Source organism: Pseudarthrobacter cremeus (assembly GCF_051857465.1).
In the GTDB taxonomy this organism is placed as follows: domain Bacteria; phylum Actinomycetota; class Actinomycetes; order Actinomycetales; family Micrococcaceae; genus Arthrobacter.
In genome coordinates this window covers 283,132-389,975 of record NZ_JBPZHC010000005.1, presented here as the reverse complement: position 1 = coordinate 389,975, position 106,844 = coordinate 283,132, and the positions used below count along the sequence as shown (strand labels likewise).

At 65.0% G+C, this 106,844-nt stretch carries 93 protein-coding genes, 2 tRNA genes and 2 riboswitches (1 of these 97 running past the window's edge); of the genes, 53 read left to right on the top strand and 42 right to left on the bottom strand.

Going from position 1 to position 106,844, the window contains the following annotated elements; all coding sequences use genetic code 11:
* The first annotated feature begins 400 nt into the window (after positions 1–400).
* Complete coding sequence (locus tag ACS5PJ_RS12080; RefSeq protein ID WP_439435118.1) at positions 401–895, top strand: SRPBCC domain-containing protein; 495 nt, start codon at positions 401–403, stop codon at positions 893–895.
* A 2-nt stretch (positions 896–897) separates the two neighbouring features.
* On the opposite strand, the gene ACS5PJ_RS12075 is transcribed toward ACS5PJ_RS12080, so the two are convergent.
* Together ACS5PJ_RS12075 and ACS5PJ_RS12070 are read right to left on the bottom strand one after the other, a co-directional pair.
* A complete protein-coding gene (locus tag ACS5PJ_RS12075) occupies positions 898–1,944 on the bottom strand; it encodes a LacI family DNA-binding transcriptional regulator (protein WP_439435117.1) in 1,047 nt (348 codons plus the stop codon).
* Positions 1,944–3,671, bottom strand: coding sequence for a glycoside hydrolase family 13 protein (locus ACS5PJ_RS12070; protein ID WP_439435116.1), 1,728 nt, complete (start codon positions 3,669–3,671; stop codon positions 1,944–1,946). Before ACS5PJ_RS12070 ends, ACS5PJ_RS12075 begins: the two co-directional genes overlap by 1 nt.
* Before the next feature lie 214 nt (positions 3,672–3,885).
* Here ACS5PJ_RS12070 and ACS5PJ_RS12065 point away from each other — a divergent pair, with 214 nt between their 5' ends.
* On the top strand, positions 3,886–5,247 hold the full coding sequence (locus ACS5PJ_RS12065) for an FAD-binding oxidoreductase (protein WP_439435129.1): 1,362 nt from the start codon (positions 3,886–3,888) through the stop codon (positions 5,245–5,247).
* 34 nt (positions 5,248–5,281) lie between these two features.
* On the opposite strand, the gene ACS5PJ_RS12060 is transcribed toward ACS5PJ_RS12065, so the two are convergent.
* The 4 genes from ACS5PJ_RS12060 to otsA form a co-directional block, all read right to left on the bottom strand.
* Positions 5,282–6,700: a DUF4032 domain-containing protein gene (locus ACS5PJ_RS12060; RefSeq protein ID WP_439435115.1), complete on the bottom strand. Its 1,419-nt coding sequence runs from the start codon at positions 6,698–6,700 to the stop codon at positions 5,282–5,284.
* 140 nt (positions 6,701–6,840) lie between these two features.
* Positions 6,841–7,923 carry an ABC transporter ATP-binding protein gene (locus ACS5PJ_RS12055; protein ID WP_108600704.1) on the bottom strand — a complete coding sequence of 361 codons (1,083 nt, stop codon included), beginning with the start codon at positions 7,921–7,923 and terminating at the stop codon, positions 6,841–6,843.
* 235 nt (positions 7,924–8,158) lie between these two features.
* Entirely contained in the window at positions 8,159–8,989 is an 831-nt protein-coding gene (gene otsB / locus ACS5PJ_RS12050) for a trehalose-phosphatase (RefSeq protein WP_439435114.1), read from the bottom strand.
* Complete coding sequence (gene otsA, locus ACS5PJ_RS12045) at positions 8,979–10,481, bottom strand: alpha,alpha-trehalose-phosphate synthase (UDP-forming) (protein WP_439435113.1); 1,503 nt, start codon at positions 10,479–10,481, stop codon at positions 8,979–8,981. The genes otsB and otsA overlap by 11 nt, the downstream gene beginning before the upstream one ends.
* Positions 10,482–10,660: 179 nt before the next feature.
* Here otsA and ACS5PJ_RS12040 point away from each other — a divergent pair, with 179 nt between their 5' ends.
* From ACS5PJ_RS12040 to ACS5PJ_RS12025, 4 genes are all read left to right on the top strand, one after another.
* Positions 10,661–11,536, top strand: coding sequence for a DsbA family protein (locus ACS5PJ_RS12040; protein ID WP_439435112.1), 876 nt, complete (start codon positions 10,661–10,663; stop codon positions 11,534–11,536).
* A gap of 163 nt (positions 11,537–11,699) precedes the next feature.
* Positions 11,700–11,773: transfer RNA gene (locus ACS5PJ_RS12035), tRNA-Thr, on the top strand.
* 376 nt (positions 11,774–12,149) lie between these two features.
* Entirely contained in the window at positions 12,150–13,019 is an 870-nt protein-coding gene (locus tag ACS5PJ_RS12030; protein WP_439435111.1) for an NAD-dependent epimerase/dehydratase family protein, read from the top strand.
* Positions 13,020–13,041: 22 nt separating this feature from the next.
* The gene (locus tag ACS5PJ_RS12025; RefSeq protein ID WP_439435110.1) at positions 13,042–14,073 is read left to right on the top strand and encodes an aldo/keto reductase; all 1,032 of its coding nucleotides are present in this window, start codon (positions 13,042–13,044) and stop codon (positions 14,071–14,073) included.
* Positions 14,074–14,106: 33 nt separating this feature from the next.
* Here the strand turns inward: ACS5PJ_RS12025 and ACS5PJ_RS12020 are convergent, their stop codons facing one another.
* From ACS5PJ_RS12020 to ACS5PJ_RS11985, 8 genes are read right to left on the bottom strand one after another with little or no spacing between them, the layout of a single operon-like run.
* Positions 14,107–15,099 carry a 3-hydroxyacyl-CoA dehydrogenase family protein gene (locus ACS5PJ_RS12020; RefSeq protein ID WP_439435109.1) on the bottom strand — a complete coding sequence of 331 codons (993 nt, stop codon included), beginning with the start codon at positions 15,097–15,099 and terminating at the stop codon, positions 14,107–14,109.
* Positions 15,096–16,226, bottom strand: coding sequence for a Gfo/Idh/MocA family protein (locus tag ACS5PJ_RS12015; RefSeq protein ID WP_439435108.1), 1,131 nt, complete (start codon positions 16,224–16,226; stop codon positions 15,096–15,098). The genes ACS5PJ_RS12020 and ACS5PJ_RS12015 overlap by 4 nt, the downstream gene beginning before the upstream one ends.
* Positions 16,211–16,909: a ThuA domain-containing protein gene (locus ACS5PJ_RS12010; protein WP_439435107.1), complete on the bottom strand. Its 699-nt coding sequence runs from the start codon at positions 16,907–16,909 to the stop codon at positions 16,211–16,213. Before ACS5PJ_RS12010 ends, ACS5PJ_RS12015 begins: the two co-directional genes overlap by 16 nt.
* A gap of 50 nt (positions 16,910–16,959) precedes the next feature.
* Positions 16,960–17,964, bottom strand: coding sequence for a sugar phosphate isomerase/epimerase family protein (locus ACS5PJ_RS12005; protein ID WP_439435106.1), 1,005 nt, complete (start codon positions 17,962–17,964; stop codon positions 16,960–16,962).
* 25 nt (positions 17,965–17,989) lie between these two features.
* Positions 17,990–19,183, bottom strand: a complete 1,194-nt coding sequence (locus tag ACS5PJ_RS12000; RefSeq protein ID WP_439435105.1) for a Gfo/Idh/MocA family protein — start codon at positions 19,181–19,183, stop codon at positions 17,990–17,992.
* Positions 19,184–19,221: 38 nt separating this feature from the next.
* On the bottom strand, positions 19,222–20,127 hold the full coding sequence (locus tag ACS5PJ_RS11995) for a carbohydrate ABC transporter permease (protein WP_439435104.1): 906 nt from the start codon (positions 20,125–20,127) through the stop codon (positions 19,222–19,224).
* Between the two features lies 1 nt (position 20,128).
* Complete coding sequence (locus tag ACS5PJ_RS11990) at positions 20,129–21,067, bottom strand: carbohydrate ABC transporter permease (RefSeq protein ID WP_439435103.1); 939 nt, start codon at positions 21,065–21,067, stop codon at positions 20,129–20,131.
* On the bottom strand, positions 21,064–22,395 hold the full coding sequence (locus ACS5PJ_RS11985; protein ID WP_439435102.1) for an extracellular solute-binding protein: 1,332 nt from the start codon (positions 22,393–22,395) through the stop codon (positions 21,064–21,066). The genes ACS5PJ_RS11990 and ACS5PJ_RS11985 overlap by 4 nt, the downstream gene beginning before the upstream one ends.
* A gap of 234 nt (positions 22,396–22,629) precedes the next feature.
* Here ACS5PJ_RS11985 and ACS5PJ_RS11980 point away from each other — a divergent pair, with 234 nt between their 5' ends.
* A complete protein-coding gene (locus tag ACS5PJ_RS11980) occupies positions 22,630–23,679 on the top strand; it encodes a LacI family DNA-binding transcriptional regulator (protein WP_439435101.1) in 1,050 nt (349 codons plus the stop codon).
* Between the two features lie 260 nt (positions 23,680–23,939).
* On the opposite strand, the gene ACS5PJ_RS11975 is transcribed toward ACS5PJ_RS11980, so the two are convergent.
* Positions 23,940–24,989 carry a LacI family DNA-binding transcriptional regulator gene (locus ACS5PJ_RS11975; RefSeq protein WP_439435100.1) on the bottom strand — a complete coding sequence of 350 codons (1,050 nt, stop codon included), beginning with the start codon at positions 24,987–24,989 and terminating at the stop codon, positions 23,940–23,942.
* Between the two features lie 180 nt (positions 24,990–25,169).
* Between ACS5PJ_RS11975 and ACS5PJ_RS11970 the strand changes: the two genes are divergently transcribed.
* The 6 genes from ACS5PJ_RS11970 (at position 25,170) to ACS5PJ_RS11945 (ending at position 31,484) form a co-directional block, all read left to right on the top strand.
* On the top strand, positions 25,170–26,528 hold the full coding sequence (locus ACS5PJ_RS11970) for an ABC transporter substrate-binding protein (protein WP_439435099.1): 1,359 nt from the start codon (positions 25,170–25,172) through the stop codon (positions 26,526–26,528).
* Positions 26,525–27,502: a carbohydrate ABC transporter permease gene (locus ACS5PJ_RS11965; RefSeq protein WP_439435098.1), complete on the top strand. Its 978-nt coding sequence runs from the start codon at positions 26,525–26,527 to the stop codon at positions 27,500–27,502. The genes ACS5PJ_RS11970 and ACS5PJ_RS11965 overlap by 4 nt, the downstream gene beginning before the upstream one ends.
* The gene (locus ACS5PJ_RS11960; RefSeq protein WP_439435097.1) at positions 27,499–28,449 is read left to right on the top strand and encodes a carbohydrate ABC transporter permease; all 951 of its coding nucleotides are present in this window, start codon (positions 27,499–27,501) and stop codon (positions 28,447–28,449) included. Before ACS5PJ_RS11965 ends, ACS5PJ_RS11960 begins: the two co-directional genes overlap by 4 nt.
* 26 nt (positions 28,450–28,475) lie before the next feature.
* Entirely contained in the window at positions 28,476–29,321 is an 846-nt protein-coding gene (locus ACS5PJ_RS11955; protein WP_439435096.1) for a sugar phosphate isomerase/epimerase family protein, read from the top strand.
* Positions 29,318–30,547 carry a Gfo/Idh/MocA family protein gene (locus tag ACS5PJ_RS11950; RefSeq protein WP_439435095.1) on the top strand — a complete coding sequence of 410 codons (1,230 nt, stop codon included), beginning with the start codon at positions 29,318–29,320 and terminating at the stop codon, positions 30,545–30,547. Before ACS5PJ_RS11955 ends, ACS5PJ_RS11950 begins: the two co-directional genes overlap by 4 nt.
* A gap of 235 nt (positions 30,548–30,782) precedes the next feature.
* Positions 30,783–31,484 carry a hypothetical protein gene (locus ACS5PJ_RS11945; protein ID WP_439435094.1) on the top strand — a complete coding sequence of 234 codons (702 nt, stop codon included), beginning with the start codon at positions 30,783–30,785 and terminating at the stop codon, positions 31,482–31,484.
* Positions 31,485–31,736: 252 nt separating this feature from the next.
* On the opposite strand, the gene ACS5PJ_RS11940 is transcribed toward ACS5PJ_RS11945, so the two are convergent.
* Entirely contained in the window at positions 31,737–33,023 is a 1,287-nt protein-coding gene (locus ACS5PJ_RS11940) for a benzoate/H(+) symporter BenE family transporter (protein WP_439435093.1), read from the bottom strand.
* Positions 33,024–33,133: 110 nt separating this feature from the next.
* A complete protein-coding gene (catA, locus tag ACS5PJ_RS11935) occupies positions 33,134–34,030 on the bottom strand; it encodes a catechol 1,2-dioxygenase (protein WP_439435092.1) in 897 nt (298 codons plus the stop codon).
* 248 nt (positions 34,031–34,278) lie between these two features.
* Here catA and benA point away from each other — a divergent pair, with 248 nt between their 5' ends.
* The 5 genes from benA to ACS5PJ_RS11910 all read left to right on the top strand — a co-directional run bounded on the left by benA (position 34,279) and on the right by ACS5PJ_RS11910 (position 41,650).
* Positions 34,279–35,661: a benzoate 1,2-dioxygenase large subunit gene (gene benA, locus ACS5PJ_RS11930; RefSeq protein WP_439435091.1), complete on the top strand. Its 1,383-nt coding sequence runs from the start codon at positions 34,279–34,281 to the stop codon at positions 35,659–35,661.
* 36 nt (positions 35,662–35,697) lie between these two features.
* Entirely contained in the window at positions 35,698–36,234 is a 537-nt protein-coding gene (benB, locus tag ACS5PJ_RS11925; protein ID WP_439435090.1) for a benzoate 1,2-dioxygenase small subunit, read from the top strand.
* Between the two features lie 123 nt (positions 36,235–36,357).
* A complete protein-coding gene (gene benC, locus ACS5PJ_RS11920; protein WP_439435089.1) occupies positions 36,358–37,929 on the top strand; it encodes a benzoate 1,2-dioxygenase electron transfer component BenC in 1,572 nt (523 codons plus the stop codon).
* On the top strand, positions 37,929–38,756 hold the full coding sequence (locus tag ACS5PJ_RS11915; protein ID WP_439435088.1) for a 1,6-dihydroxycyclohexa-2,4-diene-1-carboxylate dehydrogenase: 828 nt from the start codon (positions 37,929–37,931) through the stop codon (positions 38,754–38,756). The genes benC and ACS5PJ_RS11915 overlap by 1 nt, the downstream gene beginning before the upstream one ends.
* Before the next feature lie 62 nt (positions 38,757–38,818).
* Complete coding sequence (locus ACS5PJ_RS11910) at positions 38,819–41,650, top strand: AAA family ATPase (RefSeq protein WP_439435087.1); 2,832 nt, start codon at positions 38,819–38,821, stop codon at positions 41,648–41,650.
* Positions 41,651–41,694: 44 nt separating this feature from the next.
* Here ACS5PJ_RS11910 and catC read toward each other — a convergent pair whose 3' ends face one another.
* The 4 genes from catC to ACS5PJ_RS11890 form a co-directional block, all read right to left on the bottom strand.
* Positions 41,695–41,973, bottom strand: a complete 279-nt coding sequence (catC, locus tag ACS5PJ_RS11905) for a muconolactone Delta-isomerase (RefSeq protein WP_439435086.1) — start codon at positions 41,971–41,973, stop codon at positions 41,695–41,697.
* 25 nt (positions 41,974–41,998) lie between these two features.
* Positions 41,999–43,102: a mandelate racemase/muconate lactonizing enzyme family protein gene (locus ACS5PJ_RS11900; protein ID WP_439435085.1), complete on the bottom strand. Its 1,104-nt coding sequence runs from the start codon at positions 43,100–43,102 to the stop codon at positions 41,999–42,001.
* The gene (locus tag ACS5PJ_RS11895) at positions 43,099–44,043 is read right to left on the bottom strand and encodes a LysR substrate-binding domain-containing protein (protein ID WP_439435084.1); all 945 of its coding nucleotides are present in this window, start codon (positions 44,041–44,043) and stop codon (positions 43,099–43,101) included. Before ACS5PJ_RS11895 ends, ACS5PJ_RS11900 begins: the two co-directional genes overlap by 4 nt.
* Positions 44,044–44,171: 128 nt before the next feature.
* Positions 44,172–45,557, bottom strand: a complete 1,386-nt coding sequence (locus tag ACS5PJ_RS11890) for an MFS transporter (RefSeq protein WP_439435083.1) — start codon at positions 45,555–45,557, stop codon at positions 44,172–44,174.
* A 282-nt stretch (positions 45,558–45,839) separates the two neighbouring features.
* Between ACS5PJ_RS11890 and ACS5PJ_RS11885 the strand changes: the two genes are divergently transcribed.
* From ACS5PJ_RS11885 to ACS5PJ_RS11875, 3 genes are all read left to right on the top strand, one after another.
* Entirely contained in the window at positions 45,840–46,538 is a 699-nt protein-coding gene (locus ACS5PJ_RS11885; protein WP_439435082.1) for a maleylpyruvate isomerase family mycothiol-dependent enzyme, read from the top strand.
* 46 nt (positions 46,539–46,584) lie between these two features.
* On the top strand, positions 46,585–47,364 hold the full coding sequence (locus tag ACS5PJ_RS11880; RefSeq protein WP_439435081.1) for a glycoside hydrolase family 16 protein: 780 nt from the start codon (positions 46,585–46,587) through the stop codon (positions 47,362–47,364).
* 132 nt (positions 47,365–47,496) lie between these two features.
* A complete protein-coding gene (locus tag ACS5PJ_RS11875; protein ID WP_439435080.1) occupies positions 47,497–48,996 on the top strand; it encodes an FAD-dependent monooxygenase in 1,500 nt (499 codons plus the stop codon).
* An 89-nt stretch (positions 48,997–49,085) separates the two neighbouring features.
* Here the strand turns inward: ACS5PJ_RS11875 and ACS5PJ_RS11870 are convergent, their stop codons facing one another.
* Both ACS5PJ_RS11870 and ACS5PJ_RS11865 read right to left on the bottom strand, forming a co-directional pair.
* On the bottom strand, positions 49,086–50,513 hold the full coding sequence (locus ACS5PJ_RS11870) for an alkaline phosphatase PhoX (RefSeq protein WP_439435079.1): 1,428 nt from the start codon (positions 50,511–50,513) through the stop codon (positions 49,086–49,088).
* A 225-nt stretch (positions 50,514–50,738) separates the two neighbouring features.
* Complete coding sequence (locus tag ACS5PJ_RS11865) at positions 50,739–51,086, bottom strand: hypothetical protein (protein ID WP_439435078.1); 348 nt, start codon at positions 51,084–51,086, stop codon at positions 50,739–50,741.
* A 175-nt stretch (positions 51,087–51,261) separates the two neighbouring features.
* Here ACS5PJ_RS11865 and ACS5PJ_RS11860 point away from each other — a divergent pair, with 175 nt between their 5' ends.
* Positions 51,262–51,564 carry a DUF4193 domain-containing protein gene (locus tag ACS5PJ_RS11860; RefSeq protein ID WP_439435128.1) on the top strand — a complete coding sequence of 101 codons (303 nt, stop codon included), beginning with the start codon at positions 51,262–51,264 and terminating at the stop codon, positions 51,562–51,564.
* Positions 51,565–51,788: 224 nt separating this feature from the next.
* Positions 51,789–52,337, top strand: a complete 549-nt coding sequence (locus tag ACS5PJ_RS11855; protein ID WP_439435077.1) for an AMIN-like domain-containing (lipo)protein — start codon at positions 51,789–51,791, stop codon at positions 52,335–52,337.
* 121 nt (positions 52,338–52,458) lie between these two features.
* Here the strand turns inward: ACS5PJ_RS11855 and ACS5PJ_RS11850 are convergent, their stop codons facing one another.
* Entirely contained in the window at positions 52,459–52,920 is a 462-nt protein-coding gene (locus ACS5PJ_RS11850) for a DoxX family protein (protein WP_439435076.1), read from the bottom strand.
* Positions 52,921–53,055: 135 nt separating this feature from the next.
* Between ACS5PJ_RS11850 and ACS5PJ_RS11845 the strand changes: the two genes are divergently transcribed.
* Both ACS5PJ_RS11845 and gcvP read left to right on the top strand, forming a co-directional pair.
* A complete protein-coding gene (locus ACS5PJ_RS11845) occupies positions 53,056–53,535 on the top strand; it encodes a Dps family protein (protein WP_056346612.1) in 480 nt (159 codons plus the stop codon).
* A gap of 221 nt (positions 53,536–53,756) precedes the next feature.
* Positions 53,757–56,621: an aminomethyl-transferring glycine dehydrogenase gene (gcvP, locus tag ACS5PJ_RS11840; protein WP_439435075.1), complete on the top strand. Its 2,865-nt coding sequence runs from the start codon at positions 53,757–53,759 to the stop codon at positions 56,619–56,621.
* Between the two features lie 105 nt (positions 56,622–56,726).
* Here gcvP and ACS5PJ_RS11835 read toward each other — a convergent pair whose 3' ends face one another.
* A complete protein-coding gene (locus tag ACS5PJ_RS11835; RefSeq protein ID WP_439435127.1) occupies positions 56,727–57,251 on the bottom strand; it encodes a TspO/MBR family protein in 525 nt (174 codons plus the stop codon).
* Between the two features lie 154 nt (positions 57,252–57,405).
* Here ACS5PJ_RS11835 and ACS5PJ_RS11830 point away from each other — a divergent pair, with 154 nt between their 5' ends.
* The 3 genes from ACS5PJ_RS11830 to ACS5PJ_RS11820 all read left to right on the top strand — a co-directional run bounded on the left by ACS5PJ_RS11830 (position 57,406) and on the right by ACS5PJ_RS11820 (position 61,436).
* Positions 57,406–58,479: a lipid II:glycine glycyltransferase FemX gene (locus ACS5PJ_RS11830; RefSeq protein WP_439435074.1), complete on the top strand. Its 1,074-nt coding sequence runs from the start codon at positions 57,406–57,408 to the stop codon at positions 58,477–58,479.
* A 108-nt stretch (positions 58,480–58,587) separates the two neighbouring features.
* Positions 58,588–59,904: a peptidoglycan bridge formation glycyltransferase FemA/FemB family protein gene (locus ACS5PJ_RS11825; RefSeq protein ID WP_439435073.1), complete on the top strand. Its 1,317-nt coding sequence runs from the start codon at positions 58,588–58,590 to the stop codon at positions 59,902–59,904.
* Between the two features lie 44 nt (positions 59,905–59,948).
* Positions 59,949–61,436 carry a threonine/serine exporter family protein gene (locus ACS5PJ_RS11820; RefSeq protein WP_439435072.1) on the top strand — a complete coding sequence of 496 codons (1,488 nt, stop codon included), beginning with the start codon at positions 59,949–59,951 and terminating at the stop codon, positions 61,434–61,436.
* A 16-nt stretch (positions 61,437–61,452) separates the two neighbouring features.
* Here ACS5PJ_RS11820 and ACS5PJ_RS11815 read toward each other — a convergent pair whose 3' ends face one another.
* Both ACS5PJ_RS11815 and ACS5PJ_RS11810 read right to left on the bottom strand, forming a co-directional pair.
* Complete coding sequence (locus ACS5PJ_RS11815) at positions 61,453–62,292, bottom strand: siderophore-interacting protein (protein ID WP_439435071.1); 840 nt, start codon at positions 62,290–62,292, stop codon at positions 61,453–61,455.
* Positions 62,293–62,306: 14 nt separating this feature from the next.
* A complete protein-coding gene (locus ACS5PJ_RS11810; RefSeq protein ID WP_439435070.1) occupies positions 62,307–63,077 on the bottom strand; it encodes a uracil-DNA glycosylase in 771 nt (256 codons plus the stop codon).
* A 114-nt stretch (positions 63,078–63,191) separates the two neighbouring features.
* Between ACS5PJ_RS11810 and ACS5PJ_RS11805 the strand changes: the two genes are divergently transcribed.
* The 5 genes from ACS5PJ_RS11805 to groL all read left to right on the top strand — a co-directional run bounded on the left by ACS5PJ_RS11805 (position 63,192) and on the right by groL (position 67,785).
* On the top strand, positions 63,192–63,521 hold the full coding sequence (locus tag ACS5PJ_RS11805; RefSeq protein ID WP_354146652.1) for a DUF3263 domain-containing protein: 330 nt from the start codon (positions 63,192–63,194) through the stop codon (positions 63,519–63,521).
* A gap of 51 nt (positions 63,522–63,572) precedes the next feature.
* Positions 63,573–64,205 (top strand): LytR C-terminal domain-containing protein, encoded by a 633-nt coding sequence (locus ACS5PJ_RS11800; RefSeq protein WP_439435069.1) that lies wholly within the window; start codon positions 63,573–63,575, stop codon positions 64,203–64,205.
* Positions 64,206–64,377: 172 nt separating this feature from the next.
* Positions 64,378–64,584, top strand: a complete 207-nt coding sequence (locus ACS5PJ_RS11795) for a cold-shock protein (protein WP_439435068.1) — start codon at positions 64,378–64,380, stop codon at positions 64,582–64,584.
* Entirely contained in the window at positions 64,581–65,864 is a 1,284-nt protein-coding gene (locus tag ACS5PJ_RS11790) for an ABC transporter substrate-binding protein (RefSeq protein WP_439435067.1), read from the top strand. Before ACS5PJ_RS11795 ends, ACS5PJ_RS11790 begins: the two co-directional genes overlap by 4 nt.
* Before the next feature lie 292 nt (positions 65,865–66,156).
* Positions 66,157–67,785, top strand: coding sequence for a chaperonin GroEL (gene groL / locus ACS5PJ_RS11785; protein WP_108600340.1), 1,629 nt, complete (start codon positions 66,157–66,159; stop codon positions 67,783–67,785).
* A gap of 101 nt (positions 67,786–67,886) precedes the next feature.
* Here the strand turns inward: groL and ACS5PJ_RS11780 are convergent, their stop codons facing one another.
* A complete protein-coding gene (locus ACS5PJ_RS11780; protein WP_439435126.1) occupies positions 67,887–69,203 on the bottom strand; it encodes an ABC transporter substrate-binding protein in 1,317 nt (438 codons plus the stop codon).
* 235 nt (positions 69,204–69,438) lie between these two features.
* Here ACS5PJ_RS11780 and ACS5PJ_RS11775 point away from each other — a divergent pair, with 235 nt between their 5' ends.
* On the top strand, positions 69,439–70,464 hold the full coding sequence (locus ACS5PJ_RS11775) for an RNase H family protein (RefSeq protein ID WP_439435066.1): 1,026 nt from the start codon (positions 69,439–69,441) through the stop codon (positions 70,462–70,464).
* A 78-nt stretch (positions 70,465–70,542) separates the two neighbouring features.
* Here the strand turns inward: ACS5PJ_RS11775 and ACS5PJ_RS11770 are convergent, their stop codons facing one another.
* From ACS5PJ_RS11770 to ACS5PJ_RS11740, 7 genes are all read right to left on the bottom strand, one after another.
* Positions 70,543–70,830: a WXG100 family type VII secretion target gene (locus ACS5PJ_RS11770; RefSeq protein ID WP_439435065.1), complete on the bottom strand. Its 288-nt coding sequence runs from the start codon at positions 70,828–70,830 to the stop codon at positions 70,543–70,545.
* A 108-nt stretch (positions 70,831–70,938) separates the two neighbouring features.
* The gene (locus ACS5PJ_RS11765; protein ID WP_439435064.1) at positions 70,939–72,450 is read right to left on the bottom strand and encodes a sensor histidine kinase; all 1,512 of its coding nucleotides are present in this window, start codon (positions 72,448–72,450) and stop codon (positions 70,939–70,941) included.
* A 2-nt stretch (positions 72,451–72,452) separates the two neighbouring features.
* A complete protein-coding gene (locus tag ACS5PJ_RS11760; protein ID WP_439435063.1) occupies positions 72,453–73,163 on the bottom strand; it encodes a response regulator transcription factor in 711 nt (236 codons plus the stop codon).
* Between the two features lie 150 nt (positions 73,164–73,313).
* Positions 73,314–74,681, bottom strand: a complete 1,368-nt coding sequence (locus ACS5PJ_RS11755; protein WP_439435062.1) for an MSCRAMM family protein — start codon at positions 74,679–74,681, stop codon at positions 73,314–73,316.
* 462 nt (positions 74,682–75,143) lie between these two features.
* Entirely contained in the window at positions 75,144–76,790 is a 1,647-nt protein-coding gene (locus tag ACS5PJ_RS11750; protein ID WP_439435061.1) for a DNA repair helicase XPB, read from the bottom strand.
* A 13-nt stretch (positions 76,791–76,803) separates the two neighbouring features.
* Positions 76,804–79,293: a helicase-associated domain-containing protein gene (locus tag ACS5PJ_RS11745; RefSeq protein WP_439435060.1), complete on the bottom strand. Its 2,490-nt coding sequence runs from the start codon at positions 79,291–79,293 to the stop codon at positions 76,804–76,806.
* Between the two features lie 10 nt (positions 79,294–79,303).
* The gene (locus ACS5PJ_RS11740; RefSeq protein ID WP_354146663.1) at positions 79,304–79,537 is read right to left on the bottom strand and encodes a hypothetical protein; all 234 of its coding nucleotides are present in this window, start codon (positions 79,535–79,537) and stop codon (positions 79,304–79,306) included.
* A 244-nt stretch (positions 79,538–79,781) separates the two neighbouring features.
* Here ACS5PJ_RS11740 and ACS5PJ_RS11735 point away from each other — a divergent pair, with 244 nt between their 5' ends.
* The 3 genes from ACS5PJ_RS11735 to ACS5PJ_RS11725 are packed head-to-tail and all read left to right on the top strand — an operon-like array spanning position 79,782 to position 82,085.
* Positions 79,782–80,165: a cold-shock protein gene (locus ACS5PJ_RS11735; protein ID WP_108597270.1), complete on the top strand. Its 384-nt coding sequence runs from the start codon at positions 79,782–79,784 to the stop codon at positions 80,163–80,165.
* 9 nt (positions 80,166–80,174) lie between these two features.
* On the top strand, positions 80,175–80,702 hold the full coding sequence (locus ACS5PJ_RS11730) for a DUF3027 domain-containing protein (RefSeq protein ID WP_439435059.1): 528 nt from the start codon (positions 80,175–80,177) through the stop codon (positions 80,700–80,702).
* 45 nt (positions 80,703–80,747) lie between these two features.
* A complete protein-coding gene (locus tag ACS5PJ_RS11725; protein WP_439435058.1) occupies positions 80,748–82,085 on the top strand; it encodes an MFS transporter in 1,338 nt (445 codons plus the stop codon).
* Positions 82,086–82,093: 8 nt separating this feature from the next.
* Here ACS5PJ_RS11725 and serC read toward each other — a convergent pair whose 3' ends face one another.
* On the bottom strand, positions 82,094–83,224 hold the full coding sequence (gene serC / locus ACS5PJ_RS11720) for a phosphoserine transaminase (RefSeq protein WP_439435057.1): 1,131 nt from the start codon (positions 83,222–83,224) through the stop codon (positions 82,094–82,096).
* A 284-nt stretch (positions 83,225–83,508) separates the two neighbouring features.
* Between serC and ACS5PJ_RS11715 the strand changes: the two genes are divergently transcribed.
* The 11 genes from ACS5PJ_RS11715 (at position 83,509) to ACS5PJ_RS11665 (ending at position 96,098) form a co-directional block, all read left to right on the top strand.
* Positions 83,509–84,204 (top strand): iron-dependent transcriptional repressor DtxR, encoded by a 696-nt coding sequence (locus ACS5PJ_RS11715; protein WP_439435056.1) that lies wholly within the window; start codon positions 83,509–83,511, stop codon positions 84,202–84,204.
* 181 nt (positions 84,205–84,385) lie between these two features.
* Positions 84,386–84,605: riboswitch (cyclic di-AMP (ydaO/yuaA leader) on the top strand.
* A gap of 3 nt (positions 84,606–84,608) precedes the next feature.
* Positions 84,609–85,433: a M23 family metallopeptidase gene (locus ACS5PJ_RS11710; RefSeq protein WP_439435055.1), complete on the top strand. Its 825-nt coding sequence runs from the start codon at positions 84,609–84,611 to the stop codon at positions 85,431–85,433.
* Positions 85,434–85,577: 144 nt separating this feature from the next.
* A riboswitch (cyclic di-AMP (ydaO/yuaA leader) is annotated at positions 85,578–85,744 on the top strand.
* A gap of 70 nt (positions 85,745–85,814) precedes the next feature.
* Positions 85,815–86,489, top strand: coding sequence for a C40 family peptidase (locus ACS5PJ_RS11705; protein WP_439435125.1), 675 nt, complete (start codon positions 85,815–85,817; stop codon positions 86,487–86,489).
* Between the two features lie 189 nt (positions 86,490–86,678).
* On the top strand, positions 86,679–87,455 hold the full coding sequence (locus ACS5PJ_RS11700) for an NlpC/P60 family protein (RefSeq protein ID WP_439435054.1): 777 nt from the start codon (positions 86,679–86,681) through the stop codon (positions 87,453–87,455).
* Positions 87,456–87,787: 332 nt separating this feature from the next.
* Entirely contained in the window at positions 87,788–88,288 is a 501-nt protein-coding gene (locus ACS5PJ_RS11695) for an HNH endonuclease (protein WP_354146669.1), read from the top strand.
* A gap of 79 nt (positions 88,289–88,367) precedes the next feature.
* Positions 88,368–89,045 carry a molybdenum cofactor guanylyltransferase gene (gene mobA / locus ACS5PJ_RS11690; protein ID WP_439435053.1) on the top strand — a complete coding sequence of 226 codons (678 nt, stop codon included), beginning with the start codon at positions 88,368–88,370 and terminating at the stop codon, positions 89,043–89,045.
* Positions 89,042–89,335, top strand: a complete 294-nt coding sequence (locus tag ACS5PJ_RS11685; RefSeq protein ID WP_439435052.1) for a DUF6457 domain-containing protein — start codon at positions 89,042–89,044, stop codon at positions 89,333–89,335. Before mobA ends, ACS5PJ_RS11685 begins: the two co-directional genes overlap by 4 nt.
* Before the next feature lie 10 nt (positions 89,336–89,345).
* On the top strand, positions 89,346–90,797 hold the full coding sequence (locus ACS5PJ_RS11680; RefSeq protein WP_439435051.1) for a molybdopterin molybdotransferase MoeA: 1,452 nt from the start codon (positions 89,346–89,348) through the stop codon (positions 90,795–90,797).
* Positions 90,798–90,907: 110 nt separating this feature from the next.
* Positions 90,908–91,795: a formate dehydrogenase accessory sulfurtransferase FdhD gene (gene fdhD, locus ACS5PJ_RS11675; protein ID WP_439435050.1), complete on the top strand. Its 888-nt coding sequence runs from the start codon at positions 90,908–90,910 to the stop codon at positions 91,793–91,795.
* 132 nt (positions 91,796–91,927) lie between these two features.
* On the top strand, positions 91,928–94,975 hold the full coding sequence (locus ACS5PJ_RS11670; RefSeq protein ID WP_439435049.1) for an alpha-mannosidase: 3,048 nt from the start codon (positions 91,928–91,930) through the stop codon (positions 94,973–94,975).
* A gap of 4 nt (positions 94,976–94,979) precedes the next feature.
* Complete coding sequence (locus ACS5PJ_RS11665) at positions 94,980–96,098, top strand: LLM class flavin-dependent oxidoreductase (protein WP_439435048.1); 1,119 nt, start codon at positions 94,980–94,982, stop codon at positions 96,096–96,098.
* A 231-nt stretch (positions 96,099–96,329) separates the two neighbouring features.
* Here ACS5PJ_RS11665 and ACS5PJ_RS11660 read toward each other — a convergent pair whose 3' ends face one another.
* The gene (locus ACS5PJ_RS11660) at positions 96,330–97,067 is read right to left on the bottom strand and encodes a hypothetical protein (RefSeq protein ID WP_439435047.1); all 738 of its coding nucleotides are present in this window, start codon (positions 97,065–97,067) and stop codon (positions 96,330–96,332) included.
* Entirely contained in the window at positions 97,064–97,831 is a 768-nt protein-coding gene (locus tag ACS5PJ_RS11655; RefSeq protein WP_439435046.1) for a hypothetical protein, read from the bottom strand. Before ACS5PJ_RS11655 ends, ACS5PJ_RS11660 begins: the two co-directional genes overlap by 4 nt.
* A gap of 253 nt (positions 97,832–98,084) precedes the next feature.
* Here ACS5PJ_RS11655 and ACS5PJ_RS11650 point away from each other — a divergent pair, with 253 nt between their 5' ends.
* The gene (locus ACS5PJ_RS11650; RefSeq protein ID WP_439435045.1) at positions 98,085–99,749 is read left to right on the top strand and encodes an ABC-F family ATP-binding cassette domain-containing protein; all 1,665 of its coding nucleotides are present in this window, start codon (positions 98,085–98,087) and stop codon (positions 99,747–99,749) included.
* Complete coding sequence (locus tag ACS5PJ_RS11645) at positions 99,746–101,659, top strand: ABC transporter ATP-binding protein (protein WP_439435044.1); 1,914 nt, start codon at positions 99,746–99,748, stop codon at positions 101,657–101,659. The genes ACS5PJ_RS11650 and ACS5PJ_RS11645 overlap by 4 nt, the downstream gene beginning before the upstream one ends.
* A gap of 54 nt (positions 101,660–101,713) precedes the next feature.
* On the opposite strand, the gene ACS5PJ_RS11640 is transcribed toward ACS5PJ_RS11645, so the two are convergent.
* From ACS5PJ_RS11640 to ACS5PJ_RS11630, 3 genes are all read right to left on the bottom strand, one after another.
* Positions 101,714–102,139, bottom strand: coding sequence for an NUDIX hydrolase (locus ACS5PJ_RS11640; RefSeq protein ID WP_439435043.1), 426 nt, complete (start codon positions 102,137–102,139; stop codon positions 101,714–101,716).
* Positions 102,136–102,630 carry a DUF6314 family protein gene (locus ACS5PJ_RS11635; protein WP_439435042.1) on the bottom strand — a complete coding sequence of 165 codons (495 nt, stop codon included), beginning with the start codon at positions 102,628–102,630 and terminating at the stop codon, positions 102,136–102,138. The genes ACS5PJ_RS11640 and ACS5PJ_RS11635 overlap by 4 nt, the downstream gene beginning before the upstream one ends.
* A 1-nt stretch (position 102,631) precedes the next feature.
* Positions 102,632–102,704 (bottom strand) — tRNA-Arg (locus tag ACS5PJ_RS11630).
* 84 nt (positions 102,705–102,788) lie between these two features.
* On the opposite strand from ACS5PJ_RS11630, the gene ACS5PJ_RS11625 reads away from it, so the two are divergent.
* Positions 102,789–103,607: a DUF998 domain-containing protein gene (locus ACS5PJ_RS11625; RefSeq protein ID WP_439435041.1), complete on the top strand. Its 819-nt coding sequence runs from the start codon at positions 102,789–102,791 to the stop codon at positions 103,605–103,607.
* Here ACS5PJ_RS11625 and ACS5PJ_RS11620 read toward each other — a convergent pair.
* Positions 103,528–104,172 (bottom strand): hypothetical protein, encoded by a 645-nt coding sequence (locus tag ACS5PJ_RS11620; protein WP_439435040.1) that lies wholly within the window; start codon positions 104,170–104,172, stop codon positions 103,528–103,530. The two genes, ACS5PJ_RS11625 and ACS5PJ_RS11620, sit on opposite strands and share 80 nt — an antisense overlap.
* A 32-nt stretch (positions 104,173–104,204) precedes the next feature.
* On the opposite strand from ACS5PJ_RS11620, the gene ACS5PJ_RS11615 reads away from it, so the two are divergent.
* Positions 104,205–105,035 (top strand): inositol monophosphatase family protein, encoded by an 831-nt coding sequence (locus tag ACS5PJ_RS11615; RefSeq protein WP_439435039.1) that lies wholly within the window; start codon positions 104,205–104,207, stop codon positions 105,033–105,035.
* 101 nt (positions 105,036–105,136) lie between these two features.
* Positions 105,137–106,844, top strand: the 5' portion of a protein-coding gene (gene pcrA, locus ACS5PJ_RS11610; RefSeq protein WP_439435038.1) for a DNA helicase PcrA. The gene runs 902 nt beyond the window's last position; only the first 1,708 of its 2,610 coding nucleotides appear in the window; its start codon is at positions 105,137–105,139; the stop codon falls past the right edge of the window.

Below are 106,844 nucleotides of genomic sequence, written 5' to 3'. Positions count from 1 at the left end.
CTAAGACCCACAGCGCCGATGGTACTGCACCCGGGAGGGTGTGGGAGAGTAGGTCACCGCCGGAACATCATTCAAGGCCAGGCCCCGAACACGAAAGTGTCCGGGGCCTGACCCATTTAACACCCCCCTCACGAACCCTCACGCACCACCCCCAACGATATTCCCGACCCTCTGGCAGCAGCCGCACCAAAAACACGGACCCTCCCGCAGCACCCGCAACGATATTCCCAACCCCCTGACACACCCACCGCAGCACACCCACCCACCCCGCCGGCCGCCGACATCCCCCCAGACACCACAGCAACTGCCACAGGATCCGCCCGGACACCGCATCAACTGCCAGAGCATCCGCCCAAACAGTGCAGGAAGTGAGAGAGCGTGCGGCGTAGAGTTGACGTCCATGGATAACCTTTTCAGCCACGCGGACGCGACGGTCCCCGATGACAACGAGGCAGCGGCAGAGCTGGATCCGGTCGTCTGTACCGTGGTGGTACCGGGGCCAGTTGCGCGGGCCTTTGCCGGCTTCACGGACCACGCCCATCTGTGGTGGCCGATGGAATCCAACAGCGTATTCGGCGCGGGCTCGTACGTGGAGTTTGAGGACATTCTCATCCTGGAAACGGCTGACGATGGCAGGACAGCAGTCTGGGGCACCATCGATGACTGGCAGCCGCCACTGTCCTTCCACGCGTCCTGGCACCCCGGCACGACGGCTTTGTGGTCCACCGAGCTGAGGGTCGCCTTCCGAGCCGTCCCAGACGGTACGGAGGTGCGCCTGGTCCATGACGGCTGGGAGGGCGCGGAAGACCCGTCGGCTACCCGGTCGGCTTCCGCAAACAGCTGGACGTCGGTGCTGGACCGGTTCGAACGCTTTATGGGCGGGCCGGTGTCCTAGCTCTACGCGGGCGGGACGGCAGTGCTGGACCGGACCAGGAACTCCGTGGGGTATTCGTGGTCGGTGGCCGCAGGAGCCGGCGCGGTGCGCCTGGTACCGGGCTTCGCGCCGTCGTCGAGCGTTTCCAGCAGCATGCGGGCAGCGAGAGCGCCCTGGCCGCGGGCGTCCTGGTTAATGGTGGTGAGTCCAAAGACTTCGCCCAGTTCGTGGCCGTCCATGCCGATCACGGACAGATCCTGGGGCACGCGCAAACCAAAGTCACGCGCGGCGAGGATGGTGCCGATGGCCATTTCGTCCGACGCGGCAAACACGGCGGTCGGCCGCTCGGACGCGGTGGCCAGGAGGCTTCGGGCCCTCGCATACGCCCCCTGGATGGTGAAGTCCGCGGACACTTCCCATTCAGGCCGGACAGCATGCCCGGCACCAGCCATCGCCGCTTCGAATCCGGCTTGGCGCAAACCCGGAAGTTTGAAGTCCCTGTTCAGCTCGGCGTCGCCGGTGAGGTGGGCTATGCGGGTATGCCCAAGCCCGATGAGGTGCTCAGTGGCTGCACGGGCGAGGCGGGCGTCGTCAATCCTGATCGTTGAGGCTCCCGCGAGTGCTCCGCCGATCCCCACGATGGGCCGGCGGATGGCGAGCAGCTGCTTGATCTCCGCCTCGCTGAGGACCAATGCCACAGCGATGACCGCGTCGAGGCGTTTTCTCAGCAGAAAGTCAGCCAGAACGCTTTGGCGGCGTGAAGGCTGGTCGCCCACGTTGTAGAGCGTCAGGTCGTAGCCCGCGTCCAGAAGGGTGGCGGACACTCCTTCCACCACCGAAGAGAAGTACCAGCGGTGGATCGACGGGACAACCAGTCCTACATTGTGGCTCCGGCCGGACGCCAGGCTGGAGGCATGGTACGAAGGAACGAAGCCCAGTTCGTCGGCCGCTGCCTGCGCAAGCTGCCGGCTCTTGGTGGACACATTCGCCTTGCCGCTGAGCGCCCTCGATACCGTGGCGATCGAGAGCCCGGCGCGGTCGGCAACGTCCTTGATGCCCGCAAGTCCCACTATTCTGCGCCGCCTCCGTCAATCCGCAGCCATGCGGTCTCGCCGCTTGCCAGGAACCGGCCCGAACCGGGTTCCGCGCTGCGGAGGAGCAGCCGGCCAAGGGGCAGTTCGAGGGGCTCGTGGTTGAGGTTCATGACCACCAGCGTAGCGCCGTTGAGATAGGCCAGGGACGAACCGCTGCACCAGTCCTCGGCCCACGCCAGAGATCCGCTGCCCAGACCCAGTTCGCGGCGCAGGGCCAGCATGTTCCGGTAGAGGGACAGGTGCGACGACGGCGATGCGGCCTGCGCATCCCGCGCCAGTTCCGTGAAACCCGGCGGGAGGGGGAGCCAGGGATCCTGGCCGGAGCCAAAGCCCAGGTGCCGCTCTGCGGCGCGCCATGGCAGTGGCACCCGGCAGCCGTCGCGGCCCAGGCGCTCCCCGCCGGTGCGCGCGAACGTGGGGTCCTGGCGCAGGTGTTCGGGGATGTCGATGCCGTCCGGCAGGCCGAGTTCCTCGCCCTGGTACAGGTAAGCAGCGCCCGGCAGGCCGAGCATGAACATCGAGGCCGCGGCGGCGCGGCGCCTGCCGAGTTCGGTGTCCGGCTGGGGATCCGCCGGGCCTATGCCGTCGCCGTCGCGGGGGCCCTGCCCGTTGTAGCCGAAGCGCGACGCATGCCTGACGACGTCGTGGTTGGAGAGGACCCAGGTGCTGGGTGCGCCCACGCCGTTCAGGACTGTCAGGGAGTCGGTTATTACCCCGCGAAGGCGGTGAACGTCCAGGCCGGCGTGCAGGTACGGGAAGTTGAAGGCCTGGTGCATTTCGTCGGGGCGGACCCAGTGCGCCAGCCGGTCGAGGTCCACGCTTGCTTCCGCGCACAGGATCCGGTCCGGCCCGTATTCGGCAAGAATCCTGCGCCAGGCCCGGTAGATGTCGTGGACTCCCGGCTGGCCGAACATCGGAGCCTCGTGGCCGGGGAAACCGTCCGAGCTGCCGCCGTCCGCGCGTCCACCCCAGGCAGGCAGGCCCGGGGCCTTGATCAGGGCGTGGGCAACGTCCACGCGGAAGCCTGAGACGCCACGGTCCAGCCAGAAGCGGAGCACCCGCTCAAATTCCGCGTGGACGGCGGTGTTGTCCCAGTTGAAGTCCGGCTGGGAGGAATCGAAGAGGTGCAGGTACCACTGGTCCGGCTGGCCATCGGGGGCAATGACGCGCGTCCAGGCCGGTCCGCCGAAGTGGGACTGCCAGTTGTTCGGCGGCTCGTGCCCTTCAGGGCCCGTTCCGTCACGGAAGATGAACATGTCCCGCTCAGGGCTTCCCGCCGGGGCGGCAAGCGCCGCCTGGAAAGCGGCATGCTGGTCCGAGCAGTGATTCGGAACAAGGTCCACAATGACACGCAGGCCCAGGCGGTGGGCCTCTGCCATCATCACGTCAAAGTCCTGCAGGGTCCCGAAGATGGGGTCCACATCGCAGTAGTCGCTGACATCGTAGCCTGCGTCACGCTGCGGTGACCTGTAGAACGGGGACAGCCAGACGGCGTCGACGTCCAGGTCCGCCAAGTGAGGCAGTTCCTCAGTGATTCCCGCGATGTCCCCGATGCCGTCACCATTGAGGTCGCGGAAGGACCGCGGGTACACCTGGTAAATGACGGCCGACCGCCACCAGCCCGGGGCCGTGTCAGCGGCGTGGATCAGCGTGAGGGGACCCGTCAGGGGTGCTGTGGCGGAGATCACTGTATCTACAGACATGGGAGACAGCTTAGACGGCGCCGCAAGGAAAACTGCAAACGCTTCCAGTGTGTCCTTTCGGTCCGACTGCACAGCAGGCAGCCTGGACGGCCCTGACCTGTGGAAACGCTTGCATACACCGGGGCGACACATTACTGCCCAGTAGCGTAATGCTGCCGCGGCCTAGACTGGAACCAACAATTGCGACGACGGAACTGGAGGCTGCGTGGGCAGCATGGTTGACGAACTGGTAACCGCCCTCGGCGAAGGGAAGGTCTCCACGGAGCCGGAACTGCTGGCCAGGTATGCGGTGGATCAGGCCCCGGTCCTGGACTTCCAACTGCCGGAGGCCGTGGTGTTTGCCCACTCCGTCAGAGACGTCCAGGCCCTGGTCAGCTTCTGTGCCGCCCGGGGCATTTCGGTGGTGGCACGCGGCGCCGGGACCGGCGTGTCCGGCGGCGCGCACGCGAGCAGGAATTCCGTGGTTCTGTCCCTGGAACGGATGGACCGCATTCTTGACCTGAATCCGGACGACGAGACCGCCGTCGTCGAACCCGGCGTGGTCAACGCTGCCCTGAACGAAGCGGCGGCTCCCCACGGCCTGATGTACGCGCCGGACCCGGCGAGCTTCCGTACGTCCACGATCGGCGGCAACGTGGCCACCAATGCCGGGGGACTGCGCTGTGCCAAGTACGGCGTCACCAGGGACTCGGTCCTGGCGCTTGACGTGGTGCTCGCCGACGGGTCGCTCATCCACACCGGCCACCAGACGTTCAAGGGTGTGGCGGGCTACGACCTCACCGGGCTGTTCGTCGGTTCCGAGGGCACTCTGGGGATCGTGGTGGGGGCAACGGTCCGGCTCAAGTACCTGCCCCGCGACGTGCACACCATCGCTGCGTTCTATCCTGACTTCAGGCAGGCGGCGGCAGGGGTCCTTGCCGTTGGCAGGGCGCGCGTGCAGCCCGCCATCATGGAACTGCTCGACGGCGGCACGCTCGCCCAGCTGGACGCGATCCACGGTTCCGATCTGGGCTCCCGCGGCGGGTCGCTGCTCCTGATCCAGACCGACGGCTTCGGGGCTGAGGCGGAGGCCGCCGTCGTCCGTTCAGTCCTTGCCTTAGGTGGTGCTGTGGTCAGTACCGAATCCACTGCGGAGGCAGAGCAACTCGTGGAGCTGCGCCGTAGCAGCCGCGGTGTGGAGGTGGATGACGAATACCGGGTGGGCGAGGACGTGGCCGTTCCCCGTTCGCGGCTGGTGGATTACATTGCCGTTCTCGAAGGACTGGCGGCCACGCACGGGGTGAATCTGAAGGTGGTGGCCCATGCGGGGGACGGGAACCTGCACCCGACTTTTTGGATTGACCGGCAGGACGACGCCGTGGACGCTGATGCGATGGACCGGCTGAACCTTGCCCTGGATGGCTCCGTGACGGCTGCCCTGGCCATAGGCGGAACCATCACGGGCGAGCACGGGATCGGCCAGTACAAGCTGCGCTGGCTGGGACTGGAGCAGCCGGAGCCGGTCCGGGAGCTTCAGCGCAGAATCAAGGACCTGTTTGACCCGGCCGGCATCCTCAACCCGGGCAAGGCAATTTAGCGCTGTTGTGTTAACTCCTGGCTGCCGGTGACTCTCAGTCGTCGACGTCCGGGTACTCGTCGATCGTCTCGTCGGCACCGTACCTGGATTCTTCGGTCTCCACTTCCAGGATCTTCAGCAGCCCGGTGTCCGGGTTCAGCATGATGGCGGCCTCGTCCCGGCGGTGGCGCAGGATGGAGTCGATATAGGACTGCACTGCCTCCGCAAGCGGAATGTGCCGCTCCTGCTTCTCGGACATGTACCAGCGGTGCTCCAGCACCTCGTGGACTGCTTCAGCAGGCTCCAGCTTGCGGGACAGGTCGCGCGGGATCGAACGCACGATGGGTTCGAAGACCTGGCTCACCCAGAGGTGCGCGCTGTATTCCTCGTCCATCTCCGGGTTGTTGTCAGCGCGGAAGGTGTCCATGTCATTGAGCAGGCGCCTGGCCTGGTTCTCCTGGGCGTCGAGCCCGGTGAGGCGCAGGAGGCGGCGCTGGTGGTGCCCGGCGTCCACCACTTTGGGCTGGAGCTGGATGGTGGAACCATTCTGGGTGGTCTTGATGGCATATTCCTCGACGTCGAAGCCGAGTTCGTTGAGCCGCCGGATCCGGGCGCCCACACGCCACCGTTCGCCGAGTTCGAAGGACTCCTTCTCCGTCAGCTCGGCCCACAGGCGGCGGTAGCTCTCCATGATGAGTTCGCTGGTGGCCACGGGATCCACCTTTTCCTCTATCAGGCCGCCGTCGAGGAGATCCATGAGTTCACCGGCAATGTTGACCCGGGCGATTTCGAGGTCGTACTCGCGCTGGCCGGTGGACAGGTCAGGATAAAGTTCGCCGGTTTCCGCGTCCACGAGGTAGGCGGCGAACGCCCCGGCATCCCGCCGGAACAACGTGTTGGAGAGCGAGACGTCTCCCCAGTAGAAACCGATGAGGTGCAGCCGCACCATCAGCAGGGCCTGGGCATCGATGAGTCTTGTCAGGGTGTCCTTGCGCAGCATCTGCGAGAACAGTGCGCGGTACGGCATCGAGAACTTCAGGTGCCGGGTCACGAGGACGGGATTCAACGGCCGACCGTCCACGGTGGTCCTGCCGGTGATGACCGCCACCGGGACAACGCAGGGGACATCCAGCCGGGCCAGCTTGCGGAGCATGTGGTATTCGTGGCGGGCCACGTGCTCAGAGGTCTCTTTGATGGCAATGACGGAGCCGCCAAGGTGGGCGAAGCGCACAATGTGGCGCGAGATGCCACGGGGGAGGGCTGCCAGGTTTTCCGCCGGCCAGTCTTCCAGGGCGATGTGCCAGGGCAGATCCAGGAGTTCGGGCTCAGCTGCGGCGGCCGTGATGTTCAGCGAGCTGGAGACCGCGGCGAGTTTGGAGTCGTTGGCGCTGGCCGCCTCAAACCGGGGCAGTTTGCCCACCTGCGCGTAGTCGGTGGGTTCATCGTGCCACTGGGCGCTGTTTTCATCGGTCATGGGTCAATTCTTCCGTACATTGGGGCGGCCAGGGGCAACGGGCTCAAACGTCGACGAGCACAAACGCCGACGGCGGCCCTCCCGGTGTGGGGAGGGCCGCCGTCGGTTAGATCTCGCCAGGCTCGATCAGCGGATGGGAACTAGTCGCCCAGGCGCAGGCCGGTCTTGGTGTCGAACAGGTGTACGTGGCCCGACTGCGGACGGACGTAGATGGAATCACCCTTCAGCGGAGGACGGCGGCCGTCGACGCGGGCCACGATGTCGTGGTCCTTGCCGTCAAGCGTGGTGTGGCCGTAGACGTAGGCGTCCGCACCGAGCTCTTCAACAACGTCAACCTCGACCTTGAGGCCCTCACCCTGCGGTGCGGTCTCGAGGTCTTCGGGACGGCTGCCCAGGGTGACGGTGCTGCCGTGTGCTTCTTCGAGGACGTCGCGCGGCACCGGGTAGACCGTTCCGCCGAACTGAACGCCGCCGTCGACGACGGGGAGTTCGAGCAGGTTCATGGCGGGGGAGCCGATGAAGCCGGCGACGAAGACGTTCTTGGGCTTGTCGTAGAGGTTGCGCGGGGTGTCAACCTGCATCAGCAGGCCGTCCTTCAGCACAGCAACGCGGTCACCCATGGTCATGGCCTCGACCTGGTCGTGGGTGACGTAGACGGTGGTGACGCCGAGGCGGCGGGTCAGGGATGCGATCTGCGTACGCGTCTGGACACGGAGCTTGGCGTCAAGGTTGGAAAGCGGCTCGTCCATGAGGAAGACCTGCGGGTTACGCACGATGGCGCGGCCCATGGCAACACGCTGGCGCTGACCGCCGGAGAGTGCCTTCGGCTTGCGGTCCAGGTACGGCTCAAGGTCAAGAAGCTTGGCTGCTTCGCGGACGCGCTCGGCGCGCTCTTCCTTGGAGACGCCGGCGATCTTCAGCGCGAAGCCCATGTTGTCCGCAACGGTCATGTGCGGGTACAGGGCGTAGTTCTGGAAGACCATGGCGATGTCGCGGTCCTTCGGCGGAACGTCGGTGACGTCGCGGTCGCCAATGAGGATACGGCCGGCATTGACGTCCTCAAGGCCTGCGAGCATGCGCAGGGAGGTGGACTTACCGCAACCGGAGGGTCCAACGAGGACCAGGAATTCGCCATCGGCGATTTCAATGTTGAGCTTGTCAACAGCGGGCTTCTCTGTGCCCGGGTACAGACGCGTAGCGTTATCAAAAGTAACTGTAGCCACAGTTATCAATCCCTTCACCGGCAGGTACGTGCCGGACGATCCGTTGTGAATGGTTCATGTTTGTTCAGTTATCCACGGCATTGCAGCCGTGTACTCCCCGGCCGAAGCCGAGGAGTATCGCGTGACGCCGCACGGTTCTTGTGCGCCACATCACAACCAAGAGTATGTCAGACGAATGGTAAATCGTTGTGAATGTTACGAACCTCACATGTGAGCTTCGGCAAGCCGGCTGGTGTCAGGCGTCGCCCGGCTCTTCCTCGGCTACTGCCAGGCTCCGTTCCTGCAGGAGTGCTTCCAGCAGTTCCGAAACGTGCACCGGCGCCTCGACACGGAATTCGGCCTGCGTGAAATCCAGGCCCACCTTGACGCCGACGTCGCCGGGTTCGAGGCGGCCCAGGGCGTCCTCGTCCGTGGCGTCGTCGCCCGCGAAGAGGACGGCGGTGGCACCGGTGATCTGGCGCAGGAAGTCCAGGCCCTCGCCTTTGGAAGCGTTGACCACCGAGGTTTCCAGGACGCGCTTGCCGATCTTGAGGAACACTCCCTTGCGCTCCTGAAGCACTGAGCGGGCAGCAGCCACGGCGTCCTCGGCCACATCGTCCGTAGCGAGCCTGGTGTGCAGGACCACGCCTGCCGGTTTGTCCTCCAGCAGGGTTCCGGGTGCCTGCTCAACAATGTCCTCCAGGACACCGCGGACTTCGGCGAGCAGTTTGCGCTGGCCCTCATCCAAGGTCAGTTCCGTGGAGCCGGGGCCCAGCCAGGCTTCTGCCCCGTGGCTGCCGATGAGCAGGGTGTCAACCGGCGGCGAAGCCACGGCGCGCAGGCTGGCGAGGGCCCTCCCGGAGATCAGTGCCGTCGTTGTGCGCGGCAGGGCAGCCAGCCCGGCGAAGGCCGCAGCCGAGCGCTGGAGGGGGCGGGCATCACCGGCGTGGTCAACGATCGGGGCGATGGTGCCGTCGAAGTCCATGGCCACCAGCAGGTGGTCCGTCCGGGCGATCCGCTGCAGGGCCTCGCGGAGTTCGGGGGACAGGGTGAGCGGGCCCTTGGCAGGCCGGGCGTCAGGAGTCATCGCGCACAACTTTCTCGTTCAGGGCGTTGAGGAAATCCGCTGACCAGTGGTCGACGTCGTGCTCAAGGATCTGCTTGCGCATGGACCGCATGCGGCGGCCGGCGTCCTTGGGGGACATGTTGACGGCCTGCATGATGGTGTCCTTGAGACCGTCGATGTCGTGGGGATTCATCAGCAGCGCCTGTTTGAGCTGGTCCGCCGCCCCCGCAAATTCGCTGAGCACCAGGGCGCCGTCGTTGTCCTTGCGGGCGGTGACATATTCCTTGGCCACGAGGTTCATGCCGTCCCGGAGCGCCGTCACCAGCATGACGTCGGCGGCCAGGTAGAGAGCCACCATTTCCTCCACGGGATAGCTGTGGTGAAGGTAGCGGACGGCCGTATTCTCAATGGTGTCGTACGTGCCGTTGATGTGGCCGACGGTACCTTCGACCTCCTCGCGGAGCAGCCTGTACTGTTCCACGCGTTCGCGGCTGGGGCTCGCCACCTGGATCAGTGTTGCTTCACCCACCTTGAGCTTGCCCTCTTGAAGGAGTTCCTCGTAGGCCTTGAGCCGGTGCCGGATGCCTTTGGTGTAGTCGAGCCGGTCCACGCCCAGGAGAATCGTCTTGGGGTTGCCGAGGTCCTGCCGGATCTGCCGGGCACGTTCGATGATCTCGGGGTTGTTGGCGAGTTCGGTGATGTGGGCAACGTCGATGGAAATGGGGAACGCCTGGGCGCGGGCAATGTGGGTGATCTTGCCGTCCTGGCCCTTGACGTGCACCTGCTGCTGCTTAACGCTGGCGCCCAGGAACCGGCGGGCGGAGCGCATGAAATTGCCGGCGTCGCTGGGCCGCTGGAAGCCCACCAGGTCCGCGCCCATGAGGCCGTCGATGATGGCGTGGCGCCACGGCAGTTGGGCGAAGATCTCTGGCGGCGGGAACGGGATGTGGTTGAAAAATCCGATCCGAAGGTCCGGCCGGGCTTCGCGCAGCATCCGCGGCACCAGCTGCAGCTGGTAGTCCTGGATCCACACTGTTGCGCCCTGGTCGGCATGGCGGACGACGGCGTCGGCGAACCTCCTGTTGACCCTGCGGTAGGCATCCCACCAGGTCCGGTGGAACTCCGGCGGGGCGATGACGTCGTGGTAGAGCGGCCACAGCGTGGCGTTGGAGAACCCCTCGTAGTAGAGCTCGACGTCGTCGGTGCTCAGCTGCACCGGGACCAGGTCCATGCCGCCGTGGCTGAAGGGCTTCACCGTTTCATCCGGCGCCCCGTGCCAGCCCACCCAGGCGCCGTCGGTCTTGGTCATCATGGGTGCCAGCGCCGTCACCAGCCCGCCGGGTGAGCGGCGCCAGCCGGAGCCGTCGTCGCCGCTCTCACCTGGTGCGGTGCGGTCTACGGGCAGCCTGTTGGAGACCACCATGAAATCGTATTTGGTGGCATGGCCGTGGCTGTGCCCGGCCGGGCCGGATTCAGTTCCGGCTGCCGGTTTTTCGTGGACGGGTGATTGCATTGCGGCCCCCTGGGGTTGCTTGTGCCTCTTAGCAACCCTAATAGGATGGAATCTTCGGGGCTATTCGTCCGTTGGTCAAGAGGACGAAATACTTGAAAGCGCAAGCTCCCAGCTTTCTGCCCTAAAATGGTGGAGTCGCCACAGAGTGGTCCCCCTATGTCGATCGACCCAAGGAACACATGAGCCCCGCAAATGAAGTACGTAAGTCCAAAGCTGAGCGAACCTCGGAGGCTCGCGAGAAGGCGCGCCTCATCCGGGAGGCGCAGCTGAAGAAGGACAAGCGCAACAAGCAGCTCATTGGCTGGGGCATCGTGGTGGCCGTTGTCGCCATCCTCGCGATTGTGGCGCTGGTGGTGACCACCAGCATGAAGCAGAACACCCCTGTTGCGGATAAGGGACCTGTCCCTGCAAGCGCGAACGCCAACGGCGGTGTGACCCTGCTGGCCAACACCGAAGTAAAGAAGACAGACGCTGCCAGCGTGGACATGGCCAACCTCCCGGCCAAGCCGGACACGTTGCCCAACCCCGTCGTGGCTCCCGGCGCCGAAGCTGAAGCAGGGCAGCCTGTGAAGGTGGTTGCCTACATCGACTTCATCTGCCCCGTCTGCTTGCGCTTCGAGACCACCTACAACGAAGCGCTCACAAGCCTTCGCAATGAGGGCAAGATCTCGATGGAATACCGGCCGCTGGGCTTCCTGGACCGCCAGTCCACCACCAACTACTCCTCACGCTCCGCCAACGCAGCGGCCTGCGTGGCTGATAAGGCACCGGATAAGTACGGCGAATACGTCAACGTGCTCTTCGCCAACCAGCCTAAGGAAGGCTCGGCAGGCCTGTCGGACGACAAACTGAAGTCCCTCGCCTCGGACATCGGCGCGGATATCAAAAGCTGTGTTGACGACAAGACCTTCCGCCCCTACGTGAAGTACTCGACGGATCTGGCCGCAAACACTGGAATCACCGGCACGCCCACCATTTTTGTTGACGGCAAGAAATGGGACGGCGCCACGGACCTGAACGCTGACATCCAGACCGCAATCGCAGCCAAGGGCTAAGCCCTTTTCGTCCGCAAAGGGCCCGCTTCCGGAACTGTTCCGGGGGCGGGTCCTTTTCTCTTCGCCCTCTTGTCCGCTTCTCCCGGGGCTCCGGTTTTTACCAGCGGCGGGACTTGGGCTAACCTTATCTAGCGCCGTTGCGGCGCACGCCCTGTGTGGGCGCGCCTCCTTAGCTCAGTTGGCCAGAGCACCGCTCTTGTAAAGCGGGGGTCGTCAGTTCGAATCTGACAGGAGGCTCCGATTGTGGCTTTGAACTACGGTTTAATTCCGGCATACGACAGCATTCCAGTCTCCGGCCGGTCCGGGACTCCCACTTCACGATGGCCAGCTTCCGGGCACCGGCCCTGCGACACCGCGTGAGCCTTGGCCGCGGGACAGTACTTATACGGGACCATCTGCCCATACGGCCCTTAGCGCGAAGTTAAAGTTCTGGAATGGCGGGGGGGGGGTTCTGGCTTTCCTAGGACTCAGAGGGCCATGCGAGGGATCCAACCCGCGCTCTATGGTGGATGGATCATGGTCATCCCGGGTCAGCCTTGCGAAGAGGGTTGGCTCAACAAGCTTTGACCAGAGCGTCCGGTCGGAACGATTGGGCCCTATCGAGGGAGTATCGATGCGAGTTGCTGTTACCGGAGGAAGCGGAAAGCTGGGGCGGAGCGTGATTCGGCGGCTGAGCCAGGACGGTCACGAGGTCACCAACCTGGACCGCACGGGCGAGCGTGGGCGCGGGTTCACGGTGGTGGATCTGCGCGATTACGGCCAGGTGGTGGACGTGTTCCTGGGCCTTGACGACAGGCACACCGGGTTCGACGCCGTCGTTCATCTGGGGGCCATTCCCGCTCCGGGTGTCGCGCCTGACGCTGCCACGTTCGAGAACAACATGCTGGCCACGTACAACGTGTTCCAGGCGGCCCGCAGGGCAGGGACCAAGAAGATTGTCTATGCCTCAAGCGAGACGGTGCTGGGATTGCCGTTCGACGTCGACCCTCCCTATATCCCGGTGGATGAGGAATACCCGGCCCGGCCGGAAAGCACATACTCGCTGGTCAAGGTTCTTGAAGAGCAGATGGCAGTCGAGTTCACGCGGTGGGACCCGGAGTTGAGCATCACCGGCCTGCGGTTTTCCAACGTGATGGATCCGGCGGACTACGAGGCATTCCCCGCCTTCGATGCCGACCCCTCGCTGCGGAAGTGGAACCTTTGGGGCTACATCGATGGCCGCGACGGCGCGCAGGCAGTGGCATGCGCGCTGGATAAGGCCAAGCCCGGCTTCGAGGCATTTATCATCGCCAACGAGGACACCGTGATGAGCCGCTCGAGTGCCAGCCTGGCCGCCGAGGTGTTCCCCAACGTCAAGGTTGTGAAGGATTTGGGCGAGCACGAGACGATGCTCTCGATAGACAAAGCCAAGCGCCTGCTGGGCTTCGCCCCCGAGCATAGCTGGCGGACCTACTCGAACCGCACCACCCCCACCGAAGACTGACCCCCGAAGAATGAGGAGCTCCATGCAATACCGCACACTGGGCAACAGCGGTGCCATCGTCTCCAACTATGCGCTGGGCACCATGACCTTCGGCGCTGAAGCCACCGAGGAGCAGTCCCGCGCAATCCTGGACGACTACCTCGCGGCTGGCGGCAACTTCATCGACACCGCCGATGTCTACAGTTCCGGCGTGTCCGAAAAGATCATCGGACGCTGGCTGGCCGATCGGCCGGAGGACCGGGACAAGGTGGTGCTCGCCACCAAGGGCAGGTTCCCCATGGGGACGGCACCGAATGACGTCGGCACCTCCCGCCGGCACCTGACCCGGGCGCTGGATGACTCTCTGCGCCGCCTGGGAGTAGAGCAGATCGACCTCTACCAGCTCCATGCGTGGGACCCGGTCACGCCGCTGGAGGAGACCCTGCGTTTCCTGCACGACGCCGTCAGCAGCGGAAAGATCGCCTACTACGGATTTTCCAACTTCCTTGGCTGGCAGCTGACCAAGGCCGTCCACCTGGCCAAAGCCCACGGCTGGAGCGCCCCAGTGACCCTGCAGCCGCAATACAGCCTGCTGGTTCGCGAGATCGAATCCGAGATCGTGCCGGCATCGCTTGACGCCGGAATCGGGTTGCTGCCCTGGTCGCCGCTGGGCGGCGGCTGGCTCTCGGGGAAGTACAAACGTGATGCCCCGCCCACCGGTGCCACCCGCCTGGGTGAAAACCCCGACCGCGGCATGGAGGCGTGGAAGGCCCGGAACGCTGACGCCCGCACGTGGGAAGTCATCGAGGAAGTGGAGGAGATCGCCGGCCGCCACGGCGTGAGTCCCTCGCAGGTGGCGCTGGCATGGCTGGCGGACCGCCCTGCTGTGACGTCGGTGATCCTCGGTGCCCGGACGACTTCCCAACTCGCCGACAACCTCGCGGCAGCGGACCTCGTGCTCACGCCGGGGGAGCAGGAACGGCTGACAGAGGTCAGCAATCCGCGCGTCGGGGTGTACCCCTACGGGCCGATGGCGCACGAGCAGCGCAGCAGGAAGCTCGAAGGGGGCCGCTAGCCGCCGTCTGTCACCACGTCGGTGACTCTTCCCTCAACCAATGGGTGCTGGGCCGAGATCGTCTATCAGTTTCTGCATGGCCACGTACGCCTTGTTGCGGTAGGCGATCAGCTCTGGTGTGCGCTCCGCAGGCACGTTGAGAAAGCCTGCGCCGGTCTTCGTGCCCAGCTTCCCGGCTGCTACCAAATCGCTGAGGATCTTTGGGGTGGCAAACCGCTCCGGGAACTCGGTCTGGAGTGATTTGTAGCAGAAGTTGTACACGTCCAGTCCGGCCATGTCCGCAATTGCGAAGGGACCGAAGAACGGCAGCCGGAAGCCGAAGGTGGTGCGGACCAGAGTGTCCACATCGTCCGCCGTCGCGATTCCCTGCTCCACCAGCTGCGCGGCTTCGTGGAAGAGCGCGTACTGCAGGCGGTTGAGTACGAAGCCGGTGACATCCTTGACGACCGCGGTCTGCTTGCCGGCGGCGTGAACCAGGTCGCGGACTGCACCGATCGTGCTTGCCGAGGTGCCGGCGTGGGGAATGACCTCAACGCCGGGGATGAACGGCGACGGGTTGGAGAAGTGTACGCCCAGGAACCGCTCCGGGTTGGCCACGGGTTCGGACAGCTCCGCGATCGAGATGGTGGACGTGTTGGAACCGATGACGGCGTCAGGCCGTGCGGCGGCGCTGATTCGCGCCAGGGTCTGATGCTTGATGGCAAGAACCTCGGGGACGGCTTCTTCAATGAAGTCGGCGTCCGCCACGGCTTCCTCGATGTCCTTGGCGGCCCAGAGGTTCTGCTTCAGGATTTCGGTGGAACCGGCGGGAAACAGGCCGTCGGCCACGAACTGGTCCGACTCCACCAGGAGACGGTCGTAGTTGCTCTGGGCGACTTCGGCGGACACGTCGGCGAGTGCCACGCGTGCTCCGCCGAGGGCCAGGACCTGCGCGATCCCGCCGCCCATGTAGCCGGAGCCGACGACGGCGATGTTCCGGGTGCTGTTCGCGTGATCTGGGGCAGGGGTGCTTGCTGTTTCGATCATGATCGGGTTGCCTCCTGGGCCTGCAGCGCGCCCACGCGGTCGGTCAGGACGGTCAGTTCGACGCTTGCCGGCCGTTCAGCAGAGCTTCGGATGGGTACTGCGGTGCCGGTGCGGGCTGATTCGAGGACTGATTCCATGACGTCGAGGGCATGGTAGGCAAGGGTGCCGCCCGCGCGGGGCTCGGCGCCAGGTTCAGTGGCGGCCAGATCGGCGATGCCGAAGCCGCGTCCGGCGTCGACGTATCCGGCGGACACCGGGAGAGTCTCCCACTCGTCAGCGCCCAGAGGGAACAGCTGGACTTCGCCGTCAAAGTGGTTGGGGTCCGGCACAACGAGGGATCCTCGTTCACCGTGGATCTCGATGTTCGGCGACTTGGACTTCACGGCGTCGAAGCTCATAAAAAGGGTTGAGAGCGCACCGGAGGCGTGCACCAGGACACCGGTGACGTGGGAATCGATGGCAACGGGGACCTTTTCGCCCTGGCGGGGGCCGGAGCCGATGGTGCGTTCGCTGCGGGTGTGGCTTGCGGCGCCAACCACCGAGACGACAGGGCCCAGCAGGGTGACGAGGGCGGTCACGTAGTAAGGGCCCATGTCCAGAAGGGGACCACCACCGGGCTGGTAGTAGAAGTCGGGATTCGGGTGCCAGCGCTCATGGCCCGGGGTGACCATGGTGGCGGAGGCGGAGATTGGCGCGCCGATCAGGCCGTCATCGATGGCTTTGCGGGCGGTCTGGATGCCCGTGCCCAGCACGGTGTCGGGGGCGCACCCGACGGCGACTCCCGCTTTGCGTGCTGCGTCCAGCACCTGGCGTGCCTCGGCAGCCGTGGCAGCAAGGGGTTTCTCGCCATATACGCTCTTGCCTGCGGCGATGGCCTTCAGTGCCACCTCGGCGTGCGCCGCCGGGATGGTGAGGTTCAGGACCAGTTCGACGTCGTCCGCCGCGAGGAGTTCGTCCACGGAGACGGCGCGGACCCCTTCATGGTCATCGGCCACTGCCTGGGCGCGTGCGGGGTCGAGATCGGCCACCGCCACCAGCTCAATCTGGTTGAGTTTGCGGAAATTGGCGAGGTACTGCGCGATGATGGCTCCGCAGCCAACGATTCCTACTTTCAACGGCTTGCCCACAGCAGGCCCCTTTCGATGATGGTGCGGACGTTGGTGTCCTCGAGGATTTCGACCCGGTGGCCGGGAGTGGTGACGAAGATCCTGCCTTTGCCCCACTGGCGGGTCCAGATGGCCGGTGAAGTGACTTCCCGGTTCCACGGATCCCATTCCCGGACTTTCTGGGTGGTGGTGGCCAGGATGTCGATGTAGTCGTCAGAGAGCACCCAGTATTGCTCGGTGACAAGGTCGAAGTCCCCGATGCCCTGGGTGATGGGGTGCTTCGCGGCTGCGGGAAGCATGTTGACCGTGTAGGGCACGTAGTTGTCCGACTGTTCGCCGACGCACTCGTCCGGATGCTTGCCGGGATGGCAGGCGAACTGGCCGCCGATCAGGTGCAGATAGTCCGAATTGTTCCGGTAGGAGTCGGCGATGCCCCCGTGCCAGCCGGCCAGGCCGGTGCCGTTTTCCACTGCTGCGCGCAGCCCGGCGAACTCATCCTTTTCGATGGTGGTCATGGTCATGCACTGCATGATCAGGTCCACCCCTGCCATGTATTCGGCGTCGGCGTAGACTTTGGGGGATTCCTCGACGCGGACGTCGTAGCCGTTGTCCTTGAGGTAGGGGATGAAGAGCTCGGTTGCCTCGTAGGGCTGGTGTCCGTCCCAACCGCCACGGACCACCAGGGCATTCTTGCGTTCTGTCATTTCGGGGTTTCCTTTTGTTGGCTGCCGGCCCGTGAGGACCGGAAAGTCGGTCAGCGGCTGGCGAAGGCTGCGTCGAACGCGGCTGCAGGCGGGGCGATCCGGGCGAGTTCCTTGACCATGGCAAGCGCCTGTGGAGCGCCGATGAGGCGGTCCATGCCGGCGTCCTCCCATTCGATGCTGGTGGGGCCGTTATAGCCGATGGCGTTCAGGGTCCTGAAAATCCGGTTCCACTGCACGTCCCCGTGCCCTGCGGTGACGAAGTCCCAGCCGCGCCGCGGGTCTGCCCAGGGCAGGTGGGAGCCCAGCCGACCGTTGCGGCCATCGAGCTGGCGGATGGATTCCTTTACGTGGACATGGAGGATGTGCTCCGCGAAGTCCTGCAGGAACATGACGGGGTCCAGGTCCTGCCAGATGAAGTGGGACGGGTCGAAGTTCAGGCCCAAGCTCCTGCGGTGCCCGATGGCCTCCAGGGTGCGCTTGGCGGTCCAGTAGTCGTAGGCGATTTCGGACGGGTGGACCTCCAGGGCGAAACGGACACCCACCTCGTCGAAGACGTCCAGGATGGGGTTCCAGCGGTCCGCGAAGTCCTGGTAGCCGGCGTCGATCATGGCTTCGGAGGCGGGCGGAAACATGGCAACCGCCTTCCAGATGGAGGAGCCGGTGAACCCGGTCACGGTCTTGACGCCGAGGCGGGCGGCAGCGCGTGCCGTGTCCTTCATCGACCCGGCGGCCCGGCGCCGCACTCCTTCCGCTTCGCCGTCACCCCAGATTTCGGCAGACAGGATGCCCTGGTGCCGTTCATCGATGGGGTCATCGCAGACTGCCTGTCCGGTGAGGTGGTTGGCGATAGCGAAGACCCTCAGATTGTTCTTCTCCAGGATGTCGAGCCGGCCCTGGAGGTAGTTGTCGTCCTCTGCCGCCCGACGCGGGTCCAAATGGTCGCCCCAGCAGGCGATCTCAAGCCCGTCGAAGCCCCACTCGCCGGCGAGCCGGGCCACCTCCTCAAACGGCAGGTCGGCCCACTGGCCGGTAAAAAGCGTGATGGGTCGTGTCATGGGGGTTCCTTGTCCTGTGGTCACTTCAGACCTTCTGCCACTGGCTGGAGTTGGCGGCGCTGGCCTCCACGGCCGCGAGGACCCGCTGGACCTGCAGGGCTTCCGCGAAGGACGGTTCCGGCTGGCGGCCCTCGCCGATCGCCGTGACGAGGTCCACCACCTGGTGGGTGAATCCGTGTTCGTAGCCCAGGCCATGGCCGGTGGGCCACCAGTTGCCGACGTACGGGTGCTCGGGCTCGGTGACGAAGATCCGCCGGAATCCGGCGTCCGGGGACTCCGCGGCGTCGTAGTAGGACAGTATGTTCATTTCCTCGAAATCAAAGGCGAGGGAGCCCTTGGTGCCGTTCAGTTCCAGCCGCATGGCGTTCTTGCGGCCCAGCGCGTATCGCGTGGCTTCGAAGACGCCTACCGCGCCCGAGGCGGAGGCACCGCCGTCGAACTTTGCACTGAAGATGGCGGCGTCATCCACGGTGACCGTCCCGCGGGGCGCGTCACTGCTGAGGTTGCCGTGGCCGCCGAGGCCGACGAGGTTGCCGGCGAGCGGGCGCTCCGTGACAAAGGTTTCGAGCAGTGCCGAGACGCCGGAGATGCGCTGCCCGGTGACCCACTGGGCAGCGTCGATGCTGTGCGCCCCGATGTCGCCGAGGGAGCCCGACCCGGACTTGCTTTTGTCCAGCCGCCAGGTCATGGGGGCATTGGCATCCGAGAGCCAGTCCTGCAGGTACTGCGCCCGGACGTGCCGGACCTCTCCCAGCCTGCCCTGTTCCACGAACCGTTTGGCCAGGGCCAGGGCCGGTGTGCGGCGGTAGCTGAAGCCGCACATCGCGAGGACGCCTTGCTTGGCAGCGACCTCAGCCGCCAGGGTCATCCGCTCTGCTTCCTCAACGGAGTTCGCCAGCGGCTTCTCGCACAGCACATGCTTGCCTGCCTCGAGGGCGGCGATCGCAATCTCGGCGTGTGTGTCGCCGGGCGTGCAGATGTCGATCAGGGCGATGTCGTCGCGTTCGATCAGGCGGCGCCAGTCGGTTTCAACCGACTCCCAGCCAAGCTTGTCTGCCGCGGCGCGCACGCCGCCGGCGTTCCGGCCGGCGACGGCGGTGAGCCGGGGCTGCAGCGGCAGGTCAAAAAACCGTGGCGCCGTACGCCAGGCGTGCGAGTGGGCTGCTCCCATGAAGGCGTAGCCCACCATGCCGACGCGAAGGGGCTTTGCGGGGGTCATATGAATGTCCTTTCCTGAAGTTCCTGAAGTTCCTGGTGTTACTTGCTGAAGCCGGCGGTCAGGCCGTTGAGGAGCTGGCGGCGGCCCACCACATAGAGCACCAGGATTGGCAGGGTGCTGAGCACCACCGAGGCGAGCACTGCGGGGATGTTGACGCTGTACTCGCCCTGGAACGTCCATAGGGCCAGGGGAAGGACGCGCAGGCCGGGGCTCTGGGTGAGGACCAGCGGAAGGAGGAATCCGTTCCAGACGTGCAGGCCGTTGTAGATGGCGACGGTCACGATTGCAGGGCGCGTCAGCGGCAGGGCAAGCCGCCACATGGTCTGCCACTCGCTGCAGCCGTCCAGCCGCATCGACTCGAACAGTTCGTTCGGGACGTCGCGGATGAAGTTGGACAGGATCAGGACCGTCAACGGGATGGCAAACGCAATGGAGGGAAGCATGAGCGCCAGCAGGCTGTCGTACAGGTTGAGCCGGATGATCATCAGGTAGATCGGGATGATCGTTGCCTGCAGCGGGATCGCCAGTCCCATCAGGAACACACCGTTGACCAGCTTGAGGAACCTGCCCTTGCCCCGAACAATCGCGAACGCGGCCATGAAGGAAACCAGTACTGTCGGGATGACGGCACCCAGCGTGACAATCGTGCTGTTCATGAAGTACTTCGCGAAGTCGGCCTCAAGAACCATCTGGTAGTTTTCCAGGGTCGGCGCAGCAGGAAGGGCCAACGGATTCTGGCCGAAGTACCCCGCCTGCGTCTTCAGGCTCGTGATGACCACGTAATAGATCGGGATGATGATGATGGCGAGCCAGATCCAGCCACCGAACCCCGCAGGGATGTTCAGCCGCCTCATCCGGGAACCGAACCCCCGTTTGACGGCGGAGGGGTTGGCCGCGGTGCCGGCGGGAGTATTCTCCGTGCTGCTTTTCAGGACGGTGCTCACCCTACATACCTTCCAATTGGCTGCCCTGCTTGTCCTTGCCTCCAAGGCGCTGGAGGAACAAGGCAAGTGCAAGGCCGATGAGTACGAGAATGACGGCAATGACGCTGGCCGGGCCCATGAGGTTTGCCCTGAAGCCCCTCAGGTACATGTCCAGGGCCAGGATCCGCGTGGAGTTTCCTGGACCGCCGCCGGTGAGGACGAAGATCAGGTCGAAGTACGTCAGCGACCCTACGACCATCAACGTGGACGACGTGATGATGGTGTACTTCAACTGGGGCAGGGTGATGTGGAAGAACTTCTTGATTGTTCCCGCCCCGTCGATTTCCGCTGCTTCGTACAGTGACTTGGGAATCTGGCGCACGCCGCCCTGGTAGATCAGCGTGTGGAACGGTACGAACTGCCAGGCAATCACAAAGATCACCAGACCCACGGCCAGGTGCGGGACTCCCAGCCAGTCCTGGGCCAGGAAAGGGAGTCCCAGGCCCGTGGCCAGGCCGAAGTTTGGATCCAGCAGGGCCTTGAAGGCGATGGCGACTGCTGCCGATGAGAGCAGCAGTGGTAGGAAGTACAGCACTGCCAGGGCGGCCCGGTAGCGCTGGCTTCCTGCAGTGAAGACACCCAAGAGGAGGCTGATGGGCGTCTGGACCAGCCAGGAGACGATCATGATCAGGAAAGTCAGTCCCAGGGAGCTGTACAGCCCCGGATCCGCGAGCACCGAGAACCAGTTGCCCAAGCCCGCGGACCCGATGGCACCGATGCCGTCCCAGCTGCTGAAGCTCAGGACGAGGACACCGGCCAGCGGCACGACGGCGAACGCAAGAAAGAAGAACAAAGCGGGCGCTGTCAGCCACGCGAGTGCAGCAGTACGCTGCCCGCTTTGCTTACCGCCAGTCCGGCCCGCGACGGCAGTCTTTCGAACGGTGGAGACGGCGTTACTCATTTTCCGAGGGTGGCATTCATGTTCTGGGCGAACTGCTGGGGCGTGATCGACTTCAGGAACAGCTGGTCAATGTTGTTCAGCAGGGCTTCTGCGGCGGTGGGGCTCAGTGCCTGGTCCCACGACTGCTGGAAGTTCGGGGCGTTCTTGGCCAGGTCGTAGACGAAATTCAGGAAGTCCTTGTCCGGAGACGTGTTGAGCTTGTCTTCGATGCCGTTGACGATGGGGACGGATCCGGAATTGATGTAGGTATCGATGACCGTCTCGGTCAGGATGCCGTCTTTGAAGAACTTCTTCGCCGACTCCTTTTCCTTATCTGTGGCCTTGGAGGAGATCGACATGTACTGCGCGGGGTTGCCCACGCCATTTTTGGGGTCGCCCTTGCCGCCGGCAACGGTCGGGAACTGGACGAAGCCCAGCTTCCCGTCCTGGACGAAGTTCTGCCCGCCCTTCTTCATGGAGCCATACGTCCAGGAACCGTGCAGCATCATGGCTGCCTTGCCCGTGAACAGGAGCGCCTGATCCGCGTTGGAGTCTGCAGCGATGGAGGAGAAACCCTTGATGAAGCCTTCCGCCGAGACGAGCTCCTGGATCTTGGTGCCGGTCTCGATCACAGCAGGATCCATCCAGGCATCGGGCTTGCCCTGGAAGATGGCAGTGAATACCTCGGCGCCCCCAATGCGGTCGAGCAGGTACTCAAGCCACATCATGGAGGTCCAGCGCGACTGTCCGCCGAGTGAGAAGGGAGCCACGCCCATCCCGTTGAAGGTTTTGACCAAAGACATGACGTCGTCCCAGGTCTTGGGCGGCTGGACGCCGGCCTTCGCGAACAGGTCCTTGTTGTAGAACAGTACGATCGGGGCTACGTATTGGTTGGGCAGCGCGTAGATCTTCCCGTTGACGGTGGCTGCGCCGAATGAGGCGGGGAAAAACTTGTTCTTCAGGTCCTTGTTCTCGTCAAACCAGCTGGTCAGGTCGTCGACCTGATTAGCCTCGGCGTATGTCTTCAGGGTGCCGCCGCCCCAGCCGTAGATGATGGTGGGGGCCTGGCCGGCGCCTATCGCGGTCTTGATCTTGGTCTTGTAGGCGTCGTTCTGGAAGTAGGTCACGGTGATCTTGTCGCCGGGGTTCGCCGAACTGAAGGTGTCCACGGCCTTTTGCATGGTGGTCTGGTTCGGCTCACCGGACAGGTACCACATGCTGGCGCCGCCGCCGGCGGCGCTGGAGGTACCCGGTCCGGACGTCCCGCACGCAGTGGCGGTCATGGCGGCGAAGGGAGTGAGGGCGGCGAGGGCGAGGAAAGAGCGACGGGAGGTCTGAGATTGCTTCATTGCTTCTCCATCTGAAATTGCTTCTTTGCAAATGTTCTGGGCTTGCGTTCCGGGTTCTCCATTTCGAAACATTTCGAAAAGGTGATTTGGATCACGGTCTAAACTAAATGCCCGGGCTGATAGAGTCAAGAGCAATTCGGGACCTATTTTGCGGCCGATAGTTCCTGCCCTTGACCAACTGTAGGAAGCTTCTGCAGAATGAAACCACGAAACTTTTCGAAAGGTTGCGAACGTATGGCGACAAGGGTGTCAGAACGTGCGAAACCAACGCTCGCGACCGTGGCGCGCCAGGCTGGTGTATCGGCGCCCACTGTCTCGAAAGTGGTGAACGGCCGTGAAGATGTTGCGCCGGAGACCCGGGCACGGGTACTGGCTGCTCTGGAGGAAGCCGGATACCAGTCCCCTTTACAGCGCCGTTCCACCCAGGAAGCCGGGACGGTCGTTGAGGTGGTCATTGACGTACTTGACTCCGCCTACATGATTGAGGTTCTCAACGGGGTACTGCAGTTTGCTGCGGGTGCCGATGTTGAGATTCTTATCAGCGTCACGGGGAAGGCAACTTCGAGCCCGCGCAGTCCGGAGCGCCGCGCCCAGCGCATGCTGGACGAAGGCCGGTTGGGGATGATCGTGGTCACGTCCGCCTTCAGTGAGGCGCAACTGAATGCGTTCAGGCGCCGCAAGATTCCCGTCGTCGTCATTGACCCGCTCAATCCGCCCTCGGCCGATGTGGTCAGCGTAGGAGCGACCAACTGGGCCGGTGGCAAGGCCGCGACAGAACACCTGCTGGAGTTGGGGCATCGGCGCATCGCGTACATCGGCGGGATACCGGGAGCTGAATGCAACCAAGCTCGGCTGCACGGGTATATGGCTGCCCTGATGGCTCAAGGCGTACCAGTCGAGCCCCAGTACATTGTCTCCGGCGGCAAATTCCACAGGGAAGGCGGGATCGCGGGGCTCAAGACGCTGCTCCAGTTGGACCAGCACCCCACCGCTATCTTTGCCGGGAGCGACAGCATCGCTTTGGGTGTTCTCAGCGAAGCAGGCCGCCAAGGTCTCAGGGTTCCCCAGGACATCAGTCTTATCGGCTTTGACGGGACAGCCCAGGGCCAGGAATCCGTCCCGTCACTAAGCTCCGTCGCCCAGCCGCTTGAGGAGATGGGACGCGCAGCGCTGCGGTCACTTCTCCGCCAGGCCCGCGGGGAAGTCCTGGATTCGCACCGCGTCGAACTTGCCACGCATTTGATCGTCCGGGACTCCACAGCCCCTCCCTCGGTGTCCGTGTAAGAGGTCGCCGTTGGACGTTCCGCGCGCTCACGAAGTCCACCCTCATAGCTCTCACTTCACCCGGCGTCTGGACTTGGCAGCCGTCGGAGCCTGTTCTCCCGGCTGGCGGTCGCTTCCTGTGCCTTCTGGTGGAACCATACATCCACGAGGCGATGACGATGCCCGACGCCCCCGCCGTTTCCCGCTTGGAAGCAGGACAGTAGCGGACCTCTTCATGGGCAAGCTGACCAGGTCGGCCCGTGTGACAGTGATCGAGACGTTTACGAATGGGACTCGGTTCGATGCGGGGCGGGTCCGGTGGAGGCGCGGATGGTTAGATGGGTCGGAAGTTCGACCTGCGTCCGAGGGGAAACGGTTGAGGGACGCAGGCGGCTGAGGAGCATGTCAGTGGCTACCCGGCCGGCTTGCTCGATGGGCGCCGTCAGAGTGGTCAGTGGCGGACTGCAGAAGTCGGCGCCGAATACGTCGTCGCAGCCGATCACGCTTAGGTCTGCGGGCACTTCCACTCCGCGTTCTTTGAGCCGGACGAGCATGCCTATGGCGACCAGGTCGTTGAAGGCGATGCACGCGGTGGCCCCGCTGTTAAGGGCGGCATCGGCCGCGGCAGCGCCGGAGCGCTGATTCGGAGGGTATGGTCCTAGCCTTCGGATGGTGATGCCCAAAGTGTCGGCGGTTTCCTGGAGTGCGGTCCAGCGGCGGCCGTCCGACCAGGAGGCGATCGGCCCGGCCATGTAGGCAATATCGCGGTGACCCAGGGAAAACAGATGCTCAACGGCTTGCTGGACGCCGCGGGCCGTGTCGATCAGGACGGTGGGAACCCCCGGACTTGTCCGATTGATCGTGACGATGGGAATGCCCGCGGCTGCCTCGGCTAGTTTGTTGTCGGTGAGCCGGCTGGCCGCAAGGATGAATCCGTCTGCCGAGCCCTTCAGCTCATCCAGATAATTCTCCTCAAGGTCGTTGTCTTCCTCCGTATCGACCAGCAGTTGAGTGAAGCCGGAAGCCCGAAGCTGGCGCTGGGTGCCACGGATGATATCCAGAAAAAACCCGTTGGTGATGTCCGGAACGAGCAGTGCGACAATCCCGGTACGCGAGGAACTCATGGCACGGGCAAGCGAGCTGGGCACGTAGCCCAACTCTGCCGCGGCCGCCTCGACCCGCTCCTTCGTTGCCCAGTGAACACGTCCGGGTTGGGACAGTGCCCGGGAGACCGTCGATGTGGCAACCCCGCTCAGGGCCGCGACATCCTTGATGGTCGGGGGCCGCCTTGAAGCAGATCCGTTTGAATCAGCGGCATTAATCTTCTCCATTGACAGCTCCCTCGGCAACATTCCGTGCGGATGATGTGGATTCATCATGGCATTTTTGGCAATTTTTGGCAACGCGTTGCGAGAGTTGCCATTCGTGTCATAGTGTCCCAAGTAACACTCCGGCCCCAAGGCCGCGCCCTGCGAATGCGGGTGATGACTCAAAGAGGAGCAAGCAAAACCATGAAAAAAACTAAGTTGCGGCTTATCGGCGTGGCCGCCTCCATCTCAATGGGCGCGTTGGCGCTCGTTGCGTGCGGCGGCCCCGAAGCCGCCACTGACGGCAAGGTGGACGGAACAGGCAAAACCCTGAATGTCCTGGTCGGAGCCAATGCCCAGCATGGTGAGAAGTACAAGGACTGGCAAGGGCATATCGCTGAGGAGTTCAAGAAGTCCACCGGCGCGGACCTGAAGTTTGAGACCTTCGCTTCGGCGTCCGACGAACTCTCCAAGATCCAGACATCCGTTGTGGCAGGACAGGGCCCGGACGTCTATGCAGTGGGTACAACCTTCGTGCCGACGGCATACTCAACGGGCGCGTTCGTCAAGTTCGACGACAAGCAGTGGGACCAGATCGGAGGCCGGGACCGCTTCCTGCCTGCGACGCTGGGCATCTCCGGCCCCGACGAGAAAAACGAAGTTGGCGTCCCTTTCCTTAGCCGTCCTTACGTGCTGGCCTACAACACTGAGCTCTTTAAGAAGGCCGGTCTTGACCAGCCTGCGAAGACCTGGGACGGGCTGCTGGAGCAGGCAAAGAAGCTCACTAACGGGTCCACCTACGGTTTTGCGACCGGTTACGCGGATAACTATGCGCCTTGGAAGTTCGTCTGGACCATGGCCAACCAGGCTGGAAATCCCTTGGTAGACGGGGACAAGGCGCGGCTCCAGGACCCTGCAGTGCAGAAGGCCTATGAAACGTACTTCGGCTGGCTGACCAAGGACAAAGTGGTCAACCCGGCCGCCGCGGGGTGGAACGACAGCCAGGCTGTTGCCGATTTTGCCGCCGGAAATTCGGCCATCATGCTCATGACCACCGCAAACGCCAAACCGACGTTCGACTCCGGGGCCGTTAAGGGCAAGTACGCCTTCACCACCATGCCGACTGTGCCGCCGGGGCAGAGCACCGCTCCCTCGGGCGGAAACCCAGTCACATCCATCATCTCCGGCGACGACCTGGTGATCGCGCAGTACTCGCAGCAGCAGGACTTGGCCGCCGCGTACGTCAAGCTGCTCACCAGTGAAGACGAGCAGCTGTATTACCACAAGACATTCGGCGACCTGCCCACAAATGCGGCCGCTGCAAAGAAGGTTGCTGACGGCGACGCGGCCCTGGCTCCGATGATCGAGTCCGCGAAGCAGGCCAAGACCACCCCCTTCACCGGGGCCTGGGGGGATATCCAGCTTGCCCTGACCAATATCGTTGCCCAGGCGCGTCCGGCCCTGGCGAATGGCGGGGTCGCCACCACCGCGCTTGAGGCTGCCTTGGCCCAAGCGCAAAAGGATGCACAGGCCTCACTCGACAGGGCATTGGCCAACAAGTGAGCATTCTGATCAACAAAGACCCCCAACCGGGGCATCCCGCCGCTCCGGCGCCGGACCAGCGGACTCCCGCTGGCCGGCGGCGGACCGTCAGCGAACGCAACCGGCCGTTGTGGCTGTTGACGCCCGGAGGCCTGCTTATTGGCCTCATCATCGTGGTTCCCCTGCTGCTGGGTGTCTACATCTCGATGCTTCAGCTGGACCAGTACACAATCCGCAAGTGGGTAAGCGCACCGTTCGTGGGCCTGTCCAACTTCGTTGAAGCGTTCACTGCCACCGACATGATGCACGCCTTCGGCAACAGCGTGTCATTTTCGGTCATCGCAACGCTGATGACCGTTCCCGTCGGAGTTTTCGCAGCCCTGGCCACACAGAATTCGTTCCGGGGCCGGTCCGTCGTCCGTTCCATTTTCCTCATTCCCTATGTGCTGCCCTCCTTCGTTGTGGGCACCTTCTGGCGGACCATGCTTCAGCCCGATGGGATCGTCAACCAGTTCCTCCTCAGCGTGGGCCTCCCGGCCGGCCAATGGCTGAGCGGACCGGCGAGCTACTGGGTGCTGGTAATGGTCGAAGTATGGGCCGCCTGGCCCTTTATCTACCTCATGGCCCTGTCGGGGCTACAGGCGGTGGACCAGGAGGTCCACGAGGCTTCGGCCATCGACGGCGCCCTGTGGTGGACGAAGCTGCGGTATGTGATCTTTCCCTACCTGCGGGGACCGGTCGCCCTGGCCTGCTTGATTGCCACTCTTCACCACATCGAAAACTTCTCCCTGGCCTTTGTCCTCTTCGGCGTTCCCGCACCGTACGACATCCAGGTCCTGCCGACGCTGGTCTACAGCATGAGCTTCACCAGCCTCCGGTTCGGCATGGGGGCGGCGATGGCCCTGTTGTCCCTGGTGTTCATCGCACTGCCCCTGTACTTCTACCTTCGGGCCGTCAAACTAGATACGGGCACGGATTCAGGAGCCAAGAAATGAGTGACACAACCACGGCGCCCGAGCGGGAGACCCTCCTGGGGCGAACCGAAGTTCCCGCAGCCCAACGAAGCAAGAGAAGGCCAGGACGGCAGTCGGCGGAGGTCAACAGGCTGCTGCCCAAACCTCTGCTTGTTACGGTCATTGCCGGCCTCTGCACGGTGATCGCCATCCCGCTCCTGTATGTCGTTTTTGCCTCCATGAACTCGGATGTCGAAGTGGCACGGGGCGCCTACTTCCCTACCGAATTTACTTTGGGGAACTACGCCAAAATCTGGAAAACGCTGCCGCTGGGCCTTGGCCTGACCAACAGCATCCTGACGGCCGGCGCAGTCGCTGTCGTAGCCTCACTGCTGGGCATCATCACCGCCTACGTGCTGGTGCGGTTTGAATTCCGCGGACGCCTCGGCATCCTGCGTGGGTTGATTGGACTGCAAAGCCTGCCCGGGACCCTCCTGCTCCTGCCGGTATTCGTGGTCTTCGCCTCGGCCGGAAACTACCTCGGCATCACCGTCATCGGCACCAGCTGGGGCCTGTTCCTGGCATATCTGACCTTCGCCCTGCCGTTTGCGATCTGGGTCATGGTGACCTACCTGCGCGGACTGCCCAAGGAATTGGAGGAGGCCGCCCGAATCGACGGCGCGTCCTCGGTCGGCGTTCTGTTCCGGATCATTTTCCCGCTCAGCTGGCCTGGACTTGTCGTCTCCGGCGTCTTCTCCTTCCTGCTCGGTTGGAACGACGTTCTCTTCGCTTCGGTACTGACGCGACCGAACACCCAGACCGTCGCCGTCGTCCTTCAGGTATTCGGGTCTTCCTCGGAAGGCGGAGCACTGCCTCTCTACGGGCAGATGATGGCCGCCTCCCTGGTCTGCGCCGCCCCGGTTGTCATCCTCTACCTCATTTTCCAACGCTTCCTAGTCGGCGGGCTCACTGCCGGCAGCGTCAAATAACGACTCAAGCCATTAAGGAAACCGCAGTGAACGAAAACAAGGTCGTATGGGCCCTCTCCGGCTTCGGCGACGAAATCAGCCCCGACCCTATTGTCCAGATCGCCGTCCTGCAGGCGCTGGGGGCCAACCACATCGAAGTCCGCAGCGCTTGGGGAACCAACATCGTTGATCTTTCCGAGGAAGACCTGCAGCGGCTGCAGGGCCTCCTGTCCAAGCACAACATGGGCGTTTCCGCGATCGCTTCCCCCATCGGAAAGGTCGATGTCAGCGAACCGGTCGAGGCAGAGGTCGAACGTCTGTCCCGGGCCATCCATGCTGCAAAGACCCTGGGCACGCGGTACATCCGCATCTTCTCCTTCTACCGCGCAGAGGGTGCGACCGCAGAGTCGATCCGGGGGCAGGTCATGGAGCGGATGCGGGCGCTGGCATCGGCGGCCGAAGCCGCCGACGTGATCCTGCTGCACGAAAACGAAAAAGACATCTACGGCGACACCCCTGACCGGGTCCTGGACATCATCGAGACCGTCAACTCGCCGGCGCTGAGAGTGGCCTGGGATGCAGCAAATTTCGTTCAGGTCGGGGTTAAACCGTTCACGGAGGGGTATGCGCTGCTGCGCCCTTACCTTGAGTATCTTCAGGTCAAGGATGCGCGCTCGGACGACCGGCTGGTCATGCCCGCCGGTGAAGGCGACGGCGAGATGCAGGCGACCGTCAACGCGTTGCGCGATGACGGATACGCCGGCTTCGCGTCGTTGGAACCACACCTTGCAGACACCCACCATCTGGGTGGCTTCTCAGGGCCAGCAGCCTTCGGCGTCGCGGGACGGGCTTTCAACCGAATCCTTGACGCAGCAGGAGTGGCAACCCGATGAGCAACGATGCCCCGAATGCCGAGACTTCGCTGCCGGTCCAGCCTTCCGGCAGGCTCCGCACCGCCCTGGTCGGCTGCGGTGTCATTGGCAGGCAGCATGCCCGCGTAATAGCCGCGAACGATGACCTGGACCTGGTCGCCCTCATCGACGTAGTCGAACCCACCGCGAACGCCGTCGCCGACATGGTCGCAGCCGAGCTTGACCTGCCCCGTCCGGCCATCCACACTTCCCTGAGCGATGCCCTGGTCGGCACGCGCATCGACGTCGTGGTGATTTGCACACCCAGCGGGCTCCACTCCGATCTGGCCGTGGAAGCAATAGCCGCGGGCAAGCACGTCATCATCGAGAAGCCCCTCGACGTCGATCTGCCGAGCGCCCGCGCGGTGGCGGTGGCGACCGAGCAGGCCAGGTCCCGTGGGCAGGTGGTTTCAGTGATCAGCCAGCACAGGTTTGATTCCGCCAGCGTCGCGGTCTCCACAGCGATCGACGCGGGCCGCTTCGGCCGTGTCACCTCTGCCGTCGCGTCCCTCGCCTGGTGGCGCTCACAGGAGTACTACGATTCCGGGCAGTGGCGGGGCACCTGGGACATGGACGGCGGCGGAGCCGTCATGAACCAGGGCGTGCACACCATCGACCTTCTCCTCTGGTTCCTCGGCCGGCCCGTGGAGATTCATGCCCACACAGCGCTGCTGGCGCACGAAAACATTGAAGTCGAAGATACTGCCGTGGCCACCCTCCGCTTTGAGTCAGGGGCTCTGGCGGTGCTGCACTTCACTACTGCCTCATATCCCGGGCTGACCGCGCGGCTGCAGGTGCACGGCGACCGAGGCTCCGCCATCATCGATAACGACCGACTGGTGTACTTCCACGCCGCTGACAGCGACCCTGATGCCGCTTCGGTTCCGCCCTATGGCCTCGCCGGAGGAGGCAATCAGGCTCTGAATGAAGTGGGCTCGCGGGACGCGTCAACCAACACCACCGGGGCCGATGACCTGCAGACAGCACACCAAAAGCAGTACCAAAATGTTGTAGATGCCATCCGCACAGGCTCCCGGACAGTCGTGGGCCTCAGCGAGGCCACCGCGGCGCTGGCCACCGTCCGCGCCCTCTACGTCTCGGCCACACTGGGAACTCCGGTGAACTTCGAGGAGGTCCTGACCGGCAAATACGATGACCTGCGGCTTCAGACAGGCGGAGCCATCAGAGGTCGTCCCGCTCCGGCTTGACCGTTCAAACGCAAGCCGGGGCACACCGAGGTGGGCCCCGGCTTGTCCAGAGTCAGCCACCGCAAGCGATCGGCCGCTGATCGCGACCGGGTCCGCGGTGATGGTGGGCCGGGGACCTGGACGAGTGTCCTGCGAAAAAAGGGTAGGCGCTGCGCCCATCTCCGGGCGGTTGTGGTGCGAATCACATGCGACCATCGAAATTATCGGTGGCCCCTGGGATAGGGAGCAAACAAACATGAAAAGAAATTCGAAGCTGGTTCTTGGCGGAGCAGCAGCGGCGGCGGTACTTACGGTAGTAACACTGGGTGCGGGGCCTGTCCTGGCCCAAAACGGCAAAGCGCCAGACAAGTCGGTGACGCTCCATGCCGTGCTCACTGAGTTGAATGGTTCGGGCGCATCCGGGACCGCAACAGCGGTGGTGAAAAACCAGAAGATTGAACACATCGAGGTCCACGCCGAGGGGCTTACCCCGGACGCACCCCACGCCCAGCACATCCACTACGGCAACGACGCACTTAACGAGTGCCCGACCCTGGCCCTGGACACCAACAGGGACGGGCGGCTCAACACTGTTGAAGGCATCCCGGCCTACGGTCCCGTGGTGGTCTCCCTAAACACCACCGGGGACACCACGCCGGCAAGCTTCCTGGACGTTGCCCGGTTCCCGGTCTCCCATGACGGCATCTTTGACTACAGCCGGAACAACATCGAATTCACTGACGTAGCCGGGACAGGTTACCCCGGCGCGGGTGGCCTCGGCACGGCAAAGCAGATCGCCGATGCCATCCGGGACGGCGAAGGTGTCCTGGTCATTCACGGACTGGACTACGACGGCAACGGAACCTACAACTTCAGTGACCCTGAAGGCGGCAGCGAACTGACCCCGAGCCTGCCCGCCGAGGCCACAGACCCGGCAGTATGCGGGGTCCTCCGCTGATGTGGTGACAACGTCCGCATGACGGCACGTAGAGGGCTGCGGTGGTTTCGGCCCATACATCTTCGGAGACCATCGAGCGGTGCAGCAACGCTCCGGGCCCGGTCCTCAGGACCCCTGGATAGCCGCCCTTCCGGACCGAGCCCCGGAAGGGCGGCTAGCCGCTGAGGGCCGAAGCTTATGCTGCCACCGCTGCCAACCCAGTAGGCAGAACCACCTCAGCCTTTACGTACCATGTCCCTGGCCACGGTGACACTAGGACCCTGCATGGTCGGCGCGCTCAAGGAGCCGTGACACCGCGTAACCGCACACGAGGCCCCAGAATGCCGGGTGGATGTTGAAAAGACTCATGCCGGAGATGGTCACGACGAATGTCACCAGGGACCCGAGGGTGAAGGCTGAGGCGAAGGCTGTGACAAAGGCCTGCTGAAGCGCCCGCAGCATCGCAATGCCGCCCAGGGCGAGAATGAATTCCTTCGGTGTGGCGAGCATGAGCCGGGTCAGGGCTGGAGCCAGGAGGGCGCATGCCACGGCCAGGATACCGAACACCACGGCGGCGGTGTACTGGCGCTGCCTTGTTCCTGAGGACGTCATGAGGGCGTTGGTAGGGCCCGTCACGCAAGCCGAAACGGCGCCGCAGCATGCGTTGAGCAGGGAAAACGCGCCCGAGACGATGGCGAAGACGTTGACAGGGGGATTGTGGCCGGCTGCGCGAAGTACGGCGATGCCCTGGCCGTTCTGAACGAACAGCACGGTAATGGCCAGCGGCACAACGAGTTCGAGCTGGGCGGCCCAGGTGAACTCGGGGAGGGTGAAGACCGGGGCGGCCAGAACCTGACCGCCCCCTTGGAGCGAGAATTGACCGCTTGCCGCGACGGCGATGCATCCGACCACAAGGGTGCCGAGCACCGGGGGGAGGCGCCGGCCCATGGCGGGGACTGCGGTGAGGACCAGGAACGCGACCACCATGGGGGCGGCCACCACGGGGTTCGCTTGTGTCGAGACGACGATGTCCGTGCCGAATTTCAGGAAGACGGCGGCAACCATGGCCATGACTATCGGCATCGGAATCACCGCCATGATCCGGCGCACCACGCCGCTGGCACCGAGTGCGAGGACGAGAAGTCCGGATGTGAAGAAGGCACCCACCACCTCCGCAAAGGACAGGTGCTGAAGCGAGGGACCCAGGAGCACCGTCCCGGGAATGGACCAGGCGAAGCCCAGAGGCTGTCGATAGAGCAGGGACATGACCAGAGTGGCTGCCCCGCCCGAAAAAAGGATGCCAAACACCCATGACGCGAGTTGGGCTTCCGTAAGTCCTCCGGCCGCACCCACGGCCAGGGTGACGGCGATCGGGCCGGACGCGGAGAAAATGAGCCCGATCACGCCGTTGGAAACATATGGAAGGCCCAGATCACGGAAGACCTGGCGCGCGCCTGCGGGGCGGACACCCGGGCGTTCCAGCAGGGGCTGGGGTACATGTGCCGCAGCAGTTCCCGCATGGGGGACGACGGCGGGTGGGTCCTTGGGTGATGGCGGCATTCGGGCTCCTGGCAACGGCGTTGCAAAGAATATAGGCGCTCCGGAGTTTGCACTCCAGAGCGCCTTCGGTGCCGGGCCGGGGCTTCGGCACCGATTCTTGGCTGTGATTCCTACTTGTGCTGGCCTTCCTTGGCGAGGACGTAGTCATAGACAACTTCTTCGCCGGCCCCGCCGTCGGTGCGCGGCTTGGGGTCGAGCATCAGTTCAGGCTTGACGGCCGAGGCGATGTCGTCCGCGTTGTGCGGGTCGCCCGGGAAGTACAGCTGCTGGGTTACGGGCTGGAATCCCGGCGCGGAGACCTTAATGTGGATGTGGGCCGGTCGCCAGGCGTGCCAGCCTGCCGCGTTGATGAGCTGCCCGCAGGCCCCGTCCGTGGGGATCTGGTAGGGCGCAGGGCGCATCGTGTTGATGACGAAGCGGCCGTCGTCGTCCGCCTTGACCGTGGCCCGGAAGAGCCAGTCCGGGAGGCCCGGCGCGTACTGGGAGTAGAACCCGGCACTGTCGGCGTGCCAGATCTCCACCTGGGCGTTCTGGATGGGGTTGCCGTCCGTATCGGTGAAGCGGCCGCTGAAGTGCAGCGGGGTGCCTTCCTCGTCCTCACGCATTTCGACGGTGCCCGGGGTCTCCAGCACGGGGGAGCCCGGCACGTAGTAGGGTCCTTCGATGGTGCCCACTGTGCCGGGGCGGTCCTGGGAGTTGACGTCCTCCACGGTGTGCTCCAGCCACACGTCGAGGAACAGCGGCCATTCCCCATCAGTTCCTACTTTGATGAGCCACGCTTTAAGTGCGTTGTATTCCTCGTAGGTGACCTGGTGTTCGACGACGATGTCATTGGCGGCTTTGATGAGTGCTCCCGCCAGCAGGCTTACCCTTTCCTTCGGCACGTCCAGGCGGGCGAGCTTGCCTGAGGCGGTGAAGCGTTCAGTGGCTTTGGAGCCGGCTTCGACTGCAGTGCCCTCGTCCTCTTTGCGGGTGTCTGCTTGGGTCTCGGTCATGGTGATGTCCATACTCCTCTTTGAATAATGGGGGTGATGTCTGTTCATCGTAGGTCTCAAATAAGGACGCTACAAATATCGATTTAGGTGGTTTTCTGTCAAAAAGCGGACATAAAGACACCCTTGGTCGAACCTAGGTATTTGCCTGATGTGAGAGCTGTCACGGTAGGCAAGACTTGGCTGACAAACGTCCTGGGCGTACGGCGCGCTTGCCCGGACCACCAGCCATCCGTCCAGCACTCTCCAATGAAGGAGCAGCCATGACCGAGAACATGACCCACGTCCGCGAGGTCCTTGCCGACGCCGTGATCGACGACCGTGAAAACGGCGTCATCCGGGCCAAGCGCGAGATCTTCACTGATGAAGAGATCTTCGAACTGGAGATGAAGCACATCTTCGAGGGCAACTGGGTTTACCTCGCCCATGAATCCCAGATCCCCAATGTGGGGGACTACTTCACCACCAACATCGGCCGCACTCCGGTGATGATCACCCGTGACAAGGACGAAAACCTCAACTGCATCGTCAATGCCTGCTCCCACCGCGGCGCGATGCTGTGCCGCCGTAAGACAGACAACCGCACCACATTCACGTGCCCCTTTCACGGCTGGACGTTCAAGAACTCCGGTGAACTGCTGAAGGTCAAAGACTCCCGCAATGCCGGCTACCCGGAATCCTTCAATAAAGCGGGCTCCCACGACCTCACCAAGGTTGCCCGTTTCGAGTCCTACCGGGGCTTCCTCTTTGGCTCCCTGAAAGCTGACGTCCTCCCGCTCGAAGAGCACCTGGGGGATGCCACCAAGGTGATCGACTCAATCGTGGACCAGTCCCCGGAGGGCCTGGAGGTGCTGCGCGGGTCATCCACCTACACGTACGACGGCAACTGGAAAGTACAGGCCGAGAACGGCGCCGATGGCTACCATGTCACCGCTGTGCACTGGAACTACGCAGCCACCACGGCCCGCCGCACCGCCGGGGACTCCGCAAACAAGACCAAAGCCATGGACGCCGGAAAGTGGGGCAAGGTCAAGGGCGGCTTCTATTCCTACGACCATGGTCACCTGCTGCTGTGGCAGGAATGGACAAACCCGGAAGACCGTCCGCTCTGGGACCGCCGTGAGGAGCTCGTTGCCAAGTACGGCGAGGAGATGGCCAACTTCATGATCAACATTTCGCGGAACCTCTGCCTTTACCCGAACGTCTACATCATGGACCAGTTCTCCTCGCAGATCCGCCACTTCCGTCCCATCTCCGCGGACCAGACCGAGGTGACCATCTACTGCATCGCCCCCAAGGGCGAATCACAGGAGAACCGGTCCAAGCGCATCCGCCAGTACGAGGACTTCTTCAACGCCACCGGCATGGCCACTCCCGATGACCTCGAAGAGTTCAGGTCCTGCAACAAAACCTACTGGGCCACCTCGGCGCCCTGGAACGACATGACCCGCGGATCCACCCACGAGATCGCGGGCCCTGACGAGCAGGCCCAGGCACTGGGGATGACCAGGGTCATTGCTTCCGGGGTACGCACCGAGGACGAGGGGCTCTACCCGATCCAGCACGGGTACTGGAAGGAAGTGATGGACCGGGCCCTCGCGGAACAAGAGCTTTCCGCCCTGGACACCGTCCCCGTCACCGCCTGATCCGGACCACGTGGAACCAGAGAGAGTGCATACGCCATGACCAACCTGACAAAGCCAGCCTCGGCGCTCAAGAGCGCCGAGGAGATCGCCATCCTCGAAACCGTCCGCGCCTTCCTGTACAAGGAGGCCCGCCTGCTGGACGACCGCCAGTTCGACGAGTGGCTCCAGTGCTACCACCCGGACTCCGAATTCTGGATGCCCGCCTGGGACGTCGATGACCGGCTGACCGTGGATCCGCAGAACGAGATCTCGCTCATCTACTACGACAACCGCGGCGGTATCGAGGACCGTGTCTTCCGGATTAAGACTGACCGTTCCTCGGCCACGTCCCTCCCGGAGCCCCGCACCGGGCACAACATCACCGACATCGAAATCATGGAGCACGACGGCGACCAGGTGAAAGTCCGGTTCAACTGGTTCACCCTGTACTTCCGCTACAACACAACGGACACGTACTTCGGGACCAGCTTCTACACCATCGATCTTGCCGCCGGCGAGCCCGTCATCCTGAAAAAGAAGGTCGTCCTCAAGAACGACTACATCCACCACGTGGTGGACATCTACATGATCTGACGGCCCGGTGCCGGTGCCGGGCATTTGCCCGGCACCGGCCTTGGACGTTTCCAACCACGTGCCCCTGGGGCACATCTGCACTTTCCCGGGCCGCGTCGACGCGGCCCCAGCCAGGAGGAAACCATGGGCCACAAAGTTGCCCTCAGCTTCGAAGACGGCGTCACCAAAGTCATCAAGGTCGGCGACTACGAGACCGTGATGGACGCCGCGTACAAAGCACGCATCAACATTCCCTCGGACTGCCGTGACGGTGCCTGCGGCACCTGCAAGGCCTTCTGCGATTCCGGCTCCTTCGATCCGGGCGACTACATCGACGACGCAATGACCGAGGATGAGCTCGAAAAGGGCTACATGCTGACCTGCCAGGCGGTCCCCGAATCGGATCTGGCCATTCAAATCCCCGCCACGTCCGAATCCGCGAAAACGGGAGCCACCACTTTCACCTCAACCGTGAAGGCACTGAACAAGCACTCGGAAACCACCGTGTCCTTCACCCTGGAGGTGGAAAACCGGGATGCGCTGGCCTTCCTGCCGGGCCAGTACGTGAACATCAAGGTCCCTGGAACCGATGCGGAGCGTTCCTATTCGTTCAGCAGCGGCCCCGAGGTTCAGGATTCCTCCTTCATGGTCAGGGTGACACCACAGGGTGCGATGTCCGAGTACCTGCGTGATCGGGCGGCCGTGGGCGACACCATCGAGTTCACCGGCCCCTACGGATCCTTCTTCCTCCGTGAGCCCAAGCGGCCCCTGCTGCTCCTGGCAGGAGGTACCGGCCTGGCCCCGCTCCTGTCCATCCTTGAGAAGCTTTCCGATGGCCCGTCGTCGGTGCCGGTCCATCTGATCTACGGCTTGACCCGCGAGGCGGACATCGTTGGCCTTGAGTGGCTTCGGGACTATGAGGCAAAGCTGCCCGGATTTAGCTGGGACTACATTGCGTCCGAACCCGGCACGTCTGCACCCCACACAGGCTATGTCACCCAGATCATTGAGCCCTCGCACCTGTTCGACGGCGACGTCGACATCTACCTGTGCGGCCCGCCTCCGATGGTGAACGCGGTGTCGAAATGGCTGGATGCCGAGGGCATCAAGCCTGCCAACTTCTACTTCGAACGTTTCGCACCGAAGGAAACCACCGGCGGTGACGCGGAAACAGGTGCGCCGGCGCCCGCAGAGAAGATTGCGGCGGAAGGCGACACGATGAGCCGCAGCGAGGCTGTTTCGTCACTGGAAACCGGGCGGCTGGATTTCCGGAAAGAGGACAGCTTCGCCCAGCTCGACGCGCGCATGGGCCTGGAACTGGCCGTGAGCGAGCTGATGCTGGGCCGCCTGAGCGAAGAGCAGCTGCACCAGTTCCGTCGGCTCGCCGAGGCCACTGAGCGCTCTGTAGATGGCGGCACCATCCAGGAACCGGAAGAGTTCGCGCGGACCAATGAGGAGTTCCACGAATACCTCTTTATGGTCTGCAACAACCCCATGCTGCTTGAGTCCTACCGCCGGCTGGACGTCCACGCGCAGATGGCGGCGGCTTTCGAAACCGGGACCAGGATTTTCGAGCGGGTCATCCAGGACCACATCGATATCGTTGATGCTTTTGAGCGCCAGGACAAAGCGCGGGTCCGGGAGGTCATCATGGCCCACGCCCAGGATGCCAAAGACACGATGGCCGGCGCCATCGACGCCAAGGCCGGCCGCTGATGACGCAGCCATACGCCGGACAGTTCATGACTCCGGGCCGGTACTCCGGCAAGGTAGTTGTGGTGACAGGGTCCGCCCAGGGCATCGGCCAGAAGGTGGCCGAGCGCATCGGGGCCGAGGGCGGCGCCGTCGTCCTTGTTGACCGGGCCGAGCTGGTCCATGAAGTAGCGGGCGGGATACAGGAGACGGCCAAGGCTTCCGCTTCGGGAGGCTCCGCCATCTCCGTGACCGCGGACCTGGAGACCTTCGCAGGAGCACAGCAGGCCGTGGACGCCGCGCTCGCTGCCCACGGCCGCGTGGATGTGCTGGTCAACAACGTCGGCGGCACCATCTGGGCCCGCCCCTACGAAGAATATGACGAGGACAAGATCGAGAAGGAAATCCGGCGTTCCCTCTTTCCCACCCTCTGGACCTGCCGGGCCGTGCTGCCGGCAATGCTGCAGCAGGGCTCCGGCACCATCGTCAACGTTTCCTCAGTGGCCACCCGCGGGCTGCACCGGGTGCCGTATGCGGCAGCCAAAGGCGGCGTCAATGCCCTGACCCAGTCATTGGCGATGGAGGTGGGCGGCCGTGGCATCCGTGTGGTGGCGACCGCCCCGGGCGGCACCGAGGCCCCGGCCCGCAAGGTCAAGCGTGGCCCGGAGGCCGAATCCTCTACGGAGAAGGCCTGGTATCAGGTGATCGTTGACCAAACAGTCGACTCGTCGATTTTCAAGAGGTACGGGACGTTGGACGAACAGGCCGCCCCCATCGTCTTCCTCGGATCAGATGAGGCCTCATACCTGACCGGCACCATCCTCCCGGTCGCTGGCGGGGACCTGGGCTGACGCACGGGATGAGGGATGCCCGCCGTCAGGTCCGGCCGGCAGGCTCCGGTAAAGTGGCGGCCATGACGGCGGGCTCCCTGCAAGGCGACAGCGCGGAAGGCTTTCCCCTTGTGGGCCGGTCAGGGGTCTTTGAAGAGCTGCTAGGAATTCTCCGCACAGTCCGTAAGGGCAAAGTGGGCGCAGTGGTGATTACGGGCCCCTCAGGTTCCGGGAAGACCGCCGTGCTGGAGCTCTTTCTCGAGCACTGCCGCACTGTGGCCCGCGGCGTCCGGGTGCTGTCCGCCATGGGCGATGAATGGGAGGCACAATTTCCGCTCGCCGGTTACTCCCAGCTCATGCTTACCTCGCCGCTGCGTTCGGCCAAGGATTACGACGGCGGCCCTGCCCTGCCCGCGGGCCCCGTTCCGGCTCTCACGGCTGCCCAGGTGGTCAATTACGCCTCCACCCTCAGCACGCACCTCGAAGGACTGCAGGCCCACGGCACCGTAGTGGTCGCCGTCGATGACGTCCACAAACTTGATGAGGAGAGCCTGCGCATCCTCACCTTCGTCATGCGCCGGCTGTACGGTAAACGGATTCTGTTCGTGCTCACCCTCAACCCAGATGACGCTTTACGCGTCCCGAGCGGTGTGCTGGACTTCCTGACGGGCCACCAAGTCGCCAGTATCCCGCTGGATCCCTTGACCCCGCAGCAGGTTCAGGATTTTGCGCGGAGGATGCACGGGCTCGATCTCAGTGCCACAGCGGCACACGGCCTGGTCCAGCACACCCGGGGACTCGCGCAACCGATCGTGGAGCTGCTGCGGGAGTTGCCGGCGGAAACCTGGCAGACATGGTTTCCCTCCCTGCCTCCGACGTCCCGAGTCCGCGCCCGGGTGCGGAGTGTCCTGGAAGCGGCGTCCCCGGGGCTGGTTGCTGTCGCGGAGGCAGCGTCAGTGCTCGGGCGCCCCGGAAGCATGGCGGAGGTTGCCCAGGTCAGCGGTGTGGAACCCCTTATGGAGGCACTCGACGAGGGACACCGTGCCGGGCTGCTGGGGTTAAGCGTTGACCAGGCCCGTTCCGCCGTCGTGTTCTTTGAACCAGGCACCGACGCCGCCATCTATGAACAGATGGCTCCCAGCCGGCGCATTGCGCTTCACCGGCTGGCCGCCGAAGCCGTGCAGCCTGAGGGCGAACGGGTGGGCCACCGGGTCTCCGCCACCCCCGGCGCGGACGAGGCCCTGGCCGGGGAGCTGGAGGAATTTGCCCGGCGCCAGGCCCTGGTCGGGGCATGGCAGGACGCTTCAACAGCCTTGTTCTCCGCGTCGCGGCTTTCCCAGGACATCCGATCCCGGAACGACCGGCTCCTGAGGGCAGTGGACGCCCTGGTGGGTTCGGGCAATATTGCCCAGGCCCAGATGTGGACATCGGCAGTGGACGCCTTACCGCCGTCGCCGCTTCGCTCCTCCGTCCTGGGTTACCTCTCCACCGCGTCGGGACAGAACGACAGCGCGCAGACGCAGCTGGAGATGGCCTGGCGCACGTCCAACCCGCAGCGTGATCCAACGGCCGCCGCGCAGGTGGCGCAGCGCTTCGTCCTGCACGGGGTGGCCTCGTGGGACGGTCCGGTCATTACCACCTGGGCAGAGCGGGCCATGGAACTTACCCCGCCGGGAACCCCCGCCCACATTGAATCAGAGGCCATCTACGGGCTGGGCCTGTATGCCCAGGGCCGGCTTTCGGAGGCGGAGGGCTCGTATCACCGGGCCTTTGAACATGCTGCCGAGAACGCGCAGAAACAGCGGGTGCAGATGGGCGCGGGCTGGCTGGCACTGCGCCTGGACAACGTTGAGGCAGCGCTGGTGAACTTCGAATCGGCGGCTCCCACCGAGTACCGGGGCGGCTCGATGCGGATCTCGCTGTGGGCCGAGGCCTGGCTGGCGCGCACCCACCTGGTCCTCGGCAACTGGGACGCGGCGGCCGCCACTGTGGCGCGGGCATCCGTGCGCCTGGAGACCTCGCGGATGCCGCTGATCCGGCCGCTGCTCTACTGGACCGCGGCGGAGCTCTGGTCCATGCGGGGAGACTGGGACCGGGCGCGGTACTACGTGTCGCAGGCGGCTGTCCAGCCGGGAACGTACCGTGCCATGCAGGTGCCGGCCACCCTTGCCCGTGCCCGCTTCCACGAGGCGAGAGCGGATTATGAGGGTGCCTTGGCCGTCCTGCAGCCGCTGACGGAGCTGGACCCCTGGACCGAGAACCGGGTGTCCTTCTGGCCCTGGCAGGACAGCTACGTCAACGCCCTGGTCATGACCGACCAGCTCGACGCCGCCGACTCGTTCCTCACGGCGTTCGAGCGCGTGCCCCGCGAGCGGGAAGTGCCCTCGGATATGGCACGCATGGCCTGGGCCAGGGGCCGGCTGGTGGCCGCCCAGGGAGACCCCGACACTGCCAGGGAGCATTTTGAGGCATCCCTGGGCCACCTGAGGGGGCTCAACCGGCCATATCTGCGGGCCCGGGTGAGTTTTGCGTTCGGCCAGAGCATGCGCCGGGCAGGCAAACGGCGTCTGGCCTCCTCGGTCCTGCGGGCCGCCCGGGACCTCTACGACTCCCTCGGTGCGGCCACGTACGTGGAACGCTGCGACCGGGAGCTCAAGGCAACAGGGCTCGACGTCGGGAACCTGCCTGACCCTGCCGACCCCGTGCTGACCGCCGTCAGCGACCACCACCTTCAGCTCACGGCACAGGAACGCGCTGTGGCCGAACTGGTAGCGGGCGGCGCCACCAACAAGGAAGCGGCCCGGACCCTGTTCCTGGCAGAAAAGACCGTGCAGTACCACCTGACCCGGCTCTACCGGAAAATGGGAATCCGGTCCCGCAGCGAGCTCGCGGCCGTGTTCCGGGCCAAGGACTGACCCCGGAACACGGCCGGCACGCCCGGCGCCCTTACCGACTGTGCTTACTTGACGTCGGAGGGGTGCTTCGCGAGCGGGACCACTGAAATATCCATGTAGGGGAACAGCGGCAGGTTCTGCAGGATCTCGTGGAGTTCGTCGTTCGAATCGACGTCGAAGATTGAGTAGTTGGCGTACTCGCCGACCACACGCCAGATTTCGGGCCACTTGCCCGAGCGCTGCAGCTGCTGGGAGTAGGCCTTTTCCGTGGCTTTGATCTCCGCCGCTTCAGCGGCGGGAAGGTCGGCGGGCAGGTTTACGTCCATATGGACCAGGTATTTCATGAATGTCCTTTCGGTACAGCGATTGCTAGCGGTCGGTGCGGTAGTGCGTGAGCTTTTCTTCATCAACAGCGGTCCCCACGCCCGGGCCCTCGGGAACACGGATGCGTCCGCCGGTGATGGCCAAGGGCTCGGCCAGGAGGTCGTCGGCCATGTCCAGGTAGTTGGACAGCTCCGCTGCACGCTTGGCCGAATGGGCGAAGGCGGCGCCGAAGACCACCGAGGCCACCGTGCCGACCTGGGTGTCGATCTGGTTGCCGATATAGACGTCGATGCCCATCCCCTCGGCCATGCCAACGATCTTCGCCGCTTCGGTAAATCCGGACCGGGCCGTCTTCACCGCCAGGAGGTTCGCGCCGCCGGTCAAAATTTCCCGTGCTGCATCGCCAAGGTTTGCAGCAGACTCGTCCGCGGCGATGGGGATGGGGGAGTTCGTCACGAGGCGGCGCCGGCCGAGGACTTCGCGGGCGTCGTCGGGCTCCTCCAGGAACTGCAGGCCCAACTCCGCCGTCCGGCGCAGCACCTCGGCGGCCTCATTGGCTGACCATCCGCGGTTAGCGTCCATGTACAGCTCAGCGTCCTCGCCAAGACCCTCCCGGAGTACGCGGGCCGCCTCAATATCAAGGTTGAGGGGACGCCGGCCGGTCTTGAGCTTGAACGTGTTGATGCCATAGGTCCCGCGGAACTCAAGGGCCAAGGCAAGCAACTCCTCGGCAGGCTTGAAGCCGAGCATGTGGGAGACCCGGAGCGAATCGGTGTACCCGCCCAGCAGCTTGGTCACCGGCTGCCCGAGAGTCTTGCCGATGACGTCCCACAGGGCGATGTCCACGGCCCCCTTGGCCGTCTGGTTGTGAATGGTCCGGTGGAGGACTGCCTGGACTTTCTCCCGGTCAAAAATATCGACGCCGACCAGCTGCGGCGCGAAAATGTCCTCCACCACCGCCACGATCGACTTCTGCGTCTCACCGTAGGTGTAAGGGCGCGGCGGGGCATCGGCGGTGCCCACCACACCATCATCGGTGCGAAGCCGGATCAGCACGTGGTCTGCCTCGTGCACGGAACCGGAAGCGAAATGCAATGGATGAAGATAGGGGATCGAGTAGGGAATCGCCTCAATGGCTGCGATTTTCATGAGCGGGAAAGCCTTTCATCAGTGGGAAACGGCAGAGGGCCGACGGCGGGGCCAGGCGCCGTCGCCCCCGCGGTGGCGGTGACGACGACGTCCAGGAAGTTTTTGAGCAGCGCCGAGTGGTGCCCCCGCATCCAGGCGACCGCGAGCTCCACATCCGGAACGTTTTCAATTGCCCGGTAGGCCACACCTTCAAGCTGGAAGGCCTGCACGCTGGATGGCATGACCGCCACCCCGCCTCCGGCCGCCACAAACGCCAGCATCGTTGAGGTCTCCCCGACCACCTGCGTGATGCGCGGCTGGAAACCCGCCTGGCGGCAGAGATCGGCGGTGGTGCGGTAGAGCACGGATTCGGGCGGGTAGGCAATGAAGTCCTGGTCCTGCAGTTCGTGCATCGCCACGGGCTGATCCACGGCCAGCGCGCTGAACGAGGGAAGCGCAACGACGAGTGGCTCGCGGGCCACCGTCCGGTAGTCGATATCTTGTGCTGTGACCGGGGGCCGCAGCAACGCGGCGTCCAGGGTACCGTTCCGCAGGCCCGCTTCCATGGACGGCGTGAGCATTTCGCCGTGCAGGGCCAGGGACAGGCCCGGCAGCAGCTGCTTGGCAAGGCGGGCAACCTGCGGCATGACGCCATAGGTTGCCGAGCCCGAGAAGCCCACCCGCAGGACGCCGGTTGCGCCCTTTCCAACCTGATACACGTCCGCCTGAAGCGTCGCTACGTCATTGACTATCTGACGTCCCCGGTCCAGGAGGAGTTGCCCCGCCGCCGTGAGGTCCACCCTGCGGGTGGTCCGGTTCAGTAGCTGGACTCCAATCAGGTCTTCCAACTGGCGGATCTGCTGGGAGAGTGGTGGCTGGGCCATATGAAGGCGTTTGGCCGCGCGGCCAAAGTGCCGCTCCTCCGCAACCGCGATGAAGTAGTTCAGTTGGCGGATGTCCACAGTAGTGCCGTCCTTCAGCTAGCCGGCCCCGGCGATGCCGCGCCAGGCTTATTGATTCAAATAATAACCATAATAAGCCCTACTAGGTTATGCAGTAGATGTAATCATGCCAGGGCGGCTGCGGTGCGCTAGCGGAGCACCTCGGAAGGGGTGCTGTCCTTGGCCCGCCCGTCGGTAATCTCCTCGACTTTGTGCCCGGCCTCCTCAAGCTTCCGCTGGCGGGGCACCAGGACAGTGACCACAGCGCCGAAGAGTGCCACCGCCCCATAGATGTAAAAAGCCGTGGACCCGCCGATGCCCGCAGCTGCCAGCCAGCCTCCAATGATCGGGCCCAGCACTCCGCCCAGCCTGCCCACGCTGGCGCACCAGGCGACGCCGGCCGCGCGGGCATTGGTGGTGAAGTAGTTGGACTGGAAGCCGTAAATGAGTACCTGTGTGCCCAGTGTTCCCACGCCGGCGAGGGCAATGAAGGCAAAAAGCAGCGGCAGCGGAAAGCTGAAGGTCATCAGTGCCAGGGAAATGGTGGCCAGTGCGAAAGTCGCTGCGATAACCCGCTGGGGTCCGCTCTTGTCAGCCAGGCGGGATGCGAGCAAACCGCCTGCGACCGCCCCAAGGTTCAGGGCGAGCGGGAAGAAGAGGGAGTACGTCCGTCCGTAGCCGTAGCCTTCCATGATCTTGGGCAGCCAGGTGTTGAGTCCGTACGTCAGCAGCAGGCCGGAGAAGGACATCAGGGCCAGCAGGATGGATGCTACGGCGAACTGCCGGGAGAAAACGGCGGCGAAGCCGGTCTTCTGCGGCGCGGCACCGACCTCCAGGATGACCCGCTCTTCGATGAGGGGGACGCCGGTGCGTTGTGCTGCGGCCAGGGCCTCCTGCTCACGGCCACGGGACAGCAGCCACCGGGGCGACTCCGGGAGCTTGAACCAGGCGATCGGCAGCAGAATGACCAAGGGGAGGGAGCCGAGGATGAACAAACCCCGCCAGCCGATGCTGTTGAGGAACAGGATCCCCAGAATCGATGCCATGACCCCGCCTGCCGGGACCCCGGAGTACACGATCGCGTTGTAGAACTGCCGTCTGCCCGCGGGGGCGAATTCAGCCATGGTGGCGCCGGCGGTTGCGATAACGACTCCCAGGCCGAGCCCGGTGATGAACCGCAGGGCACCGAAGGCCGGGACGGTGGTGGCAAAAGCTGTCGCGAACATACCGACGGAGAACCAGGCAATACCCAGGAGCATCAGGCGCCGGCGGCCGAAAAAGTCGCCGATTCCGCCGCAGACCAGTGAGCCCACAAGGACTCCAATGAGGGCCCAGGAGCCAAGAAGGCCGGCGGCGACTGCATCAAATGCGCCGATCTGGCCCGGGTCCGCAAGCAGCCCCGGAAGGACGGTGCCGTAAATGACGAGGTCGTACCCGTCAAACAGGAGGGCCGTGCAGATGACGAAGGCGACCCAATTTGCCGTGCGCGCCTCCTTTTGTGGATTTTCGGCGATAACGGCATGCGGTTGTGACATGGTCTCCAGTCCTTTCTGAGCGAAGTGGAGGCCTGCGGCGCCGGGAGGATCCGAGGGGCCGTCCTCCGAGTGCCTCCAGCCTGACAGAGGTGTGATGCAAGCCATATGAGGGGAATGTCCGGCTTTCCGCCCGGGGGGTATTCATATCCTGCGCCTCTCAAATGACCCGTTTTAGTAGAGCCTGGCCTTATCGGCGATCCTGTCTCAGTCCAGACGATGTGGGTATGGAACAGCGGCGCCCGAACGGTGGTTCGGGCGGCGGCCCGTGGGTAGGCTGGCACCATGATCAATCCCGCACGCCTCCACTCGGATCTGTCCCGCCTCGGCAGGGAAACGGACATGTTGCTGGCCACCGTCGAATCCCTTGCCGACGACGAGATGACCGTTCCCTCGCTGTGTGAGGGGTGGTCGCGGGCCGACGTCATCGCGCACCTCGCCTCCAACGGCCATGCGCTGGTAAACCTCATTGACTGGGCGACCTCCGGTGAGGAACGTCCCCTTTACGCCTCAACCGAAGCCCGCTCCCAAGAGATCGCCGCCCTGGCGGCCCTGCCACGGGAAGAGCTCATTGAAGAGCTGCGGACCTCTGCCCGAAACTTTGCCGAGCAGGCACAACGGCTCAGCGGGGAACTCGTGGCAACAGAAGTTCAGGTGGGTGGCAAGGCGGTCCCCGCCACATCCATCGTGGCCCTCCGGATAGCCGAGGTGGTGGTGCATCACCATGACCTCGACACTGCCTGGACCATCGAGGAAGCCGATCCGGACTCGCTGCTGAATGCCCTTGAGTCAGCAGTGCGGTCGCTGCGGGCCAAGGGTGCTCCGGGCATGACGCTGGTGACCGAAGAACGTGACGAGTGGGTCATCGGCGACGGCGGACTGCGCGTTGTTTCCGACCGCGAAGGACTGCTTCAGTGGCTGGCTCGCGGGGACGCCGAGCACGTTGATGTTGACGGTCCGCTGCCGGTACTGCCGTCCTGGTGAACTTACTGTGACCGCGTGACGTCAAGCCGTACCCGTGGAACGTCCAATGAAAAAATTTCGGGTGATTGTTGTCCTGGCCGGTCTGGCACTGCCGGCGTGCGCGTCTCCGGGCTTGGATCCCGCCACAAACGCTCCCGCCCCGGATTCGGCCGCGACAAGGCTTGGCTGGGGCACGCCGACAGCCGGTGACGAGTTCAACTATGTGGGTGCTCCGGACCCTGCCAAATGGTCAGTTCACAACAGCGCCGGCCATAACGGCAACGGCGTCCGGAGTCCGCAGCAGGTTACCGTGGACGGCTCGAAGATGGTCATGACCGGAACCCTAAACGGCAAGACTGCCGGAGTGAGTGCGAAGTTCGCGCGGCAGAAGTACGGCCGGTGGGAGGTCCGGGCTGCGGGTTCGGGCGACAACGAGTATCACCTGGTGTCGATCCTGTGGCCGGACAGCGGGAATTGGCCGTGTGACGGCGAGATCGATTACGCGGAAACGACAGGTAACTGGAACTTAATCGAGTCCTTCCAGCACTATTCCTGCAGCAACTCACAAACGTCAGCGAGCAAGGCCCTGGACGTGTCCCGGTTCCATAACTATGCGGTGGACTGGTCGCCTGCCGGGATCGTCGGGTATGTGGACGGCGTGAAGTGGTTCGAGGATACCGATCCGGCGCACCAGCCTCCCGGCCCGATGCACCAGACGCTGCAGCTTGACTGGTTTCCGGATGCCACTGCTGACGGTTCCGGGGAAATGCGGGTGGATTGGGTGCGGGTGTATGCGGCCGCTAACACCACACCGGCTCCCACCCCCACACCCAAAAACTCCCTCTAGTTCCAATGTATCGCCGGCACCGGGGCTTGCGGCAAGCCCCACGTCGTGCGCCATAATCGGCAAAAGCCTGAACCCAGGGAACAGGAGTGCCGAAATGGACAGGGGCGCACGGACGCGAACTCGAGTGCGGCGATGACCGGGCACCAGGTGGTGATTGCCGGGGGAGGCCCGACAGGGCTGGTGCTGGCGGCGGAGCTGGCGCTGGCCGGCGTCGACGTCGCCATCGTCGAGCGCCGCACCAGCCAGGACCTTCCAGGCGCCCGCGCCGGTGGGCTGCACTCGCGCACCATCGAGGTCTTTGACCAGCGCGGAATTGCCGGGCGGTTCCTGGCGGAGGGGCAGGTGGCCCAGGTCGCCGGGTTCGCCCGCAACCGGCTGGACGTCAGCGATTTTCCCACCAGGCATCCCTACGGGCTCGGCCTGTGGCAGAAACACATCGAGCGCATCCTCGCCGGCTGGGTCGCCGAACTGCCTGTAACCATCCACCGTGGATGTGAGGTGACGGGCCTCGCGCAGGACGACGGCGGCGTCGACGTCGTCCTGTCCGACGGCCGGAAGCTGCGTGCCGACTATGTGGCCGGCTGCGACGGCGGCCGCAGCCTCGTCCGCAAAGCGTCGGGCATCGGGTTTCCGGGGTGGGACCCCACCACCAGCAGCCTGATAGCCGAGGTCGAGATGGCCCAGGAGCCGGAGTGGGGCATCCACCCCGATGCCTTTGGCATCCATTCCTTCGGCAGACTGGAGTACGAGATCCGCGGCGGCGAAGTGGTGTACAAGGATGAGGGCCCGGTGGGAGTCATGGTGACCGAAGAGCGGGTGGGGCCCGCGGGCGAACCCACCCTGAAGGACCTCAGCGAAGCGCTGATCGCTGTGTGCGGGACAGACTTTGGGGTTCATAGCCCCCTCTGGATCTCCAGGTTCACCGATGCGACCAGGCAGGCAGCCGCATACCGGAACAGGCGCATTCTCCTGGCCGGCGACGCAGCCCATGTGCATGCTCCGGATGGGGGACAGGGGCTGAACATTGGTGTGCAGGACGCGGTGAACCTGGGATGGAAGCTTGCGCAGGTGGTCAAGGGAATATCCCCACAGAGCCTCCTCGACACCTACCATTCCGAACGCCACCCGGTGGCCGCACGCGTGCTTCGTAACACGATGGCGCAGACTGCGCTCCGCCGCCCTGACGACCGCATCAAGGCTGTTGGCGAAGTCATTTCCGAGCTCCTCAGCATGGACGAGCCGCGCCGGCGGTTCGCCGCGATGCAGTCCGGGCTTGACATCCATTACGACGTCGGCGAAGGCCACCCGCTCCTCGGACGCCGTATGCCCGATCTGGACCTCATCACCTCGGACAATGAGCTGCGGGTCTTTACCCTGCTGCACGAAGCACGGCCCGTACTGCTCAACCTTGGCGAGCCCGGCAGCTTCGACTCCACGCAACTGCCGGAGCGGGTCCGGTTGATAGACGCCCAGCACGAGGGGCCATGGGAACTACCGCTACTCGGGGAAGTCACGGCACCCGAAGCTGTTCTGATCCGACCGGACGGCTATGTGGCCTGGGTCGGAGATCGAGACAAACAGGGGCTCGCTGAAGCGCTTGGCGCCTGGTTCGGCCAGCCCGTTCCTTCTTAGCGGCGGCTCAGCGGCACCGGCCAAACACTGCTGCAGCCCCGCCCCGGCAATCAGACCAAGGAAGGGCTGCAGCAGGCCCGGGCTGAATGTCAGCTGGCGGTAGCGGAAGCGTTCGAGGGACGCGTCCACGGGCCGGTGATGGCGAGCGTGAATCCGGGGGACTGGATGTTGGCGAAGAGCCACTTCCCGTCCTTGCTGAAGGCCGGTCCGCAGAACTCGGAATCGTTGTACTGGTTGCGGGCCAGCGGGTAGGATAGGCCCTGGCTGGTCACGCCCACGAGGTGGGAGATGCCGTTGCCGTCCTCGGCCAGGATCAGCCCGCCCTGCGGAGCCACCGTGATGTTGTCGGGGCCGTCGAAGGCACCCTCCTGGTCCGGGGCCGGGTTGACACCGAAGATCGTGGTCAGCGTGATGGACTCAGTAGCGGGGTCGTACAGCCAGACCTGGCCGTCGTGTTCGTTGACCGAACCATCGGAGGTGCGCGCGAAGCTCGAGACGAAGTACGCGCCGCCGTCGCCCCACCACTGGCCCTCCAGCTTGCGCGAACGGGTGATTTGGTCGTTGGTGAACTGCTTGCGGACAGAGGTGGTGCGTGCATCGCGGTCCGGCACGTCAACCCATTCGACCGTGAAGCGCGTGCCCACCGTCGTGGCCTCGGAGAGGTCCTTGACGTGGGTGGAGCCGCGGAAAGCCTTCATGGCCTGCAGCTTGCCGGCGACGTCGCCGCCGTTGGACTGGGCGAGGGCCAGGAGCTTGCCCTTGCCTGGAGTGAAACCTGCGGGCGGGGTCCAGCGCAGGTAGAGGCCGTTGGGGTTTCCGGCGTCCTCGGTCAGGTAGATCTGCGTGGTGGCGGGGTCGACGGCGACGGCCTCGTGGGAGTAGCGGCCCAGGAACTTCAACGGGATGGCGGAGAAGTTGACGTTGGCCTCGCGGCTGGCGGGATCAACCTCGAAGACGTAGCCGTGGTCCTTGGTGTTGGTGCCCGAGCCTGCCCGCGCCTCGGTTTCCTCACACGTGAGCCAGGTGCCCCACGGCGAGACGCCGCCGGCGCAGTTGTTGTTGGTGCCGGCGACGGAGGTGTACTGACCCACGCGGTTGCCATCGGCGTCCACCAGGATGGTGGACGTACCGCCCTTCGCGCCGGGATCGTAGGTGAGGCCTTCGACGACGGGCACCGGGAAGGGCTCTGACCCGCTGTTTTCGTGGTTGACGATCAGCACCGAACCGCCGTTGGGGCCGTCAAAGACGCCGATGCCGTCGGGATCCGAGGGGTGGACCCCCTCGGCTGTCACGGACTGTCCGGAGCGGGCCAGCAGCTTGTAGGAGAAGCCTTCAGGCAGCGCGAGGATGCCGTTGGGGTCCGAAACCAGCGTCCCGTAACCGAAGGCGTTGCGGGTAGCGGCGTTGGCGGGGCGCGCGAAGGGAGCGAGGCTGCCTGCGCCTGCGAAGGCGAAACCCAGCGCGGCGGCGCTGGCGCCGGCACCGAGGAAGTTGCGACGGGAGAGGGGAGTGGACATGGAGATGCTCCTCAAAACGTAGATGTGGTGTTCGCGGACGCGTTGAGCTTGCTCTCCGGGGATGAACATCCGGCAACGGGGACATGGCGGGACAACGAGAAAGCTCCGGCCGGCGGTTCAATAACCCGCAGATCGGAGCCCTTCGGTGTTCCGGCTAGTGCACGGCAAATTTCACTGCATGGCGTTGCAGCGCCCCACAACGCCACCGGCGTGGCGACGCGGGCCTCAGTCTGAATCGATCAGTTCCAGCAGCTTCCTGGCGGCGTCGCGGATGTCGTCGTGCCCGTATTGCGCCGCCCGGCCCTCCAGCGAAATGACAGCGCAACGGTGGATTTTCCTGAAGTCCCCGAAGGGAAAACTGACACTGCCCTTCGTGCCGTCGGACTGGCCATCGTCCCGGCCCAAATGCCACAGCGCGTAGTCCGCGAAACCATGCTTATCGATGAACGCATTTTCCTCGTCCGTGGAGGGCGCGTGCTCGCTCCAGTCATCGCGGACATCGCGCTCCACCTTTCCGCCCTTTATGAGATTGCGCGCGTTCGTCAGTGCTTTGGGGTTGAGTTTGACGGCCATGCTGCCTCCCTGGGGCCACAACGTGGTTTGCTGGCATTTCCAGACTAAACCCGGAAGGCAGTGACGCAATCTGTCTGGTTGGCCACACTATTGCTTAAGTGCCCGCACTATGCCCTAAACTGCTTCACTGAGGTGCCTGAAATGGTGCCGCGCAGCAACGAAAGTGACCAACGCTATGGCAACCGATTACGACGCTCCACGCAAGACTGACGAGGAGTCTTCCGCGGAGTCACTGGAGGCTCTGCAGGCATCCCGCGGCAGCAATGCCCAGACCGCCGTCATCGACGTCGAGGAGAACGACACCGCCGAGGGAATCGACCTGCCCGGAGCGGACCTCTCGGGCGAAGAGCTGACGGTCGTTGTTGTTCCTGAGCAGTCCGATGAGTTCACCTGCGCCTCATGCTTCCTGGTCCGCCACCGGTCCCAGGTTGCGCGCGAAAAAAACGGCATGAAGTACTGCATCGAGTGTGAAGGCTAGCACGCCCCCAAAGCCCGGTCCGGCGTCGTTATGATGCATCACGGCACGGTGCAGATTCGGTGTTAAATGCATTTCGGCAGCCCGGAAGAAGGCCGCAGCATCACGCGTGCGTGACCGGAATATGCCATCCCTAACGGTTCCGCGCCGAAGCGGCAACAACCCTTAAGAAGGGCGGGTGAAACTCCTACGCTGGAGCTACCAAATCACTCGAAGGGTGGCCCACAATGAAGAAGTTTCATACGTGGCTGGCAGTCATTATGATGGCTGTCGGATTGGGTTTCCTGGCTCCGGGGCCCGCCTCGGCAACCACATCCTATTGCGGGCTCGTATGGGGGTCCCTGGCGAAATCCGACCAGGATATGAGCACCGCGTCCGTCACCAACGTCAGGACGGGGCAGCACTACTGCTTCGACCGGATGGTGGTTGACCTCAACGGCCCGGTGGAGGGCTACACCGTCCGGTACGTGCCCACGGTGGTGCAGGACGGTTCAGGGTTCAGCATCCCGCTGCGGGGCAGCGCGTTCCTTCAGGTGACTGTGAACGCCCCGGCCTATGACCGCAACGGAAGCGCAACGTACGTGCCCAAAAACAAGGACGAAGTAACCAACGTTTCGGGGTACCAGACCTTCCGGCAGGTGGCCTGGGCGAACAGCTTCGAAGGCTACACGAGCCTCGGACTGGGCGTACGTGCCCGGCTTCCGTTCCGGGTTTTCACCCTGGACGGGCCCGGATCCGGCTCGCGCATGGTGGTGGATGTAGCGCACTTCTGGTGACAGCCCACGTGGTGCCCACCAGCCGTTGAGACAGGAACAGGAACCAATACACCGGTGCCCTGCCGGGAGACTCTCCCGGCAGGGCGCCGCTGTGGGCGCTACCGACGGCTGGCAGGAAAGCTTACCGACGAAGCGCCGCGCGCAGTTCCTTCCAAGCTCCGGTTGACCACAGGGCCCACACCACCAGCACGGGCTGGAAAAACAGCCGCACCAGGCGGGCGCGGTCCGAGTCCAAGCCGAACCCGTCCGTCTGTGTCACGTACTGGGAGATGTTCCCGGGAAAGATCAGGACGAAAAACGCCGCAGCGCACAGCCCCACCGGGACGCGCTGTTTGCGCAGGGCGATCAACGCGGCGCCGAGGCCGATCTCAACCACGCCTGACGCCAGGACCACATAGTCCTTGTCCAGGGGAAACCACGGAGGGACCTGGGCCTGGAACTCCTGCCGCGCGACGGTCAGGTGGCTGACACCGGCAAAGACCAGAAAACCGCCGAGCGCCACGGCACCGATCAGCCGCTGGACCGGGACCTTCCCGGCGGGGCTGGTGAAGAGCCTGATCAGTGCCGTTCGCGTTCGCGTCATTACTGAAAAGTAACATGCTGCCTCACGGGCACCCGGGCCGGATTAGTAAGCTCACTGAGAAATCCTGCCGGCTCCCGGCCACGGCCGCCGCGCGGCTGATAGCGTCGGCAGTACTGGACCGATCGAGGAGGATTCATGAAAGCGTCACCTACCCTGACCAACAATCTGCAGGCCGTTCTTGCTGATCTGATTGAGCTGCACATCCAGGGCAAACAGGCCCACTGGAACATTGTGGGCACCAACTTCCGGGACCTCCACCTGCAGCTGGACGAGATCGTGGACGCGGCCCGGCAGTTCGCCGACGACATGGCAGAGCGAATGCGTGCGCTTCACGCTCTGCCGGATGGCCGCAGTGCCACTGTGGCCAAGTCCACCAGCCTGGCCCAGTTCCCAGAGGGCCTCATCAACACCAAGGACGCCATCGAGCGGATCGTCGCGGCCCTCGAAGCTGCGGTGGGGACCATGCGTAAGGTCCACGATGAAGTGGATGAAGAGGATCCCACCACCGCTGACCTGCTGCACGAATTCATCGCCAAACTGGAGCAGTATGCGTGGATGGTGAACGCCGAGACCATGAAGGCCTCCGCCAGCGTCACCGCACCAGACGCGAAGTAACACCCTGCGGTCCATGGCCGCCGTCGGAACTTTCCGGAGCATGGACTCGGAAAGTACGACGGCGGCACGCACTGCCGCGGACGGCCCGCTCCCGGCGTGGCCGGTTCGGGCATCGCTATTTGCCCGCCCGTCTGCGGCGGAGGAGAATTAGTCCTGGTGTGGCCGCGCTCGGCCGTGCAAGTCCTCCCCAGGAATCCCTCGGGCCGAAAATGGAGTTCCTTGTGAGTGTAAATTCAGCCTCTGCCACGTTCGTGGACCGGCATATCGGTGCCCGCCGCCAGGCCGACATCGACACCATGCTCAAAGCTGTCGGATGCGATTCCGTGGACGCGCTGGTGGATACCGCAGTCCCTGATGCCATCCGCCAGGCCAGGCCGCTTGCCCTTAGGGACGCCCTCAGTGAGGTTGAGGTCCTTGCGGAGCTGCGGAAGCTTGCCGGGAAGAACAAGACGGCTGTGCAGATGATCGGGCAGGGCTATTACGACACCGTGACTCCTGCGGTGATCCGCCGGAACGTGCTCGAAGCGCCTGCCTGGTACACCGCTTACACCCCGTACCAGCCCGAGATCAGCCAGGGCCGGCTTGAGGCTTTGCTGAATTTCCAGACCATGGTCCAGGACCTGGTGGGCCTGCCGATCGCCAACGCGTCGCTGTTGGATGAAGCCACCGCGGTGGCCGAGGCCGTGCTGATGATGCGCCGGGCGAACAAGAACAAAGAGGCCCACGACGGCAAGACCGTCCTGGATGCCGATGTGATGCCGCAGACCATTGCGATTGTGAAGGGCCGGGCCGAGGCGCTCGGCTTCGAGGTCGAGGTCGCCGACCTGTCCAAGGGCCTGCCCGAGGGTGTCATCAACGGCATCGTCCTGCAGCAGCCGGGCGTGTCCGGCCGCGTCTTCAACCACGCCGAGGTCATCAAGGAAGCGAAGGAACGCGGCGCACTGGTTACTGTGGCCGCTGACCTGCTGGCCCTGACGCTGATCACCCCTCCGGGGGAGCAGGGCGCGGACATCGCCGTGGGTTCAACGCAGCGTTTCGGGGTGCCGTTGTTCTTCGGCGGCCCGCACGCCGCGTACATGGCGGTGGCGAAGGGCCTGGAGCGGTCGATGCCCGGCCGCCTGGTGGGTGTGTCCAAGGACGACGCCGGTGTCCCCGCCTACCGCCTGGCATTGCAGACGCGTGAGCAGCACATCCGCCGTGAAAAGGCGACCTCGAACATCTGCACCGCGCAGGCGCTGCTGGCCATCGTCTCGTCCTTCTACGCGGTCTACCACGGCCCGGACGGCCTGAAAGCGATCGCCGAGCGCGTCCACGGCCACGCCACCACCATCGCTGCCTCCCTCAAAGAGGCGGGCATGGACGTTCTGCATACGAGTTTCTTCGACACGGTGAGTGTCTCTGTGCCGGGCAGGGCGGGGGCAGTAGTGTCGGCCGCCGCCGGCAAGGGGATCAACCTGCGCAGCATCGATGAGGACACGGTGGGAGTTTCCGCTGACGAAACGACGACACCCGGGATCGTTGCCGACGTCGTGGCGGCTTTTGGTGCATCGCTGGTTGACGCGGCCGCCGTCAACGGCACCGCATTCCGACTTGAGGCCGCGGTTGCCCGCACCTCGGAGTACCTGCAGCATCCGGTGTTCAACACGCACCGTTCCGAGACGCAGCTGCTGCGTTACATCCGCCGCCTCTCGGACCGTGACCTGGCGCTGGACCGGACGATGATCCCGTTGGGTTCGTGCACGATGAAGCTGAACGCGACCGCGGAGATGGAGGCGATTTCCTGGCCGGAGTTCGCCTCGATCCACCCGTTCGCCCCGGACTCGCAGACGGTGGGCTGGCGGGAGCTGATCACCGGGCTGGAGAATGATCTGGCGGAGATCACCGGTTACGACCAGGTGTCTTTGCAGCCGAACGCGGGGTCCCAGGGTGAGCTCGCTGGCCTGCTCGCGATCCGGGGTTACCACCGCGCCAACGGTGACACGCAGCGGAACGTGTGCCTGATCCCGGCGTCCGCGCACGGCACGAACGCCGCCTCGGCTGTCCTGGCCGGGATGAAGGTCGTCGTGGTGGCCACGGCCCCTGATGGCACGATTGACCACACGGATCTGTACGCGAAGATCGAGGCGAACAAGGACGCCCTGTCCGCGATCATGATCACCTACCCTTCCACCCACGGGGTGTACGACGCGGATGTGACCGAGATCTGCGACGCCGTGCACGCCGCGGGCGGGCAGGTCTACGTGGACGGGGCGAACCTGAACGCCCTCGTGGGCCTGGCGCAGCCGGGCAAGTTCGGCGGGGACGTCTCGCACCTGAACCTGCACAAGACCTTCTGCATCCCGCACGGCGGCGGCGGCCCCGGTGTGGGCCCGGTCGCGGCGAAGGCGCACCTGGCCCCGTTCATGCCCTCGGATGCGAACAAGGCGGCGCACGAGGACGGCCACGGCGTCGCGATCAGCGCGTCGAACTACGGCTCGGCCGGGGTCCTGCCGATCTCGTGGGCGTATGTGAAGCTGATGGGCGCCGAGGGCCTGACCGAGGCGACGAAGGCTGCGCTGCTCGCGGCGAACTATGTCGCGGCACGCCTGAACGAGTACTTCCCGGTCCTGTACACGGGTGAAGGCGGACTGGTGGCGCACGAGTGCATCCTGGACCTGCGCGAGCTGACCGCGAGGACCGGGGTGACGGCGGAGGATGTGGCCAAGCGGCTGATCGATTACGGTTTCCACGCCCCGACCCTGGCGTTCCCGGTTGCGGGGACGCTGATGGTGGAGCCCACCGAGTCCGAGGACCTGGCCGAGATCGACCGGTTCATCGAGGCGATGATCAGCATCCGCAAGGAAATCGACCAGGTCGCGGCCGGCGACTTCACCGTCGCCGATTCCCCGCTGCGCCACGCACCGCACACCGCGGCCGCCGTCGTGAACACCGACTGGACCCGCGGATACTCCCGCGAGCAGGCCGTGTTCCCCCTCCACCACCTCAAGCAGGACAAGTACTTCCCGCCCGTAGGCCGGATCGACGGCGCCGCCGGAGACCGCAACCTCATCTGCTCCTGCCCGCCGCTCTCCGAGTTCGAAAACTAGGTTCAGCGCCATCTGGGTCCCCGTTGACGTTGGGGGCTGGCATCCGGCAGTGTGCGTCAAAGCGACGGAGGAGCAGCACACAGAGGATGTCAGACCCAACGACGCTCAGTTGTTCAGGGCAGCCCAGATGTTCAGGCTGGTGGCAAATACCAGCCAGGAGATGTAGGGGAGCAGAAGCAGGCCGGCTGTGCGGCTGATCGGACCGAAGTAGAGGACTGTGATGGTTACCGCGACGATCAGGACAACGATGATGGCCACAGCGATCCAGAGTGCCGGGGTTCCGATCGACGGATAGAGGCCGAAGAACACCGGTGTCCAGGCGAGGTTGAGCAGGAGTTGGACACCGTACGCGATCAGGGCAGGCCTGGACCGCTCGGACCGGCTGCGCCACACAAGCCAGGCCGCCACCGCCATGGAGGTGTACAGCAGGGTCCAGGCCGGACCGAAAACCCAGTTCGGCGGAGACCAGGGCGCTTTGTCGGCGCTGAGGTACCAGCCCTCAACATTGTTCACCGTGGCAACGGCGCCCAACCAGGCCACCAGGGCCGAAGCTCCCAGGAAGGCCGCCAGGCCGGTCACCTGCACACCCGGCGTGTACTCTTCCCGGGTTGCTGGTCCTTGAGCGGACATGTCTGGATGCGCCTGCATGGCTCAACCCTTGCCAAGCGTGCACCTGGAGTCAAGGCGGCCCTGAGCGGATCAGGCTTTAGACTTGTGGCTACATGTCCGCACGCAGCCACGACTACAGAACAGTGCACAAACCCTGAGATTGGACACGGCCCCTTTGCGAGAATTTACCGCACGTTTTGCCACAGCCGAAGAAATTGAGAACTGGGACAAGCACGTCACGGCCAACCCCAATGGGGGCAATATGCTGCAGTCCGCCGCTTATGCAACGGTGAAAAACGGCAATGGCTGGAGCGCCCGCTTCCTGGTCCTTGAGTCGGCAGGAACCGCCAGCTACAACCTGGTTTTGGAGAAGAAATTCCCGGTACTCGGCCGCCTGTGGTACCTGATCAAGGGCCCGGACCTGGGCTCCGTCGATGATCTCAAGCCCGCACTGGAAGCGTGCGCGGCACTTGCCCGGAGCCACAGACTCAGCGTTTTCACCATCAAGGTTGAACCGGACATTGTTGCCTCCCCGGAGGTCCAGGCACAGCTCGCTGAGGCCGGCCTGGTGAAGGCCCCCAACATCCAGTCCAACGACTCCACCGCTCTGCTGGACATCTCGGCCCCGGAGAGCCAGGTACTCCGCGCCGTCTCCTCCCGCGCCCGCAATGCCATCCGCCGCGCCGAGCGTGAAGGCTGCGAAGTGGTTCAGCAGGCGCCAACCCCTGAAACATACAAGGCCCTTTACGATCTGATGGCGGACACCGTCAGCGCCAAGGGCTCCATGCCTCTGCGAAGCCTGGAGTACTACACCCGGTTCTGGGACGAATTCTGCAACCGCGGCCAAGGCAGCTTCTTCTTCGTCTACGAGGACGGCAAGCCCAGCGTCGGCGCCTTTGTGATCAATTACGGGTCCAAAGCCACGTATAAGGACGGCGGCTCAACCCAGAACCGCAAACAGTACGGCGACTCCCACCTGGTCCAGTGGGCAGCGATACGGCGCATGCAGGAACTGGGCTGCACCGAGTACGACTTCTGCGGGACGCCTCCGGCCGGCCGGATCAAGGACAAGTCCCATTCCCTCTACGGCATGGGCATGTTCAAGACAAGCTTCACCAAGACGGTCACGGATTTCGTGGGCTGCTACGACTACGTGCTCGCCCCGCTCCGGCATGCCCTGTGGGTCAAGGGCGCCGAAAGGATCTTCCGGCGGATCGAAACCGCACGCACCGGCCACCAGTTCTACTGACAGCGTTCGCTGACACCCGACCTCCCCGACTTCCCGCCTCCCCGACTTCCCACCACCACCGCCCGCGCTGCCCCAGCCGGCAGCCCAGCGATAGATGAGGTTATTTCCGTGAATCCCACCAAGGCCGCAACCGCGCTCGAGTTCGGCGTCCTCAGCGACGCAGAGTTCGAGGCCTTCTCCGTCAACCACCCGCACAACAGCTTCATCCAGTCCGCAGACTTCACCCGCTTCCAGCGCGCCCGCGGACAGGACGTGGACCTCTTCGGTGTCCGGCGCAAGGGCGAGCTCGTAGCCGCCGGCAAACTGAACTACACCACCAACCGGTTCGGCTACCGCGTGTGCGAATGCGCCAAGGGCCCCCTCATGGACTACACGGACGCCGCCCTGGTCAGCGACGTCGTCGGACTTCTCAAAGGACGCGCGGCGGACCGCAAGGCCGCAGAACTGCGGATTTCCCCCAACCTCCCGTTCATCGCCCGCGATGCCGACGGCGCCGAGCACCCGGAAATCGCTGACAACAGGCCGCTGGTGGCCGAACTGGCCGGCCTCGGCTTTGAGCACCAGGGCTCCGATATGAACTTCGCCAACGTCAACTGGATGTTCATCAAGAAACTCGACGGCATCAAGGACGCCGAGGAACTCATCATGGGTACCAGCTACCGGACCCGGAAAGCGATCCGGAAGGCTGAAAAAAACGGTGTGTTCCTGGAGCAGGCCACGCTGGAGACCCTCGATGAGTTCTACGACGCGCTGAGCACTGCCGGGGATGAGAAGGGCTTCATCTACCGGGAACGCGAATACTACGAACAGCTCCTGCGGACCACATCGGCCGAGTTCACCAAACTCATGATGGCCAAGATCGACATCCCCGCTTACCGGAAATCCATCACCGAACGCCTGGAAGCAGAGTCCGCCTCCGCAGCCGAGCTGCGCCGCGAGGTGGAAGAGACCGGCAGCAAAAAGAAGGCCAACCGCCTCAAAGTGGTCCAGGACCTTGTGGACAGCTATGAGCGCAGCCTCAAGGACATTGAGCGGTTCCCGGACTCCGTAGGCGTGGCAACCGTGGCCGCCATCCACTTTGTCTGCTTCGGCGGCGAAGTCACGTGCGTGATCGGCGGCACCAAGCAGGACTACATCTACTTCAACGGTGCCACCTCCCTGTACTGGGGGATGATGCTGCACGCGCTGGAAAAGGGCTACTCGCGGTACAACTTCTACGGCACGTTCGGCATCCAGGGCCAGGATGAGGAAGGCCACGGCGGCTACGAGTTCAAGAAGGGCTTCGGCGGTGACGTGGTCCAACTGGTGGGCGACTTCGTGATGCCGGTACGGCCGCTCGTTTTCCGGGCCAACCGCCTGGGCCGTGCGGCCCTCGCCGCGGCGCGGACCCTCCTGGGCAGGCTGCCCCTGAAGCGCCAGGCGTAGTTCCCGGGACAACAGGCACTCATCAGACAGGGAGGAGGATCAGCGTGACCAATCGACGTGACCATCCGCGGGGCAGGCCCGCCACCGACGGGCTGCCGAAAACCGAGCGGCTGACGCCCTCCCAGATAGGCCAGGACGCGGCGGCCAAGAGGATGCTGCGGCGCCTGGTCCAAGGGGAGCACCCGCCGACGGCGCCGATGAGCATCGTGGACAGGCTCGCCGGGAGCCCCTACGCCAACCCGATGATCCAGGTGGGAGGTGTGGACACCTCGGCGCGCAAGACCCTGGATTTTGCCCTGCACCTGGCCGAGACCATGTTCCGGTACGGGGCCGGCGCCCTTGAAGTTGAGACAAGCATCATCGCCGTCACGGCGGCACTGGGCCTGAAGAACATCGAGGTGGACATCACCAACCAGTCGGTGGCCATCAACTATGCGCCCAAGGACCAGCCGCCCATCGCCCTGCTCCGTGTCGTGCGGTCCTGGACCAACAACTATGCCGGACTGGCCAAAGTACACCGGCTGGTGACGGACATCGTGGCCGGGGGAGTGGGCCGTGATGAGGCCATCCGCCGCCTGGACGAGGCGATCACCAGCCCCAAACCCTTCCCGCGCTGGATGGTCACTGTGGCCTTCGGCGTCTTCGCGGCCGCGTTCGTGGGGGTGCTGGGCGGCGGTCCTGTGTCCTCCGCCATTGCCTTCGTGGCCAACATCGGCGTGAGCCTCCTGGCCCGTCAGCTGGGCCGGTGGCGGGTTCCTGACTTCTTCACGACGGCGGCGTGCGCGTTCGCCGTCACGCTCAGCGCGCTGCTGCTGTGGCGCTTTGACCTGACCACCTCGCCGGCCATTGTGGTGGTGGGCGGCATCCTGCTGCTCCTGCCCACCGGGCGGCTGGTCTCGTCCGTCCAGGATGCCATCAACGGCTTCCCGGTGACCGCGGCCGGCCGGTTCCTGTCCACGTTGCTCACCTTCGGAGCGATCGTCGCCGGCATCGCGGTGGCCTTCGTGGTGGGGGCCATGACCGGAATGCAGCCGATCAGTGTCACCCAGACCTTCCCGCCGGCCTACGATCTCTGGGTCCTCGTGATCCTGACCGCCGTCGCAGTGATAGCCATCGGCGTCACCGAGCAGACGTCCTGGGACCTGTTGTTGCCCACCGCAGGCGTCGGGGTGGCAGGCTACTTCGTGCTGCTGGGCGCCGGGCAACTCGGCGTCGGCGACCGGTTCTCCCCGGCGCTCGCCGCCGTCGTGATCGGCCTGCTCGCGAGAGTGGTGGCGCTGAAGATGGGCGCTCCGCAGCTGGTGGTGGCGGTACCGGCGGCGCTCATCCTGCTGCCCGGGCTCACGATCTTCCGCTCGATGTACGTGCTGACCATCGAGGAGTCCGAAATCCTGCTGGGCGCCGGTGGCATGCTCAACGCCGGCGCGATCGTCCTGGGCACAGCGGGCGGGATTGTGCTCGGCGACACCCTCGCCAGGCCGCTGACCCGCAGCCTGGCCAGCAATGAGCGGCGCCGCGCCCGCCGCCGTTGACCGTCGGGGCCGGGTGTCAGATCTTTCCGACCGGCAGCTTTTTCTCTGCCTGGAAATCGTCCTCAACCCGGCCCTTCGCCCAGTAACCCGACAGGGAAACCTGGCTCCGTTCCAGGCCGCGCTGAACAAACAGCACGTCCCGCAGGGCCTTCATGTAGCCGCGCTCGCCGTGGGCAAAGACGTCCACCCGCCCGTCCGGCCACTGTGCATCGGCGACCGCAGCAACCAGGAGGTCGCTCTCTCCGGCCGGTACGCCGTTGCGGCGGAGCCAACTGACCTGGATTCCCGGGGGTGCTGCGATCGGCTGGATGTCGGCGTCGCTGTCCACCTCAAGGAACGCCAGTCCCCTCGCGTCAGGCGGAAGCGTTTCGAGGGCGGCCGCAATGGCAGGCAGAGCGGCCTCATCGCCGGCGAAAAGGTACCAGTCGGCGTCGGGCGAGGGGTTGTAGGCCCCGCCCGGACCCGTGAAGGTGATCGCGTCCCCCGGCTGCGCGGCATCCGCCCATGGCCCGGCCAGTCCTTCGTCGCCGTGGATCACGAAGTCGATGGCCAGTTCCCGGGCCTCAGCGTCGACCCACCGGACCGTGTACGTGCGCGTGTACGGCCACTGGGCCCGGGGCATGGTTTCGCGGATGGTCCACAGGTTCAGCGGCTGCACGTAGTCCACACCCGGCTGCGGAAAAACGATCTTGATGTAGCGGTCCACGAAGCTGTTGTTGACGAAATCCGCAAAGCCGTCGCCGCCGGCGATGATCCGCACCATGTGCGGTGAGAGTTGTTCGCGTCGGATCACCGTGAGGTCGATCTGGGGGCGGGACTTCCTGGAGGCGCTCGTGGCTGCGGGGACTGTGCTCATAAGGCAACCCTAAGCTAAGCGGCCTGGGGGAGCTCCCAGATTACGCCCGGGCAACCCTGTTCCTGCAGGAGGCCGTTGATTTTGCTGAACGGCCGGGAGCCGAAAAAACCGCGCGACGCCGACAAGGGGCTGGGGTGGGCGCTGGACACAACGGCTGCACCGCTCAGGAGCGGCCGGACACTTTCCGCATCCTTTCCCCACAGCACCGCGACGAGCGGAGGCCTGCCGCCGTCGGGTGTGCGCCGGTTCGCAACCGCGGTGACGGCCGCCGTCGTGATGGCCTCCCAGCCCTTGCCCCGGTGGGATCCGGCGCTGCCGGCACGGACGCTCATGACGCGGTTCAGCAGGAGAACACCCTGGTCCGCCCAGGTGGAGAGATCGCCGTGGACGCGGGCCGGAATTCCGAGATCGGCCTCCAGTTCGCGGTAGATGTTCGCCAGGCTCCGGGGAATGGGGCGGGTCCTCGCGTCGACCGCGAACGACAGACCGACCGCATGGCCCGGCGTCGGGTAGGGGTCCTGGCCCACCACCAGGACTTTCACGCCGGCCAGGGGTTGGCGAAAGGCGCGCAGAACGTTCGACGGCGAGGGGAGCACGCGGTGCCCGGCGGCAACCTCCGCTGCGAGGAAGGTGAGGACGCCGCGGAGCTGGGGCTCAACGTCAGCCAGCGCTTCCGCCCAGTCCGCGGCCATCAGTTCCGGAAGCGGCAGTGCGGCCATCGCCGCGAAGCCGGGGGCGTCTGCCGGGTCCGGCTCCAGTTCGAATAAAGCGTCAGAATCAAACACGCTCCCATTCTCGCAGGGACACGGGCCAGGGCACGGCGGTGGAAATGACAATGGTGTTATTCGCGCCGTAGCATGGGGGTCAGACATTTTACGTAACCAGCGAAGGGGAGTGCCGTGGCGGAACCTGCTCGGGAGCACCTGCCGGAGCCGGAGGAACGGGCCTCACTGCTGGCGGATTTCACGCTGCGTGACTCCTCCCTGAGCGAGCGTGACCAGCAGATGCTCGCCCTGGAACGCCAGTGGTGGAAGTACGCCGGCGCCAAGGAACAGGCCATCAGGGAGCTGTTCGATCTGTCCGCGACACACTACTACCAGCTGCTCAATGCCCTCATCGACACCGAGGCTGCGCTGGCCCATGACCCCATGCTGGTCAAGAGATTGCGTAGACTACGTACGTCGCGTCAGCGGGCACGCACTGCACGCCGCCTGGGTTCCGACGCCTGACCACGTAGGTGCTGAGCCATCAGCAGCAATCAACAAGGATGTCTCACCACCATGACCAAATACGCTCGGGATGAATTCGACAAGGTCCCGGAGACCGCCACGCGCCAGGGTGTCCACCGTACGGCCTCGGCGCCCGCACGGCGCAAACTCTGGCCGGTCCTTGCAGTCGGGGTCGTTGCATTGGCCATCGGCCTGGTTGCTTTTCTGATCCTTCCCAAACTCGGAATCACCCAGGCCGGGAGCCAGACGTCCACCAGCCTTGAATCCACTGCATCACCGGAGGCAAGCGCAGCAGCGCTGGCCACCACCGGGGCCTCCCCGGGCGCGCAGCCCTCAGAAAGCCCGGTGGCCGCGGGCGCCAAGGCCGAGCCGAGCGCTACACCCACTGCCACGCCGTCGGCCGCTCGTTTGGACAAAACCAAGGGCGTTGCAATTTACAACGCCGCCGGAACTGCCGGACTCGCCGGGCGCATCAGCTCTCTGGTCCAGGCCGACGGCTGGACGCTCGGGCAGGTGGGCAACTGGGGAGGAGCCCCGCAGCCGACTTCTGCGGTCTTCTATTCAGGTGCCGGCCAGAAGGCCAACGCCGAGGCAATCTCCACCCTACTGAGCATCCCCACGGTGGTCCAAAGCTCCGACTTCCAGGTCCCGCTGGTGGTTGTCCTCGGACCTGACTACCGGTAGGACTGCCGGGTTGGCCTGGATCCCCCTGGGGCTCCAATAACGTTTGGGCTTCGTCCCGGCCGTGTGCCTCGGCCTTCCGGAAGGCTTGTGGCTAGAGTGATTTCAGGCCTTGGTCCGTAACTCGCGGCACACAGCGGCGTGGACCGTCGGCACTACGGAAAGAGTGGACATCATGGCATTGGGAACCGTCAAGTGGTTCAACGCCGAAAAAGGCTATGGCTTCATCACCGTGGACGGATCCGGGGACGACGTCTTTGTGCACTGGTCCGCCATCGAGGGTGAGGGTTACCGCGCGCTCGATGAGGGACAGCGTGTCGAGCTCGAAATCGGCGAAGGCGAGAAGGGCCCCCAGGCAGAAAACGTCCGGCCTGCAGAGTGAAGCCGGCAATTTTCACCTCAGCCTCCCGTGTTGCCGCGTTCCGCGCAGTGGCCGGCGGCGCCGTCCTGCTGGCGCTGGCTGGCTGCTCGGGCACAGCGGGCAATGCCCGGCTGGATGCCGCCGAAGCGTCAGGTGATGGGACGCTGCGCATCGGGCTGATCCTGGACAGCACAGGGGATCAGGGTTTCCTCAATGATTCCCAGCTCGCCGCCGCGACACTGGCCGTGAAGGAAATCAACGCTGCCGGCGGTCACAAGGGCAGGCCGGTTGAGCTCCTTCCCGCTCAGGCAGGCAGTGACTCCGCCGCCCAGGCCGCGGAGCTGGTGACTGCAAAGGCTGACGTGGTGATCGGACCGGCGGACTCGAGCCATGCTCCCGCCGCCATCGACGTCCTGTCCAAAGCCCGGATCACACTGATCTCGCCGGCGAACTCCGCGGCAGGCCTTAGCGGCTATAAGAGCGGCGGTTACTACTTCCGGACTGCTGCAGCGGACGTTGCCCAGGCTTCCGTGCTGGTGAAGCTCGCCAAGGACGGCGGCGCCAAGAGCGTGGCCGTGGTCCATCAGGACAGCGCCTACGGCAAGGATGTGGCGGCGGCGGTGGCAACTGCTGCAAAGAACGCCGGCCTGGACACCGTTGCCACAGCGGAATTCAAGCCCGGCGACGCCCGGAAAGCAGCCTTGGCGGCCCAGGCCGCCAAACCTGACTCCGTGGTGCTGATCGCCAGGGACGATGCCCAGGGGGCCCTCGCCGAGCTCAACAATGCAGGGCTGTCCGGTAAGAAACTCGTCCTCAGCGACGGCGCCTTCGCCCAGTACGGTTCGGGGCTGGGGTCCAAGGCACTCGACGGTGCCCGGGCAGTGGTGCCCGGTGTCTTTCCCTCGGCGGACTTCCAGGCGCGGCTGGTGGCAGTTAATCCGGCATTGAAGGACCTTTCCTTCACAGCGGAGACCTACGACGCCGTGAACCTGGCCGTCCTGGCTTCCGCCGCTGCCCAAGACGACTCCGGACGCTCCATCGCAGCCAACCTGATCGCGGTGTCCAGCGGTACCGCGGGCGGCCAGACTGCCGCCCAGGCGGTCAAACCGTGCCTGTCATTTGCTGACTGCTTTGGCGTGCTGAAGACCGGCGCCGCCATAAATTACGACGGCGAATCGGGCCCGGTTGCCTTCGATGCCCACGGTGACATCACCACGGCCAACTTCATGGTGTTCACCTACGGCTCAGACAACAGGGCCTCGCTCAGCGGGCGTGAGGCGGCAGGGCGGACTGCGGGCTGATCGCCCGCGGCGAAACCGCCCCCCGGATGAGTGTCTTACCACGATGTTCGCTTGCACTCTTACCTATGGAGTGCTAATTATTGTGTTAGCACTCTTACGTACCGACTGCTAAAGCATCGTCCGGTTTAAAGCCGAAAACGAGGCTTCGCTAAGGTCGTGGAGCGAAAGAAATACCAAGCTGGAGTGAGATCCCCAGCCGGGGCATACAGAGGCCGCCGGTGAAGGATCGTCCGTCGCGGGCACTGCAGTGAGGTTCATTCTTAACGACTGTCCCGAAAGGACTACTGCCGTTATGGCCAAGATCATTGCATTTGATGAAGAGGCACGCCGCGGTCTTGAGCGGGGCCTGAACATCCTCGCCGACGCCGTCAAGGTCACCCTCGGCCCGCGTGGACGCAACGTCGTCCTCGAGAAGAAGTGGGGCGCCCCCACGATCACCAACGATGGTGTATCCATCGCCAAGGAGATCGAGCTGGACGATCCTTACGAAAAGATCGGCGCCGAGCTGGTCAAGGAAGTTGCCAAGAAGACGGACGACGTCGCCGGCGACGGTACCACCACGGCCACCGTGCTGGCACAGGCCCTCGTCAAGGAAGGCCTGCGCAACGTTGCCGCAGGTGCTGACCCGCTGTCCCTCAAGCGTGGCATCGAGAAGGCTGTCGAAGCCGTCACGGTTGAGCTGCTCGCCTCCGCCAAGGAAATCGAAACCAAGGAAGAGATCGCGGCCACGGCCTCCATCTCCGCCGGTGACGATGAAATCGGCGCCCTGATCGCCGAAGCCCTGGACAAGGTGGGCAAGGAAGGCGTCATCACCGTCGAGGAGTCCAACACCTTCGGCCTGGAGCTTGAGCTCACCGAGGGCATGCGCTTCGACAAGGGTTACATCTCCGCTTACTTCGTCACCGACGCTGAGCGCCAGGAAACGGTCCTTGAGGATCCATACATCCTGATCGTCAACTCCAAGATCTCCAACGTCAAGGAACTGGTTGCTGTCCTGGAAAAGGTCATGCAGTCGTCCAAGCCGCTGCTGATCATTGCCGAGGACATCGAGGGCGAGGCCCTGGCCACCCTGATCGTCAACAAGATCCGCGGCACCTTCAAGTCCGTTGCCGTCAAGGCTCCGGGCTTCGGCGACCGCCGCAAGGCCCAGCTCGCAGATATCGCAGTCCTCACCGGTGGCCAGGTCATCGCCGAGGAAGTCGGACTCAAGCTGGAGACCGCCGGACTCGAACTCCTGGGACGCGCCCGCAAGGTCGTTGTCACCAAGGACGAGACCACCATCGTTGAAGGTGCCGGCGACGCCGACCAGATCGCCGGCCGCGTTTCCCAGATCCGCGCCGAGATCGAGAACTCCGATTCGGACTACGACCGCGAGAAGCTGCAGGAGCGCCTGGCCAAGCTGGCCGGCGGCGTTGCAGTCATCAAGGCCGGTGCCGCAACCGAGGTTGAGCTCAAGGAACGCAAGCACCGCATTGAGGACGCTGTCCGCAACGCGAAGGCTGCCGTTGAAGAGGGCATCGTCGCCGGTGGTGGCGTTGCACTCATCCAGGCCGGCGCCAAGGCGTTCGCTAACCTGAACCTCACGGGCGACGAGGCAACCGGTGCGAACATCGTCCGCGTTGCCATCGACGCTCCGCTGAAGCAGATCGCCTTCAACGCCGGCCTCGAGCCGGGCGTTGTCGTCGACAAGGTCCGCGGCCTGCCTGCAGGCCACGGCCTGAACGCAGCAACCGGCGAGTACGTCGACCTGCTGGCTGCCGGCATCAACGACCCCGTCAAGGTGACCCGCTCTGCCCTGCAGAACGCGGCGTCCATTGCCGGACTGTTCCTCACCACCGAGGCCGTAGTGGCCGACAAGCCGGAGAAGAACGCTCCGGCCATGGGTGGCGGCGACGAGATGGGCGGCATGGGCGGCTTCTAGCCCCCATTGCCGGAATCCCTTCCGCACACAAAACGCGGCCCCCTCGCTGAGGGGGCCGCGTTTTTGTGTGCCCGCATACTCTGTCCTGAAGTTCGGCTGCGTTACTTGCGGGCAGTGGCGAGCATTCCCTCGACTTCTTTCTTGAAGGCCTCCGCTGCAGCCTGGGGAGTAAGCCTGTCGTAGAGGACTTCGTCGGTGAAGCGCTTGATAACGTTCTGGACGCTTCCTGCCCCTACCGGCGGAACCGGCGGAGCGTCGGCGATATCCGGGGCGATGTCCTTGAGGAACGCCACTACAGTGGTGTCCGCCGGCTTGAGCTCAGGGGTGATCTTCTCAACTATTTCGGAGTTGGCAGGCACGCCGCGGTCTGTCATGAGGATGGCGCCGGCTGCCGGGCTGTTGGCCAGGTAGTTGATGAACGTGGCGGCTGCCTCGGGGTTCTTGGACCGTGAGGATGCCGACCAGAACATGGTGGGCTTGTAGTACATTCCGTTGTCCGAGGACTTGCCGTCAATACTGGGTGCGCGGAGCATCTTGATGCCGCTGCCGGTGGTGGTTTCCAGTGAGCCGAGCTGATTGGTCCACCACCACGCCATGCCCACCCGGTTGGTGCCGAACAGGCTTTCCTCCAGGCCGGCTCCCGAGTCCTCTGTAGCAACCGTGGCGGGCGGGCTGGCCTTGGAATCGCGCTGTTCCTTCAGCCGCTCCCAGAAGGAGGCGGCGGTGGCGGTGTCGAAGCCGAGCTTTCCATCCTGTGAGTACAGGTTCTCGCCGTGCTGCCTGAGCCAGATAATGAGGTCGGCCTCGTTGCTGCCGTACGCCGCCCCGTAGCTCTTGCCGTCCCCGGCCGCGCTGAGCTTGCTTGCCGTCTCCGTAAAGTCGTCCCAGGTCCACGTGGTGTCGTCCGGAACCGGGACCTTGGCCGACTCGAACACCTTGGTGTTCGCCATGATGACGTAGGCGTTCTTGCCGGTGCTCAAACCGTACTGGGCGCCGTCATACTGGCCCGAGGCCAGGGATTCCTTGTCCAGTTTGGCTGTGTTGATCCCGGGCTGCTTGGAAAGGTCAAGCAAAGCTCCACGTCCGCCGTACTCGGCGATGTATTTCTGGTCCATCTGAATGACGTCGGGGGCATCATTGGCGGCGGTTTTTGTAGCCAGCTTGTCCCAGTAGCTGGCCCACTCACCGGGCTCGGACTTGATCTTGATGTTCGGGTGCTCCGCCTCGAAGGCGGAGATTACCCTTTGGGTCTGTGCGTTGAGGTATTCGTTTCCCCACCAGGCGAACCGCAGGGTGACTTCTTTATTGTTGTCGGACCCCGTGGACGCTCCGCATCCTGTAGCGAGCAGCGATACGGCCACTGCAACTGCGCCAAACTGGAACCTTCTCCGGCTAAAATTCCGGCTCTCATTCCGCATCTTCATTGATCTGCCTTCCTCATCCTCATGGAGCCGGGCCCCAGGTGTCCCGCGTCGGCGCCAGTGCCGGCGGACGTTACAAACGTGAGAAAGCGCTTTCTCAACAGATCTGATTCTGCAGGACATCCCCGGCCAGCGTCAAGACTTTCGGTAAGCGTTTTCCCATGGACGGGGAATGGTCTGCGCTGACGCACCCAAGTCAATGTTGTGGTGGGCCGTCTGGCAGGATAGTCCAGTGACGATTACTGCGGCGGCCGACGGTTCGGCCCTAGGAAACCCGGGACCCGCAGGCTGGGCCTGGTATGTGAACGATGACTGTTGGCGGGCCGGGGGGTGGCCCCATGGCACCAACAACCAGGGCGAGCTGATGGCAGTCCTCGATCTGTTCCGTGCTACCGCCCACGTTCCAGGTGAGGACCTGAGGGTGCTGTGCGACAGCCAGTACGTGATCAACTCCATCACCAAATGGATGCCGGGGTGGAAACGCAAAGGCTGGCGCAAGGCCGACGGCAAACCCGTTCTGAACGTTGAGCTCCTCAAAGAACTGGACCGGGAACTCGCAGGCAGGAAGTACACCTTCGAATGGGTCAAGGGCCACGCCGGCCATGATCTCAACGAAGCAGCAGATGAGCGGGCGCGCGCCGCCGCCACTGCATACCAGCAGGGCGTGGCAGCGCGTTCGGGCCCCGGCTTTGCGGGAGCCCCGGCTGGAACTGACCTGGCTCACGCAGGCCATGCCATGAGCGCCGCCGGGCCGGCGGCTGCATCAGCCCCGGCAGCTGCAACCCCGGTGGCCAAGGCCTCAGCGGCGACCAATGGCGGAACCGGCTCTTTCCTGCCCGGGACGTACGACGAGCCGGACCTCTTCAGCGAACTTGAGACCGATTCCTTTGGCGCGCCACACGCCAACGGCTCAGAGCCCGGTCCCGAAGAAATCGTGGAGGCGCTCGAGCGGGAGCTGGCAAGTTCGGAAGTCCGGGGCGACATCGGCCGCACCGGCGTTCTCCTCCATCCTGACTTCATGCAGATTGGTGCCGCTGGCAGGGTATGGACCCGCGACGCCATGATGATGGCCTTCGAGGAAGACCCAGGACACCCTGCTGAGCTGGAAATCCTGGGCGCGGACCGCATCGGCACCAGCGCGGTCCTGCTGACGTACCGAAGCTACTCGCGCTCGGGCACGACTCTCCGAAGTTCACTGTGGGTCCTCGACGGCAACAGATGGCGGCTCCGTTTCCACCAGGAGACGCCCGAAGCCTAGGCGTTTCCTGGTTCGGGCGGCGCCGGCGCCGCCGTCGCTGACTAGGGCGGGGGCGAAGCTCCCCATGGCTTCGGATGCTCAGCTGAACCGCTGCGTGTTGCCCTGCTCGGTCTGGGCATAGCTGGCCGCCGCAGAAGCCAGGGCCATGTTGATGGACGCCAGCGAAGCCTCGACCTTGCCCTGGGTGAGGGTCCACTCAGTCACGAGGGCCTGGAAGTTGTTGGCTGCCGAACCGTGCCAGCTGGCCTGGAGCTCGTCCAGCCCCCGCTTCATGGTCTGTACATCCGCGCTGATCCGGTCCACGGTGGCCCGGACGTTGGCTGATTTGAGCTGGAGCAGTTCGGTATCGACGGAAATGATACTCATGGTGGGGGCCTCTCGAAGTAGTGGACAGCATCCGCTGCCCGGCCCGGCTGCTCCGGGCCACTTCAACGAGCCTACGGAGGGGGCAGGGAGGCTTGCCACGCTGCAACGCTATATGTGGATAACCCTGCCGTCGCTGACCTCGCCTGCGCCGTCCTCACCCGCGCCGCCGTCGCCCGCGCCACGGTCGTCAATCGGGGCTTCGTCCCGGGCAGGCAGGCTGACCACGAGGGTGGCACCGCCGCCGTCGGTCTGTTCCACCCTGACAGAACCGCCGTGGGATCCGACGATGGCAGCGACAATCGCAAGCCCGAGGCCGCTGCCGCCGGTTTCACGGGTCCGGGAGGTGTCTGCCCGGTAAAAACGCTCGAAGACTTTTGCTGCGTCCTCCTCGGAAATACCCGGGCCGTGGTCCCGGACCTCAATGACGGACAGTGGTTGACCGTTGGCGGATGTCCGGAGGCCGACGGCAAGTTCGATCGGGCTTCCTTCGGGCGTGTAACGCAGGGCGTTGCCCACAAGGTTCCCCACCACCTGGCGCAGTTTAGCCTCGTCACCCAGCACAGGCGCCGGAGCGGCCGGGCCGCCGTCGAGCCCTACCAGGGCAACGGGACGGGCGCGGTCACTGGCCTGGGTATCCACCAGCGCGTCGTGGGCGATCAGCTGCAGGTCGACCGGCTTTTGCTGCAGGGGGCGCTGTTCGTCCAAGCGTGCCAGCAGCAGCAGGTCTTCCACCATGGAACCCATCCGCTTTGCTTCGCTCTCGATCCGGCCCATTGCCGTGGCAATGTCCTCGTCCGTGGTCAGTGCACCGTGGCGGTAAAGCTCGGAGAACCCCCTGATGGTCACCAACGGCGTCCGGAGTTCATGCGATGCGTCGGCAGCGAACCGGCGCATCCTGCCCTCGGAGGCGGTCCGGGCTGCAAAGGCAGTCTCGATGTGCGCCAGCATGGCGTTCAGCGAGCTGCCGAGCCGGCCGAGCTCCGTGCCGGGATTTTCGACGTCCACTCGCCGGGAGAGGTCCCCGGCGGCGATGGCAGCCGCGGTCTTCTCGACCCTGGCCAGCGGCCGGAAGGCCCGGGACACGGTCCAGCTGGCGATGAGGGACGCCAGCAGGAGCGTGATGAGGCCAACCCCGCAGACCACCAATGTGGCGTGCTTGAGGACGTCGTCCACGCTTTGCAACGGCAACCCGATCACGACGACGGCGGGACGCCCGCCGTTGAGGACCGTCACGGCCACCACACGCCAGTTCTCGCCGTCAGTGCCCCTGACCTGGTAGGGGCGGGCCTCGCGCTGCTGTGCTTCCTCCACGGAGATGCTGCTGATATCCGGGTGGTAGTCCGGGTCACCGCCGAACAGCTGGGCATCCTCGCCGGGCGTGTAGAGGATGAGGGAGTAGTCGGTGGGGACCATCGGGTTGCCCTGCAGCGGCGTGAACGACCGCTGCTTGCTGGCGAGGTCGACGGCGGCGTTGAGTTTGTCGTCCACCTGCCCCTGAAGATAACTATGCAGCAGCGTCAGGGTGCCCGCTCCGGTGGCGGTCAGGGCGACAATCAGCAAGGCCATGATCATGGCCACCAGTTGGGACCTCAGGGAGGCCGATTTCCACCGCTGCAGCAAGGTCAGCGCTTCTCTGCCGTCCGGAGTACGTAGCCCACGCCGCGTTTGGTCTGGATGAGGGCCGGGGCATCAGGATCGATGTCCACCTTGCGCCGGAGATAGGAGATGTAGGACTCCACAATCGAGGCGTCGCCATTGAAGTTGTACTCCCAGACGTGGTCCAGGATCTGGGATTTGGACAGCACCCGGTTGGGGTTCAGCATCAGGTACCGGAGCAGTTTGAATTCTGTGGGCGACAGTTCGATCACGGTGCCGGCGCGGCGCACTTCGTGGGCGTCGTCGTCGAGCTCGAGGTCATCCACCCGGATGACGGCGTCGTCGTCAAGGAGGGGCTGGGTGCGGCGAAGGACCGCCCGGATCCGGGCTACCACCTCGTCCAGGCTGAAGGGCTTGGTGACGTAGTCATCGCCGCCCACAGTGAGGCCGGTGACCTTGTCCTCGGTATCGTCCTTGGCAGTCAGGAAGAGCACTGGAAAATGCTTGCCTGAGGCCCGGAGCTTGCGGGTGACGGTGAAGCCGTCCATGTCCGGCAGCATCACGTCCAGCACCGCGAGATCGGGCGCGTGGAGCTCGGCGGCGGCCAGGGCGTCACGGCCGTTCCCGGCAGATACCACCTCGAAGCCGGCGAAGCGCAGCGATGTTGACAGCAGCTCGCGGATGTTCGGTTCGTCATCAACAACCAGCAGCTTGGCTTCGGGCCCGTTCTTTTTCATGCTCCCATCATGCTCCCAGAATCTGTGAGTTTTCTGGACGTTCACTGTGCTTTCGGCGGGAAGGCGGGGGTCCCCCGGGCCGAAGCCCGGGGGACCCTGTTTCTTGTGAGGCAGGAGCGGCCGTCCGGTCAGGATGGCAAAGGTTTCCTGCTACTGGGGGATGTTGACGTTCGCAGGGTGGTCGCCGTAGCTCTTGTCGTCGTACGCGGCTCCTCCGAGGCCACACAGCTGGGCGGCTGTGAGCCCTGAAGGTGCTGTGGCCAGAGAGTCCTTGTTCACGCCGTCCACAGTCACTTGGCTGGAGTACAGCGAGTTGTCCGCTTCCTTGCAGACGAGCACGATGATCTTGAAGTCGCGCGGGTCGACAAAGGTGAGGCTGACAGTGGCGCCGCCCACGAGGGTCACGGCCTGGGGTGCTGCCGTGTCATGGCCTGCGGGCGTGGTGGTTTCAACGACCCAGTAGTTTCCGGCCAGCACCTGCGTGAAGGAGCACTTGCCGTCGGTGCCGGTGGTGCAGGTCGTGGCGGGGGTGACGGCCAGGTCCGTCGCCGGATCGAATGTTCCGCCGACTGGTGCGGCATCGTTGTACAGAGTGAAGACGGCACCGGCCAGAGGAGAGGCCGGGGAATCGTCGTCAGTCTTGAGGACGTTGATGTCGCCGCACTTCGATGTCGCGACGGAAATGGGTGCGATGAAGTCCTTCAGTGCTGCCGTGAAGGAGTCCGAGGAGCGGCTCTTCAGGTAGGCGCTGCTGAACGGCAGGCAGGGGTCCGCCCCGACGATGCCTGCAGCCGTGAGGTTGATGGCGGCTTCACCGAACGTCCGGACGCTCAAGTTCCGTGGAGCGTCGGGAGCAATTGGATCCTCCACCACAACGGTGTTGATTGAACCCTCGAAGTTTCCGGTCAATGCTTGGACTTTGCCCCAGCATGGGGTGGAGTTGGCTGCCTCGCACAGGGTCCGGGCGCCGGTAGTGATCCATTTGTGGTAGCCAAGGACGGGATTTACGCCGCCTTGGGAGAGGTCATACTTGACCAGCACGTCGCCGGCCGTGCGTACGGGAGTCACGCCGTTAGATGACAGCGCGGAGGACTGGTTGAATTCGAAGTCCATGTTCGTGGTGCCGCTCGGTTCCTGGACCCGCTCCCAGGCGAGATAGGCGTACGTGCTTCCGTTCGCTTCCTCAATGAACTTCGCGTAGAAGCGCGTGAGATCACTCTTGTTGTTCGGGATGGATCCGTCGACGACGGAGGGCACCGAAGTATCTTCCTTGGTGCCGGTGCCGAAGGAATTGTCGGTCTGGCCGGTCGGCAGGTCGAGGCCGCAGCCCGCAATGGGGGTTACACAGCTGATCCCGATGTTGGCCCAGTCCTTGGCTTCGTCGTTGACAACCAAGTTGCCGTCGCCGGCGTCGAACGGGCTTCCGGTCAGGTTTGCCTGTGCCGCGGTGGTCCCGCCCAGGATCAAAGCCAAACAGGCCAGTCCTGCGCCCCAACGGGCGCGTGTGATGCTTTTCATGGGAGTGCTCACTTCCGAGAAATGGATAGCGTTTACGGCTGGGACTGACGTCCCCGAGCCGCTGAGATCCCCAGCATGTCTCCCAATATTGATCGGCCGTACCCTGCGGAAGGGGCCAGCCGGACTACTCCGGTCGTTGTCGCTTCTGCGCGGACAGGACTGGAGATGGCAGCACGGAACCAGCGGTCATTGCTGGCCGTCCGCGGATGGAATTGCCGGCTATTCTGCGCATGCACGCGTTCCTTTATGGTGGGCTCCGCCGCAAAACGGCAAGCCCTCGGTCCTCATCTGAGGTCAGGACCGGCTACCACTATGAAACCCAGCGCTCTGAGAGTATGCCCGGGGAACACTGACGACAATGGCGTCAGGGAACAAATGTGGCTTCCCGCATAAGGACCCTTTCACGGCGGCGAAATGTCGCTCTGGCGGGCCGGGATGGCGGTGCGAAAGCAGTCCAGGGGCTTAGCCCGGCTGGCCCACGTCCTTGGCATCCATGATCCGGTAGGCGTACCCCTGCTCAGCCAGGAAACGCTGCCTCTTGGCGGCGAAATCCTGGTCAAGGGTGTCCCGGGCCACGAGTGAATAGAACCTGGCCGAGCGGCCGTCCTTTTTCGGGCGGAGCAGCCTGCCCAACCGCTGGGCTTCCTCCTGCCGCGAACCGAACGAGCCGGATACCTGGATGGCCACCGAGGCTTCTGGCAGGTCGATGGAGAAGTTGGCCACCTTGGAGACCACCAGGGTCTGGACCTCGCCGGCGCGGTAGGCATCGAACAGTCTCTGGCGTTCCTTGACGGGTGTATCGCCCTTGATGACAGGGGCCTGGAGGCGCTCGCCGATTTCATCCAGCTGGTCGATGTACTGCCCGATCACCAGCAGCTGCTCGCCCTGATGCTGTGCCACCAGCTGTTCCACGATCAGCGTCTTGGACTCCGACGTGGAGCAGAGGCGGTACTTGTCCGCGTCCTCGGCCATGGCGTAGGCCACGCGTTCGTCCCGCGGCAGGTCGATGCGGACCTCAACGCAGTCCGCCGGGGCGATGTAGCCCTGGGACTCGATGTCCTTCCAGGGCGCATCGTAGCGTTTGGGCCCGATCAGGCTGAACACCTCGCCTTCGCGGCCGTCCTCGCGGACGAGGGTTGCGGTGAGCCCCAGCCGACGCCGGGCCTGGAGGTCAGCGGTCATCCGGAAGATCGGTGCCGGCAGGAGATGGACCTCGTCGTAGATGATCAGGCCCCAGTCGTGTCCGTCCACGAGTTCCAGGTGCGTGTACAGCCCGCCGCGCCTGGTGGTCAGGACCTGGTAGGTGGCGATGGTCACCGGCCGCACTTCCTTGACGGAGCCGGAATACTCCCCGATTTCATCCTCGGTGAGGGAGGTGCGCTTGAGCAGCTCATCCTTCCACTGCCGGGCCGCCACCGTGTTGGTGACCAGGATCAGGGTTGTGGTGGAGCTGGTGGCCATGGCCGCGGCACCGACGATGGTTTTCCCGGCGCCACAGGGCAGCACCACAACACCGCTGCCGCCGGCGCGGAAGTTGTCAGCCGCAAGCTGCTGGTAGGGGCGCAGCTTCCAGCCGTCCTCCTGCAGGGCGATCAGGTGCGGGGTGCCGTCGACGTAGCCGGCCCGGTCCTCGGCGGGCCAGCCGATCTTCAGGAGCTGCTGCTTGAGCTGGCCGCGCTGGGATGAATGGACCACAACGGTTTCGCCGTCGATCCGCGGGCCAAGCAGCGGCTGGATCTTCTTGGCACGGATCACTTCCTCGAGTACAGGGTAGTCGTCCGTGCGCATGACCAGGCCGTGCTGGGCATCCTGCTCCAGCCGCAGCCGGCCGTACCGGGACATGGTCTCTTCGACGTCGATCAGCAGCGAATGCGGCACCGGGAAGCGGGAGTATTTGAGCAGCGTGTCCAGGACCTTCTCGGCATCCAGGCCGGCCGCGCGGGCGTTCCACAGGCCCAGGGGAGTCAGCCGGTAACTGTGCATGTGCTCCGGGGCGCGTTCGAGCTCGGCAAAAGGGGCAATGGCGTGGCGTGCCTCGGTGGCGAGTAGGTGGTCCACCTCGAGCAGGATGGTTTTGTCACTTTGGACGATCAACGGGCCGTCGTTCACGCGGAGGATTCCTTCACGGGTGCAGGTCCTCTGCGCCCTCAATATCGATGATGCGGTGGATCGAGAGTACCCGCTCCGTGTCCTTGGCGGGATCGAACACCCTGACCCGTCCGCCGCTTACAGAGAGCGGAACAACGGTCTCCAGGCTGGCATTCCCGGTACTGTCCACGACGTTCATGCTGACCGGCTGCCTGAGCCGGATGGCCCGTTGGAGGGTCTCCAGCCCCAGCTGCGTTGCCGCCTCGCCTGATCCCTGCCCGGCGCCGTTCGGGCTTCCGGCGGTGCCGGCCCGAATTTGCCGCAGGACTGCGAGCTGGGCGTCGACGTCGGCATCGGCAGGGGCGGTCCGCGGCGCCGTGTAGACGGGGCGGGCGCTGCCGGGGGTGGTGGCGCCGTTACCGCGGCGCAGCCGGATCACCGAAGGTTCGGATTCCTCCACCGAGGGTGAGAGGCCGAGCCCGCGGAGGATCTGGGCAGTCTGCCGCGGCGGGGCAGCGGAGATGAGCACGGTGGGAGCAATCCGCGAGAGGGACAGCCCGGCAGCCTTTGATTCGGCCGCCAGCTCCAGGACTGTTGCTTCGTCGTCGCTTTGGATAAAACTGGCGGCAGCTCCCACCCGGAGCCGGCCGTGCCGGGATGCGGTGTCCTCCACCAGGTAGGCGAGCGGCTGCGGCACAGCAGTGGCTGAGTGTTCACTCAGGAAATCCAGCAACGAGGAAGCATCGTGGCCGGCGTCCAGTGCCCGCCGGATCGAGGCCGCGGAGAACCGGTAGATGGTGGCCGGCCCCTGCCCTTCCGCGTCCGCCATCAGCAGGAGCTTTTCGCTCAGTTCCGGCGCCAGGTAGCCGGGCGCAACGGCGGTAAGGTCCGCTTGGAGCAGGACGTGGTTCAGGGCGGCGGGGAGGTGCTCACCGAGGATGGCGAGGGCGTCGTCCGGCCGGTCCACCGCGATGGCGCTGCCGAGTTGGCTCAGTGCACCGGAGCCGATGAGGCCCAGCAACTCCGCCTCGGCCAGGACCCCCCTGATCATGGAGCTGAAACGCCGGGACATCCGGGGCTGCGCCCATTCGGCCCGCTGCAGCACTGCCGCGGCATCCAGGACCGGCGCAGTGCCGTCCGCGGCGGCCGCCTCGTTCGTCAGCTCGTTCAGGATTTCAAGGATTCGCTTCCGCACCAACGGGGCGTCCGGCCGCTGCGCCTCGGCAGAGAGCGCATTGACGGTGTTCCCCGCCATGGGTCGATGCGAGGATACTGCGCCTGGACCGTTCACCGGCTGACCCACCAGTGAGGGTACCCGCTCGCTCGCGAGCCAGGCGTTAACTAGCCACAACCATTGCTCCTGCCGGGGGAGGGCCAGCCATTCCAGCTGCGGCGGCTGCACCCAGGCGGAGGAGTCCACGTCCAGGCGCACCAGGCCGGACAGGGCGCTGAGCTCCAACAGCAGGCCTGCCAGGTGCTGGTCGATGCGAAGCGTCTCGGCCAGGCGTCTCATTTCGCGGACTCCCACGCCGCCGCTTCGCAGGGTGGCCAGCGGCTGTTCCTTGACCGCGTAGAGGAGTTCGCCCACCAGCCGCAGGGTTTCGGCGATGGCACCCAAGGCTGCGTTCCGCCGCAACGCGGCCGTGGTGCTGCCCAGTTCCGGAACCGGCGGCGAGAGGCTGAAGTCTGTGATTACAGCGCCGCCACGCAGGGACAGGCCCACGCTGTGCGGCAGTTCCACATGCGCGGCGTCCAGCGGGACCAGAAGTCCCCGGGCCAGAAGCCAGTCGACGGGCCCGACGTCGTGGCCCTGTTTCGCGACTGAAGCTTTCCGTTGCGCCTGGGGGACGGCACCCATGGCCCAGTTGCCGAATTTGGCGAGCAGCGCCGTCGTGCGTTCCGGGGCTCCCGCCAAAGCCTCCCGGAGGGCTTCGGGCGAAGATGTCCAGTGTTGCAGGGAAAGTGCTGCCTCCATCGGTGTGGTGGCCTCCTGGATGGCGACCCCGCTGCGGTGAAGCTCGCCAACAAGCTGGACGGCCCGCTGCGCAAACGCAGGCTGGAGCCGGACCAGTTCGGTATAGCTGCGTCCCAGCCCCGCAGGATAGATGCCCACGACGTCTTTGAGGCACCCCACCGGCAGGTAGAAGCGCTGCCGGTGTCCCGCAACCGTCCCGTGGGGAGGTGCGGAGCGGTGCACCAGGGCGAGCTCCTGCAGTGACGCCAGTATGCGTTCGACTGCGGCGAGCGTGGACCCGGCGATGAGTTTCCGGACCGTCGCGGCGCTCGCGCTGTGTTCGGTGTCCGTGTTCGTGCACAAATGGAGGGTTTCCAGCACCTGCATCTGGGGCCGGTTCAGGCGTTCCAAAGCGCGCTGGACACTGGCCCGGGCACTGGCCCGCGCCGCCAGTGCGGGGAAATCCGGCACCGGGGGAGACATGAGGTCCGGCCGCGCTGCAAAGAGGGCCCGCAACGATTCGTCGCTGCGTGCCTGTAATTCCTCGCTGAGCGCGCGAATAAGGGACATCAGTCCAACGTTACCGCCCGCCGGACTTTCCTGCCCGGCGCCTGCCGGCCACACTGTCCAGCACCAGGAAAAGCATCAGCAGGAACGCCACCGGCAAGCCGTAAAGGGCGATGGAGGTGACCCAGACCGGTGCAGCGGCGCCCGCGAAGGCCAGCGCCATCACTGCTCCCACTGCCACGAGGGAAATCATGGCAACAACCGCCGCGCAGATCATCAGGGGCCGACGGTAACGGGAGGGAGTCATGCACGTAACGCTAACAGGCCGGGCAGCCCGTGGCTGGTGCATCCGCAGGCCAGAGGGGCGGCCGGACAGCCCGCACCGTCGCGGGATACGGGGATCCTAACAGCAGGATTCCGGGCCCGGCAGGCTAACCTTGAAGGAACAGACCAACACGGTTCCCGGCAGTCACACCTTGAACCCGCATATCAGTGCGGATGCGGTGGCTTCCGGCCGTGTCAGAAGAAGCAGAACGAAGAAGGTTGATTACGTGCCTACCGGCAAGGTCAAGTGGTATGACAAGGAAAAAGGGTTCGGATTCCTCGCGGGCGAGGACGGCCAGGAGGTCTTCCTGCCCAAATCATCGCTGCCCGAAGGCGTCACCGAGCTGAAGGCCGGCACCCGGGTTGAGTTCGGTGTTGCCGATGGCCGGAAGGGCGCGCAGGCCTTGGGCCTGCGGGTCCTGGATAAGACACCGTCCATCGCCAAGGCCAAGCGGCCCAGCGCGAAGGACCTTGCCCCCCTCGTCCAGGACCTGGTCAGTGTGCTCGACAACCTCTCCGGTACGCTGTCCGCCGGTAAGTACCCGGAAGGCAACAAGGGCAAGGCCATCGCGGCTGCCCTTCGCAAGGTTGCCGACGAGCTGGACGTTTAGGCCCTGTTGATGATCCCGGAAGCTGAACAGCCGGACCAGGCCGCAGCCGATTCCCCGCGCGTTGAGCAGGCAGCCGCCAAACGCCGCGCCGGCATCCCCGTGTGGCGGACCGGCAAGCCGGACGTCTTCCTCGCCGCCGCCGTCGATGTAGCGCGCACTGCGATCGAAGGCATCACGGCGCCGTCCGACATCGGCGCGCACCTGGCCGCCAAGAGCGAAGGCGACCGCCTGGTCACGCATCTGTTCGAATCAAAGCTGCCCGGCTACCAGGGCTGGCAGTGGTACGCGGTCCTGACCAGGAACTCCCGGTCCAAGGTGGTGACGGTCAGTGAGCTTGGCCTGCTGCCCTCCGAGGACTCCATCCTGTCCCCGGAGTGGGTCCCGTGGGCCGAGCGTGTCCGTCCGGAGGATTCCCGCGAAGCCGAGGACGACGAGTCACCCGCTGTGGCGGCCGGGGACACCCCCGCCGCTGACCCGGACGAAGAAACCGCGGATCCCGAGGAGGAATACGGCGACCGCGCCGGTGAGGCTGACTAGGCGCTTGTCTGCGGGCAGGGTTGATCACCACGGAGGCCGGACCTGATGTCCACCTTCAAATCCCTGCACATCCTTAATTACCGGATCTGGTTCTTCGGCGCGCTGGTCTCCAACATCGGGACCTGGATGCAGCGGACCGCCCAGGACTGGCTGGTGTTCGACCACCTTACGGACCACGACGCCGGCGCCATGGGCATCACCATGGCGCTCCAGCTCGGTCCCCAGCTCTTCCTGGCGCCGGTAGCCGGGCTGGTGGCGGACCGCTACAGCCGCCGGCAGCTGCTGCTGATAACGCAGTCGACGATGGCTCTGCTCAGCACCGGGCTGGGCGTCGTGGTGGTACTCGGCGCAGGCCAGTTATGGCATGTCTACGGCTTCGCCCTGCTGCTGGGCATGGTCTCCGCGCTCGATGCTCCAGTGCGGCAGACGTTTGTTTCAGAGCTCGTCCGGGATGACTACCTGCCCAACGCCGTGGCACTGAACAGCGCTTCGTTCAACGTTGCCCGCATGATCGGGCCGGCAGTTGCCGGACTGCTGACCGTGGCGGTCGGCCCGGGCTGGGTGTTCCTCATCAATACCGCCACGTTCCTGGCGATGCTCCTGAGCCTGTGGAAGATCCCGTCGGCGTCCTTGCGCCGGCTTCCCCGCGCGGCTGCCGGAAAGGGCCGGATCCGCGAGGGCCTGCACTACGTCCGCTACCGTCCGGACCTCGTGGTGGTGCTGGTGGCTGTCTTCATTGTGGGAACGCTCGGGCTCAACTTCGTGCTGTTCATCGCGGCCATGGTGGGCACGGAATTCGGGCTGGACGCTGATGAGTTCGGGCTGATGAACTCCATCATGGCCATCGGCTCGGTGGCCGGCGCACTGCTCTCCGCAGGCCGCGGCAAACCCCGGCTGCGGATGATCTTCGGTGCTTCGGCTGCCTTTGGAGTGACCTCCGGGCTGGCCGCCCTGGCCCCCGACTACTTCTGGTTCGGCGTTGCTTTGGTCCCCGTTGGCCTGTTCGCGATCACCATGATGACCAGTGCCAACGGCTACGTCCAGACCACCACCGATCCTGTGATGCGCGGCCGGGTCATGGCCCTCTATATGGCCATCTTCATGGGCGGCACCCCCATCGGGGCGCCACTGGTGGGCTGGGTTGCGAACGTTGCCGGTGCCCGGTGGGCGCTTGCGGTTGCAGCCGCATCAGGGATCATCGCCGCGCTGATCGGACTGGTGTGGATCATCCGTGCCCAGCAGTTGAGGATCGCGTTCAACCGGCGCGCCCGCGGTCTGCGCCATTTCCGGGTGGTATCCCGCCTGGGCGACGTTGCCAGCCCGGGGGACACGGCAAACGGCGCCGACCGGGAGCAAAACCCGGACGACGCCGTCGGACGTTGAAGCGTTCGCTACTTGCGGAGTTCGCCCACGACGAAGTCGATGCTGGCCAGCAGCGCGGAGACGTCGTCCGGGTCAATGGCCACGAACGTGGCAATCCGGAGCTGGTTGCGGCCCAGCTTCCGGTAGGGCTCGGTGTCCACGACGCCGTTTGCCCGCAGCACCTTGGCGATCGCGGCGGCATCGATGGAGTCGTCAAAGTCGATGGTGGCGATGACGTTGGAGCGCTCTTCGGCCTTGGCCACAAAAGGTGTGGCGAAGTCCGAAGCCTCGGCCCAGCTGTAGATCCTGCCGGCGGAGTCCGCGGTGCGTGCCGCGGCGAAGTCCAGGCCGCCGCTGGCGTTCAGCCACTGCACCTGCGCGTCGAGCGTCACCAGGGTGGAGAGCGACGGCGTGTTGTAGGTCTGGTTCAGCCTGGAGTTCTCGATCGCCGTCTGCAGGTCCAGGAAGTCAGGGATCCAGCGGTCCGTGGCCTTGATCCTGGCCGCACGTTCCAGCGCGGCCGGGGAGAACAGCCCCAGCCACAGGCCGCCGTCGGACGCAAAGTTCTTCTGCGGCGCGAAGTAGTAGACATCGGACTCGGCAACATCAACGTCCAGGCCGCCTGCCGCGGAGGTGGCGTCAACCAGGACCAGTGAACCGGAGTCTGCGCCTTCGACGCGCTTGACCGGTGCCGCCACACCCGTGGAGGTCTCGTTCTGCGGCCAGGCATAGACATCCACTCCGGCTTCAGCCTGGGCTGCCGGGCGGGTTCCGGGGTCGGACGTGATGATGGAGGAGGCTTCCAGGAACGGGGCCTTGTTGGTGGCGGAGGCGAACTTGGAGCCGAACTCGCCGAAGGAGAGGTGCTGGGCCTTCTTCTCCACCAGGCCGAAGCTGGCGATATCCCAGAAAGCGGTGGAGCCGCCGACGCCCAGGACGACCTCATAGCCCTCGGGGGCGCGGAAGAACCGGCTCAGCCCCTCGCGGACGGACCCCACGAGGTTCTTCACCGGCGCCTGACGGTGTGAGGTGCCCAGAATGGTCCTGGAGGCCGCCGCGAGTGCTTCGATCTGTTCGGGCCTGACCTTGGAGGGGCCTGCGCCGAACCGTCCGTCCTTTGGCAGGAGGTCGGCAGGAATAGTGATGCTGGTTTCGCTCACAGTGGCTCCAAATTTCGGCGTTGACATGACTCATGTCCGAAGGACGGTGGGGTGGCCGGCAGTGACTGCACGAAGGGCCCCTTTTATTCTGCCTGAACCGGCTATTTGGCGCCGAACCGGCGCCGTCATAGTCCAGTCAATGAGACAGGAAGCCCCGCCGTGCGGCCGCCCGGAATTATCCGGACAAATTCAAAATAGGCTAAGCTTTTCACCGGACCTCGCCGCTGCGCCGGACGCGATACGGTGGGACAACGCAAGGTACTGCGCTCGAGGAGCTGAGCTGGATGACGGATCTGATTGATACCACGGAGATGTATCTTCGGACCATTTTGGAGCTTGAGGAAGAGAACATCGTTGCTCTTCGTGCGCGCATTGCCGAGCGGCTGCGTCACTCGGGGCCCACGGTGTCCCAGACCATCGGCCGGATGGAACGGGACGGGCTGGTTGTGGTCTCGGGGGACCGTCACCTGGAACTGACGGAGACCGGACGCAAGCGGGCCACCGAAGTCATGCGCAAGCACCGCCTCGCAGAACGCCTGCTCGCCGATGTGATCGGCCTGGACTGGGCCTACGTCCATGATGAAGCCTGCCGGTGGGAGCACGTGATGAGCGAGCGGGTCGAACGCCGCATCTACGAACTGCTGAACCATCCCACACAGTCGCCCTACGGCAACCCCATCCCCGGGCTGGCCGCCCTGGGCGGAGCGCCCGCCTCACTCCTTGACGACGGTGTGATTAATCTCCTTGAAGCCATGCAGGGCTACGGCCCGGACTCGAACGTGTTGGTCAGCCGCCTCGCAGAGCCCATCCAGGTGGAGCCGGAACTGCTGATCCAGCTGGATGAGGGCGGCATCCGGCCTGGCGCTTCGGTCACGCTGGAGCGCGTAGGGGAGTACATTTCCGTCCGTGTGCCCGGTATCGAGGGGGCGTTGGAGCTGCCCCCGGAAGTCGCTGCGCACGTGTTCGTTTCAGTCGGCTGACCCTCCGGGTTGCTGAGCGCTCCGGGTTTCCGGCACGGGCAAGCCTGGACTGGCGTGCCACTAGCGCAGTAAGCGCCGTTCTGCAAAGATAACGGAATTGTTACTGTCCGACTTAATCATTTATAGTTTTCACAGAACGTCGATACAAAAGCGTTACCTGATCCGGAGCCGAGCTCTGCCAGCGGATCAGGTGCACGAGTCACTAACTGGCAGAGGCGGGGGAACCACAACCGGCAGTCGCAAGGCTGCCTTGGGGTGAAGTCCGTCAGCAGCAAGCCTCTTCCAATGAAGAATCCTCACGGGATATTTCTGCGCCAAAGTGCTTGTCACGGCGGACCGGGTCTTTGAACTCTCTGACCCGAATCCGACAGCTAACTTCGCAGGCTATCCAGAGAGGAACATTCTTGACCACGCAATACTCCAGGGGCCGCCGTCGCGCTGCGGGCCCCGCCTCGGTGCCGCGTCCGGCCGAGGTTTTTACGGCCGACAGGCCACGCGATTCCCAGCGCGAAGCGCGCCGCCGGCGTGGACCCTTCCGGCAAATTACGGATTTCGCAGCCGCCAGCGGCATCGGCCAAAAGGCCGGAATAGCCCTCGCTGCAACGGGACTTGTGCTCACCGTTACCGTTCCGGCCACCAGCCCGGTCATGGCCCAGCAGGAGCCGGGGCAGCCTGCATCAGCTGTCTCCGCCGCCCCGCAGCCCGAAATCTCGGCCGCCGCCGGTGCGCAGATTGACTTCAGCCGCTCCTCGGTAGTGACGAAGGGCGATCCCGACGGGAAGCTGAAGCAGCTGCTGAGCGCCCAGTCCGCAGGGTCCATCACCCGCGCAGCCTCCGCCGGAAGCCTGGGTGCGCCCCTGGCCCAACTGACCACAGCCTCACCGTTCGGCTTCCGCGTAAGCCCCATCACCGGCGGTGCCGGCGACTTCCACCGGGGCCAGGACTTTGTTGCCCAGTGCGGAACTCCTGTCATGGCCGCCGCCAGCGGCACCGTGACGTTCGTGGGGTGGCACCAGTACGGCGGCGGCAACCGCGTCGTGGTGGATCACGGGAACGGCCTCGAAACCACGTACAACCACCTCTCCTCGGCGAGCGTCAAGATGGGCCAGACGGTCAGCCGCGGCGACGTCGTGGCCCTCAGCGGCACCACGGGCGCCTCAACCGGCTGCCACCTCCACTTCGAGGTCCAGGTCAACGGCGAAGTCGTCGACCCCACCGGCTGGCTCTGACCCAAATGATGGCCAACTATCAGATTCAGGTGACATGCCGTGACCTGAATGTGACATTGGCTCAGAACTCCTGTACCGTCTAAAGCGCGCCAGCTTTTCCGAAGCTGACGTTCTTGAGTGGATTGCCTAGCTCTGCCACCGCTCAAGGTCCGTTCGCATGAATTCGTCTGGCAGGGGCGGGGGAACCAATTTTGGTCTTCGATTTCTGAAGGCCTTGGGGTTAAGTCGCAAAGCTTCCCAGGAAGCAGCGCGGCCGGGTGCACTCCCATCCGAATCCGACAGCTCACCTCGCAGGCATTGGGAGAGGCTACCTTCGTGTCTTCACGTCATAATTCTGCGCGTCACCGCGCGCACACGGTTCGCACCAACCCCTTGGGCTCTGTGTCCAAGGCAGTCAGTGCCAATGCCGGGACCGTAGGTCGCCAGGCTGCTGTCATCGCAGCCGCGTCAGGTCTGATCCTGACCATGGGGCTTCCGGCCAACGCTGCGGATTCCACCGCCGGCGTGTCCGCATCCACCGAGTCCGGGTCAGCTCAGTCTGCACTGGCCGTCACTGCCGCTCCCACGGCCACTGTTTCGTTCGAACGCCCGGTGGTCAAGACCACCGCCGCGCCGAAGATCGAAAGAGTCCGTGCGCTGTCAACTGCAGCCGAAACCGCCGCACAGGGTGCCGGGGCAACGGAAAAGGCCGCCGACAAGCTCGCCGGCGCCGTCTCCTCTGCAGCCGCATCCGGTCTGGCCGCCATTGCCTACACCGGCATCGGCCACCCCTACGTCTGGGGCGGCACCACTCCCAGCGGCTGGGACTGCTCCGGGTTCACGCAGTGGGTCTACGCCCAGGCCGGGATCAGCATTCCCCGGGTGAACGCCTGGACGGCTATGAAGCCGACCTCCACCCCCGTCCCCGGTGACCTGGTCATGCAGAACGGTGGCGCTCACGTTGGCATCTACGTTGGCAACGGCATGATGATCAGCGCGCTGAACCCCTCACAGGGAACGCTGCTCCACTCAGCTGCCTCCACGGGCACCTCTTCCTTCTTCACCCTGGCGCAGTAGTTCCTTCCGCGCCCCGGTTCCTGCCGGGCACCGGTTCCTGCAGCCCTCGCGCTGCCGGAACCGTGTGCCGGCCTGGACCTTTTCGCTAAATCCCCGTTCGGGACGTGCCGGCGTACCCCCAAGATGCCGGCACGTCCAAAGCCCCTGGCCTGCCACGCGGTCCTGAGGAAATCGAAAGAGAGAAAATTAATGACTACTCGTGCAACTTCTGCACGGCACCGCGCCGAGGTCACCACCAAGACCAACTCGCTGGCTGTCATTGCCAAGGCTGTCGGCGACAACGCCGGCGGCATGGGCCGTCAGGCAGCGGTTATCGCTGCTGCTTCCGGCCTGGTCCTGACCAGCGGTATCGCAGCCAACGCTGCCGACACCAGCGTTCAGCATGAAGGGGTTTCGGCCTCTAACCTTGAGGTTGAGGTTTCCGCCCCCGCCGTTATTTCGGCTGAGTCGACCATCGCCATTTCCTACGAGAAGCCTGCAGTCACCACGACGCCGGCCCCCGTGGTCGAGGCACCCGAGCCCGAAGTCGAGGTGCAGGCAGCTCCGGTTGCGGCGCCGGCTGCCGCTCCGGCCCGTGCCGCTGCTGTGAAGGTGACCACCGCTTCGGCTCCGGCCGCCCCGGCCCCGGTTGCTGCCAGCGGCAAGGGCGCGGCAATCCTCTCCGCTGCCTACGCACAGCTGGGTGTCATGCAGGACTGCACCATGCTGGTGACCAACTCGCTGGCCGCCGTGGGAATCAACTTCCACGACTGGCCTGCCGGCTACCTGGGCCTGGGCCGCACCGTGAGTGCCGCCGAGGCTCAGCCGGGCGACCTGATCTACTACGCCGACGGCGGCGCGGGCGTTGCCCACATTGCTGTCTATGCCGGCAACGGCCAGGCAGTGCATGGCGGCTACAACGGCAACCAGACCGTTGTCTTCAGCGCCAACGTTGGCTCCGGACCGGTCTTCATCCGCGTTTCCTAGCAGCTGATTCAGCCCCAAAGGACCCCCGCCAGCCGGCGGGGGTCCTTTGCTGTCTCCGGACGCCGCGGGATGCTTTCCCAGGGCGCGCCGGTCTGCTGTCCTTGGACGCCCCGGGCTCGCTGTCCCCGGGGGCCCCGGACATTGATCCCGGACAGTGACCTGTAACCGGTGCCAGGTGAGCCGCCACCCGACACGGCAGTTCTCCCGTGGGCGACGATTAGTTGATCCAGGGTTTCTTTGTTTACTCTTGTGGTGTCGATCCATAGCCCGGATATGCCGGGGGCAGCCGGCCCTCGTGCCCCTGACGGGTGCGGCCACAAAGAGGTAAGTGCATGCGCACTCTCGTTCTGAATGCTGGATATGAACCGCTGGCGGTGATCACCTTCCGCCGGGCGCTGGTCCTTGTGCTCACAGGCAAGGCGAGTGTTGTTGCGGAAGGCGAGGACCCCGTGGTGGGGCCGCAGGAGATTTTGGGCCGCCCGTCCGTGATTCTCCTGAACCGCTACATCCGCCCCAGATACAACCACAGCACTGCGGTGAGCCGCCGCGGGGTACTGCGGCGGGATGGCCACCGGTGCGCCTACTGCGGCAAGGCTGCCCACACCATCGACCACGTCCAGCCCAAGTCACGTGGCGGTGCGGACTCCTGGGAAAACCTCGTGGCTGCGTGCCTCCGCTGCAACAACACCAAGGGTGACCACACCCCCTCTGAAATGGGGTGGAAGCTGAGGTTTGTCCCCGAGCCGCCGCACGGCACCATCTGGCAGATTAAGGAGCTGGAAAAGCCTACGCCCGCCTGGGACCCTTTCCTGCTGCCCGAACGGGCGGCCTGACCTCCCCTGCCGAAGCGGATGCGGCAGCCCGACGTCCGATGGGCTGCCGTGGAACCAGCAGCACGGTTAGGCTGGAGCTGTGGATCCTGACCCCCTGGACTTTGATGCCGTCATCCTCGCCGGAGGCCGTTCTTCGCGGCTGGGAGGCGTGCCCAAGCAGAGTCTGATGTACGACGGCGACTCCCTCCTGCGCCGTTCGGCCGCCGCTACACGGGGCGCCCGGGCCGCCGTCGTGGTTGGTCCGGACACCGGCACAGTACCGGCGGGGTTGTTCAGCTGCCGTGAAGAGCCTCCCTTCGGCGGCCCTGCCGCCGCCATTGGTGCCGGCCTCGCAGGGCTGGCAGACGCGGGCGGGAAACGTCCCCCTTTCACCCTGGTCCTGGCCTGTGACATGCCCAACGTGGGGCTGGCTGTGGCGGCGCTCAAGGCTGCCATGGCCACCGCGGGACAGGTTCCGCCACCGGACGGGGTGGTGGCTGTCTCCGAGGACGGCCGACGCCAGCCCCTCGTCGGTTTTTATAGCACGGCTGCGCTACAACGGGCCGTGGCTGAGCGTGCCGCGGCCGGAGGTTTAACCAACGCTTCAGTCACTGCACTCCTTGCTAGTCTGGACGTGCAGCTTGTTGCCGTCCCGGCGGGCTCCACAGCTGACGTGGACACCTGGGACGATGCCGCCGCACTTGGAGTGGCCGGTGAAGAACCCCTGGGTGGTCCGCAGGGAAACGCGGCCGCGGATGATTTGGGAGGCAGAGCGTGAAAAGCCAGGACGAGACACTGGAAGAGTGGTGCCGGGCACTGCTCCAGGCCTATGAACTTGAGGACGTCCAGATAGACGTCAACGCGATTCTGTCGCTGGCCGGGGTGGCGGCGCACTCAGTGGTGCGCCCCGCCGCTCCGCTGACGACCTTTATCGCAGGTTTTGCGGCCGGCCTGGCCGCGGGATCGGGACAGGCCACGGACGCCGTGTCCATGACCTCTGCCATGGACCTCGCCCGTTCGCTGGCCAAAGATTATGACGGCGAGTCCGCAGGGACGCCCGTCGAATGACTCCTGTCGAATGACCGCCGCCCCCGGCGACTCACCCGAAAGTCCGGACGAGCACCTTCCGGCAAAGCACCTGGACCATACGTGGGAAGAGGCGCGGAAAGCTGCCTTCGACGCCGCCACGCCCATCCCTCCAGGCCGCGTTCCCCTCGCACAGGCCCTGGGCCGGGTCCTGGCCGGGGACATCACGGCACTTCATGACATGCCGCACTACGCGTCGTCCGCCATGGACGGCTGGGCCGTCAACGGCAGCGGTCCATGGATCGTCGCTGAGCCCGGCCAGCGGCTGGCGCCGCATCAGGCGAGCCCCATCGTCACCGGCGGACTGATCCCGCCGGGAGCCAAAGCGGTCCTGCGGAGCGAAAGCGCCGTGCTGGGCACTGACGACGACGGCCTGCCGCTCCTGCTGACCGGCGGAACCGCCCGCCCCGGGGAGCCCAGGAACGGCCAGCACATCCGGAAGGCGGGCGAGGAAGCGCCGGCCGGGGAGGTGCTGGTCAAAGCCGGTGCGGTCTTGAATCCGGCCCATCTTGCTGTGGCTGCGCTGGCCGGGCACGACGACCTGCTGGTCCAGGGCAAACCCGTGGTGAAGCTGCTCCTGACTGGGTCGGAGGTCGTGGCGCAGGGGCTGCCCGTTCCGGGCCAGGTCCGGGATACTTTCGGCCCGCAGCTCGCCGCCGTGGTCGGAATGCTGGGCGGCATCAACGGCGGGCAGGAAAGAATCGGCGACTCCTACGGTGACTGGCTGGCAGCTTTGGAGGACCTCGCACCCGAGGTGCCGGACGCCGCATCCCTGGCTGCCGACGTCGTGCGTGAGGATTTTGTGCCGGCCGACGTCGTCATCACCACCGGCGGTACGGGCGTATCCGCCACGGACCATCTTCGGCGGGCCGTGGCTGAACTGGGTGGAAGGCTGATCATCGACGGCATAGCCATGCGCCCTGGCCACCCCGCAGTCCTGGCAGAACTCCCGGACGGGCGGTTTGTCCTCGGGCTTCCCGGCAATCCCCTGGCGGCCATGATGGCCTTGTCCACGGTGGGCGAACCGCTGCTGGCGGCACTGGGCCACGGCTCACTACAGCCGGTCCAGGAGGTCCCCTGCGGAACCACCCTTGAGCCGGAACCCGGCCGCACCCGGCTGATGCCCTTCCGGCTCCTGTATGGCATGGCCTCACCGGTGGGGCACACCGGTCCGGGAATGATGCGCGGGCTGGCTTCGGCCCACGGTGTCATGGTGGTGCCGCCGCACGGTGTGCAGCTCGGCGAACTGGTACCGGCATTCGCCCTTCCCTGGGGGCCGCCGGTGCCCGCTCCCGAACCGCCTGGCACGAAACCAAGGAGCAGGACTGCCCGGACTGCCTCGCGCGCGGCCGGCAGGGACACCGCGGGAGCCCCGGACGGTGCCCGCGGCAAGAAGCCTGCGAAGCCTGCCGGGCCGGTTGACTGGAGTGCCCTGCTGGATTGAGCGCCCCGGCCGGGCCGTCCGCGCCGGTGGTGCGATGATTGACTTATGAACACCCCCAGCCACACCCGGAACGTCAGCCCGATTCCCGCAAACAGGGTGGCCGTCAGCTGATGGGACGCGTGACCCAGCGCCGCAAGGTGCATAAGTACGTTCTCGACGGCTCGCCGAATGCCCTCGAATTTCCGGTCCGGCACCGCGAAGACGTGCTCGCCGTCGAAGAACCGCTTGAGATCAGGCTCGGCAACCTGTCGTTTTCGGTGACCATGCGGACGCCCGGGGACGACTTCGACCTGGTGGCCGGATTCCTTGTATCCGAGGGGATCATCTGGAGTGCCGAGCAGCTCGTGTCCCTGCGTTTCTGTGCGGGGGAGGACGAGGACGGTGTCCAGACCTTCAACGTCGTGGAGGCCCAGCTTCGCCCCGATGTCCAGCTCCCGGAAAGGGGCCGGAACGTCTTCACGTCCAGTTCATGCGGTATCTGCGGCACGGATTCGATTGATGCCGTGCGCAAGTCCTCCCACTTCAGCCCGGCCACCGACCCGTTGACAGTCCAGGCGGACGTCCTTGCCTCGCTTCCGGGGCGGCTCCGTGAGGCCCAGGCTGTTTTCGACGTCACGGGCGGCGTGCATGCGGCCGGCCTCTTCCGCGTGGACGGCGACGGCGGCGTGCAGCTCCTGTGCCTCCGCGAGGACGTGGGCCGGCACAACGCCGTCGACAAGGTGGTGGGCTGGGCATTGCGGGAACGGCTCCTTCCCCTTTCCGGGCTCATCCTGCAGGTGTCGGGCCGGGCATCGTTTGAACTCGTCCAGAAAGCAGCCATGGCCGGCATCCCGGTCCTGGCAGCCGTCAGTGCGCCGTCAAGCCTGGCCGTTGAACTGGCGGAAGCCAGCGGGATCACCCTGGCCGGGTTCAGCCGCGGAGTAAGCCTGAATATCTACGCAGGGCAGGGCCGGATTACGCTGCCGGACGTCCGGGTTCCCGCAGAGCTTCCGGGATAAAGACGGCCGGGAAGGACCCCGGGGTCATGGAGACGCTTGGCTAATTGGCTACTTGCCAGTAGATTTTATCCATCGTTTGGACGGGTTTGTCCGGATTGAATACTCCAGTTCAAGCATTAAAGAGGGCTTACATTGCATGACAACCGCCGGATCACCGAAGTCCGCCTGGACCGGTTTGTCCGTGAGCGGATCAATCCCGCCGTTTACACCCGCAGCATTCCGCTGAAGCTGAGCAGCTGGGATGCGCCGGACGAACCTGTCTCCGTGATGGAGGCCCTGCGCCATGACTTCCTGCCACAGGAACACGGAGCCGCCTGGGGCAAGCCCTGGGGTACCAAATGGCTTCGCCTGCAAGGGGACGTGCCGGAGGGCTGGGGCACCGGCCCGGACACCGATGTGGAAATCGTTGCCGACATCGGATTCACCACGGAAGCGCCGGGTTTCCAGTGCGAAGGAATTGCCTGGCGCCCCGACGGCACCATCATCAAAGCCATTTCACCGCGGAACCAGTACATCCCGCTGAAACTGCTGGGCAGCGGCATGGCCGTTGACTTCTACGTCGAAGCCGCGGCCAACCCCGATGTTGCCCAGGGCTGGACCTTCGCCGCCACACCCTACGGGGACAAGGCAACGGCCGGTACGGCACCGCAGTACCGGCTGGGCACCATCGCCATTGCCGAACTGAACCAGAACGTCTGGGAGCTCCAGCAGGACATCCGGACCATCGCCGGGCTGATGCACGAGCTCCCCACCGAGCTGCCCCGCCGCCACGAGATCCTTCGTGCGCTGGAACGGATGATGGACCGGATGGATCCCGACGACGTCGCCGGTACCGCAGCCGCCGGACGCGAGGCCCTGGCGGAAGTCCTGTCGCGGCCCGCATATGCGTCTGCGCACCAGCTCGTGGCCACCGGCCACGCCCATATCGACTCCGCCTGGCTGTGGCCCGTGCGCGAGACCATCCGCAAGTGCGCCAGGACGTTCTCCAACGTGGTGGCGCTGATGGATGAGGACCCGGGGTTCGTGTTCTCGTGCTCGTCCGCCCAGCAGTTTGCCTGGATGAAGGAGTTCTATCCTGAGCTCTTCGGCCGCATCCGCGAGAAGGTCAAAGCCGGCCAGTTCGTCCCGGTGGGCGGCATGTGGGTGGAATCAGACACCAACCTGCCCGGCGGTGAAGCGATGGCCCGGCAGTTCGTCGAGGGCAAGAACTTCTTCCTGGACGAGTTCGGCGTTGAATGCCGGGAGGCGTGGCTGCCGGACTCCTTCGGCTACTCCGCCGCCCTGCCGCAGATCGTCAAATCGGCCGGCAGCCGCTGGTTCCTCACCCAGAAGATCTCGTGGAACCAGATCAACCGGATGCCGCACCACACCTTCAACTGGGAAGGCATCGACGGCACCCGGCTCTTCACGCACTTCCCGCCGGTGGACACGTACAACTCCGAACTGAGCGCGCGCGACCTCGCCCACGCAGAGCGGAACTACCGCGACCACGGGAGAGGCACCACCTCCCTGGTGCCGTTCGGCTATGGCGACGGCGGCGGCGGGCCCACGCGTGAAATGCTGGCAGCCGCCCACCGGGCCGCGGACCTCGAAGGCTCGCCCAAGGTCCGGGTGGGCTCCGCGGAAAGCTTCTTCACCCAGGCGGAGGAAGAGTACACCGCCCTGCCCGTCTGGGCCGGCGAGATGTACCTGGAGCTCCACCGTGGGACGTACACCAGCCAGGCGCAGACCAAGCGCGGCAACCGGCGCAGCGAACACCTCCTCCGCGAGGCCGAACTCTGGTGCGCCACCGCAGCCGTCCGCAGCGCCGGTGCCTTCGCCTATCCGGCTGAAGAACTGAAGCGGCTTTGGAGGCTGGTACTGCTGCACCAGTTCCACGACATCCTGCCCGGCAGTTCCATTGCCTGGGTCCACCAGGACGCGGAGCGGAACTACGCTGCCATCAGCGAAGGACTCGAAGCCCTGATCGGCCAGGCGGCCGCTGCGTTGGTGGGTCAAGGATCAAGGACCTTCCTGCTCAATGCGGCTCCCCATGCACGGAACGGGGTCCCGGCCCTGGGCGTGGCAGAACCGGCGGCACCCGGCGAACCGGTCCAGGCCACCGCTGCCGACGGCGGCTATGTGCTGGACAACGGAGTGATCAGGGCCGTGGTGGATTCTGATGGGCTGCTTGCCTCCCTCACCGACCACGCCACCGGCCGCGACGCCATCGCTCCCGGAACCCGCGGCAACCTGCTCGAACTCCACCGGGATACCCCGAACGAATGGGACGCCTGGGACATCGACGAGTTCTACCGCCGCAACGTCACAGCCCTGACGGAAACACAGGCTGTCAGCCTTGAGCGCCCGGGCACCAGCGCTGTTGTGGTGGTGGAACGGGTTGCGGGCTCCTCACCGGTGACCCAGCGGATCACGCTGGAAGCCGGCAGCGACTCCCTGAGCATCACCACGGCCGTTGACTGGCAGGAGCGCGAGAAACTGCTCAAGTTGGGATTCCCGCTGGACGTCAAAGCGGACCGTTCTGCGTCAGAGACGCAGTTCGGCCACGTCTTCCGGCCCACCCACGTCAACACCTCCTGGGAGGCTGCGAAGTTCGAGATCTGCGCGCACCGCTGGATCCACGTCGCCGAACCGGGGTACGGCGTCGCCATTTCCAACTCATCCACGTACGGGCACGACGTCACCAGGAGCATCAGGGAGTCCGACGGCGGAACCACCACGAACGTGCGCCTCTCGCTGTTGCGCGCGCCCAAGTTCCCGGACCCGACGGCGGACCGTGGCCACCACGAACTGACAGTGACCGTCCGGCCCGGTGCCGGGATCGCGGAGGCCGTGGAGGAGGGCTACCGCACCAACCTCGTGCCGCGGATGGTGAAGGGTGCCCACGACGTGGAGCCGCTGTTCACAGTCGACAACCCCGCTCTTGTCATTGAGGCCGTCAAGCTGGCCGAAGACGGTTCAGGCGATGTTGTGGTGCGGCTCTATGAGTCCCTGGGGCAGCGGTCCACTGGCGCGCTGAAGGCGAACTTCCCTGGCAAAAAGGTCCAGGCGACCGATCTGCTTGAGCGTCCCGCCGACGCACCGGGGGTCAAGACTGCCGGCGGAAAGCCCGGAACAGGCCTGGGAGCGGAACTTTCGCTGCGCCCGTTCCAGTTGGTGACCTTGAGGTTCGTACGGTAGCTGCATGGAACTTGGAATCTTCACCTTCGGCGATATCCACACGGATCCCGTCAACGGCACTACGGTCCCGGCCGCCCGGAACACCCAGGACATCCTTGAGCGGGCCCGCCTTGCCGATGAAGTGGGGCTGCACTACTTCGGCGTCGGCGAGCATCATCGGCCGGACTACTCGGTTACCTCGCCCAGCACGGTGCTTGCCGCCGTGGCCGCGCAGACCCGGCAGATCAAGGTGGGCAGCGCTGTCACCGTGCTCAGTACCGAGGACCCGGTGCGCGTGTTCCAGCAGTTCGCCACGATTGACCTCATCAGCCAGGGGAGGGCTGAACTCACAGCCGGACGTGGCAGCTTCATCGAGTCCTACGCCCTTTTCGGCGCAAAGCTGGAGGACTATGACGCCCTCTACGAGGAGAAGCTTGACCTGCTGCTGAGGATCAACGCCCAAGAACGGGTCACCTGGAGCGGGAAGTTCAGGCCTGCGCTCGAGGACGCCCGGATCCTGCCCCGCCCCTTCCCCGGGGCGGACGGCAGCGCAGAACTGGATATCTGGATCGCCACGGGCGGAACCCCGCGGTCAACGGAGCGCGCCGCAGCCCTGGGCAAGAACGTCATCTACGCGCTCCTTGGCGGGTCGGTGCGGAATTTCGAGCGTCATGCCGAGCTTTACCGCAAGAGCGCCGCAGAGCACGGCTTCGGTGATGCAGCGTCCAATAATGCAGCGTCCAAGGATCCAGGGTCAAAGAATGCAGGGCTGAAAATCGGTGTCAGTACCCCTGGCCTGGTCCTGCGCGATCGCGCCTCCGGTTCAGGGAAGGCCGTGGATGGGCGGGCCAAGCAGGCCTTCCAGCCGTACTGGACCGACACGATGCGCCGGCTTTCCGCCGAGCGGGGCTTCCCAACGCCCAGCGGAGTCACGTACAACATGGAATCCGCTCCGGGCGGCGCCCTGTTTGTGGGAAACCCCGAGCAGGTGGCCGAGAAGATCATCCGGATGCACGGCCACCTCCAGCATGACCGGCAGATCTTCCAGCTCGATTTCTCGTCCGTTCCGCAGAAGCTGGTGCTGGAATCGATCGAGTTGCTGGGCTCCGAGGTCCTGCCCCTGGTCCGGCAGGAACTCGGCTAAAGCCCCGAATAGTATCAGGCCGCTAACCCGTGCCGGGGAGTCCTTGCCGTGCCGTTAAACAGGCTGAGTGGGGGCGGTCCCCAAAGGCCGCCACCACTCATCCCCCCAATGTGCGCAAAGGACTCAATGGTCCGGCGTCCAAGAAGTTATCCCCGTTCGCAAACACCGGCACCGACCTTCACACATTCATGATTGTTCCATAAATAATGATTTTGTGAAACGCGGGCAAGGTTACTTTTCAGTAGATGTCTGCCGGGGCGAAACTTTACCCCCATAGCGGACCCTGGCGACCCAGATCAGCGCCAGGCCGACCACAAAGCAGAGCACCGCTGTGTAGTTGACCACGAACTGCACAGAGCCTATTTCCCGCGGGATCAGCGGGAACAGCAAAGTCAGGCCCACGGCAACCGAACCGATGGCCAGCAGCAGGGCGGCCAACCGCACCAGCGCCGGAAGGCTGCTTCGGCAGGCCCGGCACATTGTGGGCAGCAGGACCAGGGAGACGTAGGCGGGGTAGGCCCGGCCTGCCGCGCCGTAGTACTCCGCGAGCACCGCGTTGCGGCCATCCTTCCCTGCCACAGCGGCCATGCCCGCGGAAGACCCCGCTGTATCCATCATCAGGAAAACAGCCACCACCGTGACCGAGACAAGCCCAAGCGCAGCCATGCCGACCGGCCCGGTAATGAGCCGGTAGCCGTCAGGGGCATCGAACCCTTTGGTGATCCGGATGCCCACAAAGAAGATGGCAGCGAAGATGACAAAGCGGAGGATAAGGTTCGCGGCGTTGACACCGCCAAGCGCCGAATCGATGGCAACGTAGGGTGCCTCGATGCTGAGGAGGATGGCCAGGGCTATCAGTGCGAACAGGTAAAAGAGGGACCGGTTTTCCCTTCGAAGTGCGCTGGGGACGCGGGCAGCGGCCACCAGGACACATACGGCCAGTGTGGACCACTGCAGGATTTCGATCATCCCAGGTTCTCCCAGATCTTTGCGGCTTGGTCGTGGTCATGTTCCTGCCGGCGGAGCGCGCGGCCGAGGGCCTGGAGCCGCTCTCCGGCCAGGGTGGTCAGTTCGCCGTCCGAGAGGCTGGAAAGGGCTGCCTGGCGGGCTCCCTCGGCCCATCCCGCTTCCGCCTCCGTGACCAGCCCCGTGGCTACCAGGCCGGTGGCCGGTCCCACGCCTGCGGCCAGGGAAGTGGCTATGGCCAGTTCGGGCGCCAGCCGGTTTGCGGTCAGCTGGGCGGAATAATTCTGCGGAGCGATCCCGGTGGCCTCCGAAACCCGGTGCCGCAGCTCGCCGTCGTCGATTGCCTCCACCCAGTTCTTCACTGAGGTGGCATGCGGGGGCGGCTCAAGGGCAGACGCCTCCGCCCCGGACGCCGCCGGCGCTGGCGTTCCGGCCGACGACGGGCCTGCCGGCGCGCCGATTGAGCGTGCCAGAATGGCCCGCAGCAGATCCGCTGTGGCGATCTGGCTGATGAGCTCGGACCGGGTGGGCTGAGGGGCCGGCTCCGCCAGGGACGTATAGGTGTCAAAGGACGCAAGCGCCGAAAGCGGATTGATGTTGTAGGCGCGGCTGATGCTCACCACGGTCGTCTCTGCGACTTTGCCGCGGACCAGCTGTTGCGCCAGGGTGGTCCGCTTGATACCGGACACCCGGCAAATATCAGACGTGCTCTTGTCCGGGGCGATGCCTTGCAGCCAGCGTTGGAACGCTTTGGCATGGATGGGCATTAAGGGCTCTCTGCAGAACGGATGTTTGCAATGATTTTAGCCTGACGTTTCTGTGCAATTTGGTCCGGGGTAGGGAGTCGACTATGCTTGATGGTCGAGCCCGTTGGTCCGTACACCCCCCAAGTCCGGACCGGCGGGCTCTTTAGTGCCCCGGCACTTTGCGGAGCGCCAGGCTGCCGATTTCCCCGCAGTTCCCGGCGGATTCACGCAGCTCCTCCGGCCCGGCGGCAGTGAGAGGAAAGAGCCCACACACATGACTGCAACCCTTGTTGCCAAAGACCTTTCCGGTGGCCACGACCACCGCACCCTCTTCTCAAACCTGTCCCTGACAGTGGCGCCCGGTGACGTGGTGGGCGTGGTGGGCGCCAACGGGGCCGGCAAGTCCACCCTGCTGCGCTTGCTTGCCGGGGTGGACGAGCCCCAGGCCGGCACCGTCAGCCTTGCGCCTTCCGACGCCTTCGTGGGGTGGCTTCCCCAGGAACACGAACGCGTGGCGGGGGAGACTGTGGCCGCGTACATCGCACGCCGGACCGGATGCGCGCAGGCGACAGCCGAGATGGAGTCCACCGCCGAGGCCCTGGGCTCGGGAGCTCCCGGCGCCGATGACGCTTACTCCCTGGCCTTTGACCGCTGGATGGCTTCCGGGGCGGCGGACCTCGACGAACGCATTCCTGCAGTCCTTGCCGATCTTGGGCTGGAGACCGGCGCCGATGCCCCCATGACGGGACTTTCCGGCGGGCAGGCTGCGCGCGTGGCCCTGGCTTCGCTGCTGCTCAGCCGGTTCGACATCGTCCTGCTGGATGAGCCCACCAACGATCTGGACCTCGCCGGCCTGGCCAAGCTGGAGGCTTTTGTCCAGGGCCTTCGCGGCGGTGCGGTGCTGGTGTCCCATGACCGCGAATTCCTGGCCCGCTGCGTCACCACCATCGTGGAACTGGACCTCGCCCAGAACTCCGTTGCCGTGTACGACGGCGGCTACGAGGCGTTCCTGGAGGAGCGCGCCGTGGCGCGCCGCCACGCACGGGAAAAGTTCGAGGAGTTCGCCTCCACCAAGGCAGACCTCGTCTCCCGGGCGCGCACCCAGCGTGAATGGAGCTCCCAGGGCGTGCGGAACGCCATGAAGAAGAGCCCGGACAATGACAAGATCCGCCGGGCCGCCAGCACCGAGTCCTCGGAGAAGCAGGCCCAGAAGGTCCGGCAGATGGAATCCCGGATCGCCCGGCTGGACGTCGTGGAGGAACCGCGGAAGGAATGGCAGCTGCAGTTCACCATCGGCCAGGCACCGCGCTCCAGTGCCGTGGTGGCAACCCTGCGCGACGCCGTCGTAAATCAGGGAAGCTTCACCCTCGGACCGGTCAATCTCCAGCTCAACGCCGGCGAGCGGATCGGCATCACCGGCCCCAACGGCGCCGGTAAATCGACGTTGCTCCGCCTGCTGCTGGGCGTCCAGGAGCCGGACTCCGGAAATGCCGCCATGGGCGCCTCGGTGGCCATCGGGGAGATCGACCAGGCCCGTGGGCTGCTGGCCGGGCACCTGAGCCTTGCCGACGCCGTCGAAGCCGTTCTCATTGACCTCACGCCGGCTGAGGTCCGCACCCTGCTGGCGAAGTTCGGCCTGAAGGCTGACCACACCGCCCGTCCCGTTGACTCGCTCTCGCCGGGGGAACGTACCCGGGCGGCTCTGGCCCTGCTGCAGGCACGCGGCGTCAACCTGCTGGTACTGGATGAGCCCACCAACCACCTTGACCTGCCCGCCATTGAGCAGCTGGAAGAGGCCCTGGGAAGTTATGACGGCGCTTTGCTGTTAGTAACCCATGACCGGAGACTGCTCGAAAACGTCGAGCTCGATGTCCGCTGGAATGTTGAAAATGGGATGGTAACTGAATTGATGACCGGCGCAACGGAGCAACCACGATGAGCATGGATCGGGTCGCGTGGAGCTCCCTCTACAACATCACCCGCGCCTCGAGCGGTTCCAAGCCGTTCTCCAAGGAGACCCTGAAGCGTGTCTTCGGTTTCGCGAGGCCGCACCGAACCAGATTGATCGCCTTTGTGCTGCTGTCCATTGTGATGGCGGTTCTGGCGGTCGCGACGCCGGTGCTCGCCGGGCAGGTGGTGGACGCGATTATCGCCCGTGCTGAGGCCGGAACGGTGATCTGGCTCGCCGTGCTGATCGCACTGGTGGCCGTGGCCGAAGCGGGGATCGGCCTGGTGACCAGATGGCTGTCGTCCACGATCGGCGAAGGCGTGATCGTGGACCTGCGCACGAAGGTTTTCGACCACGTGCAGAAAATGCCGATCGCGTTCTTCACGCGCACCCGTACCGGGGCGCTGGTCAGCCGGCTCAACAATGACGTGATCGGTGCGCAGTCCGCCTTCGCCGGCACCCTTTCAGGAGTGGTCAGCAACGTCGTGGCGCTCGCCCTGACTCTCGTGGTGATGCTGAACAAGTCCTGGCTGGTCACCGTCCTGGCCATGATCCTGCTGCCGATCTTCCTGATCCCGGCCCGCCGGATGGGCTCCAGGCTGGCGGACCTGCGGCGCGAGGCCGCGGAACACAACGCCGCCATGGGCACCCAGATGACGGAGCGCTTCTCAGCGCCCGGCGCTACCCTGGTGAAGCTCTTCGGACGGCCGGACGAGGAATCCCGCGAGTTTGCGGTCCGCGCCGGCCGGGTGCGTGACATCGGCGTCCGTACGGCCATGCTGCAGTTCACCTTCGTCACAGCGCTCACGCTGGTCTCCGCCCTTGCCCTGGCGCTGGTGTACGGCCTCGGCGGCTGGCTCGCGCTTGGCGGTCAGCTGGCTGCAGGTGACGTGGTGGTCCTGGCCCTGCTGCTCACCCGGCTCTACGCTCCGCTCACGGCCCTCTCCAACGCCCGGGTGGAAATCATGAGCGCCCTGGTCAGCTTCGAGCGTGTCTTTGAAATCCTGGACCTCAAGCCGCTGATCCGGCAGAAGCCGGATGCTGTCGAATCGCCGGGCGGCCCGCTGTCCGTGGAGTTCGACAACGTCCGCTTCTCCTACCCGTCCGCCGACAAGGTCTCGCTGGCATCCCTCGAGGATGTCTCCACGCTGGACACCCGTGGCGGCGAGGAAGTGCTGCACGGGATCAGCTTCCGGGTGGAACCGGGGCAGACAGTGGCCCTGGTGGGATCCTCCGGAGCCGGCAAGTCCACCATCGCCCAGTTGCTCTCGCGGCTCTACGATGTCGACTCCGGCGCTGTGCGCTTCGGCGGACTCGACGGCGGCGTGGGCGTGGATGTCCGTGACCTCACGTTCGATTCGATGCGCGCCACACTGGGCATGGTCACCCAGGACGGCCATCTGTTCCACGAGTCCATTTCCTCCAACCTCCGGCTCGCCCGGCCGGACGCCACCGAGGATGACATGTGGGACGCCATCCGGCAGGCCCGCCTGGAAACCATGATCCGGTCCCTGCCGGACGGCCTGGACACAGTGGTGGGGGAGCGCGGCTACCGGCTCTCCGGCGGCGAACGCCAACGGCTCACCATCGCCCGGCTTCTGATTTCCCAGCCGCGCGTGGTGATCCTGGATGAGGCGACGGCGGCACTCGATTCCACGAACGAGGCAGCCGTCCAGGCAGCCCTCGGCGCAGCGCTCGAGGGGCGCACCGCCGTCGTGATTGCCCACCGGCTGTCAACCATCCGTGCCGCCGACATGATCCTGGTGGTGGAGGACGGGCAGATCGTGGAGCGCGGCTCGCACACCGAGCTGCTCGCAGCCGAGGGCCGCTACGCCGAGCTGTACCGGACCCAGTTCGCTGAGGCAACGGCTGTGGCTGTGGAAGCAGTTCCGGAGTACTGACCCCGATCGAGTGGCGGGATCCCGGCGCCCAGGACGTGTCTTAGCGCCGGGATCTCACCCTTGGATGCCGGATGACGCGAGCTCCGGCAGGATGTGGTCCGTCAGGAGCGGTGCCAGGTCCGCGGGAAGTACCGCGCCACGGGCAAGCTCGGCCAGGTCCAGCCAGCGGATCTCCTCGATTTCCGCTGAAGGATGCGCCGTCCAGGTCCCCGGCGCCCGGAAAACCGTTGCCTCGATGTCCGTGGCGGCCTCATTTGCGGCATCCGCGATCCAGACACCCATCAGCTCCAGCTCGCCCGGCTGCACCACGATCCCTACTTCTTCCCTGAGCTCGCGTGCCGCTGCCTGCACAGCGGTCTCGCCGGCCTCGGGCTTCCCGCCGGGGTGCATGAACATTCCGGTGCCGCGCTTGCGGACAGTCAGGAGCCGGCCGGCGGCATCGAACACACAGACGGCGGAGACAACAATGCGGGCTTTCACGGTTCCGAGCCTAGCCGTCCGCCCGGCATCCTGTGCAGCCGCGAGGTGAGCAGCAGGTCCTTGCCCGGGCCGGTGACATCCCACGTGTACCCGAACCGGTCCGGGCCCCCGTAGGTGTACCTGACGCGGTAGGTGTCCGGATCGCACCAGTGATTGTCGTGGCTGGCTGCCGGCGTGAAGCTCATCCGGTGGAACGGCCGGCCGTCGGGGAAGAACACGTCAAGGGCATCCGGTTGGCCGCCGGGTTTGAGGACGTAATCGCGTGAGGCGGGACCTGTAAAGGTGGGCCAGCGCATGGTGCCTTCCTCATGGAAGGCCAGGCCGCCGTCGTCGGTGGGGGAGAAATGCAGGACGCCGGAAAAGGTTCCGCGGGTGCCGGTTGCGCGGTCCAGCAATTGGCGATCAACAGCCCAGGTTCCAGGCCGCCCGGAGCCCGTGGCGGGGCCCAGGAGGTACGCGCGGAGGTCAAACTCCTGGACGGACAAGTTCAAGTGCCCTCGATTGGAATCGAACCAACGACACCGGCTTTAGGAGAGCCGTGCTCTATCCACTGAGCTACGAGGGCATGTTTCCCGACGATCCGGCAGGGCCGGTCCGTCCGGACACGGATACCAGCATACAAGGTGCGCGCCCGTACTACGCTCTTGGCATGAGATCAGCCCCGTCCGCTGCTTCCGCGGTGGCCTATATCCCCGATACAACATCCACCCGGCAGTACATCGGCGCGTGGTCCGTCCTGAGCGTCCTGCAGTATTTCGCGGCCGAGGCGGCAGTGATAGGCGCCTGGGCCGGCCCCCGTCCCTATGACCTCCGCACCGGCTATATCAGTGACCTGGGCGCCATCCACTGCGGGATCTACGATGGCCGGGAGGTGTGCTCGCCCTTGAACTGGCTGATGAATGCCTCTTTTGTGGTCCAGGGGCTCGGGATGTTCCTGGGGGCGCTGCTGCTCAGCACCGCGCTGCTCCGCGTGGCCGCCCGGCCCGGCGCCGCTGTCCAGCCCCGCCGCAGGAAGCCATGGGTGGCCGCCGCAGCGGTGCGGGTCCTCACCGGAACTGCGGGGGCGGGCACGGTGCTGGTGGGCCTGGTGCCCGAAGACGTGGGCTCGGGCTGGCATTTCGTGGGCGCCGTGATGTACTTCATCGCCGGCGCGCTGGCCCTCCTGGTCCTGGGCCTGCTCTGGCTGCACAAAACCCCCATGGCGTGGTTCATCCTTGCCTGCGGCCTGGTGTCGGCTGCTGCGCTCGTGACCGCGGGGCTGACGCGGTTGGATGTTCCGGAACCGGGCACGCTGGAGCGGCTGATGGGCTATCCGGTGACCGTGGGCATGGCCACCGCAGGACTGGTGATTGCCCGGCGGGTGCACCGGCACCGCAAGGAGCTGAGGGCTATGGCGTACGTTCCGGGGCGGGGGACCGGCGCTCCCGGCTTGCCAGGAACACTGCCGCCGCGCCAGCCAGCAGGCTGAGGACCAGCAGGACCCAGCCGGCAAGGGTGAGACCGGAGGCGAGGCCCACCTGGCCGGCGTCGGGCGTTCCTGATCCAAACAGGGCATCGATGGCGACGTTGCCCCACAGCCGGGCCACCACAAACAGCAGCGGGAGGGCCCAGAGCGCCCAGCGGAGGGAATTCCGGGCCACGTTTGTTCCGATCAGCAGCAGCCACGTGAAACCGAAGATGAGCGGGAACAGGGTGCCCGCCGTCTTGTGGACGTAGTTGAGCTGGCCACGGGCGTCGCCGTCCATGGCATCGCGCAGCTGGCCCACGTACCCGGGGTCAAAGCCGCCCACCAGGGAATCCGGCATGGCAAGTCCGCCCGAGAGCTGGGTGAGCTGGTTCAGGGTCAGCAGGTGGAGGTACCAGAACAGGAACAGGCTGACCACCACACCGGCGATCAGGATGAGGTTGCTGTTGCTCTGCGCCTTCTGCGGCGAGCGTGCCGTGGTGGGATTGATGACAGGCGGCAGGTTGTGCTGGGGAACAACAGCCTTCGAGCCGTGCTTCTTGATCCGCTGCGCTGGGGTCTTAGCCATGGCACCATTATCCCGCCCCATAAACTGGGTCAATGACCACCGGCAGGCACAGCGCCCTTGAACTTGACCCCACCCTGGACGACTACCAACTGGCGGCCGCCCTGGTCCGGGAAGCCGGCCAGCTTGCGCTCCTGATGCGCATGGCCGGCCTGCAGTCGCAGCAGAAGACATCGGTCTCGGACGTGGTGACGGCCGCGGACCACGCTGCGGAGGCGTACGTGCTGGAGCAGCTGCGGCGCTGCCGCCCCGACGACGGGATCCTCGGCGAGGAGGGCGCCTCGGTGGCCGGCACCAGCGGCCGCACCTGGGTCATCGATCCGGTGGACGGCACCTACAACTTCCTGCACGGGTCCACCTACTGGTGCTCGGCCATCGCCCTCAAGGACTCCTCCGACGTCCTGCTCGGCGCCATCTTCCAGCCGGAGGAGGACAAACTCTGGCTCGGCGGCAAGGCCCACCCGGCAACCCTGAACGGCGGGGCACTGACCGCCTTCAAGGACGACGGCGGCGCGCGCAACGCAACACCACTGGCCGAACTCGGGGCCGCCACCTACATCCACCCCACCTGGCTGCTGGATCCGCTGTGCGCCATGCCCTGGCATTCGGCGGCCACCTCCGCGGCCGCCCTGCGGATGTTCGGCTCGGGATCCTGCGACCTGGGTCGGGTGGCCGACGGGCAACTGGGCTGCTGGTTCCAGCACAGCTGCCCCGAATGGGACTGGCTGCCCGGCCAGGCAATCGTCCGCGCCGCCGGCGGCGCCACGGATACTGTCCGCATCAACGGCCTGGACTGGTTCATGGCCGGAGGCACGACGGCGGTGCGCGAGTTGCGGACGGCCCTTGAGGCGGGCTCGGTCACCTGAGCCCGGATTCCGGGGCCCGATTGGTTTGGGTCACGGCAGAGTGAGACGTTATCCACAGGCTGAAGTGACTGTCAGTCCTACCGCCTAGACTTGTAGGCACCATGGATATGTTGTTTGACCCGTACTCTGACGGACCGTTCAAGGCCGCCTCCAAGGCTGCCGCCACCACCAAGTCGCGCCCGGAAGGCTTTGCCGCGTTCCCGGAATTCGGTGGCGGCGGTACTGCCCGGGGGACCGGCAACGGCGCCGACAGCAATGCCGAACACGCTCCGGAAAGTAGCCTGGAGCGCAGCACCCCGAACCCGGGATGGGCCACTCAGCAGGCTTCCGGCGAGGGCAGCGGCGGCCAGGGACACCATGAAACGCACCACAGGCCCAATGCCGCAGAACTCCTGGAGGGCCTGAATCCCCAGCAGGAGGAAGCGGTCAAGCACGCGGGCAGCGCCCTGCTGATTGTGGCCGGTGCCGGCTCGGGCAAGACCCGCGTGCTCAGCAACAGGATCGCCTACCTGATTGCCACGCGGCGTGCCCATCACGGCGAGATCCTGGCCATCACCTTCACCAACAAGGCCGCCGCAGAGATGCGGGAGCGCATCTCGGCACTGGTGGGTGGGCGCGCCAAGATCATGTGGATCTCCACGTTCCACTCCTCCTGTGTGCGGATCCTGCGCCAGGAGGCGGCAAACGTCGGTTTGAAGTCGAACTTCTCCATCTACGACTCCGCGGACTCCCTCCGGCTTGTCACCCAGGTGTCCAAGAGCCTGGACCTGGACCCCAAGAAGTTCGCGCCCAAGGCCATCCAGCACAAGATCTCGGCACTTAAGAACGAGCTGATCGACGCCGATTCCTACGCCTTGTCCGCCAACCATAATGATCCCTTCGAATCGGCCGTGGCCGACGTCTTCAAGGGCTACACGCAGCGGCTGCGCCAGGCCAACGCCATGGACTTCGACGACCTCATCGCTGAAACCGTCTACATGTTCCGTGCCTTCCCCGCGCTCGCGGACTCCTACCGGCGGCGGTTCCGGCACGTGCTCGTGGACGAATACCAGGACACCAACCACGCCCAGTACGCCCTGGTGCGCGAAATTGTGGGCGAGGGGCCGGGTGCCTCCGAACTGACCGTGGTGGGCGACTCCGACCAATCCATCTATGCCTTCCGCGGCGCTGACATCCGCAACATCGTTGAGTTCGAGAACGATTACCCGGATGCCCGCACCATCAAGCTGGAGCAGAATTACCGCTCCACCCAGAACATCCTCAGCGCCGCGAACTCGGTCATCTCACGGAACCCCAACCGCCCCGAAAAACGGCTGTGGACTGCCGAGGGCGAGGGCCACAAGATCGTCGGCTACGTGGGCGAAAACGAACACGACGAAGCCCGGTTCATCGCCAAGGAGATCGACCGGCTGCAGGACGAGGACAACCTCCGCCCCGGCGACGTCGCCATCTTCTACCGCACCAACGCGCAGTCCCGTTCCATCGAGGACGTGCTGGTCCGCGTGGGCCTGCCCTACAAGGTGGTGGGCGGCACCAGGTTCTACGAGCGCAAGGAAATCAAGGACGCCCTCGCCTACCTCCGGGTGCTGGTGAACCCGGACGACGACGTCAACCTGCGCCGGGTGCTCAACGAACCCAAGCGCGGGATCGGCGACCGCGCCGAAGGTGCAGTGGCTGCCCTGGCACAGCGGGAGCGGATGTCCTTTATGGCCGCCGCCCGCCGGGCCCAGGAGGCGCCCGGCATGGCCACCCGCTCGGTCAACGCTGTCCTGGGTTTTGTGAAGCTGCTCGACGACCTCGCCGAGGTTG

What these genes read in the sequence shown, in the direction of transcription:
- ACS5PJ_RS11950 (WP_439435095.1), top strand. Translation starts at nt 29,318, where the DNA reads ATGAGCAACGATGCCCCGAATGCCGAGACTTCGCTGCCGGTCCAGCCT.
- ACS5PJ_RS11725 (WP_439435058.1), top strand. Translation starts at nt 80,748, where the DNA reads ATGTCCACCTTCAAATCCCTGCACATCCTTAATTACCGGATCTGGTTC.
- ACS5PJ_RS11865 (WP_439435078.1), bottom strand. Translation starts at nt 51,086, where the DNA reads ATGGCCGTCAAACTCAACCCCAAAGCACTGACGAACGCGCGCAATCTC.
- benB (WP_439435090.1), top strand. Translation starts at nt 35,698, where the DNA reads ATGACCAACCTGACAAAGCCAGCCTCGGCGCTCAAGAGCGCCGAGGAG.
- ACS5PJ_RS11970 (WP_439435099.1), top strand. Translation starts at nt 25,170, where the DNA reads ATGAAAAAAACTAAGTTGCGGCTTATCGGCGTGGCCGCCTCCATCTCA.
- ACS5PJ_RS11960 (WP_439435097.1), top strand. Translation starts at nt 27,499, where the DNA reads ATGAGTGACACAACCACGGCGCCCGAGCGGGAGACCCTCCTGGGGCGA.
- otsB (WP_439435114.1), bottom strand. Translation starts at nt 8,989, where the DNA reads ATGACTCCTGACGCCCGGCCTGCCAAGGGCCCGCTCACCCTGTCCCCC.
- ACS5PJ_RS11695 (WP_354146669.1), top strand. Translation starts at nt 87,788, where the DNA reads ATGCGCACTCTCGTTCTGAATGCTGGATATGAACCGCTGGCGGTGATC.
- ACS5PJ_RS12040 (WP_439435112.1), top strand. Translation starts at nt 10,661, where the DNA reads ATGAGCCCCGCAAATGAAGTACGTAAGTCCAAAGCTGAGCGAACCTCG.
- ACS5PJ_RS11975 (WP_439435100.1), bottom strand. Translation starts at nt 24,989, where the DNA reads ATGGAGAAGATTAATGCCGCTGATTCAAACGGATCTGCTTCAAGGCGG.
- ACS5PJ_RS11990 (WP_439435103.1), bottom strand. Translation starts at nt 21,067, where the DNA reads ATGAGTAACGCCGTCTCCACCGTTCGAAAGACTGCCGTCGCGGGCCGG.
- ACS5PJ_RS11855 (WP_439435077.1), top strand. Translation starts at nt 51,789, where the DNA reads ATGAAGAAGTTTCATACGTGGCTGGCAGTCATTATGATGGCTGTCGGA.
- ACS5PJ_RS11740 (WP_354146663.1), bottom strand. Translation starts at nt 79,537, where the DNA reads ATGACTCCCTCCCGTTACCGTCGGCCCCTGATGATCTGCGCGGCGGTT.
- ACS5PJ_RS11780 (WP_439435126.1), bottom strand. Translation starts at nt 69,203, where the DNA reads ATGCGGAATGAGAGCCGGAATTTTAGCCGGAGAAGGTTCCAGTTTGGC.
- ACS5PJ_RS11620 (WP_439435040.1), bottom strand. Translation starts at nt 104,172, where the DNA reads ATGGCTAAGACCCCAGCGCAGCGGATCAAGAAGCACGGCTCGAAGGCT.
- ACS5PJ_RS11885 (WP_439435082.1), top strand. Translation starts at nt 45,840, where the DNA reads ATGATCAATCCCGCACGCCTCCACTCGGATCTGTCCCGCCTCGGCAGG.
- ACS5PJ_RS11700 (WP_439435054.1), top strand. Translation starts at nt 86,679, where the DNA reads ATGACTACTCGTGCAACTTCTGCACGGCACCGCGCCGAGGTCACCACC.
- ACS5PJ_RS11650 (WP_439435045.1), top strand. Translation starts at nt 98,085, where the DNA reads ATGACTGCAACCCTTGTTGCCAAAGACCTTTCCGGTGGCCACGACCAC.
- ACS5PJ_RS12080 (WP_439435118.1), top strand. Translation starts at nt 401, where the DNA reads ATGGATAACCTTTTCAGCCACGCGGACGCGACGGTCCCCGATGACAAC.
- catA (WP_439435092.1), bottom strand. Translation starts at nt 34,030, where the DNA reads ATGGACATCACCATGACCGAGACCCAAGCAGACACCCGCAAAGAGGAC.
- ACS5PJ_RS12070 (WP_439435116.1), bottom strand. Translation starts at nt 3,671, where the DNA reads ATGTCTGTAGATACAGTGATCTCCGCCACAGCACCCCTGACGGGTCCC.
- ACS5PJ_RS11940 (WP_439435093.1), bottom strand. Translation starts at nt 33,023, where the DNA reads ATGCCGCCATCACCCAAGGACCCACCCGCCGTCGTCCCCCATGCGGGA.
- benA (WP_439435091.1), top strand. Translation starts at nt 34,279, where the DNA reads ATGACCGAGAACATGACCCACGTCCGCGAGGTCCTTGCCGACGCCGTG.
- ACS5PJ_RS11910 (WP_439435087.1), top strand. Translation starts at nt 38,819, where the DNA reads ATGACGGCGGGCTCCCTGCAAGGCGACAGCGCGGAAGGCTTTCCCCTT.
- ACS5PJ_RS11660 (WP_439435047.1), bottom strand. Translation starts at nt 97,067, where the DNA reads ATGATCGAAATCCTGCAGTGGTCCACACTGGCCGTATGTGTCCTGGTG.
- groL (WP_108600340.1), top strand. Translation starts at nt 66,157, where the DNA reads ATGGCCAAGATCATTGCATTTGATGAAGAGGCACGCCGCGGTCTTGAG.
- ACS5PJ_RS12005 (WP_439435106.1), bottom strand. Translation starts at nt 17,964, where the DNA reads ATGACACGACCCATCACGCTTTTTACCGGCCAGTGGGCCGACCTGCCG.
- ACS5PJ_RS11870 (WP_439435079.1), bottom strand. Translation starts at nt 50,513, where the DNA reads ATGTCCACTCCCCTCTCCCGTCGCAACTTCCTCGGTGCCGGCGCCAGC.
- ACS5PJ_RS11625 (WP_439435041.1), top strand. Translation starts at nt 102,789, where the DNA reads ATGAGATCAGCCCCGTCCGCTGCTTCCGCGGTGGCCTATATCCCCGAT.
- ACS5PJ_RS11835 (WP_439435127.1), bottom strand. Translation starts at nt 57,251, where the DNA reads ATGTCCGCTCAAGGACCAGCAACCCGGGAAGAGTACACGCCGGGTGTG.
- ACS5PJ_RS11900 (WP_439435085.1), bottom strand. Translation starts at nt 43,102, where the DNA reads ATGAAAATCGCAGCCATTGAGGCGATTCCCTACTCGATCCCCTATCTT.
- ACS5PJ_RS12030 (WP_439435111.1), top strand. Translation starts at nt 12,150, where the DNA reads ATGCGAGTTGCTGTTACCGGAGGAAGCGGAAAGCTGGGGCGGAGCGTG.
- ACS5PJ_RS11645 (WP_439435044.1), top strand. Translation starts at nt 99,746, where the DNA reads ATGAGCATGGATCGGGTCGCGTGGAGCTCCCTCTACAACATCACCCGC.
- catC (WP_439435086.1), bottom strand. Translation starts at nt 41,973, where the DNA reads ATGAAATACCTGGTCCATATGGACGTAAACCTGCCCGCCGACCTTCCC.
- ACS5PJ_RS11875 (WP_439435080.1), top strand. Translation starts at nt 47,497, where the DNA reads ATGACCGGGCACCAGGTGGTGATTGCCGGGGGAGGCCCGACAGGGCTG.
- ACS5PJ_RS11980 (WP_439435101.1), top strand. Translation starts at nt 22,630, where the DNA reads ATGGCGACAAGGGTGTCAGAACGTGCGAAACCAACGCTCGCGACCGTG.
- ACS5PJ_RS11815 (WP_439435071.1), bottom strand. Translation starts at nt 62,292, where the DNA reads ATGAGCACAGTCCCCGCAGCCACGAGCGCCTCCAGGAAGTCCCGCCCC.
- otsA (WP_439435113.1), bottom strand. Translation starts at nt 10,481, where the DNA reads ATGCAATCACCCGTCCACGAAAAACCGGCAGCCGGAACTGAATCCGGC.
- fdhD (WP_439435050.1), top strand. Translation starts at nt 90,908, where the DNA reads ATGGGACGCGTGACCCAGCGCCGCAAGGTGCATAAGTACGTTCTCGAC.
- ACS5PJ_RS12065 (WP_439435129.1), top strand. Translation starts at nt 3,886, where the DNA reads ATGGTTGACGAACTGGTAACCGCCCTCGGCGAAGGGAAGGTCTCCACG.
- ACS5PJ_RS11770 (WP_439435065.1), bottom strand. Translation starts at nt 70,830, where the DNA reads ATGAGTATCATTTCCGTCGATACCGAACTGCTCCAGCTCAAATCAGCC.
- ACS5PJ_RS11845 (WP_056346612.1), top strand. Translation starts at nt 53,056, where the DNA reads ATGAAAGCGTCACCTACCCTGACCAACAATCTGCAGGCCGTTCTTGCT.
- ACS5PJ_RS11745 (WP_439435060.1), bottom strand. Translation starts at nt 79,293, where the DNA reads ATGTCCCTTATTCGCGCGCTCAGCGAGGAATTACAGGCACGCAGCGAC.
- ACS5PJ_RS12020 (WP_439435109.1), bottom strand. Translation starts at nt 15,099, where the DNA reads ATGATCGAAACAGCAAGCACCCCTGCCCCAGATCACGCGAACAGCACC.
- ACS5PJ_RS12000 (WP_439435105.1), bottom strand. Translation starts at nt 19,183, where the DNA reads ATGACCCCCGCAAAGCCCCTTCGCGTCGGCATGGTGGGCTACGCCTTC.
- ACS5PJ_RS11655 (WP_439435046.1), bottom strand. Translation starts at nt 97,831, where the DNA reads ATGCCCATCCATGCCAAAGCGTTCCAACGCTGGCTGCAAGGCATCGCC.
- ACS5PJ_RS11985 (WP_439435102.1), bottom strand. Translation starts at nt 22,395, where the DNA reads ATGAAGCAATCTCAGACCTCCCGTCGCTCTTTCCTCGCCCTCGCCGCC.
- ACS5PJ_RS11665 (WP_439435048.1), top strand. Translation starts at nt 94,980, where the DNA reads ATGGAACTTGGAATCTTCACCTTCGGCGATATCCACACGGATCCCGTC.
- ACS5PJ_RS12010 (WP_439435107.1), bottom strand. Translation starts at nt 16,909, where the DNA reads ATGACAGAACGCAAGAATGCCCTGGTGGTCCGTGGCGGTTGGGACGGA.
- ACS5PJ_RS11795 (WP_439435068.1), top strand. Translation starts at nt 64,378, where the DNA reads ATGGCATTGGGAACCGTCAAGTGGTTCAACGCCGAAAAAGGCTATGGC.
- benC (WP_439435089.1), top strand. Translation starts at nt 36,358, where the DNA reads ATGGGCCACAAAGTTGCCCTCAGCTTCGAAGACGGCGTCACCAAAGTC.
- ACS5PJ_RS11945 (WP_439435094.1), top strand. Translation starts at nt 30,783, where the DNA reads ATGAAAAGAAATTCGAAGCTGGTTCTTGGCGGAGCAGCAGCGGCGGCG.
- ACS5PJ_RS11800 (WP_439435069.1), top strand. Translation starts at nt 63,573, where the DNA reads ATGACCAAATACGCTCGGGATGAATTCGACAAGGTCCCGGAGACCGCC.
- ACS5PJ_RS11715 (WP_439435056.1), top strand. Translation starts at nt 83,509, where the DNA reads ATGACGGATCTGATTGATACCACGGAGATGTATCTTCGGACCATTTTG.
- ACS5PJ_RS11615 (WP_439435039.1), top strand. Translation starts at nt 104,205, where the DNA reads ATGACCACCGGCAGGCACAGCGCCCTTGAACTTGACCCCACCCTGGAC.
- ACS5PJ_RS11730 (WP_439435059.1), top strand. Translation starts at nt 80,175, where the DNA reads ATGATCCCGGAAGCTGAACAGCCGGACCAGGCCGCAGCCGATTCCCCG.
- ACS5PJ_RS11850 (WP_439435076.1), bottom strand. Translation starts at nt 52,920, where the DNA reads ATGACGCGAACGCGAACGGCACTGATCAGGCTCTTCACCAGCCCCGCC.
- ACS5PJ_RS11860 (WP_439435128.1), top strand. Translation starts at nt 51,262, where the DNA reads ATGGCAACCGATTACGACGCTCCACGCAAGACTGACGAGGAGTCTTCC.
- ACS5PJ_RS11890 (WP_439435083.1), bottom strand. Translation starts at nt 45,557, where the DNA reads ATGTCACAACCGCATGCCGTTATCGCCGAAAATCCACAAAAGGAGGCG.
- ACS5PJ_RS11755 (WP_439435062.1), bottom strand. Translation starts at nt 74,681, where the DNA reads ATGAAAAGCATCACACGCGCCCGTTGGGGCGCAGGACTGGCCTGTTTG.
- ACS5PJ_RS12025 (WP_439435110.1), top strand. Translation starts at nt 13,042, where the DNA reads ATGCAATACCGCACACTGGGCAACAGCGGTGCCATCGTCTCCAACTAT.
- ACS5PJ_RS11760 (WP_439435063.1), bottom strand. Translation starts at nt 73,163, where the DNA reads ATGAAAAAGAACGGGCCCGAAGCCAAGCTGCTGGTTGTTGATGACGAA.
- ACS5PJ_RS11915 (WP_439435088.1), top strand. Translation starts at nt 37,929, where the DNA reads ATGACGCAGCCATACGCCGGACAGTTCATGACTCCGGGCCGGTACTCC.
- ACS5PJ_RS12060 (WP_439435115.1), bottom strand. Translation starts at nt 6,700, where the DNA reads ATGACCGATGAAAACAGCGCCCAGTGGCACGATGAACCCACCGACTAC.
- ACS5PJ_RS11680 (WP_439435051.1), top strand. Translation starts at nt 89,346, where the DNA reads ATGACCGCCGCCCCCGGCGACTCACCCGAAAGTCCGGACGAGCACCTT.
- ACS5PJ_RS11880 (WP_439435081.1), top strand. Translation starts at nt 46,585, where the DNA reads ATGAAAAAATTTCGGGTGATTGTTGTCCTGGCCGGTCTGGCACTGCCG.